The sequence below is a fragment of the Clostridioides sp. ES-S-0001-03 genome (genome assembly GCF_020676075.1).
In the GTDB taxonomy this organism is placed as follows: Bacteria; Bacillota; Clostridia; order Peptostreptococcales; family Peptostreptococcaceae; genus Clostridioides.
The window spans coordinates 288,358-403,700 of the sequence record NZ_JACVWJ010000004.1; the positions used below are offsets into that span (position 1 = coordinate 288,358).

Consider the following 115,343-nt stretch of genomic DNA (forward strand, 5'->3'; position numbering starts at 1 on the left):
GGTATATACTAAGTAGTCTAAAACAAATTGTACTTATGTATATACCATATTTATAGCTTGATTTGTATAAAACACTACCCATTACGCTTTAACTTTCGATAATAAATAACTCCTACAACATATAAAACAATCCACAAAACAAATAAATATATGATTATTACCAATGAGTTGTATATATCTAATGCATTTAGTACAGAGAAAACAAAAGCAGATATAGGAATTATTATCATACATACAATGTAAGCATATCTTCCTGCTTTATCTCTATACATAACATTTCTTTCATCATGAAGATTAATGTTTTCTATTTCGAGCTTTTCTTTGTATTCTTCTTTATGCTTATTCCAGTAAAAGTAACGATAAATGGCAGAAATTCCACCAAATCCAAAGCCTCCTGCTAGTCCAGCAAACAAAGAACCTAACTTATCACCATTCATTAAACAAAGAAACAAGAAAATAACACCTAAAACTACAAATACAATTCCTATTCTTAAATTTTTCTTTTCCATGAACTATTTCTCCTTCCATAAAAATATTTCTTCAATCGACATTTCAAAAAAATCAGATATTTGAAATGCAAGTTCTAAAGATGGATTATATTTTCCATTTTCAATAGAACTAATCGTCTGCCTTGAAACCTTAAGAATTTTTGCAAAATCTTCTTGATTAAGACCTTTTTTCTTTCTTAAATCCTCTACACGATTTTTCAAAAAGATTGCCTCCTTTTTGTAAAGTTTCCTTTACATTTATAATATACCACTTGCTTTTATTTTTGTAAAGGAAACTTTACAAAATATATATAAAAATAGACATTTCATTAGAAATGCCTATCATTAAACATATTTAATTTTATAATTGAATTACATCTTGATGTCTATAAACCTTATTTTTTAATCTTTTTTAGTACATCTTTGAAACAACCTACATTTTTTTATTTTTAATAAATAACTCAACTAACTTTTTATAACGACTTTACAAACAAATCCATTCTATTTAATGCCTCAATTACATTTTCTTTTTGAGTTCCTAAATTTATCCTAACATACTTTTCTCCATCTTTTACAAAGTGACTTCCATCTTCTATTAGCACTCCTGTATTGACAGCTAACCTATCTGTAAATTCACTTGCACTTAGTCCTAGATTGCTTATGTCCATCCAAGCCAAATAAGACGATTCCATCTTCATTAGTTTAATCTTCTCATATTTATTTACCCAATTCTCTAAAAGTTCATAATTTGATTTTATATACTCATTTACGTTCCTTAACCACTCTCTACATTCATCATAAGCTGTTATTAATCCTATTATTCCAAATACATTTGGAGAAGTTATAGAATTTTGTTTTAGTTTCTTTCTAAAAGTATCTCTTATGTCCTTATTTATAACTATTGAATAAGAGGTCTTTAATCCTCCAAGATTAAACCCTTTATTTGGTGATGTCAATAGGATAATATTTTCTAAAAGTTCTCTTTCAAGCTTAAGAATAGAATTAAATTCGCCATAATGAATATGCTCTGCATGTACTTCATCTGCAACTAAAACAACATTGTTTTCTTTACATATAGTTGCTACTTTCGTCATTTCTTCAATTGACCAAATTCTTCCTGATGGATTATGTGGTGTACAAAACATCATTAACTTAGGTTTATTTTCTTTAATTTGAGATTCTAATCTATCAAAATTTATATAATATCTATCATTTATCACATCTAATGTATTACAAACTACATTTACACCCTGCTTTTTAGCTGATGATTCAAATGGGTCATAAACTGGTGTATTTAATATTATACTATCTCCTTTTTTACAAAAAGCTTGTACTACATAGTGAAGTGTTGACACAGTTCCATAAGTCAATGTAATCCATTCTCTTTCTACATTTACTTTATGCATATCATTTTGCCACCCAATAACTGAATCATAAAATTCATCATAACAGTATGTATATCCAAATACACCTCTTTTTACAGCTTCAATAAATTTACTTTCTATTTCTGTTGGTATTTTAAAATCCATATCAGCAATCCACATTGGTACAAAATCTTCTTTAATATCTCCAAATTTATCTCTTATAATATTTAAATCCCACTTTCTACACTTTTCACTTACTCTATCTGGTCTATCATCAAAATTATACATTTAAATTTACCTCGTCTTTTCTTATTATTATAAAAATACTTAGCTACAATTTATTTTTAATTTACAACTATTAAATCTTTGGTAGATATAGTCAATCTCATACACCCATCTTGAGTTATAAGTACATCATCTTCAATTCTTACTCCTCCAAGTTCTGGCACATATATACCAGGCTCTATAGTTACAACCATGCCTTCTTTTAATACTTCATTTGATTCTGAAGTTAATGCTGGATACTCATGAACCATAATACCTACACCATGACCCAGATTGTGTCCAAAATTATCACCATATCCATATGAACTAATTATATCTCTTGCAACCTTATCTATTTCACCAGCAGTCATGCCTGGCTTTAAAACCTTTATACACTCTTCATTAGCTTTCTTTACTATATTATATATTTTTTCTAGTTCTTTATTTGTAGTTCCCATACAAATAGTTCTAGTAATGTCTGAACAATAATTATTATACTTTGCTCCAAAATCGAATGTAACAAAATCTCCATATTCTATAATTTTTTCACTAGCTTTTCCATGAGGTAAGGCTCCTCTCAAACCAGATGCAACTATAGTGTCGAATGATTCTTTTTGTCCGCCTAATTCTTTTATGAATCTTACAATTTCATTTTCTACTTGTCTTTCAGTCATACCAACTTTTATAAAGTCAATTATATGATAAAACGTAGCATCTACTATTTCACAAGCTTTTTTTATATATTTTATTTCATCTTCATCTTTCTCTTTTCTTAAAGTAGATAAATCAATTGATTTTAAAGTTACATTTAATTTGTTATTCATACTTTTATATGAGTCAAAAGATACTTCACTTCCTTCAAAGCCAATTTCTTTTATATTTTGATTTCTGCAAATATCATTAATTATATCAAAATACGTTCTATTTTTATCCATTAATATAACATCAAATAAATCTGATTTTCTTTTAACTTCTTCAAAGTATCTAAAATCTACTATTATATATTGTTTATCTTTCGTTATAAAAACATAGCCTGATGAACTAAATAGATTTCCAATATAAAACTTATTGGTAGAACTATTAATAAGAATTCCATCTACATTATACTCTTTAAGATACTTTCTTATTTTTTCTATTTTATTCATAATTTTATCTTCACCACCCTTAATTAGTCATATAGGTAAGGCTGGTAATATTGTTTCAATCAATATTACCAGCCAAGGTTATTATAGATAGTAAAATTTATAAATTAATCAATATAATCTACAACAAGTTTACCATCCTTTATTAATTTATTTCTGTAAAATACATTTCCTACAGCTATGAATATAGCACCAACTGCTATACCTATTACATATCCAAATAAGTTATCTACTAGAGGCCATGCCCATATAGCTGACTCTGGGAACCACTGAATTGCCCCTAAAACTATACCTGTAATAGCTCCTATTATACTTCCTACGATATTTAAAGGTATAACAAAACCTGGTCTCTCAAGTGCAAATGGTATTGCTCCCTCTGATATACCCATAAATGATAGGAATATAGAAGTTTTTCCTGCTTGATAGAATTGTCTATCATATACTCTTCTTCCCACTAATCTTTTATCTAATAAAGTTGTAAGTCCTAATCCAATTGGAGGAACAACTATAGCTATTGTTCTTGCTGTTATTGGTAGTACATTTTCTGTAGTCAAACCAAGTGCAACGAATCCTGCTGCTTTATTTATTGGTCCACCTAAGTCAAATGCTGTAGCTGCTGCTAAAGCTGTTGCATATACATATTCTCCCGCTGCTCCTGCTGCTGTTAAGAAGTTTTTCATACTTTCATTAATTAATCCACCAAATGGAGTTATTATAAATATCATCAATACCATACAAGTTAATGATGCTATTAGTGGTATTAAAAATGTTGTTTTAAAAGCTAACCAGTTATGAGAAACTTTTATAGATTTATTTAACCATTTTACAAAATATCCTATTATAAATGCGATTAATATTGCACCTAAGAATCCTGATGCAACTGGTACAACTTCTGTCCATTGTCCATCTATGAATTGTGGTACACCTACAGGTTTATTAGCTATATATCCACCTATAAATCCTGCGATTAGGGCTGTTTTTCCACCTATAGAATTTGCACAGAATGCTGCAAATAGTGGTATTGCAAATCCAAACAGAGTAAATCCGAAGTTTGACATTAATTGTGCCATGTTTAAAAGGCTAAGTTTAAATCCTGTAAATTCACCTGAGTTCATAGCATCAACTATACCTACAGATGGGTCAAGCCCTAATATTGCATATGGTATTAACTGAGATAAAGCTCCTATAAGTCCACCCATTACTAAGACTGGTATCATATATGATATACCTGTCATTATATGTTTACTAATTTCTTTCCATTTTCCATTTCCCTTTGATTGAGTTGGATTAGATGGAGTAGTTTTTCCTGCGTTATTGCCTCCTGTTGTAGAAGCACCTGAACTGTTTATAACTTTTTTCTTGATTGCCATTCTATTTCCTCCACAGTAAATTTATTATATTCCTAAATCCTCTTCTATTTCCTTTATAACACCTTCTGCATTCTTTATAGCCTCTTGTAATTCAACCTCATAAACTTCACAACCATCAAATCTTTCCATACCTTCTGGTGTTATTGCTACTGCATGTATTATCATAGTTGCTCCTAATATGTCTTCTCTTGTTAATTCATTTTGCACACCATCTGCACCTTGAGTTTCAACTTTTGCTTCATAACCTAATGCCTTTGCAGCTTGCTCTATTGCTTCTGCTGCCATAAAAGTGTGAGCTAGTCCCATTGGACAAGCACATAATGCTACTAATTTTTTATTCATTTTAAATTCCTCCTATTTACTTTAATTAATTATTTTTATTTTAACTTTAGTATTTATCTATAAACCTAAAGCTTCATTTATTAAATTAGCGATTTCTTCCACATTATCACTCTTTAAAAGAGAATCTTTAAAATCTTTATTTATTAATTTTCTTGAAAGAGACGATAATAATTTAAGGTGTATGTTTTCTTTACTTTTTCCTGGCATAAGCAAACTTATTGCCAATTTGACATTATCCTCACCTTCATTCCAAACAACATTATCATTAAACTTTAGTACCACTACTGCTGGATTTTCAATTGCATCATTTTTAGTATGAGGTATTGCTATAGATTCTCCCAAATTTGTAGTAAATTGCTCTTCTCTAGCTGCTAAGCCTTCGTATACTAGATTTTCATCTTCTGTTAAATTTAATTCTTTAGCTTTCTTAGCTATAAATTTTAAAACCTCAACCTTAGACTTAGCCTCAGTATTTAAAAATACATATTCTTTGTTAAATATGTTTGTTCCCATTGTTAATTTCCTCCTTAATTACCTATCAGTGCCATTAATTTATTAAAGTCACATATTTTAATAATTCCTCTTACTCCACCTTCATCTTTTATAAAATTGTAAAGGTATTTAAATATTGAAAAATTATGTTTTTCTTTAGTATTAAAAAATACCATAAATACTAGTTGAACTTCTTGCTTATCCCAAATTATTGGATTTTCAAGTATTCCAACTCCGATTATAGATTTTTTATCTCCCTTCACTATTGTGTGAGGTATAGCTACTAGATTTCCTATTTCAGTTGATGAAATATTTTCTCTATCTATTATACTTTTTATTGAGCTTTCTTCTATAAAGTCTCTTTCTTTTAACTTGTTTGAAAGCGAAAGTATAACTTCTTCTTTTGTATTTGCTTTTATACTGAAAAAAGCTCTTTCATCAAACATATTACTTATTATTTTTCTTCTTTCTTCCTTTTCATAAAAGGCTTTGTTTACGTTTTCAATTAGGCTATCATCAAATATATTTTCTATATATAAGACTGGCTTTTCATATCCTTTTAATTCAACTGTTGATACTACCAAATCAACATCTTGACCTATTGCCATATCAAGATATCTAAATGGATAAACACCTACAACATTTAAGTCACTTATATTCTGCTTTAATTTTTCAGAAAGAAGCTGACCTGTGCCTATACCATAATGACAAACTATACAAATTTTCTTACTTGTATTTTTTTTCATTCTTTCATTTGAAGCAGCAAAGTGAATAGCTATATATCCAAGTTCATCTTCATCTAATTTTAAATTAAATTCAGTTTCTAGCTTATTTGATAAAAACACAGCTAAGTTAAAAGCTATTGGAAATTTCTCTTTTATTTGATGAAGCAGAGGATTATTAGATTTTATATTAGCTTTTGCTCTATTTAAAAACCTCTTTATATGGTCAGAAATCGCTATCATAAACTCTTCATCTTTTGTATAGTCACTTCCTGAAATAAGCAGTATATCTTGAAGAGCACTACTTATAACGCTACTTATTCTTTCTTCAATTTCACTTGCATTTTTTATTCCTTGTGCACCTCTATATGCTATTACACCAGAATAATTGGAAATATAAATTACTTCATCTTCAATAAGTTTAAATCCAACTTTATCAGATATTTCTTTCATAAGCTTTTCTATAAAACTGTAATTATGAAATCTATATCCTGTATCTATTAAATTTATATTTTTGCTATGACCTCTCTTACTTCTAAACACAGAAACTATTATTTTTGAAAGTAAAAGATTAAAGTCTTTATCTGAAATTATTGTTTCTTTTTCTCTTAAATGCTTTTCTAAAATACTTTCTATGCAATTTATATCGTTTTCACTGATATCATCCAAAAATACTTTGATTTTACTCTTCTCATCCAACTTTATTGCATAATCAGTAATCAACTGTCTTATATTAATTTCTTCACCATATATATAGCTTCCATAATAAGGTTTAGATTTTATAACTAAGTCATACTTTTCAAGTTTTCTTTTAAGCTTACTAGATAATTTATTTATGGCTGCTATACTTAGATTTAATTCTTCTGCCATTACTTCTATACTCATATAATTTCTGTTAATCAGCATACATATTATATTTGACATCCTTGCTTCTTCAGAATCATCCAAGAAACCATTTATATATTTATTTGCTTCTTTTACAGCTTTTGATATGTTGGTTTTAGAGCCACTTAGCTTATATCCTATACCTCTTGAAGAATCTATTTCTAAATCATACTTACTCAAAATACCATTTAAATCTGCTATATATCTTTTAATAGTTTTAGTAGATACATCTAATTTAATAGCTAGTTCATTTGATGTCATATATCCATCTTTATTGCTTAAACTTTTTACTATTACTGCATGTTTCTTAGTTATCATTGTATCACCTTCTCTTTGATTTCAATTATATATCAAATAAAATTTTAGTTGTATATATAATATGTCTATATAAGGGACATTTTGTATTTATATATTATTGCATAATGTAACTATTGCCTCCGCATAGATACCTATCGCAGTTATAAACCTATCTAAACTGGCAAATTCATTTGCACTATGAACATTTCCAAAACTACCATCAGGAAATTCACACCCAAATATTACTGAATTCTTCATTTCAGCTGCATAGCTTCCTGCACTGGTTACTCTAACAACACTTTTTGAGTCTCCAGAATACTTTACATATATCTCATGTAAACGTCTTACAAGTTTCGAATTCTCATCTATATAATTTGCTTGCTTTAAATTTTCCCCAATAAACTTAAATTTATTAATATTATTTATTTTTATATACAAATCAAATTTTTCTATTATTTCTTCAACTGTCAATACTTCAGGATACCTAACACTTAAAATTACTTCAAGCTTTCCTTCTTTTATATTTATTATTGTTGGAACCATTGAAAGAATTCCACATTTTCCTTCAACATTTAAGCCAAACAGTTTTCCATCTATATTATCTTTATTTATTAGCCTGTACAAATCTTTTGCCCAATCTTCATCAAGATTTTCTGCTAAAATTTTAATTGTATCTAATATGGGATTTATTGCTTTTTCAGGTTTAGATGAGTGTCCACCTTTCCCATTCACAATATACTTACCATCATTAAAACTTATTGAAACATTATTAAAATCAGAATTTATATAATCATTACTTAAATTTTCAATATTTTTGATATACACTTTGTCTGGAATTGTATTAAACTCTATTCCACCACTTATATCTAGATATTTATCATCTATATCCAGCATTAGCTTTATTATCGCTCCACCCTTTTCTCCATTTAATACAGGAAATTTAGCATCTGGAGTAAATCCATATACACCATGTGGCTCTTTGCTATAATAGTGCTTTATGCACTTAAATCCACTTTCTTCATTTCCTCCAGCAATTAATCTAACTTTTCTCTTTAAATCTATATTTAGACTTTTTATCATTTTTAATGCCAAAAAATTTGCTATCATAGGGCCCTTATTGTCGGAAACACCTCTAGCAACTAATTTGTCACCCATAATATCTAGCTTAAATGGCTCACTATCCCATCCTTCTCCTGGATTTACAACATCACAATGCCCAAATATGTCTATATAATCTTTACCATCTCCATATTCAATATAAACAGCATGATTATCTATATTTTTAACAGTAAAATTATTTTCTCTACCTAAATTTTCAAACCACTTTAATGCATCATATACACCTTTTCCAAAAGGCATATCTTTAGATACAGTATTTTTATCATAAAAGGAAGGTATACTTACCCATTCCTCCAACAATTTCAAGAATTCTTTTTTATATTTTTGATTTTCTTCTTTAAATCTCTCCATGATTATCACTCCAATTTAAACCTTTATATTATATATCATAGTTTATCTTGTTTCATAAATCCTTATACTTTATGTCATTTCAAGGGACAAAACTTTTTTGCTATTGATTTTATAATCTATTTATATATAATTATTTGTAGGATAAATTTAATATCATAGGAGGAACAAGATTATGGAACCATTATTTTTAAAGCCTATTTTTATGGATAGAATATGGGGTGGTACTGCACTTAAAGATAAATTTAACTATGAGATAAAATCACCTACAACAGGTGAATGTTGGGCTATAAGTTCTCATAAAAATGGAGATTGTCTGATAGAAAATGGAGAATATAAAAATAAAAAGCTATCTGAATTATGGGAGAAAAATAGAGAATTGTTTGGTAATACACCTGGAGATAAATTCCCTTTGCTTACAAAAATACTCGATGCCAATGACAATTTATCGGTTCAAGTTCATCCAAATGATGAATATGCTCAAAAAAACGAAAATGGAGAATTGGGTAAAACAGAATGCTGGTATGTAATAGACTGTTCTGATGATGCAGAAATTATAATAGGTCACAATGCAAAATCTCGTGAAGAATTTATAGAAATGATAAATAATAACGAATGGGACAAACTGCTTAGAAAAGTTAATATAAAAAAAGGTGACTTTTTCTATGTTCCAAGCGGAACTATACATGCTATATGTAAGGGAACATTAATTTTAGAAACTCAACAAAACTCAGATACTACTTATAGAGTTTATGATTATGATAGAACTGATAACTTAGGAAATAAACGTGAACTTCATGTTCAAAAATCAATAGAAGTTACAAATGTTCCTCATACAGATTTTGATACTGATTATAAAATTGTATCAACACCAAACTTTAAATGTACAACATTTGTATCAAATGAATTTTTTAGTGTCTATAAATTAGATATTTTTGGAAAATGTGATTTTACTCACAATACACCTTTTTCTTTGTACAGTATCCTAGATGGAGTTGGTAAATTGATACACAATTCTATAGAGTATGATTTAAAGAAAGGTATGCATTTTATATTACCAAATAACTTTGGAAGTTTTGGATTTGAAGGTAATCTAGAAATCATATGTTCTCACATATAGATACAAAATACAATTAACATCAAAAAAAGATAGACTATCATAAAAACTTATTTTTATGATAGCCTAGCTTTTTATAATGTACTCTATTAAATATAGAATATTTTATTTTACTTTTACAATTTAATAACTTTCTAATAATATATATCAGAAAATTCTATTTTTATTTTTTCTTGAAGATTGTATATTCTCTTATCTTCTGTATAATACTCATTACTAAAGCTTTTCATTGGCAGTGAGATTAAAAATTCTGTACCCTTATTAACTTCACTTATTACTTCTATATCTCCACCATGAAGACTTACTAGGTTCTTAACTATAGCAAGTCCTATTCCACTTCCTTCAGTATTTCTAGATAAAGTCTTGTCAACTTGTGAAAACTCTTCAAAAATCAACTCCAATTTATCTTGAGGTATACCAACACCAGTGTCTTTAACACTTATTATTACTTTATCAATTTTATAGTAGATGTTTACATATATCCATCCTCCATTATCAGTAAATTTAATACAGTTTGATAATAGATTTAGTATAATTCTCTCAATTTCAGCCTTGTCTACATAGACATTGATTTCTTCAAGCTCTGTATCAAATAGAATTCTTATATCTTTTCTGCTTGCATACTCTTCTATATTCATAAACAAATCTTCTATTACAGATACAATATTGTATTTTGCAAGTTTAAGTGTGTAAAATCCTGACTCCATCTTTGTCAAATCTATAATATTATTTATCAATCTTTGAAGTCTATAGGAACTTTGTCTAACTAAATCAACATGAGATTTAATATTATTATTATAGTCTTTTATTTTTTCACTTCTATAGAAAGAATCTACCAATTGATTTGAACTTGATATAACATTTAATGGTGTTTTTAACTCATGAGACATATTTGCAAAAAACTCAGTTTTTATTTTATCTGTTTTAAATCTTTCAAGTAATTCTTTTTCAGCTTGTTCAGAGTATTTTTTATGTGCTAAATCTTTTATAATAAGCATTATATATCTAGTGTTATATATCGAAAAAGGCAAGGCACTTAATTCTACTTCTACTATATCATCATAATTATTTATTAATTCATATTCTAGTAAAAGTATACTCTTATTTTCATTTAAAACTTTAGTCATATTTTCAGTAAATTTCATTTTTTCTTCAGTATTTGCATTCATTAATATCTTAATATTAGAATCTTTTACATCATCTATACTTGTAAAAGATAGCATATCCAAAAATGATTTATTTGCATAATTTACACTTAAGTCTTCTCTTAACAAGCATATACCATCAGGTAGTATATCTATAAATCTTGAATAAGAGGATTGACTTTCTTCAAGTTTTATTTGAGATATCTTTCGAGAAGTTGTATCACGTATTACAATAATAGTTTTATAAGTTCCTTCATTATTATAATGAGAAAAACTCATCTCTACATATTTTACTTCACCCTCTATTACATACCTTTTTTCTATATTTTCTTCACTTTTACATATTGAGGAAAAATCGATGTTTTCTAATGTCTCTTTAAATATTTGTCTACATGCATTATTTACATATATTTTATTACTACCTTCAAGTACTACTATACCATCTCCAACACTTTCCAAAAAGTCTTCACTTCTCTTATTTGCTTCAATAACTTTTCGTTCGTATTCCTTTTTCTTAGTTTTGTCCTTTAATACACATAAGACTCCTTCTATTTGTGTAGCTATAATTAAAGGAGCAAATATAGCTTGGTAAACCTTATTGTCACTTGTATCAATAAATTTTTCTATATTTTTTTTATTGATAAATACATAATTAATGCTTTCTATTAAATCACTAAAATTTTTAACTTTATAACTTAATTTATCTTGTTCTTTATAATCTCCAAAAATATTTCTAAAACTTTTATTTGCATATGTAATTTCTCCATCCTTACTAAACACAACTATACTATTTACAGCAACATCTAAAGTAGATTGTAGTCGTAATTCTCTTTTTATAAGTATTTCTTTAAGTTCTTCTATTTTTTCTGTTTCATATATTAATTTTTTATTTTTTTCTTTCAAACTTTCCGTTTTTATTGTTAATTCTTCATTTGTATCATGTAATTCCAATGCTGTTTTCTTAATATTCTTAGATACTATATAATTATATAAATAATATAATGCTACATTTATTGTTATTTGTGATAACATACCTTCTATATGTATATTACCAATTACTATATGTAGTAAATTTGGAGCTCTTGATAAGATTGTTATTATTATTATTCTATTAAAAAACTTTTTCTCACTATATTCCCATTTATTTGCGTTTGAACTTGAGTTTAGTTCAATTCCACTCATAATAGAGACAATTATCATAAATATAGATGTAACAACCCCTAAAGTATAGTGTAATGTCCCTCTATCTAAAGAGTTACAAATTTCAGATATTATGAATAAAGATGATATTGTTAAAACTACAGTTACTACAAATAAAATTATGCTCGAATGAATTTGTTTATTATCCTTAACAAATTTAAAACTTAAATACACACCTAATATAGGAAATAAATCTGTCATTGCTGATATTGTAATGTTAATTCCAATTACAGCTTCTGCTCTAGTACCTAAACAATTAAATAAATATATACACTCCAATACTCCAGTTGCTGCAAATACTAATCCTAAAAATGTAGAAAATGAATCTACTTTAAATTTTGTAGTATTAAATATAATCATTCCTGTAGCTATTAAGAATGTAGCATATACAGCATGCAGTAAAATTTCATATTTATTTGTATCTTTTATAATAAATAACAAAAGCACTGAGCCCATTATTATAAATAAAAGGCTCATGTCTTCTCTTTCTTTTATATCTGGTTTCACAGCAGGTATTATATTCTTCAATACTTTACACTTCCTCTTAATTAATATTTTATACTAATTAATTTATACGATACTCGACATTATAATTCCTTCTTTATACCTCAAAGCAAAAACAGACATTTTCCGCTAAAACAAAATTCTTTTGTTTTCTACTCTTTTAGTTATTTTGTTTCTATCAAAGTTTTCTAATATAATCATACAGTTTTTTCTACTAGAATCTATCAAATCTCTGTATTCTCCTAATGTTATTTCCTTATTTTCTTTTATATAATTTATTAAAGTATTCTTTGCATCTTCATAAATATCTTTATCCATTATATACAAATCATCCAATTTTTCTACCTTGTTACCTATCATTGACTCTAATACTTCAGCATAGTTATGATTTCCTTCAGAAACTTCATCTATTGTCAATATTGAAGAAACTCCACATGATTTTAGCTTTTTTTCTATTTTTTTTGCTATTTCTCTTTGTTTGTCATTTAAGATAACTTCAAAATCAAATAATGATATTATATTATTTTCTATTTTTATAATATTTTCTGTAGATAATTTTTCTAATAAGATATCCATTTCTCTAGTCTTAAAATTACTTTCTACCTTAGACCTTACTTCTTCTTTTAACATACCTTTTCTCAATCTATACTTCTTATGGTACTCACTTAAAAGATTTATTGTACTTTCCTTCAGTTTATTGTATTGATTTATATGCATGTACATGTTTCCAATAAGCAATACTTTATTTTCTGATATAAGTATCTCAATAGCTTTTTTTACATGCTCTTCATGAGCACCACTATAACTCATTATTTCTTTTAGATTTGGATAATTTTTTAGATTTCTCTTTAAGTATTCTTCTATTATATCTTTAAGTTCACCTTTTTCTTTTATTTTTAATCCCTCTATAACTTTTTCATCAAATCTCTTATGCTTTTTAGGAGATGGGTCAATTATCACACCTCCACCTATAGTTTCCATTGGAGAATAACGTCTGACAACAAAAGTATCACCCTTCTTAGATACTATACTTTCTTCAAGTCTTAATTGAACATATCCATTCTCTCCGTTTTCAATTAAATCTTTATCTAGTGGAACTGCTCTACAAAGTATTTCTCTAGTCCCATGATACAATCTCAATCTATCCCAATGCTTTATCCCTTTTTCTAGATGATTTACCAATGATAATTTCACATCTAACATCATTGATTCTTCTAATGAATTTGGAGCAGCCAAAACATCTCCTCTTTTTATATCATCTACCTTTACATTTGATATGTTGATTGCTGTTCTTTGTCCTGCATAAGCTGTATCTTTACTTTCCCCATGAACTTGTATACTTCTTATCTTTGTTTTTAATACTTGTGGATATATAACCAAGTCATCCTCTATACTTATCTTTCCTTCTATTAATGTACCTGTTATTACAGTACCAAATCCCTTTATAGAAAATACTCTATCTATATTAAGTCTTGCTGGAGAATTTTCGTTTTTATCTTCTATTGCCTCACTCATCTTATCTATTTTTTCAATAAGAGTATTTATTCCTTTTTTAGATACAGAATCAACTTCAATTATTTCTGCACTTTCAAGAAAAGTACCTTTTATTTTTTCACAAACATCCTCTTTTACTAGTTCTCTAAATTCTTCGTCTACAGTATCAGATTTAGTCAAAACTACTATTCCATTTTTTATATTTAAAAAACTTAAGATGTCTAAATGCTCAACTGTCTGTGGCATAACACCCTCATCTGCTGCTACAACAAGTAAAACTATATCAAGTCCTGATGCTCCAGCTAGCATGTTTTTTATAAATTTTTCATGTCCTGGTACATCTACGATACCAGCCCTTCTATTGTTTGGTAAATCAAAATAAGTAAACCCTAAATTTATTGATATACCTCTCTTTTTTTCTTCATCCAAGGTATCAGTTTCTCTTCCAGTCAATGCTTTTATAAGAGTTGTTTTTCCATGGTCTATATGACCTGCTGTTCCAATTACTACGTTTTTCATTTTTTGCCCCCTATCAAAGCTTCAATGCTTTTAATTTTCAATTAAAATTAATAGTATTACTATATCAAATTTAGTTAATTAAAGGCTTTTCTTAATTCCTCAACTACTACATCAAATTCATCATCAAATATAGTTCTTACATCTAAAACATATTTATTATCATATACTCTAGCTATTATATGAGCTTCACTGAGTCTTAATTTTTTTTCTAAAGATGATACATTCATATGCTCAGGAGTTATTGTTATTACCTTTGTGGCTATTGTTTCAAGAGGCATAGACCCTCCTCCTACCTGAGAGAATCCATCTTCTATGTTTATCTTAGCATTTAGATTTAAGGCAGTTATTTTTTCAAATAATTTATTTGCCTTTGCTTCTAATTCTTCAATGCTATATGTCAACATTTTTAAAGTAGGTATGTTTTCCACAGCCTTTGTTTCGTCTAGGTACATCCTTAAAGTTGCTTCAAGTGCACATATTGTAAGCTTATCGACTCTAAGAGCTCTAGTAAGTTGATTTTTCTTCATTTTTTCTATATACTCTTTTTTCCCAACTATAATACCTGCTTGTGGCCCACCAAGCATTTTATCTCCACTAAAAGTAACTACATCTGCACCTTGTCTTATAGAATCTAATACAGTTGGTTCATAAGATAATCCATATTTTGATAAATCTATAAATACTCCACTTCCTAGGTCTTCTATTACAGGTAACTTATATTTTTTACCCAAATTAACTAGTTCTTCGATAGATACACTCTCTGTAAATCCCATAATTCTATAGTTACTTGTATGAACTTTCATCAATACATTAGTTTCTTCTGTAATAGCTTCTTTATAATCTTTTAAGTGTGTCTTATTAGTTGAGCCTATTTCCACTAATTCTGCACCACTAAGAGCCATTATACTTGGAATTCGGAAAGAACCTCCTACTTCCACTAACTCTCCACGTGATACAATTGCTTCTCCTCCTTTTGCCATTGTACTAAGTACAAGAAGCACTGCTGCTGCATTATTATTTACAACTAGTACATCTTCTGCACCAGTAAGTCTTTTTATTGTATTAGTTAAATGAGAATATCTTGAGCCTCTTTCTCCATTATCCAAATCATATTCCAAGTTTGAATATCTTGAAGCAGCACACCATAATTCATCTTTTATATCTTCACTAAGTAAAGACCTCCCCAAATTTGTATGAATAACTGTACCAGTTGCATTTATAACTTTTTTTAATGATAATGAGTAATTTAATTTAACTCTCTCTATTGAAGATTCTATTATCTCATCAAATTCTATTGTTACAGAATTAGATGCATCCTCTTTTAATCTTAAAATAAATTGTCTCTTAAAATCTATCACTTCTCTTACAGATTCTAAAACTAAACTTCTAGGATATTCCTCTATTATTTCTACTATTCTATTATCACTTAATACTTCATCAACTGAAGGTAACATTGCAAATAATTCTCTTTTGCTCAAAATAATCACTCTTTCTCTACATATAATATTTTATAAAACTTTAATATATTTTTCCCCTTTTTTCACTACAGAACCTATGATTTTTGCTTCTATTGCTCCATTTAACTTCATATCTCTTACAAGTTCTTCTGCTAATTCTTCTTTTACAGAAATCAATAACCCTCCAGAAGTTTGTGGGTCATATAAAATATCTTGAACTGCAACTTCTACATCTCCTACAATTTCTACATCTTTTGATACATAATGCATGTTTTTATACATCCCAGCAGGTATGATTCCCATTTCTGCCATTTCTACAGCACCCTCGATAATTGGAACATGCTTTGAATCAATTTCAATACTCACTTCAGAAGCTTTAGCCATTTCTAAAGCATGCCCAAGTAAACCAAATCCAGTGATATCTGTAACTGAATTTACATCAATTTTATCAAAACTCATTGCTGCATATTTATTTAAATGTATCATTATTTCTACTACTTTGTCACATACATGTTGTTCTACCATACCTTCTTTCATGGCTGTATTTAATACACCCACACCAATTGGCTTTGTTATAACTAACTTGTCGCCAGGCTTTGCAGTAGCATTTGATAAAACTTTATTTGGATTTACAATTCCAGAAACTGAAAGACCATATTTAGGTTCTTGGTCATCTACAGTATGCCCTCCGACTAATAGTGCACCACTTTCTTTTACTTTATCAAATCCACCTTTTAATATTTCTGCAAGTACATCCATATCATGACATGATGGAAAACAAACAATATTCATTGCAACTAAAGGCTTTCCTCCCATAGCATATACATCTGATAGTGAATTTGATGCAGCAATTTGACCAAATACAAATGGGTCATCTACCATTGGTGTAAAGAAATCCAGTGTTTGAATAAGTGCCATATCATCATTTAACTTATACACAGCAGCATCATCTGCTGTATCTAATCCTACTAATAAATTTTCTATATTATCATTTTTAGGCAGTTGAGATAAAACTGATGCCAGAACCTCTGGCCCTATTTTAGCTGCTCATCCACCTGCTGTTGTCATCTCTGTAAGTTTTTTTTGTTCCTTCTTCATAAAAGTACCTCCTTTACTAAATTTCCGCATATACACACATATACATACATATTTATAATACCATATCTATAAGTGAGTTTTGTATTATATTTTTAGTCTATACAAATTAAATCTTTTAGATTTTCGTATTTTTTATCTCCTATCCCATTCACATTTTTTATATCTTCAATTGAATCAAATTGTCCATTTTCTTCTCTATGTTGTAAAATTTTATTAGCTGTAGCTTCTCCAACTCCAGGTAAAGCATCCAGTTCTTCTAATTTTGCTGTGTTTATATTTATTTTTGATTTATCAGATAGATTTTTATTATTTTTACTTTCAGATTCATTTTTAGGTTCATTTTCTAGACTTGGCTTATTAGAATCGCTGTTGCTTGTAACAGATATTGTTTCTCCTATTTTAGGTATTATGTAATGTTGTTCATCTTCTAACTTTAGTGATAAATTAATTCCATTTAAATCAGCTTCTTTTGTTGTTCCACCTAATAATTCTACAGCATCATAAAGTCTCTTATCTGATTCTATAGTTACAATCCCTGGTCTATTCACTGCTCCACTTATGTATATAGTTATTTTATTAATTTGAATATTTTTATCTATTTTCCCCTCATATTTATTATGCTTATTTACTTCATTTTTAACTATTTTGTCTACCTTATCTGTTTTTTTATTATGTGAATTATTTTTACTTACAACATAAATATCTTCTTTGAAGACATCTAACCGATTAATGATTATTGCTGACAATGTTAAAAAACATACCATAGAAAACAAAATAATTTTTACCTTTTTTTTCATATATTAATCACTCCTTCATTTTAATTATTGACAAAAATATGCTATACTAAAAGATGAATTTAAATTTTGGAGGCTCACAATGAAAAGAAATTTATCACTTTTATTAATCTGTTTCTTGATATTTGCTTCATTTTTAGGAAGTTCTAATATATCTTTTGCAGATGATGAACCAGCTATAGTTGCCAAACATGCCGTTTTAATGGACTATGAAACTGGAAAAATATTGTATAATAAATCTGGAGATTCTAAGCTTTATCCAGCTTCAACAACTAAGGCATGGACAGCTTGTTTAGTTCTGAAAAAGGTTAAGAATTTAAATCAAGTAATAGAAATTAAAAACCTACCTCAGATAGAGGGTTCTAGTATGTACTTGAAAGAAGGCGAAGCTTTCACTGTAAGACAATTATTAAACGCTCTTTTGATTCATTCTTCTAATGATGCTGCCTTTGTATTAGCTAGATATGTTGGTGAAGGAGATGTACAAAAATTTGTTGACCTTATGAATTCTGAGGCAAAAGATATTGGAGCTACTGGCACTCATTTTAACAATCCTCATGGATTACCAGACCCAAATCATTACACTACAGCTCATGATATGGCTCTTATGGCCAGAGAAGCTATGAATAATGATGTTTTTAGACAGATTGTAAAAACTAAGTCACTTAAGTTTGATGCTACAAAAGCATACCCTTATGAAAGATATTTTGTAAATACTAATAAATTTTTAACATCACATGATAAGATTACATATAAAGGTCAATCTATAGATATAAAATACGATATAGTTGATGGTATAAAAACAGGATATACTGATGCTGCTGGTAAATGTCTTTTATCTAGTGCAGTAAAAGATGGAAGAAGAGTCATTGCTGCTGTATTTAATTCAACTAATTACGATTTATATTTAGATTCACGCATCTTAATTGATTATGGATTTGATAACTTTAAATGCGCTACTATTGTTGATAAAGAAAAATATACTGATACTAAAAAAGTATTATTTACAAAACAACATGAATTAATTTATGAACCAAAATATAGTTATAAGATAACTTTAGGACAAAATGAATCTCAAGGTGACTACAATACTAAAACTGAACTAGATAAAATTGATTTACCTGTAAAAAAAGGTACTAAGGTTGGTACTTTAAATATATATAATAGTGGTAAGCTAGAAAAGAGTATAGATTTAGTTGCAAAAAATAACCTTGATAGTAGTCTTCCATTTATAACTGAAAATAAAACTTTGATGCTTTCTATTAAAATTATTATGGCTATTTTAGTACTTCTAGTTATATTTATAATAGCTTCAAATATTAAAAAGAATAATAAAAGAAAGTCTAGAGGAAAAAGAAATATGAGAAAATAGCAATACCACTTATTTATAACACCCTTATCTGCTATAATTATAATGTTTTTTTAAAGAACAATTATCACATAGAAAAGGAGTTCTTAGGAATCCCTTTTCTTTTTTATACAAAAAAGGAGATACCCAAATTTTTATTTTGAGACCTCCCATATAATTACAATTAATCATAATCTTAAGCAAATCTAATTTTTAAATTTTTCTTTTTATAAAATATCATTTTTTTAATTATCTATACTGTATAAAACAACAACCTATATATCAAATTGAAATGTAAAGTTATCAATTAATCTAGTTTTTCCTATGAAAACAGCACTTGCTACAAGTACAGAATTTTCTATATGTTCAACAGGTTGTAATGTCTCACTATCTACAATTTCAACATAATCTATTTTTGTTGAATCTTCAGAATTTATTTTAGATGTTATTAATTCTTTTATTTTTTTTACATCTAGATTTCCTTTTGCCAGTTCTTCTTTTGCCAAGCTTAGGCTTTCATTTAAAACTAAAGCAGTTTTTCTTTCTTCTTTTGAAAGATATGTATTTCTTGAGCTTTTTGCTAAACCATCTTTTTCACGAATTATAGGGCATCCTATTATTTTTGTGTCTATATTCAAATCTTTGACCATCCTTTTAATTACTGCTAATTGTTGAGCATCTTTCTCTCCAAAATAAGCTTTATCAGGAGTTACTATATTCAGAAGTTTTGAAACAACTAGGCATACACCACCAAAATGAACAGGTCTTTTAGAACCACAAAGAAAATCTGTAAGTCCAGACACATCTATGGTAGTACAATTGCCTTTCAAATACATTTCTTCTGATGATGGGTTAAAGACTACTGATGCACCACTATCTATACAGTATTTAAAATCTTTTTCTATATCTCTCGGATAACTGTTAAAATCTTCATTTGGTCCAAACTGAGTTGGATTTACAAATACACTTACTACTACCTTATCATTTTCTTTTACAGCTTTTTTAATAAGGCTTTGATGTCCTTCATGTAAAAATCCCATAGTAGGAACAAGTCCTATAGAATAGCCAGTTTTTTTCCAATCTTTAATTATATTTCTTAGTGATTTTATTTCTTTTACAAGCATTTTGTACCATCCTTAATCTTAGTATAATTTTTCTAATTCAGATTCATTTATTGAAAAGCTATGTTTTTCTTGTGGAAATACGCCAGTTTCAACTTCTAGTATGTAATTTTTAATTGAATCTTTCATTATATCTCCTATATTTGCGTATTGCTTTACAAATTTAGGTACAAAATCTCCAAACATCCCCAACATATCTTGATAAACTAAAATTTGACCATCACAATTAATTCCTGCTCCTATCCCTATTGTGGGAATTGAAATAGAATTAGTCACCTTCTCAGCTATTTTAGCAGGAACTCCTTCAAGGACAATAGAAAATGCTCCTGCTTTTTCTATTAATTTAGCATCTTCAATAAGTTGTTTTGCTGTTTCACTAGTATTTCCTTGAACCTTAAATCCACCAAATGAATTTACAGATTGAGGTGTTAGTCCTAAATGGCCCATTACAGGTATTTGAGCATTTACAATGTTTTTTATTTGTTCTATAACTTTTGAGCCACCTTCTAATTTTACAGCATGTGCCCCACCTTCTTTTACAAGTCTGCCAGCATTTTTAACAGCCTCTTCTGTAGAAACATGGTAAGATAGAAATGGCATATCACTTACAATTAAGGCATTTTTGGCACCATTTTTTACAGCTTTTGTATGATATATAATTTCATCTATAGTAACAGATAGAGTGTTTTCTTCACCTTTTACGACCATTCCTAATGAATCTCCTATTAAAATACCATTTATGTTACATTCATCCATTATTTTTGCTATTGAGTAATCATAAGCAGTAAGCATAGATAGCTTCCTTCCATCACTTTTAGCATTTTTAAAAGTCAGTATAGTATTTTTCATTGTTTTTTCCTCCTAAAATTTTGTAAATCTCTTTATATTTTTCAGATTTACTCATTAAATCTTCGACTGCATTTTCTATAGAAATATTTTTTGTACATTTTAATGAATCTTCATTTTCCAAGGCTATTATTTTTAGTAGATTTAAGGAGAGTATTTTGTAAATATCTTCATCTTTTTTATCTAATGCTGATAAATGTTTTTTTATTGGTGTTATATCACCACGAACAACAGGTCCAGTAAGGGATTTAGTAAATCCATTATCAAGTATATTTTCTATATTTATTTTGACCAAAGGATTTATAGCTTTTAAAGCTTCTTCTTCAGATAGACCCAATTTAATAAAGTAACTTACTCCTACATATAGTAAAGATAACACTAAATTTGAAACTAAAACATTGGCCACATGATAAGTGGATGAAGTATTTTTATCTCTTATGAAAAACCGATTTCCTAAGCTATTTATAAAATTTTGAATAAATAAATCATCTTTTTCATTATCACCTTCTATGGAAAAACAAATGTCTTTCATTTTTTTAATATCAGTATTTTTATTGGAAAATGCAAATATAGGATGGACAGAATAAATTAATGCACCTGCTTTTTTTGAACAGAACAATATACTAGATTTTAAAGAGCCACTTGTGTGGCAAATGTATTTATGTTTTAAATTAAATTTGGAAAGTTTTTTGTCTATGATTTCAATAGAATCATCTGATGTTGTAATAAATAATATATCATTTTCATAAATAATGTCTTTCAAGTTACTATAAATCTTTGTTTTTGTTAAATCTGTTGATTCTAATAAAGATAATTGATTTCTTCCATAAAAGCCCGTTACACAATAATCTTTTGACAAAAAATAATTTGCTAAAGATGTCCCAACTTTTCCAGAACCAATAAATCCTATTTTAATAGTATCACCTCCAACTTGTGATACAACATCTTAATTTCCAATCTCATTCATGAAGATATGAGTTATATAAGACAAAATAATTAAAAACATTTAAAGTATAGTTCTTATAACAAGATACCATCCATGAATATTCTACCATTTAAATAAAAAGTTGACAATTAATTCTACAAAAATTAAGTTAATATGTTTTTATTTATGTTTTCTTATTTTACTAAAAATGCACTTAACTTAAAAATAATTAAAATAATATTTTTCAATAATCTCTTTAACATTTTATTTTTGTTAAAAAATAAAAATGTGCTCCTTCCTTGTATATTGTGATATCTTTACTACCACAACTTTTTGGAAGAATGCACACTTTATTTCACACACTCAACACATATTGAATATGTATTCTCAAACTTATTAAATTATATATTTATGTATTTTTCTGTTTTTGCTTATCGTTAAGTTTACATTTTGAACAGTTTCCTAGACATTCATCAACCATATCTAGACATTCATTAAATGCTACCTTACTACTATTTTTATGTCTTACAATTAGTATATCCTGTTTTTTAGCCTGAGACTCAACTGTTCTAGACATCTTATGTGAAACTGTTGATGTAAGTATAACAACAGCATCAGGTTTTCCTATAGAGTTATTTAATTTAGATGACATAGTAGTATATACTTTTGTTTTATAACCTTTTTTCTTGGCCATAACCATATAATCTTTTTCCATTCTTTCATGGCCACCAATCACTAATAAGTTCATTAGACTGCCTCCCGCCTTATTTGATATTGATTTTCATTATTATTTATACTATATATAATAATATCTAAAAATAATTTTGTCAATACTTATTGATATTAATTATCATTTTAATAATAGAAGGTTTTATTTTTAGTAACTTTTTAGTGTTAATAAATTTAAATTTATTGGCTCTAAAAGTTATTGATATTGCATTATAAATAATGTTTTATATAATAAAAAGCTGTAAGTTTTAATGATACCACTCATTAAAATTCACAGCTTTTAAAACTTAATATCCTATATTATTTTAAATTCTTTTTTATTCCTTTGTTTAATATACTTTCATAGTTAATAAAGTCATAAATATCTTCCTTAAATTCATCTGAAAACTTATGTAATTCTTCTAGTGTCAAATCTTCTATTGCTTTTTTATTATCTTCACAATATATCACAATACTTCCAACAATTCCATGTGCATCTCTAAAGGCAACATTATTTTTAACTAGATAGTCAGCAACTTCTGTAGCATTTAAAAACCCATTTTTAACTGCTTGTTTCATTTTATCTTCATTTACCTTTAATGTAGCTATCATTCTCTCCATTATTTGTATACACATTTCAAGAGTGTGTACACTATCAAAGAAGCCTTCCTTATCTTCTTGCATATCTTTATTGTAAGCTAGTGGTATACCTTTCATCACTGTAAAAAGACCAAATAAATTTCCATATACTCTACCAGTCTTACCTCTTATAAGTTCTGCACCATCAGGATTTTTCTTTTGAGGCATTATACTACTTCCAGTAGTATATAAATCATCTATTTCAACAAACCCAAATTCTTGAGAACTCCAAAGTATCAATTCTTCACTAAGTCTACTTAAATGCATCATTATAATTGAAAAATCACTCATTAGTTCCAATAAATAGTCTCTATCACTTACACCATCCATAAAATTATCTACAACTTTTTTAAATCCTAATTGCTCACAAGTTATATTTCTATCTATATCATGTGTAGTTCCTGCCAAAGCTCCACAACCTAAAGGTGATTCATCTAATATTTCTATAGCATTTTTTATTCTTTTCTCATCTCTATCAAACATACTATAATATGCCATCAAATGATGTTTAAAAGTTACCACTTGCGCTCTTTGAAGATGAGTATATCCTGGCATCATTACTGAATTTTTATCAGCAACATCTTTTATAGTTTCTTTAAATCCAGATATTAACCCCACTAAATCACTTGCCTTTTCTTTGGCATATAATCTCATATCAACTGCAACTTGGTCATTTCTACTACGAGCTGTATGAAGTTTCTTCCCAACATCACCTATTCTTTGAATCAAGTTTATCTCAGTAAAACTATGTATATCTTCATAATCTCCATCTAATGCCAATTTCCCATTTTCAATATCTTCAAGTATTCCATTTAGACCTTCTGTTATAGCTTTTCCCTCTTCATCTGTTAAAAGCCCACATTTTACTTGCATATAGACATGTGCTATACTTCCTTCGATATCTTTTTTGTATAGTATACAGTCATACCCAAAAGATTTATTAAATTCTTCCATAAGTTGATTTTCAGCTTTTCTAAAGCGTCCACCCCATAATTTCATATTTTTCACCTCATATTTTAATTTTTTATATTTTAATTATAATATTTTTACTTTAGCTAAAAATAAAAAATCTCTTGGTCAAAAAGACCAAGAGACGAAATATTCCGTGTTACCACTCTAGTTGATAAACTATGTTTACCCACTCTATTCTCTTAAGGCGAGATTACCTATTACCATACTGAATTTCAAGTAATATTCTCCAAAGCTCTATTCAATATAAAGTATTATCATTAGGCTTACACCATCCCTAACTCGCTGAGACCTGCTTTATATCTACTCTCTTCTTCACTGAATCTAAATTTTTATATTTTACCTATTTGTATTATAATTACTATCTATAAAATAGTCAACCTATTTTTTCCTTTAAATGCCTTTTTTAAGAACTAAGTGACTCTTTTAACTCAAAAAACTTATAAATTGCTTTTGCAACTCCACTCTCTTGATTGCTATCTGTCACATAATCAGCCTCTTGTTTAATCAATTCTTCTGCATTTCCCATAGCTACACCAAGACCAGCAAATTGTATCATTTCTATATCATTGTAATTATCTCCAAATGCAATTATATCTTCTCTATCTATATTCATTTTTTCAGCTAAAATTTTAACCGCATTGCCTTTATCAACACCAGTATTCATAACTTCAATATTATTTGGCCAAGAAGAAGTTATTTTTATGCCTTGAACTTTTTTTAATTCTTTTCTTATTTCGTCTAAAATAGCTGGATTTTTTTCTTCTATTATTACAAACTTTAATATGTCATTTTTAGAAATCTCTTCTCTTAAATCATCCCTTATAATTACTTCTGTTTCAGAGCCCAAAAACACACTTATTCTATCTTCACGCCCTTCTATTTTTTTTGAAAGCATGGAATCTATACTATTACATTGATAGTAAATATTATATTTGTCTAACACATCTAAAATATCTAGACATGTTTTTGTATCAATTTTATTTGAATATATTATATTTCCATTTTGTTCCCTTATCAATGAGCCATTACAAGCTATTATTGGCATATCTTCTTTAAGAAAATCTACATTGCATTTAGCTGAATCGAAAGTTCTTCCTGTTGCTAAAGTTACATTAATACCACTTTTAATAACTTTTTGCAGTGCAATTTTATTTTCATCAGTAACTTTATGGTTATTTCCTAATAAAGTTCCATCCATATCTGTTACAATCAATTTATATCCCATCATCCAACTCCATAACATTTTATTGTATACTTATATTTCCTTAATCTAATTTAAAGAATTACCCTTATTAAATTATATCATAACTTTACACTTAAACTATTCCAATTTATAAAATTAATAACATTCCTATACTTCCATATCAGGGCAAAATAAATCGTTTCTTGTAGTATTTTTCTGAATATTTTCAATTTATAGTCTTATAATGCTAGAAATTTTACAATATATGATATATAATCATATTAAATAAAGTGAGCTATTATAATATTTATATTTGTTTTTTACTATTATGTATTTTCACAATATTTTAAATCTAGCAACTTTTTTAACATTTATTATTGACTAAATAAGGAGTGATAAGCTATGAAATTAAAAATTAACAAAGCTATTGAAATGCAGTTGAAAAAAAGTTATGCCATAGAATCTGGTCATTGCGAAGATGTATTTGAGATAGATTGTGGCGAAGGTATAAATACAGTATCTTTCTCAAATAAAGCTGTAGAAGCTTTTAATGCTTTAGAATTTGATATGATAAGAGGATACCCTCATTCAATTAGTCTAAAAAACAATATAGTTGATTATTGGAAAGACTTTACAGCACTAACTACTGATAGAATTTGTCTAGCTGATGGTTCTATACATGTTATTTATCTTTTAAATAGATTATTTATTGAAAAAGGAGATAAGGTTTTAGGATATTCACCTCAATTTTCAGAATATGAAACAGATATAAAAATGCATGGTGCTACTTATGACTATGTTCTTTTAAAGAAAGAAAATAATTTCAAGTTTAATGAAAAGGAATTTATTGAAAAAATAAATTCAGAATATAAATTAATTTACATAGATAATCCAAATAATCCTACTGGACAAATTATACCTCTATCATCAATTGAAAATATAGTAAAAGAGGCAGCAAAATATGATATAGCTGTTATGATAGATGAGGCTTATGGTGAATATATGCCAAAAGAAAATTCAGCTGTAAAACTTTTAAATGATTATGACAATGTAATTGTTCTAAAAACATTCTCAAAAGGTTTTGGTTTGGCTGGACTAAGAGCAGGATATGCAGTCCTTCCTGAACAACTTGTTAATCCTATTAAAAAGATTTCTACTCCTTACGAAGTATCTGAAATCTCTCGTAGTATTGCAGCTAATTTATTAGATGATGTTCAATTTATAGAAGAATTAAAAGAAAAAACAAAAGCTATAAAAAATCAACTATTGATTCCATGGAAAAACCTTAACATAGCTGAGACTAGTGATACTGTATCTATAATGACAGTTGAACATAAAAATAAAGATATAAATTTACAACAAGAATTTGCAAAATTAAAAATAAGAGTTATATCTGGTAGCGATTTTACTGGACTTGATAAAAACTTTATAAGATTTAGAATGCCTGAAGAAAAAGAACTTCCTGAGGTTATAAAAGCATTCCAAATAATCGATAATCTAGAATAAATCTAACTATATAAGGGACATATTGATAAAATCAATATGTCCCTTTAGTTTAGTATTTTTAATTATTCTACAATATTTCTATTCATTAATTTATTAAGTTCCATCAATATTGATGAAAGTAATGCTAAACCTAAACAAATTCCTAATTCATATAAACCAAATACTGTTGGTATAGAGAATATCCCTCTCAAAACTGGCATTAATGTTAAAGAGTAAAGTCCAAAACATATTAAAACTGCTCCTATAACATATTTATTACTAAAAAAGCCTAGTTTTACTATTGTCTGATTATTAGAACGTGCAGGCAATGTTTGCATTATTCTCGCTAATATTAAAGTTGAAAACGCCATCGCTACACCAAGTTCTGGTGACACTTGTAATCCTATATATTGTGCAATTATTGTAACTATACCAATTATACAACCTCTTATAGCCACTGCTTTTAATGTTCCTCCTGCTAATATACTTTCATCTGGATGTCTAGGAGGTTTATTCATTATATTTTTTTCTGATTTTTCAAATCCTAATGCTATTGCTGGCAAAGAGTCGTTTACTAGGTTTATAAATAAAAGTTGTAAAGCTGTAAATGGGTTCGACCATCCTGCAAATACTGCAAACAAGATAGCCACTATAGCACCCAAGTTTCCTGCAAATAAATAAGTTATTGCTTTTATTATATTGCTATATACTGTTCTACCAACTTCAACAGCATTTACTATACTTGCAAAGTTATCATCAACTAAGACCATAGCAGAAGCATCTTTTGCTACATCAGTACCACTTCCCATACCTATACCTATATCTGCTTGTTTTAAAGCTGGTGCATCATTGACACCATCACCAGTCATAGCAGTTATGTTATTCTTATGTTGCCATGCTTTTACTATACGAATTTTGTTTTCTGGTGAAACTCTGGCATATACACTTATATCTTCTAATTTTTTATTTAATTCTTCTTCACTTAATGCATCCAACTCTTTTCCAGTAAGTGCTAAATCTCCATCTTCCATTATACCTATTTCTTTTGCAATTGCTGCTGCGGTTGTTTTGTGATCTCCAGTTATCATAACTGTTTTTATGCCAGCGCTCTTTGCTTCTTTTACTGCGTCCATTACTTCTTCTCTTGGTGGGTCTATCATTGCCATTATCCCAACCAATATCATATCATGTTCGTCATCAATTGAAGGTGTAAAACCTTCTTCTGGAACATCTTTTATTGCAAATGCTAATACTCTAAGTGCTCTATTTGAAAACTCTTCATTTTTATTCTTGTATTCTTCTATTATCTCATCTGTTATGTCTACTTTTGAGCCATTTTTTAAAGCATATTTACATCTGCTAAATACAATATCTGGAGCACCTTTTGTAAACATTATATAATCTCCATATATACTATTTACTGTAGACATAAGCTTTCTATCTGAATCAAATGGTATTTCATTTATTCTAATATATTTACTTCTTAATCTATCATAATCTAAATCATTTTTGCTTGAATAATTTATTAGTGCAACTTCTGTTGGGTCACCTACTTCTTTTCCATCACTAGTTATATGAGAATCATTACATAATGTAGAAACCATAGTCAACAATTTAGCATGATAAGAATAATTTATATTTTCTTTATTAAGCTCATCATTGTTAGTTCCATACATATAACAGTCCACAACTGTCATTTTATTTTGTGTAAGAGTACCTGTTTTATCAGTACATATGACACTTGTTGAACCTAAAGTCTCGACAGCTGGTAATTTTCTTATTATAGCTTGTTTCTTTGCCATACTGTTTGTTCCAACAGCCAGCACTATAGTAACTATTGATGATAAAGCTTCTGGTATTGCTGCTACTGCTACTGCTACAGAAAACATGAATGAATCGAGAATAATTTGTGTCATTTCTCCATTTCCAGCCATCATATAATTTCTTGCTACCTGAATTATAAATATTAAGAGTGCAAGTACTACAATACCTACACCAAGCTTTTTACTGAAAGCTTCTATTTTTTGTTGTAATGGTGTCAACTTATTTTCCGCAGTTTCTAAAAGACCAGCTATTTTACCCATTTCAGTATTCATACCTGTTCCAGTTACTACAAATGAACCTCTACCATAAACGACTACAGCACCACTAAATACCATGTTTTTTTGGTCACCTAAACTTACATCTTCGCTTATTTTTTCTGTATGTTTTAGAACTGGTTCTGATTCACCAGTTAACATCCCTTCTACAACCTTTAATGATTGTGCTTCTATAAGTCTTCCATCTGCTGGTATGTAATCACCAGCTTCTAAAAATACAATATCTCCAACTACTAAATTTTTTGCTGGAATTGTCATTTTCTTATTATCTCTTATTACCTTTGCATTTGGTGCAGATAAATTTTTCAAACTTTCTAATGAACTTTCTGCTTTTTTTGTTTGTACAACTCCTAAAACAGAGTTGATAATAATAACTGCAAAAATTATTATTGACTCTACAGTTTCACCTAAAAATATTTGTACTAAAGCAGCTATCAATAGAATTATTACCAGTGGGTCTTTAAAACTTTCTAAGAAAAGCTTATACGTAGGAACCTTATCTGCTTCCTTTAATTCATTAGTTCCATTTTTTTCTAATAGCTCTTCTGCTCTTTCCTTGCTCAAACCATTTAAGCTTGAGTCTAAATTTTTAATTATTTCTTGATAAGTACTTTTGTAAGACATTTGTTGCCCTCCTCTTTAATAAATTTATTTTATGTTTGGGGACTCTTATGTATACTTGAAATTTTAAATTTTTTAAATAAAAAATTCCTTGAATAAAAAAAGACCCCAAAACAAACATACTTAATGCTTATTTTGAAGGTCTTGCTATCAAGGAATTCCTTGTTAATTAACCGAGTATCTCTACTGTCCTGACGATTAATTACCACTTTCGTGTAAGCTACTCCCCTTCGAGTAGTTATCTTTAATTGTATTTACATTATAACACCTTACATAATTAATAGTCTAGATTATTTTTTATTTTAACCTAAATTTAACAAATTATGGCTTAATCTATATGTAAATATTCTTCTAGTGTTAGATTGTTCATTGCAAAGTTTTTACTGTGTTCAGTTCCAACATATCTATAGTGCCATGATTCATACATGTATCCTGTTATGCTTTCTTTTCCCTCTGGATATCTAAGTATAAATCCATACTTATATGCATTTTCGTACAGCCACTTAGCTTCTTTTGTATTATTAAATTTTTTATTTGCCCAACAAGATTGGTCGTCTCCTCCAATATCAAATGCAAGTCCAGTTTGATGTTCACTTTCTCCTGGCTTAGCTGAAAATCTGTTTGCTTCCTTCTCACCATGTTTCTCTGCATATGTGTTGAATAAATTTTCTTGATATTTATAACTTCTATATGTACTGAAGGCTTTTAGATTTAATCCTGCTTTTTGAGCCTCTTTATTCATTTTATAAAAAGCATCTTTTGCTTCATTACTTTCTTGTGGAGAATAGTCTTCAGGTAAGCTATACTTTTTGTTTGCTACTACAATATTATTTATTGATAAAACGTTCACACCTTTTCTATACTTACTTATTTCATATGCCATGATTTTATTTTCTCCACTAGATATATTAATAAACATTTTTGCGAAAACTAGAAAAAATGCAAAAACTATAATCAAGCCTCTTTTCTTTTTCATATACTGCACCCCCATAATTTAGATTTAATATCTAAAAAATTTAAAGACATTTTACTTCATAGTATAATCATATCATTAATTTATTGCAAATTCTTTAAACAATTCTTAAGAAACTCTTAAATTCTTCTTTATGTTACTAAAACTAACAATATTTTTTCAATTTTTTTATATCACAGGTCCAGATATTGATTTTTTTTCCAAATGATGTATAATGTATTTATGGAAACTTTAAAGTACTACTTAGTACTTATCGTTTTTACATGAAAGGAGATAGCCAATTGACTGACAAACAAAAATTTATTATAACTATTGCTCAAAGAATCTTTGACCAAAAAGGTTTTCAAAATACTTCAATACTAGATATTGTAAAAGAATGTAAAATGTCTAAAGCTACTTTTTACAAACATTTTGAAACTAAAGAAAGTTTTATCTGTGAAATAATTAATTATTATGACGAAAAATTTTTAGAAATTATACATTCTATTAATGAAAACAATGATATTCATCCATCTGAAAAATTAAAAAGAAAAATAATAGCTGTATGGGGAAATATTTTTTCTAGAACTACTATAAATACTTATGTTAGGGAAAATTTTTCTGAAGTGCAACGTAAAACGACAAGTAAGTTACAAAAAAAATCTCGAGCTAATTTATTAAATGAATATAAGCTGAGTTTATTTGATAATTATGGCGACAAAATAGAAAACATTCTATTTGATTTAGTTTTCTTACTAGATGCTCTAATTCACCAGTTTACATATATTATTCATATACAAAAAAGAGAAATAAATGTATACTTTATTGCTGAATTTACTATACAAATGCTTGATTTAGTTGTAGAAAATGCGGATAACCTAAATCCTTTAATTGAAAAATCAATGTTTTTATATGAACAAGAAGATGAAGCTTATTCTTCTCTTTATAGTAAATCATTATTTTTTAAAACAATAGAGGATATAGAAGAGCTAATCAAAACAAACACTTCTCTTGTTGAAAACCCTAAGTTACTAGAAGCATCAAAAAAATTATATGAAGAAGGAAAAAATCAACTATATGATTCTTTAATTATGGATGCAATGATTACATATCTAGAAAAAGAAGACATTTTGAGACCAAAAGTACTTTTATTGAATAGTATTAAAAATCAATTAAAAAAGGAGACGTTATAAACTATGGAAATACAAAGTAATAGCAAAAACAATAAAAAAGGAAATTTGATAATAGCAATCGTAATGACTGGTGCTTTTATAAGCTCTCTTAGTCAAACATTACTGGCAACTGCACTTCCCAATATAATGTCAGATTTTAAAATTACTGCTGATGTTGGTCAGTGGTTAACTACGATTTATCTACTTATTGCAGGTATCATTATTCCTACAACAGCTTACTTGATAAATAGATTTAGTACTCGAAAATTATTTATTACATCAATGACTATCTTTTCTTTAGGATGTGTTATTGCACTTTTCTCTCGTGATTTTTCAACTATGTTGATTGCTCGTGTGTTACAAGCAGTAGGTTCTGGCTCTTTAATGCCACTTTTACAAGTTATTATATTATATTTATGTCCTATAGAAAAACGTGGTACAGCTATGAGTCTAGTTGGTATTACAGTGGGATTTGCTCCAGCAATAGGACCAACTTTATCTGGATGGTTAGTAGATTCATTTGGTTGGCATAGTTTATTTTTGCTTCTTTCACCTATAGCTATATTAGATGTTATACTTTCATTTATATTATTAAAAAATGTTGGAGAAGCTCAGAAACTAAAACTGGATATACCTTCAATAATACTATCTTCTTTAGGTTTTGGTGGTTTATTGATTGGGTTTACTAATCAAGGTAATTATGGCTGGACTAATAGTGCAACATATCTACCAATAATATTAGGAATTGTATCATTAATTTTGTTTACATGGCGTCAATTAAAATCTAAAGAACCATTCTTAGAACTAAGAGTTTTTAAAAATAAACCATTTCTTATTTCTACATTATTAATTATGATTGTATATGCTTCAATGATGTCTGCTACATTAATGATACCTCTATATATTCAATCTGTAAGGGGATTCTCTGCACTTGCTTCAGGTTCTTTAATGATGCCTGGTGCTATACTAATGGTTGCATTAAATCCAGTCGCAGGACGTCACCTAGATAAATATGGTCCTCACGCTCTATCAATATTAGGAACTGGATGCTTATTTTTAGGAACTTTATCTTTTGCATTTTTAGGCAAAGATACATCTTTAATTCATATATCATTAATGTATTGTATTCGTATGATTGGTATTTCAATGGTTCTAATGCCATTAACTACATGGGGAATTAAAACACTAGATAGAGAACTTATATCTCATGCTACAGCAATTAATAGTACACTTCGTCAAATATCTGGTGCTATAGGCTCTGCTGTACTTATTACTATAATGACAACTGCTACTAAAAAAGCTCACATGAGTTCAGCTATCCTGTCTAATATCCATGGAATAGATGTAGCATTTTCAATAGCAGCTACACTTGCATTTATTGGATTAATTGTATCAATATGTTTTATAAAAGAGCGACAAACTGTTAGAAGTTAAAATAAAAAAAGAGATGTTTTAAGATTAAAATCTTAAAACATCTCTTTTTTTCAGTTTGAAAAATATTGTAATCTTATAATACAGCTATTACTTCTATTTCAACTTTAACGTCTTTTGGTAATCTAGCAACTTCTACACAAGCTCTTGCTGGTTTATTTTCTCCAAAATACTCAGCATAAACTTCGTTTATAGCCCCAAATTCATTCATATCTTTTATAAATACTGTAGTTTTAACTACATTTGAAAAATCAGCTCCACTTTCAGCTAATATTGCTTTAAGATTTTTTAGAGATTGAGCAGTTTGAGCTTGTACATCTCCTTCAACTACTTCCATAGTTTCTGGCACAAGTGGAACTTGTCCAGATACAAATAATAAGTTTCCAGCTTTTATAGCTTGAGAATATGGTCCTAACGCTGCTGGTGCATCATTAGTATGTAATACTTCATGTTTCATATTAAAATCCTCCTAATTGGTTAATCTACTATACATAAAATGTATCTTCATACACTATTATACTATTTTTCTTGTATATTATATACACTTTTATTATAATTCTATAATTTTAAAACCTTTTTCTTCTATTGCGTTCTTTATTTTTGCTATATGGTCATAATCTATTGTTTCTAATATAAATTCCGCACTTTGTTTTCCTAGAGCTTCACCTGCTGATAATTTACCTTGATTAGCACTTAAAATATTTCCACCATTCTCACTTATTATTCTAGTTAATTCAGCAAAGTTTCCTGGCTTATCTTCCATAATTGTACTAAATGAATATCTTCTTCCTTCTTTAGCTAGAGCAACACCTATTATTCTATATAATGTATTTATATCTATATTACCACCAGATATTATACACACTACGTTTTCATCTTTTGCTGGTGCATATTTACCACTTAATATTGCAGCTGTACACACAGCCCCTGCACCTTCTGAAACTATCTTTTGACTTTCCATCATAAATAATATTGATTCAGCTATTTCTATTTCTTCAACTACTACTATTTCATCAACTAATTCATTTATTATTTCAAAAGTTAAGTCTCCAGGAGTTTTAACAGCTATACCATCAGCTATTGTACTATCATTAAATGCTGTTGTTACTTTTCCGTTTTTAATTGACTCTTTCATTGAAGGTATATTTGCAGTTTGAACACCAACTATTTTTACATTAGGATTTAATGCCTTTGCTGCAACAGCAACACCAGATATTATTCCTCCACCACCAACTGGGCATAGTATAGTATCAACCTTATTATTTAATTGTTCGAAAATTTCAAGAGATATAGTTCCTTGCCCTGCTATAACATATTTATCATTGAATGGATGTAAGAAAGTTGCTCCTGTTTCTTTTTGTATTTCAACAGCTTTTGCATATGCATCATCATAAACTGCACCATTTAAAACTACTTCTGCTCCATAACCTTTAGTTGCACTAACTTTTGCCAATGGTGCCGTTGCTGGCATTACTATTGTTGATTTTATACCAGTCATTTTTGCTCCTAATGCGACACCTTGTGCATGATTTCCTGCACTTGAAGCTATTACTCCACTTGCTTTTTCTTCATCGGTTAAACTTGCTATTTTATTACAAGCTCCTCTTAACTTAAAAGACCCTGTTTTTTGAAGGTTTTCACATTTATAGAAAACATTCGCTCCTGTTTTTTCGCTAAGTTTAACGCTTTCAAGTAAATCAGTTTTTTTAACTATGTCTTTAATGGTCTCTCTAGCTTCTTTCACATCTGTTAAGGTAACATTTATCATTTTATTCCACTCCCGTAAATCCAATTTTTATTTATTACTTTCTATATAATTCTATATCTTTTTTTTTTAAAAATCAACATGTAAACGATTTTTATAATTTTTTAATTAATCACAAAAAAACTAAAAATACAACAATTGAATACAATAAACACATCTATTCAATTAAGTTAGATTACGCTAAATGATAATATTAAAATAATTTTTACATTTTTATCAAAATAACAGTTTATTCTTTATTATTTTTATTAAAATTTATATTTATATTATTTTACTTAATTAAAAATTGTTTTTTTATTCTCTTTAATAACATTAATATTACCACATCTAACCTAAAATATTTTTATAAACAACATTAAATAAAAAAAGTTTTATTTTACACATTTTCATAATAATAAAACTGTACCTTTTATAACAAATATAACAAAAAAAATAAAATGCAAGTTAAATTAGAGTTTTATTTTATATAGTAATCATTTTTTATTAAAAGGTATTTTATCTTTTAACATACATTTTATAAAGCTAAATAGAGTTATTATTTTAATTTTATACTTTACTTTTTCTATAAACCTATTATAATTAAAGTATAATCATTTTAGGAACTTGTTTATTTTATTATAAAAATGTGAAACTTATTACATAAGGAGGAATTAAACATGAAAAATAATACTTATAAAGAAATCAAAAACATATATGGAAAAATAAGTCCTTTTGAATTTAAGGACAAATTAATAGATATTGCGAAACATACTGCAAATGAAAATCATAGAGAACTGCTTGATGCAGGTCGTGGAAATCCAAATTGGACTTGTTCAACTGCTAGAGAAGCTTTTTTCACTTTTGGTCATTTTGCGATTACTGAAACACGTTCTAATTGGGATTTAGGACATTTAGCTGGTATGCCTCAAAAAAAGGGCATTAAGGAAAGATTCTTTAAATATATAAATGAAAATATAGATATGCCTGGAGCATACTTAGCTAGAGATATTATAAATTTTGGTATAAATGAACTTGGATTCGATGGCGATGAATTTGTTCATGAACTAGCTGATGGGATTATTGGTGATAATTATCCACTTCCAGATAGAATGTTGCCTCATATGGAAAAAATAGTGCATGATTATTTAGTTCAAGAAATGAAATATGATATATCAGGTAAATATGGTGATGTAGAAATATTCGCTGTTGAAGGTGCTACAGCTGCTATGTGTTATATATTTGATTCATTAATGGCAAATGAACTTTTAAAAAAAGGTGATACAGTAGCTTTAATGACTCCTATATTTACACCTTATCTTGAGATACCTAATCTTCCTCGCTATGATTTTAAAGTTGTAAACATAAACGCAAATGCAGTTGATGAAAAAAGTGCTCATACATGGCAGTATACTAAAAAAGAATTAGAAAAGCTTCGTGACAATTCTATTAAGGCTTTATTTGTTGTTAATCCTAACAACCCTGCATCTATAGCTATGGATGAGACATCTTGTAATAATCTAATAGATGTAATTGAAAATTATAATAAGGATTTAATGATAATATCAGATGATGTATATGGGACTTTTGTAGAAGATTTCTCATCACTAATGTCAAAACTTCCTTATAACACTGTTGGAGTTTATTCTTATTCAAAATATTTTGGAGTTACAGGATGGAGACTTGGTACATTCGCTCTTCATAAAAAGAATGTTTTTGATAAAAAAATAAATGATTTAACTGGAGAATTGAAGAAATCAGTAGATAAGCGTTACAGTGATATGAGTCTTAATCCTTCTAGTCTTTCATTTATGGAAAGAGTTGTTGCTGATAGTAGACTTGTTGCTCTTAATCATACTGCTGGTCTTTCAACTCCACAACAAGTTCAAATGTCATTTTTCTCTGCCTTTGCATTAATTGATAAAGTTGATGCTTACAAAAAACTTAATATGAGTATATGTCATAGACGTCAAAAACTATTGTTTGAAGCTTTAGAGCTTCCAGTTAATAAAAGTAAAAATAATGCTGCATATTATACTCAATTTGATATTGAAGAATGGGCTAAAATAAACTATGGAGAAGATTTATTCAAATTTATAAGTAAGAATGCCTCTCCGGTAGATATACTTTATAGATTGGCTAATGATTATTCAGTAGTCTTACTTAGTGGAAATGGATTCTATGGACCTGAATGGTCAATTAGAATATCTTTAGCAAATCTATATGATGAAGCCTACACTAAAATAGGGAAAGCAATAAGAGAAATATTGAATAGCTATATTGCTGAATGGGAAAAAACAAAAAAATAATCCTATTACACTGAAATGTCTAAATTATGTGAATAAAAGGATTTATATAGACCTAAATAATTTTTTTTGATATAATCCTATCGGAATTATAAATTTTATTTGTGAAAGGCAGAGAATATTATGAGTATTAAGAAAAAAGTTGCCATAGTCTTTACTGGTGGAACTATATCTATGACAGTAGATGATAAAGTAGGTGCTGCTATACCAACTTTATCTGGGGAACAAATATTATCTATGGTCACTAATATTGATAAAGTTGCAGATGTTGAAGTTTTTAATTTTGATGAAATTCCAGGACCTCACATAACACCTTGTAGAATGATGGAATTAAAAAACTATGTAAATGATTTATTAGCAAGAAAAGATATCACAGGAGTTGTAATAACACATGGTACTGATAGTTTAGAAGAAACTGCTTATTTTCTAGACCTTACAATTGATAATATTAAGCCTGTAATAGTTACAGGTGCTATGAGAAGTAGCTCTGAACTTGGCTATGATGGTTCAAGCAATTTATCTGCATCAGTTTGTACTGCTGTATCTAAAGATGCTATGGGTAAAGGAGTTCTTGTAGTTTTAAACAACGAAGTGCTATTGGCTTCTGAAGCTACTAAAACAAATACACTTTCTTTAAATACATTTAAATCTTTAACTAGTGGTCCATTGGGAATAATCGACTGTAACGAACTTGTTCTTACGAGAGATATTGTAAATAGAACCATTATAGATACTGATAAAGTAGAATCTAAAGTTGCACTATTTAAAGCATATGTTGGAGAAGATGCAGATTTTATAAGATTTGCTGTTGATAGTGGATATAAAGGTATAGTTATTGAAGCTATGGGTAGAGGCAATATTCCTCCTCTAATGCTTTCTGGTGTTGAATATGCAAGGGAAAAAGGACTTCCTGTTGTTATAGTTTCTAGATGCCATTCAGGTAGAGTATTTGATAGTTATGGTTACTTTGGTTCTGGTAGAGACTTAAAAAATATAGGATGTATATTTGGTGGAGACCTTCCAGGTCAAAAAGCTAGAATAAAACTTATTTTAGCTCTTGGAAAGACTAATAATATTGATGAAATCAAAGACTTCTTTGAAAAAGGAATCTATTGTTAATTATATTATAGAGTTTAGAATTTAAAATAAATTATATCATAGAGTTTAAAATAAAACGTCCCCCTACTGCAATCTTTTACTTATATTGCAATAAGGGGATTTTATTTTATAGTTCTCTTTTTTTATTTATTCCACAACTTTTTTATTTCACAACTATATTAACTAATTTCTTAGGAACTGCAACAACTTTAACTATAGTTTTATCTTCAACTAGAGCTTTAATTTTTTCATCTTCTAAAGCCACTTTTTCCATATCTTCTTTAGATATATTTGAACTAACAGTTAACTTTCCTCTAACCTTTCCATTAACTTGTACAACAACTTCTATTTCATCTTTTACTAAAGCTTTTTCATCATATTTAGGCCAGTCTATATCAAATACACTTCCTTCTTGACCTATCATAGTCCATAATTCTTCACCTAAATGAGGTGCAAATGGTGAAATTATAGTTACGATTGTTTGTACACCTTCTTTTATAACTGCTTCATTGATATTATCTAGCTCCTTATATTTGTACATATCATTTATTAATTCCATAAGAGCTGATATAGCAGTGTTAAATCCAAATTTCTCACTTAAATCTACAGTAACTTTTTTAAGTGTAGAATGTATAGTATATCTCATATCTTTATCTTGAGAACTTAACTCGCCAAACTCAACATCTTTTTTGAAGACATCTGCTAACTCATCAACTAATCTATATACTCTATTTAAGAATCTAAAGCATCCATCAACACCTTGTTCTGACCAGTCTAAATCTCTTTCTGGTGGTGCTGCAAATAATACGAAAAGTCTTGCAGTATCTGCTCCATATTCATCAATTATATCCATAGGAGATACTGTATTTCCTTTAGACTTACTCATTTTAGAACCATCCATAAGAACCATACCTTGAGTAAGTAAGTTTTTAAATGGTTCATCAAAGTCTACCATGCCCATACTCTTAAATGCTTTTACAAACCATCTAGCATAAAGTAAATGCATTATAGCATGCTCTACTCCACCTATATATTGGTCTACTGGATGCCATCTGTTAACTAAATCTTTACTAAATGGTTCATCTTCATTTTTATTGTCTACATATCTTAAGAAATACCAAGAAGAATCAACAAATGTATCCATAGTGTCAACTTCTCTTCTCGCTGGTTTTCCACAGTGAGGACAAGTTGCTGACATAAACTGTTTTGAAGTAGTAAGTGGAGACTCACCTTTTCCAGTAAATTCAACATCTGTTGGTAAAAGAACTGGTAAATCTTCTTTCTTAACTGGAACTATTCCACACTCATCACAATAAACTACAGGTATAGGACAACCCCAATATCTTTGTCTTGAAACTAACCAGTCTCTTAATCTATAATTAATTGTTCTCTTTCCTCTACCTTCTTTTTCTAATTTATTTATTATTCCTTCAAATCCTTCTGAAGCATCTAATCCATCAAATTCTTCTGAATTTATCATTTTATTATCTTCTGTAATTACATCTATTATATCTAGATTATATTTTTCAGCAAAATCTCTGTCTCTTTCATCATGTGCAGGAACTGCCATTATAGCACCTGTTCCATATTCAACTAATACATAGTTTGCTATCCATAGAGGAACTTTTTTTCCATTTAAAGGATTTATAACATATCTACCTATAAACATACCTTCTTTTTCTACATCAGCTGCTGTTCTCTCTATTTCTGTCATAGTGTGCATTTTTTGAACAAAAGCTTCAACATCTGCTTCATACTCAGTACCAGCAACCAATTCTTTAACTAGTTCATGTTCTGGAGCAAGTACCATATAAGTAACTCCATAAGTTGTATCTGGTCTAGTTGTAAATACTGTCATAGATTTGTCAGTTCCATCTATATCAAATACTAAATCTGCTCCTGTACTTTTTCCTATCCAGTTTCTTTGCATTATTTTAACTTTTTCTGGCCATCCATCTAATGTATCTAAATCATTAAGTAATTCTTCTGCAAATTCAGTAGTTTTAAAATACCATTGTTCCAAGTCTTTCTTTAATACTGTTGATTTACATCTTTCACATGCTCCTTGAACAACTTGTTCATTTGCAAGAACAGTCTCACAAGAAGGACACCAGTTAACATAAGATTTTTTCTTATATGCAAGTCCATGTTCTAAAAATTTCAAAAATATTTCTTGAGTAAATCTATAGTATTCTGGAGTTGAAGTTGCTACTTCTTTATCCCAATCATAGCTAAGCCCTAATAAATTTAATTGTTCTTTCATTTCTTCTATATTTTCCATTGTCCATTTATGTGGATGTATTCCATGTTTTATAGCTGCATTTTCAGCTGGTAAACCAAAAGAATCCCATCCCATCGGATGAAGTACATTATAACCTTCCATTTTTTTGAATCTTGCGACAACATCGCCTATAGAATAATTTCTAACATGTCCCATGTGTATCTTTCCAGATGGATAAGGGAACATTTCTAATGTGTAATAATTAGGTTTTTCAGTTTGTGCTGTATCCATTTTGTATTGGTCATTATCTTTCCAAATTTTTTGCCATTTCGATTCTACTTGTTTAAAATTATATACGCTCATATTTTGCCTCCTGTTTTTAGTTGTGTTCAACTACTTTGTTTAATATTATTTACTTATAATTTCCAAATAATTCTTTGAAAATAAAAAATCCTCGTCACTAAACTTGCGTTTAGGGACGAGGATAAATCTTCGCGGTACCACCCTAATTAGCCTACTTTTATAGACTCTCTTAGATAGCTTTTAATCCAGCCATGGAGAATAGGTTTTAATCTAGTAAGTTCAAAGTTATATAATATTAGTTCTCACCTTCCACTAACTCTCTGAAAAAATATAATCTTTTACTGCTCTAGTCTATTCAATTCAATACAATTTTTGAAATTTTCTAACTATAATAACATATATTATCATGTTTATGCTAATGTGTCAATATCTATATAAGGTGCATCTTTCCATAATTTTTCTAAATTATAAAATCCTCTATTTTCCTCATTAAATACGTGAACCATTATATCTCCATAGTCAAGAAGTACCCAAGTTTGAGTTCCTTGTCCTTCTTTTCCTCTTGGTTCTAATCCTAGTTTTGCTAATTCATCTTCAACATTATCAGCTATAGCTTTTACTTGTCTTTGAGAAGATGCTGTAGTAATAACAAAATAATCACATAAACTAGAAACTTTTCCTATATTTATTATAACTGTATCTTGACCCAGCTTATCTTCTATGGCATCATATGCTATTTTTGTCATTTGTTCCACTGTCATATAAAATTTCCTCACTTTCCTAATTTAAATACACTTAGTTATTCTAACATATTAATACGATTTTGTAACATAGTCAACTTTAATTTTATTAATATGTTTGCCTTTATATAAGATTTTTATAATAACTTTTCTTTAATTAGGTAGTTTCTTGCCATAACAGTTCTTGGATGTATTTCTTCTTTTTTATTAATAACAAACATTAAAGTATTATTAAATGAAGTTAAAAGTGCTTCGTCAAGCTTACCTTCATAGGCTAATTCTCTCAATGTATCTACAACTGGAAATTTTCTTCCTTCTTCAATTAAATCTGCTATGTAAATTATTTTTTCTAAAAGAGACATATCTTCTCTTCCTGTTGTATGGTATTTAATTGCATTTATAATATCTTCATCTTCTATACCAAACTCATATTCACATATGTATGACCCTATCACACTATGTGATAGAGAGCGGTTTCCATCTTCTATTGGGTCTAAGTATATTTCATACTTATTAACATAATCCTCTACTTCTTTATCACTTAAGTATTTCGCACAATCATGAATCATCCCCGCTATATAGGCTTTTTCTTTGTCACATCCATAAATTTCACACAATTTTACAGCACATTCTGCAACATTTTTTGAATGGCTAAGCCTTCCTACTGGTAGCATTTGATTTAATCTCTGGTTAATATTCTCTAAGTTCATTTAATCATCTCCATATTGATATAGTTTATTTTCATACAAATAATTTTCTACATTTTCGGGTACTAAGTAACGTATAGACTTTCCTTCATTTAGCTGTTCCCTTATATATGTGGATGATATATCCAATGATGGAACGTAAACTGTTATAATGTCAGCATTATATTTTTTAGTCAGTTTCTCTATAGTTTCTTGTGACCTTAATAAGCTAATACCTGGTCTAGTTGCAGCTATAAAAGTAGCTAACTCAAAGTTTTTCTTTACATCTTTCCACTCTTCAACACTACAAATAGCATCTGCCCCTGTTATAAAGTAAATATCAGCATTTTTGTATTTTTTCTTTAAATATTTTAATGTATCGATTGTATAAGTCCTTTTATTTCTTTCGATTTCTACTTTTGAAACTAAAAAATCTTCATTGCTTTCAGTTGCTAGAAGTGTCATATTGTATCTATCATACTTATTTGTAGTGATACCTAGTTTATGTGGTGGATTTCCTGATGGTATAAAGATAATTTTGTCAATCTCATACTTATCTCTAATAAACTCTGCTGTTGCTAAATGAGCATAGTGTATAGGGTCAAAAGTACCTCCTAATATACCTATTTTGATTTTGCCTTTATGGCGATTAAATTTCTCTAGTTTTTCAGTATTTTTCAATTCTGCCTTCTGAACTAGATTTTTACTTCTCATATTTTGTCTCCTTTTAATGTTATAATACTATTGTACCATTATTTTTTATTTCTTAAAGCTTATAAATTATTTTTTTTGGTATATAATCATATTTATATGGTAAAAAACACTTTAAAAAATAATTATTTAACATAGTTTCACTTAACTTTTTAATAAAAATAACTTTTTATTATTTTGTCTTAATTTAGATTAAATATAACGTATAATTATAAGTTTTTTATTAAATTTTATTAGTTACTTTTGTTAATATAATTACATATAAAAAAGGAGCAATTATGAGTATAATTACAAAAATAGAACAACAAAAAAGAAATGATGATAGAGTAAATATTTATGTAGATGATAAATTTTTTATTGCTATATTTAAAGAACTTGTTTATACATTTAATTTAAAAAAAGGAAATGAAGTAAATGAAGAGGAATTAAAATCCATTTTAGATGATGAGATGTATATAAAAGCTAAAAATAAAGCATTAAATATTTTGTCTCGTGCTGACCAGTCTGAAAAAAAAATGAAAGAAAAACTATCAGCAGATTTTGAAGAGGATACAATTGATAGAGTTATAGATTTTCTTAAAAATTATAATCTGGTAAATGACAATATATTGGCTCAGAAAATAGTTAATACCAATGTTAATTTAAACAAATGTGGCAAAAACAGAATTAAACAAAATTTATATAATAAAGGTATTGAAAGAAGTGCAATTGATGAAGCAGTATCAGAATTAGACAAAGATACTGAATTTGAAAATGCCATGTATCTAGCAAAAAAAAGATATGAAAGGGTAAAAAAAGAAGATAAAAAGAAAATATATCAAAAAATTTCTCAACATCTTTCCTATAAAGGCTTTGATTATGATATTATTAAAAGAGTTTTAAATAAACTTTTAAATTTTGATGAATCTGATATATAAGTATATTTTTAAATATACTAAGGAGGTAAATTATGAAACTAATTATTGGTGGTTTAAGCTTTTTATTAGGATTATATAATATATATCAATTATATAGAGAAGATAGTATGAGATAAGTATTATTTTATTAAAATATAATACTTATTATGGAGGGAAAATCAAATGAAAAGTCAAGAAAGATTTAAAATTTTAGACGTTGATGTTTATCTACAACCATTTGAGTCTGACATAAAAAAAAGGATGAAACACTATGAAGATGTAAAAGCAAAAATATTAACTAGCTGTGAAGATTTTAATTCTTTTGCAAATGGTCATCTTTATTATGGATTCCATCAAACAAATGATGGATGGTTTTATAGAGAGTGGGCTCCAAATGCAGATAGTTTATCATTAATTGGTGACTTTAATAATTGGAATAGAAAATCCCATCCTCTAAAAAAAATAGATTCTGGTAATTGGGAAATTTTTATACCTGATAAAAACAGCTTACCTCATAAATCTGAGGTAAAGGTACAAGTCACTACAAATGGGGAAACATTTGACCGCATACCATTATACATAAAGAGGGTAATCCAAAAGGATTCTGGTAGCTTTAATGGGCAGATATGGCAACCAAAAACTCCATTTAATTGGACTGATAATGAATTTGATTTAAAAAACATAACTTTCCCTTTAATCTACGAATGTCATATAGGTATGGCTACTGAAAAAGAATCTATTGGAACTTATAATGAATTTACTGAAAATATACTTCCTAGGATAAAGAAAGCTGGATACAATACTATTCAACTTATGGCTATCATGGAACATCCATATTATGCTTCTTTTGGATACCAAGTTTCAAACTTTTATGCAATTTCATCTAGATTTGGTACTCCTGAAGACTTAAAAAACCTTATAAATACAGCTCATTCAATGGGAATTGCTGTTTTATTAGACTTAGTTCACTCTCATGCTGTAAAAAATACTTTAGAGGGAATAAATGAATTTGATGGAAGTGAACATCAATTTTTCCATTCAGGTTCAAAAGGTAATCACCCTGCTTGGGGAACAAAACTCTTTAACTATGGTAAGCCTGAGGTAATTCATTTTTTACTTTCAAATATAAAATTTTGGCTAAATGAGTATCATTTTGATGGTTTTAGATTTGATGGCGTAACCTCAATGCTATATCATAACCACGGTCTTGGAGTTTCATTTGACAGTTATAAAAAGTATTTCAGTGCAAACACGGATATGGAAGCTATAACATATCTTCAATTTGCAAATGAATTAATAAAAGAAATCAAACCTAATTCAATAAGCATTGCAGAAGATATGAGTGGAATGCCTGGAATGTGTATACCTATAAGAGATGGTGGAATTGGCTTTGACTATAGATTAGCAATGGGAGTACCTGATTTTTGGATAAAAACTATCTCAAAATCTTCTGATGAAAATTGGGATTTAGGCAAAATGTGGTACGAGCTTACTACTAGACGTCCTGGTGAAAAAAACATTGGATATTGTGAATCTCATGACCAAGCATTAGTTGGTGATAAGACAATTATATTTTGGTTAGCAGATAAAGAAATGTATTGGAATATGGAAATAAACTCAAATAATCATATTATTGATAGAGCCATGTCTCTAAACAAATTAATTAAATTAGCAACATTTTCTCTAGCTGGTGAAGGATACCTAAATTTTATGGGAAATGAATTTGGACACCCTGAGTGGATTGACTTTCCACGTGAAGGAAACAATTGGAGTTATAAATATGCTAGAAGACAATGGAGTCTTTCAGAAAATGATAACTTAAAATATAAACAACTATTGAACTTTGATAAATCTATGCTTGAACTTACAAAATACAGTGATATTTTTGCACAGAATAGTTATGAACTTATACATATAGATAATGATAAAAAACTTTTAGTATACAGTAAGGGTAAATATTTATTTATATTTAATTTCCATCCTAATCTGATGCAATCAGTAGACATATCAAAATTCCAAGACAAAAAATACAAGACAGTATTAAGTACTGATATGATAGAGTTTGGAGGAAAAACAAGACCAGAAAACTTAATAGACTACGATATCTATTTTACTTCTACTCCTCCATCTTCTAAAATACCTATTGCATCTCTCACAGCAATAGTATTTTTAAATAATATTATCTAGATATAAATAACTACTAAAAGCCAAATAACAATTTTGATTTTAATACAAAATGTTATTTGGCTGATTTATTTTCTTGCTAATTAATTATTTTTTATATCTGACATTATAACTTCCAACTTTTAATTTGTGGAATTATATTCATCTTAACAGTCTGTGCCTTTAGAGCATTTCTAAATTTTTCAGTAGATGTATTTTTAAACATTTTACTAGAAGCACTTTTAAGATTTTCTATAGAATCCCAGTGTTGTATCATAATCCATTTTTGAGTTTTTTCATCATATAAAAGCTCAGTATCAATAAAGCCCGATTGAACAGAGTGAAAATTTATTTCTAAATCATTTACAATCTCTACAAATGCATCTTTTGATAAATTCTCTTCCACATTAAATTCTACTATTTCTGTAATAATTTTCATATACAAACCCTCCTATTTATCTTTCTTACATCATAACAAGAAGTAAATTAAAGGTATTGTAAAAAATCGACAATATAATTATAAATAGTTGTACGTTGTGTTTTCTTTAATAGTTTTATTCTCTTTAATAAATTTAATTGGCGATACTCCTGAAAACTGTTTAAATTCTTTAATAAAATGAGCTTGGTCATAATATTCATTTTCATAAATTAAGTCAAGAAAGTTATTATTTTTAGAGCTATAAATAAGCTGATTACTTACCATTTTAAATCTATATATTTTCCTTAGTATTTTAGGTGTATACCCAGTATATTTTAAACAAGCTCTTTCTAAAGTTTTAATATTTATGTTCATCTCATCACAAAACAATTTTATAGTGCTATATTGATTATTGTATATAAATAAATCTAGGAGATTTATCATCTTATTTATAACCAAATTTTCATCTAATACAGATACTAATATTTTTTCTAAATGTAAAACTATATCTTCTATTGATAATATTTGATTTAATGTACTTTCCAATTTCCCAACAAAACCTTTTGATACTTGTTTTAAGTCAACAAGTTGACCCTTAAACTCTGAAATTGGTATCTTTAAAAATGGATAGAGCCCAAATGGATAAAAAGAAATACCCATCACACGTATATTTCCACGTTGAATAACAAATCCATGCTTATCTCTTATTCCATTAAAATGTATATTACTTGCATTATAATTTTGATTTTCAATCTTATATTCCATAACATCAGAAAGATTAATGATAATATCTATACTATCTGTAGGTAATAACTTATTATTTAGCAATATATTTGATTTTGTTTCAAGGTACCAAATAAACTTTACCCAGGGTTTTAAACGAACATTTCTAACTGCATACCTTGTAACTGATAACATTGTAATTAACCTCTATCCTAAATTTTTTTATCATTATATACTTTATCTTTATATTATACAATATAATTTATCCTATCAAAAACTTAATCTATTCCATATCTATCTTATACATTTTTTTAATGCTTTAGAAATAGGAAGTGCTATTATAAGACCTATTAACACCTGCATTAAATTGCCTGGTATTGAAGTAAGTGGAATTATAAAATTACCATAAAGTATAACCTCTGTTACATAATATCCAAACAACATCCAAATTGATGAAACTACTACTCCTATTACATTAATCAAAAAATTTTCTCCATTCTTGCCATTTGCCCATACAATCTTTCCAAGTAAATACCCCATAATACCTCTAACTATAAATGTAAATGGAGCCCATAGAGTCCACCCAGATATCAAATCAAAAAGAGCCATCCCAATAGCACCTGATAACGCACCTTTTTTACTTCCAAATACTATTGCTGATATAAATAACATTGCTGTTCCTAAATGTACAAGACCTCCATTTATAGATATTGGCAATCTTATATTTATAAACTTGGTTGCAACAAATACTAACGCTATTAATAGTGAAGTTTCTACCAAATCTTTTGTTGTAAATTTCTGTTTAGCTGTAGCTTCCATGCCACATCCTCCTTTTATATTGTGACTAAAAATAATATTTATTAAATAAATCTACTAAACTTCCATTTGTATTAAATTCTAATGCTTTTAAACTTTTATCCAATACATTTAATATGTGAACTATTTTATCAAGACTAGCATTTTCCCCCATATGACCTATTCTCAAAATAGCATCCATATATTGATTTAATGATGTTGCAACAAGTGTATTGTAATTTTTAAGCATATAATCAGTAAGTTTTAATGCTCCTATACTTTCAGGTATTTTTATTGCTGTCACTGTATTAGAATATCCTTCTTCTAAAAACAATTCTAAACCATATTCTTCAACAGCTTGTCTTACACTAGAAGCTATTTTCTCATGTCTACTTAATACCTTTTCCACACCCTCTTCTAGTATATTGTCTAAGGCTCTATCAAGACCCATTATGTCACTTATTGGCATTGTATAAGGGAAATATTTTTTTTCGTAATATCCTTCCCATATACTTAAATTACAATAAAAACCTACTATGTCTGTTTTTCTATTTTTTATACAATTTTTTGCATCTTGACTTATACCAACTATAGTAAGACCTGCAGGTGCAGAAATAGCTTTTTGAGAACCGCCTAATATTACATCTATTTTAGATTCATCTACATTTAACCTTTCACCCACCATACCTGCCACAGAATCCACTACAGTTAAGATTCCATATTCCTTCAATAGCGGACATATCTCACTTACATCATTTAATACACCTGTTGGAGTATCACAATGAACCACTGTTGCATATTTAAAGTTATTATCCTTTTCTAAAAACTTTCTTAACTCATCAACATCTATACTTTTTGTATATTGACTTGAAAAAAGCACATACTCTCCACCATACATTTTTACAAAGTCTTTAAATCCTTCTCCATATATACCATTGTCAATTACAAGAACTCTATCACCCTTCTCTGTCAGTGAAGCACAAGCTGCTTCAAGTCCCAATATTCCTTCACCACTTAATATGTAAATATCATTCTTTGTACCAACTATATTTCCAAACTTTTCACATGTCTTCTTATAAAACTCAACAAAATCAACATCTATATCTGGGTTAGTTGTTTTCTCTGCTCTTATTAGCCTTACATTTTCTCTAGTTTCTGTTGGTCCTGGTGCATAATTAATTTTATTATTCATATATATCAGCTCCTTTTTATTTTCTATACGATTATTATACAAAATTTTCATTTTTCATGGTACAATTTTATATTTTTTTAGAATTGTACCAATACATTTTTTTCTGATAACAATCTTCTGAACATTAAACACACTATCACTTACAACTTAAATTGATAAGTTATATTAATAAGAATTTTATAACAGTAAAAACAACAAAATACAGGACATATGAACATTTAAGCCACTTGCCCTGTATTTGTATATTATTAACCTATTTAACTCTATTTTTATATCTTCTATAATCCTGTTTAAAAATTAAATATAGCTTTTTATATATTTTTATTCACTATATCTTACTCTATCAATAAGAGATTCTTTGTTAAAGCTTCTTCCTATTAAATAAGTTGTTATAAATTGAGCTATAAGGATAAATACAACCATAAATAAAATTGGTACTATTGGTAATGCATATGTTGCATAAGATAATCCAGTTTTTCTTAAAAATACAACTGCAATGTATCCTAATATACCTCCAAAGACAATACTTCCTATCATCATTCTAGAAGTATAATATATAGCTTCTGAATTAAGCATTTTTACTAATTGTCTATTAGTAAGTCCAATTGCTTGAAGCATACCAAGTTCTTTTTTTCTAGTAACTATACTAGTTATCATTGTATTTACAAGATTCATAAATCCAATAACACCTATTATACCAGTTAAAGTATAGCCCATTATTTTTATAAATGAAATCATCATCTTATTTGATTCTATTCTACTATCTAAAAAATCCGCTTCTAAATATCCATTAGATTTAGCAATTTTCTTTATAGCATCTTTAACTTCTTGATATTTTCCTTCTTCAGTATATATTCCAATGGTACTTGTTGTATCATATTTCAAAGCTCTATCTATAAAATCTTTTCCTATACCAAAACTTGGAGTTCCCATAGCTATTGCTTGAACTTTAAATTCTTTTTTTATCTCTTTATCTCCATCATATAGAGTTAATTTTATTTTATCTCCAGCCTTTACACCCATTTCTTTTGCTGTATCAAGGTGAGTAATGACTATTTCGTTTCCTGTTTGTAACCCTTCAAAATTTATTTTTCCATCTATTAGGTTTTTATTTAAATCCTTCACATCATTTTCATTTATGCTCTGTAAAAGGTCATGTTTAAACTCAACATTATAATCCTCCATCCCAATTTTTACAGAATTTCCTAATTCAGTTTTTTTGACTCCTTCTATACTCTTTACTTGGTTTAAAAAGTCTTTACCTAATGGATTATTCATTTGTAGAATATTCAAATTACTTTCAGGATTCTTGTCGCTATCCATTTCATATCCAGTAAATCTAACTTCTATATCATAAGGAAAATGCTCTCTAGCCATCTTCTCAGCATTAAAACTTTCTAAAGCAGTAGATACTGTTATAAATATAGTTCCACTTAACATAAGAGATGTCAGTGTCATATAAGTACGCTTTTTATTTCTTTCTAAATTTGCTTTTGATAAATTCTTTAAATTTATATTTTTATGTCCTTTTCTATCATTTTTACCACTTATTTCATTTCCAGTATATCTTACTGCATCAACTATAGATACCTTTGAAGCTACTTTCATTGGTTTCAAAAGTGATAAAACAACAGATATAAAACTTATTACCACAACCAATAATAGCACTGGTAATTGTGATGATTTTACATCTACATCCATAAATGATTTTATTATAATATTTGCAAGTGCATAACCTAAAATTGTTCCTACTGGTATTGCTATTCCTGCTAATATAAAGCCTTCCTTAAACACTATTGCTTTTACTTGTTTTTTAGTTGCACCAATTGCTCTAAGTTTTCCAAATTCTTGTACTTTAGTAACTATTGAGATGTAGAATATATTGTATATTACCAATATACTAGACAATACAATTACTAAGCCTATAAGAACTCCTCCTATCATTGTTTCACTATCTGGTTTTAAAGCATTTATATAATTTTCATTTACAAGTATATTATTAGTATCTAATCCTATATCATTTGCAATCTTATTTAATTTTTCTTTTGCCTGTTCTATAGATAAATCACTCTTATCTTTTAATTTAACATATATATTGAAATCTTCTTGTGACATATCTCTAGTATTTTTCATATATGTTTCTGATATAATAGCAGAATAATTCTTTCCTGCTTCATATATTTCACTAGTTTCTAAGATTCCAGTTATTATAAATTCTTTTTCTATTCTTTTGTCGCTTTTATAATCATCATAAGGTACTTTTATTTTTTCACCTAATTTTTGACCATGACCTAATGCTTTTAAAGCTCCACTATCTAGTACTATTTCATTTTCTTTTGTTGGTAATTTTCCTTTTATAAATTCAAAATTATTTAATTTTAAACCCTCTTCATTCATATATGATAATGAAATGGTTGTATCATCTTCTAGCTTCTCAACACCCACTCCATTCATTTTTCCAGCTAGTTCAATATCTGCATGATTACTTAATATTTCAGCTTGTTTTTCATTTACATTTGCTAATACTCCTTGATAATTGCCTGAATACTTTATTGTATTTTCCTTTTGATATTCTCTTGTATCGACAATATAAATACCTATAGATGAAAGCATCAATGTTGAAAGTATTATAGTTATTATTATTAATATACTTTTTGATTTATTTTGTTTTACATTACTTTTTGCTATTTTAGTAGTATTAATCATTTTTGTCACCAACCTTTGACACCTTACCATCCTCTATAAATATAACTCTATCAGCCATTTGAGCTATACTATCATCATGAGTTATCATAACCAAAGTTTGACTATATTTCTTAGACATAGACTTTAGTATACTCATAACTTCATCTGATGTTTTGGAATCCAAGTTTCCAGTTGGCTCATCAGCAAGTATTATGGCTGGTCTTGTTGCCAAAGCTCTTGCTATTGCTACTCTTTGTTGTTGACCTCCTGATAATGTATTTGGTAAAACATCGTGTTTATTTTCAAGCCCCAAAGATTTTAAAAGGTCTTTTATAAATTGTTCATCCACAGTTCTACCATCTAGACCGATTGGTAATACTACATTTTCCCATACATTAAGAGATGGAATTAGATTGTAGCTTTGAAATATAAAGCCTATTTTTCTTCTTCTAAATACGGCAAGTTCTTCTTCTTTCAATGTAAATATGTTTTTATTATCAATGTATACCTTGCCAGATGTAGGTATATCGAGACCACCTATCATATGTAACAATGTACTTTTTCCAGAACCAGATTTACCTATTATAGCTACAAATTCACCTTCATTTATTTCTAAATTTACATCATCTAAAGCTTTTACTAAACTTTCTCCTTCTCCATAATGTTTTGATAAACTTTCAGTATATAGTATTTTCATAAAATTATCCCCTCACTCTAAGTTATGTTGCTCCTTAATCATCTACTTCTTAATTTGTGGAGCTGTTTATACTTATATAATATATGTAGAGGATTACATTCTCCTTTCAGTAAACATTACATAGTTGTAAGAAACAAAGAAAACTTACTTCCTTTTCCTAGATTAGAAGATACCATGATATTACCACCTTGTTCTTCCAAAATTTTTCTACTTAAATACAATCCTACACCACTACCTTCTATAGATTCAATTTCTTCATCTGTTCCTCTATAAAAACGTTTAAATATGTTATTAAATTCATTTTTTGCAATTCCTCTACCATTATCCTCTATTATGATTTTAAAATAGTTTACAGTCTCTTCTATGGATATATTTACTTCTCCATTTCTTTCTGTATACTTAACAGCATTGTCTAATACATTAAAAATACTTTCCTCAGTCCATTTTTTATCGTGAGGTATAATTCTACTATTAAATTCATTTATTTTTAATGTTATATTTTTAATTCTCGCTTTAGGAGTTATACTTTCTATAGCATTTAAAATAGTACTTTTTATGTCATTATCTTCTTTTTTTATGCTTATCATACTAATCTCTAGTCTTGATATGTTAACTAAAGAATTTATTAAATTTTCCAATTTATTTATAGAATTTTTATTAGTTAATAAAAACTCATGTGCTTCATCTTCGTCTAAGTCTTCTTCTATAAGTAATGTATTATATAATTTTAATGATGCTAAGGGAGTTTTTAATTGATGAGAAATGTCTGTTACTAATGATTTTACACTTTCCTTTTCTTTTTCTAATTTAATAAATTTTATCTTTAAACTTCTATTTAACTCATACAGGCAATTGTTAATCTTACTAAATGTACCCTCTTTAAAATACTCATTATATTCTACCAAATAGCCAGAATTATCTAACTTGCTACCTTCTTTTAAATAATTTTCTTGTGCCATTTGCTCCACTATAAAATAAATCTTGCTTAATCTTTTGTTTATGTATCTTATAAAATAATATATTATTCCTGTAACGGCTATAAACATTATTAAAAAAACAAAAATTGATTCTTTAAAAAAAGATTTTAAATATATGCCAAAGTTTGTATCATTTGACATTTTATTTTCTAGCCCATATCCAAATTTTTCAAGTGCTTTTTCTCCAACCTCTGCATTACTATAGTCAAAATTATAAATAGACTTTACTATATCTACCTCATCATCTGGATATTTTTCAATCAACATACCTGCCATACTTTGAGTATTTTTTATTTGATGTTCATATAAAACATATAGTCTATTATATTCAAAAAATATAAATGCAAGTGTTACCACAAGCATGGATAAAATAGAATATATAACAGCCTTTTTCATTATATAGTCCTCTTTAATACTAAAATTTTCTTTGGTATTTATATCTTTTAACATTTTTTTATACTCCTTTCACCCCATATATATCCAACTCCTCTTACTGTTTTTATATACTTAGGTTCAGAAGGATTCTTTTCTACTTTTTGTCTAAGTCTTCTTATATTTACTGCAACTGTATTATCATCTACAAAATTACCACTACTATCCCATAAAGATTCTAATAGTTGTTCTTTGGTCAAAGCTTGCATTGAATTTTCCATCAAATATCTTAATAGTTTAGTCTCTGTTTTACTTAAAATTATTTCTTCTTCCTTGTCATCATTTTTTATAATCAGTTTATTTTCTATATAATAAAAAAACAAATCATCACAAACCAGTAAAGTGTAATTTTTTACTGTGTTTACCCTTTTCATAAATGCATTTACTTTTGAGATTAATACCATCAAACTAAATGGCTTTGTAATATAATCATCTGCACCTAAATCATAACCTGTAACAATATCCACTTCTTCATCAAGTGCTGTAAGCATTATTATATAAACATCACTTTTCTTTCTAATCTCCTCACAAAAATCAAACCCACTTCCATCTGGTAAACCTATATCAGAAATAATTAAATTTATATCCTCTTTAAAAAAAATACCTCTTGCCTCTTCTATACTAAATGTATTAAAAACATTGTATCCCTCTTTTTTTAATTTAAAGCTAATCCCTCTATTTAAAGATTTATCATCTTCTAAAAGTAATATATTATTCATGTTTTTCTCCTCCATTATTATGTATACTAGCTAAATTATATCATACTAACTAAGCCATTTTATTTGACAATTTATAAATATTTTTTAATCATCAAGAAGATTTTACACACTTAGATAATAAAATAAACATACCAATAATAAGTTAATAATATATTTGTTTTTAATCAAGGGTACAATTATTGATTCGATATTACTATAAATAAAAAACAAAGGCAATCCAGTATTTAAACATCCAATTACCTTTGCTTAGGTTTGTATTTTATATAATAATTAATACCTATTTATCAATAAATAATTATTAATTCTATTTTATTATTGATTTTATTACTAATTTCATTTTACTTTTTTATTTTTTAAATTTATCTGATTATTATTGAATAAGTAAATTAAAACACTCGAAGCTACAAATATAAACATACTATCTTTGATACCTAAATCGCCTGTTTTAGGAGATTTCTCTTTAATTTCTGCTTTAGATGCTTTTATATTAGAACTTTCTCTAGCTTTCATTTTATCTAAATTTTTACGTTTATTCTCATTTGAGTTTTTAGTATCCTCATTATTTGCACTGTCTTCACTATCATTTAAATTATCTTCATCACCATTTAATACTAAGTTACTCTCATTACTTTTAATTATCAATTCTTCCTTAGTTTTAATGCTAATTCTTCCATCTACACTCTTGCAGATTTCTTTTTTATACTCTATATACTCAATTACTGCGCTTTCTAAACTTCCAAAATCTTCTAACATTGGTTCTTTTGATAAGCAAGGAAATTCATCTCCACCTAGTGCTATATAATCATTGGTTGCAACTGTATACTCTTTATTCATGTCAAGTGATTTTCCATCTTTCATAATACCAGTTATTTTTTCTCCTTCTTTCTGCTTTGGGTCAAAATAGTATGAGATTCCACCCACTTGTAAAAAGGCTGAATTTTTTTCTGGATACAGTTTTACTCCATGTTCTAAAACACTTTTAATTTGTTCTCCTGTAAGTTTTTTAGTAACTATAGTATTGCTAAAAGGGAATACATCTGCAATACTTCCTATTGTTATATCCCCTTTTTCAATTGTATCTCTTATATTCCCCCCATTAAATAGCGAAATATCTGCTTTAGTTTTATCTAATAAGATATCACCTATTAAATTTCCTAGATTCGTTTCTTTTGTCCTTACATTTTCATATGAGCCATCTAGAGTATTTTTTGTTACTCCTATCACTTTATCTAAAACTTGTTCCTGCTGTTTCTTTATTTCACCAATCTTTTCACTTATGTTAGAATCAAGCTTATACTCTAATGCTTCTTCTTTTTCAATTAATCTTGCTGATTTATTTTCTATTTTTATATGTTCTGTATCATTAGTATCCAATGTTAACTTTACTTCACCAATATGTTCTAGATATTGCCCTGTGCTTACAATCAGTGTATCACCAACCTGTTTACCATTTTCAAACTTAGTATGGCTATGACCATCAATAATTAAATCAATACCATTAACTTTATTTGCTATATCTATACTATTTGGCTTACTTAAACTATTAGTTCCAATATGTGATATTGCAACTATTACATCAGCACCTTTTCTTTTTAATTCATTTACTTGCTCTTTTGCACTTTCTATAGGATTTCTAAACTCTAATCCTTCTACATTTTTAGAGCCTGTCTTACTTTTTGTTTCTTGGGTTGTAAGCCCAAAAAATCCTATTTTTATACCATCTATTTCTTTTATATCATTACTGTCAAATATGTTCTTATCATCTTCAAATATATTTGATGCTAAAAATTTTAAAGTTTTATCTCCTGAATTAGCAATTTTAGATAGCTCTAATAATCTATCCTTTCCATAATTGAAGTCATGATTTCCTGGAGTAATATAGTCATATCCAACACTTTTAATTAATTTAATTGCATCTTCACCTTTATTCATATTTACTATTGGTAACCCATGTAAGCAATCTCCTGCATCTACTAAAATTGAATTTGGAGTTTCCTTTTTTAATGTAGCTAGATTACCTATTTGTATATATTCATCACCTTCAGCATATCTTCCATGTATGTCATTAGTGTGAAAAATGGTTATTTCTTTAGATGAGTTTTCTATTTTGTGCTTAAAGTTATTTAATTGTTCTACACTTTTATAACTTTCTTCAAAACTCTCTAGTCCATAAGAAATAAAACTCTGGCCTGTTGTAATTAGAATTATAATTACTAAAATTAAATATCTTCTAATTTTCAATATAAGTTATCCTCCTAAAATTAGTTTCAGCTTTAAAATAAGACTCTTATTTTAAGATAAAGCTTTTTAGATAAATATTAGAATATATGAAGTTAATCATTTCGATTTTAATATTTATCTATCAATTTAATTTTGTCCATATCCAACAAGTTTTAATCTAGTTACATTTTTTCACACTTATATTTTCATTTATTTTATATGTATTTTTTAGAACCTTTTTAGCTGGTCTCTTTTAAAAGTCCATTGAGGAACTGTTAAATCCCCCTCAAAATTCAAGTTATACCAAGGACTTAAATTTGGTTGTTTACGATTAATAAGAAGCTGAGTTTGTTGAGCAGGCATATAACTTTGAGCTATCATAAAGACCTTTTCTCCGGTTTTTTCATTTTCTGCCATATCCATAATTATACTTGCATGTCCTGGACTGCCTCCAACTATAAAAACATCCCCTATTTTCATATCATCAAGTTGCACAGGTTTTAATTCTTTTTCAAGTGATAAAGTGCCTGAATAAGCAAATACTATATCCATAAATTTTCTAAAACTATCATATGATGTTGAATATTCACTTGCTTTATACCAACTTGAACCACTATCTTTTACTGAAATCCTATATCCTTCTGCCCATTTTGAATACTTAGCCTTAAAACCATCCACAAAGTCAAAGCTTATTTCATCATATCTCTTATTCTGATACAGGTATTCTGCTCTCATAAGCATAATTGCATCTGCACATTGATGCAAATCTCTATCACCAATATTGACATCGAATACACTATCATAGATACCTTTTGATTCCTTAGTTCTACCATCGTAATACTTAACTTTCTCACCATAATTTTTCAACTTAGTATTCCTCAAAAAACTTTCGAAGCTACCTTTTTCTACATCAACCCTTTTAAATCCTTTTGGTGGCTCATACCTATCTTTTAATATATTTTCATCTTTATGTACTACGATAGATTGCTCTTCTTTTTTAGAATTTTGAATATGGTTAGAACCTTCAACTGTTTTTTTACTTTCCCCATTACTGCATCCAACTAAAGTCAACATCATCAATGATAAAATAGTAATTTTCTTTGACAGTTTCATTAGATTTACCTCCTATAAATTTTTCAAAAATAAATGCAAAGTTACACTTATAGAGTTCTTGTATACTATTATACAAAATTTCTATTTACTAATATTTCTTGACTCAAATGCACATTTATTGTTGTATTTAATGTTAAAATAATTATAATAGGATATCATAATAAAAACAAACAACAGATTTGTGTTAATTTTAGAAAGGGGAAAAAATGATAGATTTAACTTTACTTGGATGTGGTGGAAATGTACCCATGCCACATAGATTTTTGTCTTCTGTATTCATGAATTATAAAGGCAGAAAAATACTAATTGATTGTGGTGAAGGCACTCAAGTATCTATGAAGTTGAAAAAATGTGGCTTTAAAGATATAGACTTGATTTGTATAACACATTTACATGGTGACCATATATTTGGACTTTTAGGGCTTCTATCAACGATTGGAAATAGCGGTCGTACAAGTGATTTAACTATAGTTGGTCCTATTGGAATAATTGATTGTATTCGTTCTATGAGAAATTTAGTAGAGTACATACCCTATACTTTAAAAATTATAGAAAATCCTCAAGGTAGTTTTTCTTTAGATAATGAGTATTTGAAAAACATAGAGATTTCAACAATCCATTTAGAACACTCTATAGAGTGTATAGGATACAGTTTTAATTTTAAACGAAATCCTAAATTTGATATAAATAAAGCAACTCAAAATAAAGTTCCTAAAACAATATGGAAAAATCTTCAGGATGGTCAAAGTGTAGTTTTAAATTCAAAAAAATACACTCCAGACATGGTTTTAGGAGAACCAAGAAAAGGAGTTAAAGTAAGTCTTACAACAGATACAAGACCTATAGACTCAATACCTAACTTTATAAAAGATAGCGATTTATTTATATGTGAAGCTATGTATGGTGATGATTTAGATATTTCAAAAGCTGTCAAAAATAAGCATATGACTTTTAGAGAAGCTGCAAACCTTGCAAAACTAGGAAATGTTAAGCAACTTTTATTGACACACTTTAGCCCATCATTAGATATGCCTAACATGTACTTAGAAAATGCTACTAATGTTTTTGAAAATACGATTATTGGTGAAGATAGACTTAGCTTACACTTAAATTTTGATGAATAATTAATTTTACAGCTTTAGTAAAAATTATACTTAATAAAAATTTAGGAATGAACTTACCTTAGATAAAATTATTTTAGGGTAAACTCATTCCTTTAATATTTATTACTGTTATTTAATTTATTAATAGTTACTTAATTATTAATAGTTATTTAGATAAAATTATTTAGATACATTTCCAGCTACATTTAATACATCCCAGGTTCTTGCAAATGGTGGAGCATAACATAAATCTAACATCCCAAGTTGACTTGTGGTCATTTTTCCAAAGATAGCAGCTGCCAACACATTAGTTCTTTGAACAGCATCTTTAAAACCAGCTACTTGTCCACCTAAAATAACTTTTGTCTCTGCATCGTAAATAAGTTTTACATATATTTTATTTCTTCCAGGATAATAGTGAGTTTGATTATAATCAGAAATAAATTTGGATTTGAAGTTTAATCCCAAATCACTAGCTTGTTTCTCTGTAATTCCAGTTGAGGCAGCCTCCATATCCATAACCTTTATACAACTTGAGGATAGAGAACCTTGATAAGAGACTTCTTTACCTGCTAAGTTTTCTCCTACTATCCTACCTAATTTATTTGCTCCAGTTGCTAAAGGTATATATGCATTTTCATTACTCACTATATTCTTTATAGTTGCACAATCACCAGCAGAATATATATCTTCAACAGAAGTCCTGCCATATTCATCAACTACTATAGCTCCATTTTTTAATGTTTTTATATTTGTATTTTGTAAAAATTCCGTGTTAGGTTTTACACCAGTAGCAATTATCACAACATCTGTATCTATTGTGCCTTTATTTGTTATTACTTTTTCCACTTTATCTTTTCCAGACAATTCTACAACTATCTCATCCAAATGCAATTTTACATCGTGATTTCTTATTTCATCCTCTAAGACATCTGTAATTTCCTTATCAAATACTTGTGGTAATACTCTCTCTTCCAATTGAACTACATGTACATCTTTACCTAATTCTTTGCATGCTTCAACTGCTTCTAATCCTATAAATCCAGCACCTATTATTGTTACTTTTTTTATTTCTTTTCCACTTAATAATTTTTTTAGATATTCTCCATCATATAGGCTTTTTAGTGTAGAAACATTTTTTAAATCTATATTTTTTATAGGAGGCAGAATGCTTCTTGCCCCAGTTGCTATCATCAATTTATCATAGTAATCTTCGTATATCTCATCTGTTTTTACATTTTTTATTTTTATTTTCTTAGACTTAGTATCAACTGCAACAACCTCTCTAAATATATTTAAATCAATGCCCGATTCTCTAAGTTTTTCAGGTGTTCTTGCCAATAAATCATTAGCATCATCAAAAAAACCACCTACAAAATATGGCAACCCACAAGCTCCAAAAGACACTATTTCAGTTTTTTCATAAACTACAACCTCGTATTCAGGTTTAATTCTTTTTAATTTCGCTGCAGCACTCATACCAGCTGCAACACCACCAATTATTATTACTCTCATTTTATCTCTCCTTAGACGTCTAATTAATTTCTCTACTTAGTTTAAACTTTTCATTTAATATCTATTCTATGTATATATTTTCATGATAACTTTAGTTATTTTTTTAACATCTTTTTATTTGAAATCAAATTTTATAAAAGTTGTTCTTACATCCATTAATCTAATTCAAAGTCTTTAAACATATATTATACCCCCTTTTCATCTATTTAATCATATTTTGATAAATTAAATTATTTTATTCTATCTCGGTAAATTGTGATATAATATTGACATTTTTTTAATATATTGATATCATTTAAGCTTAGAAAAATTTATTTTTAGACAAAGGAGAAAAAATATTGGAAAACTCATTCTTATCACAATTTCTTATGATTACAGATTTTAAAACGATTTTTTTCATATTATTACTTATAGGTATATTTTTTATTGTTAGACAATTTGAAAAGAAAAAAATCAAATTTTCATTGAGAACAATATATGCTACAATAATTGGTCTTATATTGGGAATTATTATTCAAGCTTTTGCTGGTTTTCCTACTGATACAACTCAAATTACTTGGTTACAAGAAGTAAGCAAATGGTATAGTTTATTTGGTTCTGGATTTATGGACTTATTAAAAATGTTAGTAATACCTTTAGTTTTCTTATCAATTATAAAAGTAATTATTAACATGAAAGATAATAACCTTGGAACTTTGACATTTAAATCTTTAGGAATGCTCCTTATTACTACGGCTATAGCAGCAATTGTTGGAATTGTTGTTGCAAACACGATGAGATTAGGAGTAGGAGCTGATTTATCCAGTTTAGGTGGAAATCAAGAGCTTAAGGAAATAAACTCTCTTGTAGATACTTTAAGAGGATTATTACCATCAAATCCTGTAATGGCTATGGCAAATGGAAATATTGTAGCTACAATAATATTTGCTACATTTATAGGTACCTCAGTAAAGAGATTAAGTAAAAAACATTTTGAAACTATAAATCCATTTATAGATTTTATAGAAGCATCTTACAAAATAATTGTTAGTGTATCTATGACTGTTATCAAATTTATGCCTTATGCTGTAGTTGCACTACTTGCTAATACAATAACTTCACAAGGTATTAGTTCAATAATTTCTGTTTTATATTTTATATTAGCTCTTTATATATCAGTTGCAATATTATTTGTTATACATTTAATTTTTATAACTTTAAATGGTCTAAATCCTATTACTTATATAAAAAATTCAACTGAAGCTCTACTTCTAGCATTTACTTCACGTTCTAGTTTGGGAACATTACCTGTTACAATAGAAAGTTTAGTACAAAATCACGGAGTTGATGAGGGTGTATCAAGCTTTACAGCAAGTTTAGGTGCAAACATGGGTATGAATGGTTGTGCTGGCATATATCCTGCTTTAATGGCTGTTACTCTTGCTAATATGGCTGGAGTAAATATGGATATCAGTTTTTATGTTATGCTGTTAATTGTTATAACAATTAGTTCACTTGGAATAGCAGGTCTTCCAGGAACTGCTACAATAGCTGTTTCAGTTGTTATTTCTGGAGTAGGTCTTGGCTCTTATTTCCCACTAGTTGGTGGAATACTTGCAATAGACCCTATACTAGATATGGGACGTACAATGATAAATGTCAATGGTGCTATGGTATCTTCAATTACTGTAGGTAAGTCACTTGGAAAAGTCGATAAAGAAGTATTCAATAAGAAAAACATTTCTTAAAAAATATTATAAAAATAAATGGCTAACATAGTACAAAGTTAGCCATTTATTTTTTATTTTATTTACAAAATGGAAAAAATTCTTTTGTAAGGTTTTGAGGATATACAGATATAAAAACAAAGTCATAATCTTGAGACTTTGCATATTCTAATATATCTCCATCATAGTATCTAGGGTCTATCATATCCATAGTTGAACAAACAGAAGAAAAGAATGCTGCTGTTGGTACAATTAATGAGTCCTTAACAAATAACACTTTTAATCCTTCTGGATTTTCTATATTTTTAATTTTAACTAGTGGACGATTCCCCAATAAGTATGTAAAATATTTATCTGATTGTCCATCCATTAAATTAAGGTCAGCATTAAAAGGGTATGATAATATCAAACTCTCTTCAAACCTTCCTTTTAATTCAAATTTTTGAGATTTAGAATCTGTATAGTATGTATAATTCGTCTTAAATTTAGGATAAATTAGTGTAAAATCATCTATTCCACCATATAAAATTCCCGTCTTCCTTCCCATAGAACCAAGAAATGACCTAGGATATACAATCGAATTATAGTTTTCTTTATCTCTATAATAATAATTTTCATCTAATTTCATGTTATATTTTTTATTAAGCTGTTCAATCAATTCTCCAAATGCCCAAAAAGAAGTCTCTACTTTCCAATGGTGGTCTGTTTTAAAGAATAACTCATCTTTTGAAATACCACTTTTTAAAATATTTTTTCTAAAATCTATATAGTCAACATTATCATTTTTTAGTTCATTTAAAAAATTATCTGCTGTCTCATTACTATAGGAATAAGGTATGCCTTTAGGAAACTGTGTTACTCCTTTTATATATTTATCTGGAGTCATTAAATAAACTAATTTAGTATTTTGTTTATCCATTTCCTTAGAGAACTTACTTACTCTGTCTGACAATAAATCAACTTGATTTGGAGATTTAGCAAAATATGTGTAATGCATTTTGCCAGAAGTATCTTTCACAACACTAAACTTTGAAAATTCATTTTTACCCATTAGTTTTTGCAAATATCCATAAGTTTCAATAAAAGTATTTTTATATATCACTTTGTCATTTACTGTATTATCAATAGACGATATAGTATCCTTTAAACTATTCTTATCATTAATTGATTTTTTTATTTCTTGTATCATATCTTTTCCAGAATAACAGATATTAGAGATAGAGAAGGTGAATAAAACAACTAAGAATATAATTGTAGTTATTAGCCTTACTTTAAAAAATCTATTCATACTTTTCCTCCTCAGCTAAAAATTAAAGTAAATAAATGGATTATAACTTCCAGTTACTAAATATGTCACAGAAATAAAGAACAATAAAATAGAACAAATTGGATAAAATAAATTAAATAATGTACTGTATTTAGCTTGTTCAACAACAAATTTATTAACTTTTTTTGCAATAGGTACACTAAAAATAAATGCAAATATAAAGAAAATCAAATATTCTTTCAAGAACATATATGTATAGTCACTCCACATAACTCCACTTGCACCAAACATAGCTTTAAAATAGTTATATGCTTCATTTAAATTTGGAGCTCTAAACAGTACCCATCCAAAGTTTACTACTAGTAAAGTATAAATATGTTTTATGAGATTATGATTTTCAATCTTTTCAAACATTATAAATCTCTCTATAATTAAAAAAACAAAATTCAAAATCCCCCAAATCACAAATGTCCATTCTGCACCATGCCATATTCCAGTAAATAACCATACTATAAACATATTTCTAATCATAATGTCTTTATTTAAAACTCTAGAACCACCAAGTGGAAAGTATATATAACTCTTAAACCACATTCCTAAAGAAATATGCCATCTTCTCCAAAACTCAGAAATTGATTTTGAAATATATGGGTAATTAAAGTTTTCTTCAAATTTAAAACCAAACATAAGACCTAAACCTATGGCCATATCTGAATACGCAGAAAAGTCAAAAAATATTTGTAAAGTATAAGCTATTGAACCAAGCCAAGCCAACGATGTAGCTATTGAACCTTGACTATTCATAGTGTAAATATAATCTGCTACTATTGCCATATTATTAGAAATTAATATTTTTTTACCTAAACCAGTTATAAACCTACATGTTCCAATAGAAAATTTATTCCATGTTTCTTTTCTGTTATGAATTTGTTCTGCAACACTTTCATATCTAACTATAGGCCCTGCTATTAATTGTGGGAAAAAAGCTATATATAATCCTACATAAAAAGGATTCTTTTGAACTTCTCCATGTCCACGATAAACATCTATAACATAAGACATTCCTTGAAAGGTAAAAAATGAAATACCTATAGGTAAAACAATGCTTGGAATCGCAAGTTCTGTGTTAATAAGCGAACTAATATTTCTTAGTGCAAAAGCTAGATATTTAAATATAAATAGAACACCTATATTATATATACACATCAAAATCAAAATAATCTTTACTTTTACTTTACTTTTTCTATATCTGTCTACTATCAAACCAAATATATAATTCATTATTATAGAAGCTATCATAATAACAACAAATTTCGGCTCTCCCCAGGCATAAAAAAATAAACTAACAATAAGTAATATCATATTTTGGATTGTCCGATTAAATCTAAATAAATAATATAATACCAAAGTTATTGGCAAAAAATAAAATAAAAAAATCAAACTTGAAAATAACATGTTATACCTCCTCTCTTTACTCAGTTTTTAAGTGTTTTTTCCAATATAAGTATATCCCTAAGCATATTGCTAATAAGGATATAAATAAAATGCGAATAAAATTTACACTATTATTCATAGCATTTACTGTTTTCATATTTTGTACGGTTGGTGATTGTTTAGGTGATACTAAGGTATACGGAACACCATCTTTATCTTTTTGATTAATACTCCAAGACTGAGTCAATACTATCTTCTTTCCAACTTTAAACTTGTCATCAACATTAACTTTTAAAATAATTTCTCCAGGTTGTACTTCATTATTTAATGTTAATTTACCTTCCTGAGATATATTTACATTGTTTTGTTTTTCTACAAATGAGTACTTAATTTTTGAACTCTGTTCCAGTCCTGACACTTTATATTGACTTATACTTTGACCCAATACAGGTATTTGTACTTCTTCATCACCAATTATTTTAATATTATGCAAGGATTCAAGTTGCTTCTCTAAAAGTAAAGATACTTTTCTTATAGTAATAACATTATGTTCTTCACTAGATGGAATAAATGTGATTCCCCACCCGTTAATATCTGATAGAACATCTGAATCTAACATGACATTATTTTTATCATTTATAAAACTGCTAAAATTCACATAAATTTTTCCCTCAAACTCACCTGGTATATCTATGCATCCATCTTTTATTTTATCTGAATATATTATATTTTGATTTTCAATAAATATTTCGCTACCTTCTTTTAACTTAAAGTCAAGCGTATCCTTACTTTGTATGTTTAAATTAATTCGCTGAGGACTTTTATTCTTATTTTGAATCTCAATATAAAAATTATGGAATACATTCCAGTCATCTTTTATATTTTTATAAATATATAGATAACGTTCTTTATTATTTTTAGAACTATCTGTCTCTATTTTTATACTTGTATTTTCATGTATAATGTTAGCACTTAAATTACTTTCCACCTTTTTAAAAGATAAATCTAAATTTTTATTACTTATTCCTGAACTTGTAAAAGTACTGTTTATAAAAAAAATAAACACTAAAATAAAATATTTTAAATAACACAAAAACACTTTTAAAATTTTCATTTTATCTCTCCTAAATATATTTCATTGGCTCAAACTCATCTGTGCATTCGTCTTTCTTTTCATTAGGTTTTGAAATTATAATTGTTTTATGTTGTAATATCCACTCCATCATTTCCTCCCTTAAAAATAAATTTTGCATTATACTATCAATATTATTTACTTTGTATAAAACACCCCTCATATCGGCTTTACCTTCACATAAATCACACTCAAGTATAATATTTTCATTAAGTTCTATTTCTATTTTTTGAGGATAAATATCTTTATTTTCAAAACCTAGTAATACATACTGATAATTAAAATTTACCAGTTTTACCTTACCTATATTTTCTATATCACTTTGGAAATCTGTATTAATTCTTGGACTTCTTCTCGATAAAGTTTTAGATTTTTCAATACGTTTTTTTACATTAATTTGCAAGTCATCAAAAAAACCTAATTGATTAGATATTGTCATTGGCAAAGTCGGCACCCTATCATGAACAATACACATCCAATTATCAAATTGATTGTCTTCAATGTGTGTAATGTAACATGCATACTTCCACTTTGAGTTTATTTCCACAACATTAACTATCTTTGCCTTCATACTAGCTATATATATTTCATTTCCTGATTTTTCTTTAAACTCTACCTCAAATTCTTCTGGAGAAATATACTCTGGATTTTCCAACAAAAACGCAAATCCATTTTCTGATATATCAATTGTTTTTGAAGAAAGAATGTACGAATTTTGCTTTAGTTTAAAATCAATTTCAGCAACATAACGCTCAGATTTTCTTAATTGTTGTCTTCCTGATATAAACAGCATGGCCATAATAAGATTAAAAAGATTTCCAATTAACCAAAACAGTACGACTGAGTATGTCATTGAATTCATTTTAAATATTGATATAAACATCTTTAAGATTCCTATTATAGATAGCACTATGTATATAAAATATGGTGCTCCTTGCAAAACCTTATATATTCTTTTTTCTTCTGCTTTACTCTTATTGGTTACTGAAAATTTATTCTTAGATATTGCAAATGTTTCAAGTATTACTGCTGGCATTAAAGACTGAAACATTATAGTTTCATATATATTAGTCCATCTTGTGTTTCTTATATTTTGAGAAAATATTTTAAGGGATAAACTACTTAAAATATACATAGGTAACCAAAATATCAATACTTGAAGTAATGTGCATTTTACAACAATTACATTAAAGACTGAAAATAAAATGGGAGCCATTATATAAGTAAAGCGTTTTATACTTGCATACCAATAAGTAATTGAAGAAATATAACTTATTTTCTGCCAAAATCCTAAACCTTTTCTAAACAAAATATTCAATCGTCTACCTGTCTGTATGCATCCACGTGCCCATCTTTCACGTTGTTTAATAAGGCTTTTTAAATCTATTGGAGATAATCCTGATGCATGTACTTCTGGAATAGCATAGCATCTATATCCTTTACTTTGAATTAAAATCCCTGTTGCAAAATCTTCTGTGATAGAAAAAGTATAAAATCCTCCAACTTCATCTAAAGCTTCTCTTGAAATAACTGTATTACTACCACCATAAATTACAGAATTGGTTTTATTTCTAGCTAATTGAATATCTCTATAAAAATAATCTTGTTCATTTGGAATTCTACCTTCAGAGTGTAAATTAAATTGAAATAAATCTGGATTATAGAAACTTTGTGGTGTTTGCACAAAACCAATCTTTTCGTATTGTTCTTTTTCTCCATCTTTTTTAGCCTGTTCATTTTTTAAAAAGTATGGTACTGTATCAATTAAAAAATCATGCATTGGTATCATATCTGCATCAAATGTAGCAATCAAAGGAGAGTTTGTATGCTGCATTGCATTATTTAGGTTTCCAGCTTTGGCTCCTTCTCTTTCTGTTCGAGTTATATAATTGACACCCATTTTTTCTGACAGAAGACGCATTTCTTCACGATTACCATCATCACATATATATATATGTACCTTTTTCTTATCAGGATATTGCATATGAAGACATCCATTTATTGTTTTTCTTACCAAGTCAACAGACTCATTATATGTTGCAATAAATACATCCACAGGTGGATAAAGTTCTTCACTTATAATTGGCTTTTCAGGATACTCAATATTAGACATTCCATAATAATGTACAAACATTTCCATCATCCCTATTAACTCCACTGAAAGTAGTATTATCGCACAAATTAATGCAAACATCCCTTCTTCTTTAGGTATTGTATAAAAAATTCTCCACAATATATATATAATATTAGTAATAATAGTTAAGGTTATAAGTACCTTTTTTGAATTTTTCTTCATCAAATCACCTCTTTCCTACTAGTGCATTCAATATATCTTCATCCCAAGTACCTTCAACTTGATTATATATTCCAAATCCAGAGGCAAGTTCCCAGTAAGCCCATGAAAAATTTCGTTTTTCAGCCTCTTCTCTTACTGCTTTTATCCAAGCTACTCTTGAAGCTTCTGGTGCCTCTTTTGTTATTCCAAACTCTCCCAATAAAACTTTTACATTATTTTTATTAGCCCATTTCTCTACTGTATCAAATCTTTTCTTTAGATACTCAAGTTGTTCATTTGTTCCTTCCCAAGTAATATTGCTTAAGTTCTCAAACCCTTTATGATAGATATTTCCTTGGAATGCAAAATCATTTGGTTCATAATAGTGAAATGAAACTACTATATTAGAGTTTTTAGGAATATTTAAATCCTTTAAATAATCAATTTGGTAGTAATTGTATGGACCCACTATAATTGTCCTTTTAGGATTAGTTTTTCTAATTATAATTATAGCTTCTTTAAAGTATTCATTTAGTAACTGTGGAGATAGGCTTTCTTTAGGCTCATTTAATAATTCAAAAACCAATTTTTTATCATATTTTTGATATCTATTAGCTATTTGTTGCCATATTTTTAAAAACTTCTCTTTATTAGTTTGTGGTTCTTTCATAATGTCTTCAAAGTGATGTAAATCTAACACAACTACTAACTCTTTATCCAAAGCATACTTTATATGCCCATCAATCTTTTTGAAGAATTCTTCATCAATTTTATAATCATTAGAATCTGAGGTGTAATCAGAAAATCTTACTGGTATACGGACTGTATCAAAACCTGCCATTTTTATATCATCAAAATACTTATTTGACATTTTAACATCCCAAGGAAAATTTTTTGGTGATTCTAACGCATTACCTATGTTTATTCCTCGTTGCATTGTAACTTTATCACTATCTCCTCTTATTATAAAATAAAATCCAATAAAAGCTATACTCAAAAAGGCTGCTATACTAATACCTATTCTTTTTATGTTCCTCTCCCCCTAACTTATTTTTTGTATAATATTACTTTACTAGTTTTAGTCTATCTTATAGAAGCTTTAATATCATTAGTACCCTATTATAACAAATTAAATTATATCATGTTATCTCTAATTATGCTTCTTTATAAATTTTATTCTAAATATACTTTTAAAAAAATATAAGGCAGTATATCTTAAAATAACTTTGATTATTTCTCGATATAATGCCTTATATTTTTTATAACTTATCTAACAAATCTAAAACTTGTTTTTTGACCTTATCATATCCAAAATTATCTAGTGAATATCCAAGCTCTATATTTCCGAAACCTTTAATTTCAGCATTTTCTTTTTTATTTAATAGAGTTTGCATAAGCTCAACTTCTATATATTCTCTTCCCTTTTCTTTTTCTAACATAGTAAATAACTCAAAATCTTGTATGCCAAATCTTAAGTTTTCCATTCTAACACTTCTAACAGGCTTTAAATCTTTTCCAGGATAAACAAAGAACATATCTCCAGCTTTCCAAATAGGGAATTTGTAACTTGCGTCTTTCCAAGGGTCTTCTGTCCATAAATTATAATCCCATCTTAAAAATCCATCAAGACCAAAATAATAAGTGTACCACCCTATTATTCTATTTTCTACAAAAGGAGAACTTATAAAACTATTTGGTTTTTCTGGGAAACAACAAACAAACCAAGTCAATATTCCACCTTTATCATGCATTTTTTTCTTTAGATTTTCTATATCTTTATAATTTTGAATAGTAAGTTTTAAATTTATTGACATGTCATCAACTTCATCTTTAGCTCTATCTAAAAAGTTTTGGTCATGAGTTGCTGATTTATATTTAACTTGATGAGTACTTACAGTAGAGTTTATAAATTTGATACACTCTTTTACAACCTCTGGATTATTTGGTTCATCGGCTATAATTCTGATGCTATCCCATAGACCACATTCTATTAAATGATTTAATACTAATCCTATATACTCTTTTAAATCATCTGTATTATTTATGAATTTAAACACTTTGTCTTTTTCATCAAAGTATCTTACTCTTATAGGGTCTTTATAGCCCTCTATAGGGTTTCCAAACTCTCCAGCACACCAATTACCTAACAGACCAAATAAATCTATCTCCTGAGCCATTTTGTACTTACTAGCTATACTTATATACTTGTCCATGCTTTCAAAATTACACTTGATATTTCCATCTAAATCTTTTGAGACACCTACCATGTTGTATTCATATAAGTTTGATGGATTTTTATAGACTTTATAACAACTTTGACCTGCCCATGGATAATCTGAAACTATAACTGTTGCAACTTTTTCTCCTAAAGATGCTAGTTCTTTGAGATAATTATCTATTATCTCAAAATGTATATCAGACCACAATTCAACTTTATACATTCTAGCTAGACAACTTGGATGTTGCCATAAATCTAAAAAGAATTTACTTTCGTCCAAAGGCTTTAACACAACATTTTTTACTTCTATAGGCACATCAACTGTAAAAACTTTTTCTTCATCTTCATAACCAAAACTTTTGAATATATCAATACTTATATTAAACTTATTTCCTAAAAAATCCTCAGGTACTTGCCCTTCAATCCAAAACGTTTGAGGCAAATATTGTTCCACTAGTACATCTTTATCTCTCAAAATAGCATCATTTACAAATGCTTTTGTATCATCTTGAACGTACCCTAATATATTTATACTAAAATTATTTTCTAATCCATCAGGCACATTTAGACCTAATCTTACTCTATTTCCCAAGCCTTTCCATGATATAGCACTACTACCATCAATTGTGCAATTAAATTCTTCTGTAGCTTTCAGCATAATTTGAAATGCAAATTTTTCACCTTTAGCTACTACAATATTTAAATCCTTATGTTCCCAAGTTTCAGCTTCTATAACTGAGTATTTATTGTGTTTAAATGTGCAATCTTTCAATACATATGAAATTTCCATGGTTTAATTTCCTCCGCATCTATAGTTTTATTTTGTATTTTTAAATTAGACTATTTAACCTTTTATACCAGATAAAGATACACCCTCAACAAATTTACTTTGTAAAATTAAATAGAAAATAAATGGAGGTAAAAATGTTATTGTTGCTCCTGCCATCATTTGTCCATAATTTGTTATCTGAAATGTCTTAAGAGTGGATAACCCTACTGTTAATGTCCTCATTGCATCTTTAGTTGTTGCTATAAGAGGCCACATAAACTCATTCCATGCTCCCATGAAAGTAAATATAGCTAGTGTAATTAATGCTGGTTTGATTAGAGGTAACACTATTTGTACTAAAATTCTAAGGTCTGAACAACCATCTATTTTTGCTGATTCTAAGAGTTCTTTTGGTACTCCTAAAATAGCTTGTCTCATTATAAATACACCAAATGCAGTTGGTATTGGCATAATAAGAGCCAAATAACTATTTATCCATCCTAAATGTTTCATTATTATATAAAGTGGTATCATTGTAACCTGAGATGGTATAATTAAAGTCATTATCATAAATAAAAATAACTTATCACTACCTTTAAAATCCATCTTCGCAAAAGAATACCCTGCTAATGTACTAAATACTAAGTTTAACAGTACTCCTGAAAAAGATACTATGGCTGTGTTTAAAAAATATTGCGTAAATCCTTTTTTAGTAAATATATCTATATAGTTTTGAAGTGTTACTGTTGAAAAAGATATATCCAAATTGTACGAATTATATGTTACCTTTAATGATATTATCAACATGTATATAAATGGTACTAAGCTTGCACATGCTATAAATAATAGCAACCCATCACTCAATAATCTCTTTGTTGTTTTCATATTATACCTACCTTTCTAAAAATCTGAACTGTCTCGTTTTACAAGTTTATTTTGTAAAATTGAAACTACTGCTATCAACAAAAATAATACATTTGCTACAGTCATTGCATATCCAGAATTGAAGTTTTTAAAGTTTAAGTTAAATGCATGCATAACTATACTCATAGTAGATATCCCTGGACCTCCACCTGTCACAGTATAAACCAAGTCAAATACTTGTAACGACCATATTGTTCCTAAAAACACAACCATTATTGTAGTTGGCTTTAGTAGTGGAACTGTTATTTTCATAAATTCTTGAAGTTTTGTAGCTCCATCAACCTTTGCTACCTCATAACAATGTTTTGGTAAATTCATTATAGCTGAAATATAAATTACCATAAAATATCCTATATTTTTCCACATAGATATAAACATAAGCGTAGGAAGTGCTGTTTTACTATCTCCCAAAAGTTTAGATGATTCTATTCCAAAAGCACCTAACAATTGATATATAATTGAACCTTCTCCATTTAATAAAGCTCTCCATACCATACCAATCAAAACCATAGACGACAATACAGGTATAAATATAGCTCCTTTAGCAAATGAAGCTATTTTACTATTTCCTTTTCCTGTAATCCAAACTGCCAAAATCAACGATAAAATAGTCTGGCAAGGTACTACTATAATAGCAAATTTAATCGTATTTATAATAGATACTTTTAATGTCTCATCTGTAAATAATTTTTTATAATTTTCTAAGCCTATAAATGTTGCTGGACTAATAATATTGTACTTTGTAAAACTAAAGTATATTGACATTATTATTGGTAATACATAAAATGCCACTAAAATTATGCCCAATGGTAATATGTATATATATGGTTTAATATTTAATTTTAATTTTTTTCTTGTTGAATTTTCTTCAAACTCTCTAACTAAGTTATTCATTTTTATCCTCTCCAATATAAATATTAGCATTGTACTTATAAATACAATGCTAATTTTAATCTGTAAAGTATTTTATAACATCTTACAGCCTTAAACTTTTATTGTGCTAATAAATCATTTGAATATTTTGCAGCATCATCTAACGCTTGTTTTGGAGTTTTATCTCCTGAAATCATAGTTTGAAGTTCTTTCCATAAATATTCATATATTTCAACACCATGTGGTCCTACTACCAATGGTCTATATACATCCTTATCATTTTCAACCATTGCTTTAAATCTTTCATCACCTTGATATGGTTCCCCTTTTGTTATTGGTGCTCTTGGTATCGCTTTATGGAATTCTGTCATTGATTCAACACTTAACATATGTTGTATTAATTTATATGCAAGTTTTTTATCTTTTGCTGATGACATTAAAGATAAATGGTCTACTGCTCCAAAAGTTGCAGCTTTCTTGTCTTCTAAACCAGTTACAAATCCCCAATTTAAATCTGGGAATGACTTATCAAATACACTTGTTGCAGCAGAAGACAACATTATAGTAAAGGCTGCTTTCCCTGGTCCAAATACACTTTCTATCATTTCATTGCTATCTTTAGATAAAGAATCTTCAGGTACATATGCTTGTAATTCTTTTAAGAAATTAGCTGCTTCTAAACCACTCTTATCATTAAATTTAACTGATTTTAAATCATCATTAAATATATCTCCACCAGCTTGCCATAAATATGGATACCAGTTCCAGTTCATGTTACCAAAAGTTTTAGCTCCCCATCCTTGAGCTAATCCCCATTGGTCTATTTTTCCATCGCCATCAGTATCCTTTGTTGCTTTTTGGCAGATTCTTTTAAAATCTTCCCATGTTTTAGGAGGTTTTTCTCCTATTTTATCTAGAATATCTTTGTTGTAGTATAATACACCTGGATTTGCTGCTTGGAATGGCATTCCATACATTCCACCCATCATTTCAGATGTTTTTATGTAAATAGATTGTTCTTTATCCTCTTTAGTTGCATAGTCAGTTAAATCTTCTACTGCTCCACTTTGTATAAACTGAGGATACATTTCTGCATACATATATCCAACATCAGGGCCTTCATCAGCACTTATGGCTGTTGCAAATTTTTCTGAATAATTTTCCCAAGGAATTATCTGTAAATCTACTTCACAGTTATTTTTTTCCTCAAATTTATCTAAAATAGGGTCCCAAACTTCCTTCATATTATCTTCTACTGGTGGCATCCAAAGAACTAGCTTTTCTTTTTCCCCATCCTTTTTTGCATCTTTTCCACTACCACTTGAACACCCTGTTATAAGTGTTGTAGTCATAATTGCCACCATAGCTAGTGAACACAATTTTTTCAACATACTCACCTTAATTCCCTCCATCTTGTTTGGTTTTTCTTTTTTCATTGTAATTCTACATAATTTTACTCCATTTAAAATATTATCAAAGCATGTATTTCTTGTCTAATCAGTTTTTTCTATATATTTTTTTTTATTATAGTTTTTTTCTATAGTGCCATTTTTAATTTTATTTTTTATGGCAATCAATATAGTTAAAATAAACTAGAATTTTTTAGTGAAATTTTTAATTTGAAAGTCTCTTTTATTAAATTACAACACAAAAAATAGACCATATAATTATATGGTCTGTTTTCATCTACTTAAAAAAGTTTATTTTTTAGGTCTAAGTTCAGCTTTATCTCTTTTTATTTCTTCTAATATTTCTTTTAAATTATACTCAACACTAGAAAGCACATCTTCTGCATATTCAATTGAACCAATTCTTATCTCATTGGCTATTCTTTCAGCCCTATCAACTATATCCTTAGCTCTTTGGTCTGCTTGAACAACAGGTTCACTTGACTCTACATAGGCTTTTACTACATCTTCAGAATTTTTCTTTAATTCTTCTATATTTTCTTGATATTCTTGCTGTATTCTTTCAGCTTCTTTTTGTGCTTGTTCAACTATGTTTGTAGCATCTTGTTTAGCTTGGCTTATTATTTTATTTCTTTCTTTATTTATCCAGACTGCCTGTGTTACTTCCTCTGGTATTAAAGTTCTTATATCATTAACTATTGCTAAAACTTCATCCTTATCTACAGTGCATTTATGAGAAAACGGAATTGTAGAAGCACTTCTAAATATCTCCTCTAACTGATCAAATAGTTCAATCATTTCTAAATCTATCTTCATATATCAATTACCCCCAGTAGTTTTTTTCTTTAATTCTTCCAAAACAATTTTTGGAACCAAATTTTTTATATCAGCATCAAAGAGCAAAACCTCTTTTATTAAAGATGAACTTATAAATGAATATTTTGTACAACTTGGTAAAATTATAGTCTCTATATCTGGATTAAGCTCTCTATTCATATGAGCCATTTGAAGCTCATAATCAACATCTGCACCACTTCTTACACCTCTAACTAATGCTCCAATTCCATTTTCTTGACAGTAACTTATTAATAGCCCATCAAAAGTTACAACTTTTATATTCTCTAGATGGCTTGTACTTTTTTTTATAAGTTCTACTCTTTCATCAAAGCTAAATAGACCTTTTTTATTAGGATTATTTAGGACTCCTATTTGTAATTCGTCAAATAACTTCGAAGCCCTGCAAATAATATCTAAATGTCCATTAGTGATTGGGTCAAAGCTTCCTGCAAATATAGCTTTTCTAGGTTTATTTTCCATTTTATGCCTCCATCTTATAAAAAGTTAATGTAGTATTTCCATATTTTTTATCTTTAGTTTTTTCTAACTTACATATTTTATCTGGAAATAAATCATTAGTATCATGTTCTACAACTATTATTCCATCTTCATTCAATAAATTGGAATTATCAATTTTTTCAATAGCTTCTATAAACATATTTTTATAATACGGAGGGTCCATAAAAATTATGTCAAATTTACTATTTTGTAACTTAAGCTTATCTATAGCAGTTTTAAAATCAAGGTTTAAAATAAAACTCTCATTTTCAACCCTTGCTTTTTTTATATTAGATTTAACAATTTCTATACTTTCTTTACTAATATCTACAAAAGTACATTCTTTGGCACCTCTTGACAAACACTCTATCCCTAAAGAACCAGTTCCAGCAAATAAATCTAGAACTTCACTTTCCATTATATATGAATTTATTATATTAAATAAAGACTCTTTTACTCTATCCGTTGTTGGCCTTACATCTTCATTTTTTGGAGTATTTAATTTTAATCCTCTTGCTTTTCCTGAAATTACTCTCAATATGACAATCTCCCTTCAGCACATTCTTACATCAATAATATTTTAACATAAATTAAAATCAATTTAATGAAATTTCTTCCAATGTATCTTTAAATTTATCTATAATTTCCTTTTTAAGTGGAATATTCTCTTTCAATTGTAGATTATTATCTTCACCTAATATATATCGAGCTTCCTGCTGTGCTAATTTTAATATTTTTATATGCTTAAACAAATTTGCTACTTTTAATTCTGGAAGTCCATGTTGTCTGGTCCCAAAAAACTCTCCAGGTCCTCTTATTTCTAAATCCTTTTCTGAAATTCTAAACCCATCATTTGTTTCTTCCATTATAGACATTCTCTGCCTGCATACATCTGTTTTAGAGTCGTAAATTAGCACACAATATGACTTATGGCTTCCTCTCCCAACTCTACCTCTAAGCTGATGTAATTGTGCAAGTCCAAACCTTTCAGCATTCTCTATTATCATTAGAGTTGCATTTGGCACATTGACACCAACTTCTATAACTGTTGTTGAAACCAAAATATCTATTTCTTTATTCTTAAAGTTACTCATTACTTCATCTTTTTCACTTGATTTCATTTTCCCATGAAGAAGTCCAAGTCTTAAATCTGAGAAGTATTCAGCTCTTAATTCCTCTACTAATTCAACAGCTGACTTAGCTTCTATTGATTCACTTTCTTCAACTAGTGGACATACAATATATACTTGCCTTCCCGATTCAACTTCTCTTCTTACTAGGTTATTGTAAGCTCTATCTCTCTTGCTCTTTTCAATAGCAAGTGTTTCTATTGGCTGTCTACCTGGGGGGAGTTCATCTATAATAGAAATATCTAAATCTCCATAAAGTATAAGTGCTAATGTTCTTGGTATTGGTGTTGCTGTCATTACCAGTATATCTGGATTTATTCCTTTTAATGAAAGTCTACTTCTTTGCATAACTCCAAATCTATGCTGCTCATCTGTTATAACTAGACCAATATTATTAAATTCAACTTTATCTTCAATTAATGCATGTGTTCCTATCAATATATCAATTTCATTATTTTTAATTTGTTCTAATACCATATCTTTTTGTTTTTTTGTAAGACTACCTATTAATAGACCTACATTTATACCAAAATCTTTTAAGGTTTCAGTAAGTGAAATATAATGCTGTCCTGCTAATATCTCTGTAGGTGCCATCAAAGCTCCTTGATAACCATTTAAGACACAATTTGCAAGTGCTAAGAGAGCAACTACTGTTTTACCACTACCTACATCACCTTGAACTAATCTATTCATTATTTTATCAGAATTCATATCATTTATAATTTCATCTAATGCTCTATTCTGAGCTTTAGTCAATTTAAATGGTAAAGAACTTATTATATTCTTTAAACTTTCACTTGTTGTAAATTTTATTCCGTTTTCTTTATTTCTTCCACTTTTAAATACAAACAGTCCCAACTGTAATATAAGTAATTCTTCAAATACAATTCTATATAAAGCTATTTTTAACGATTCCTTATTGCTTGGTGAATGAATATTTCTAACTGCAAAATCTATATTACATAATCTATATTTTTCTATAATTCTTTGTGGCATATATTCTTGTATAATTAATTCCTTATCTTCAAGTACAGTCTTAATTATGCTCATAATCTCTTTATTTGTAACACCATATGTAAGTTGATACACTGGCATAAATCTACATGTATTTTTAGGTGAATTAGTAAGGTACTCTAATTCACACGATGTAAGTTCTAAGTTATTAAATCTTTTCTTAACTTTTCCAAAAACCAATATTGAATCTCCAGGTCTAAATGTATTTTTTATATAAGTTTTATTAAAAAACACTAGTTTAGCCGAACCAGTTTCATCTTTTACATCAATCTTTGTTAAAGTCATTCCTTCTTTTGGACTAAATGTATTTATATTTGATATTACTGCTTTTATTGTAGCTTTTTCATCATTCTCCAACTGCGCTATTTTCTTAAGATTGTTTCTATCTTCAAATTGCCTTGGAAAATAATACAATAAATCTTTTAATGTGAATATACCCAGCTTATTTAGCTTACATGCCTTTTTAGGTCCTATCCCTTTAACATATTGAACATCTTTATATAAATCCAACAAATATATCACCTACTACACAAAAATCCTGTACAACCAACTTTATAAAAGCTACATGGTCATACAGGTTCTTATAATCATTATTCAACTGAAATTAAGTAATAATAAAGAGGTTGTCCTCCATAATATAATTCCACATCTACATCTTCAAATTTTTCTTCTAAAGAAGTACGAAGTTCATTTGCCTGAGATTCTGTAACATCTTCACCAAAGAATAAAGTTATTATAGCAGTATCCTCATCAACCAATTTTTCAATAAGATTTGATGTTACTTCATCTACATAATCCCCTGCTGATAATAATTTACCTTCTGCAATTCCAATTATATTACCTTCTTTAACATCAATTTCATTCATTACTGTATCCCTAACAGCAAAAGTTACTTGACCTGATTTAACTGAATTTAAAGCATTCATCATAGCTTCTTCATTTTCATCTTCACTTAATTCTCCATTAAATGTTACTAATGCAGCAAATCCTTGAGGTGTGTTTTTTGTAGGTATAACTATTATATTTTTATCACTCAATTCTTTAGCTTGGTTAGCAGCCATTATTATATTGCTGTTATTTGGGAAAATAAATATATTTTTAGCATTTATATCCTTTATGGCATTCATAAAATCTTCAGTACTTGGATTCATAGTTTGACCACCTTCTATTATATGGTCAACACCAAAGTCTTTAAATATATTTGCTAATCCTTCACCCATAGAAGTAGCTATGAATCCAAATTCTCTTTCTTCCTCTAAAGGCTCACTATCATTTTCTTTTTTTTCTTCTACTTCCAATATTGTATTTTCATGTTGTAACTTCATATTTTCTATTTTTATAGTTAATAATTGACCATACTTTAGAGCTTCTTGAAGCACGTTTCCTGGGTCATTAGTGTGTACATGTACCTTTATGACCCCATCATCTCCAACTACTGCTAAACTATCGCCATAAGCCATCATTATATCTCTTATTTTCGTATCTTCTACTTTAGAACTTTCTAGTATAAATTCTGTACAATAACAGTATTTTATATCATCTGTGCTAGTACTATTCTTTGGGAAGTCTATATTTGTTGCAATATTAGTGTCTAGGCTAGTATTTTTTATTTCTATATTGTTACCTTTTATGGAAGCTAACATACCTTCATATATAAGTACAAGCCCTTTTCCTCCAGAATCAACTACACCAGCATCCTTCAGATTTTTTAGAAGGTCTGGAGTTCTTTCTAGTGAAGCATTTGATTCCTTTACAAGCATACTTAAAAACTTTACTACATCTTTTTCTTTTTTAGCAGCTTTTACTGCAAACTCTCCGCTCTCTCTAACTACAGTAAGTATAGTTCCTTCAATTGGTTTTATTACAGCTTTATAAGCTGTATCAGAACCATTTTTAAAAGCTTTTGCTAAATCATCTGTTGATAATTTACTTTTTCCCTCTATAGACTTAGCTATACCTCTAATTATTTGTGAAAGTATAACTCCTGAGTTTCCTCTTGCACCCATTAAAGAACCTTTAGATAGTGCTTTTCCGATGTCTGATATATTATCATTGTCTACTTTCGCTAACTCTTTTAAGGCATAAGATATAGTTAAGGACATATTAGTCCCTGTATCTCCATCTGGTACAGGGAATACATTTAATTTGTCAACTAAATCTTTATTGTTTTGGAGATTGTTTGCACCTGAAATGAACATCTCTCTTAACCTTTTACCATCTATATACTGAATCATTTCTTTCCTCCTATAAAATTACTTCACTCTTATTCCTTGTACATTAATATCAATTTTAGTGACTCTTACACCAGTCATCTTTTCAACTACATATTTAACTCTATCTATTATGTTATTTGCAACTGTAGATATATTTGTACCATATTGTATTATAACATAAAGTTCTATTGCTATGGCATCTTCTTCTACTTCTTCTACTCTAACACCTTTAGTAGCATTTTCACCTTTTAATAATTCTACTATTCCTTTAGATTTAGATGCTAAACCTACTAGACCATAACTTTCCATTGCAGCTCTATATGTGACTTGAGCTATTACTTGATTATCTATTTCTATACTTCCATATTGATTCATTACCTTTGCACTCATGGTTGACCCCCTTAAGTTTTTTTTATTAAAAATGTTTCTTAATTTATTTTTTACTATTTTTACTTATTTATTATATAAAATTATAATCATATCATACTATAAATATGGTATAATTTAAACCTAGAAAAGTTTTTGGATAAAATTTCTTGTACTGTCTATATATTTAAAGAAAAATAATAATTATTTTTCAAATATATTTACTTTATATAAAATTATATATATAATTTTATATGATAATGAGAAATTCTTCAATATATGTAAGGCAAATATATATTTCTATTGCAAATTTTTGTTATTTATGATAATATAAATATGTTTTTAGTCTTTAAATAGTTATCATTTTAAGGAGGTGTGCGTAGATGGCAAAAGTATGTAGCGTATGTGGTAAAGGTAAGGTTTCTGGAAACCAAGTATCACACTCAAATAAACATAATAAAAGAACATGGTCAGCTAATTTAAGAAGCGTAAGAGCGATTATAGATGGAGCTCCTAAGAGAGTAAAAGTTTGTACTAGATGTTTACGTTCTGGTAAGATTGAAAGAGCTTAATAGCCACGTTTAAAAGCCTACTTCCGAAAGTAGGCTTTTTAAATTTAATCATTTTTACTCTTTCTCATAAATTTTAAAACTATGTTTGAAATCCATTTTGGTAACTTTATTGTTACTACTTTCATCAATACTCACCCCACACTTTATAGTTAAAATTATTTTAACAAAAAAATAATAATGCTCCACATCCAATAAGTATTAATGCGGTAAGTGCTGACCAAATCCAGCCAGGAAGCAACATAGATAAAATTACTGCCATTCCTGTTGCTAGACACAGTATTCCTAGCAATACCTTAGACTTGTTATTTCTCATGGAACACCTCCACATAGAACTTGTATCTACAAATATTTTCATATTTAAGTTTATGCGATAAGTTCCTATTTTAGACCGATAAATACATTATGTAATTTTAATTTTTTATACTGGAATTATTACTATCTTCTGATGCAGATTCTATAATATCTAAAATACCTCTTTTTTTACTTAACCTTTCAGGTCCACTATATAGAACTACTGGTATAACTTTTGGGAGTTTAAAATCTTTGCTTTCTATTTCTTCAAGACTCTTTTTCATTATAAAGCTTTTCCAAATTTGCTCTCTGTATGATTTTAATCTTGGTACAATCTCAGTATCCATTTCTGTTTGAAACTCCAACACTATATAGTGTGAAATTTTACGATTTTTAGAAAAAACTTTATAAATTATATCTACTTCCTTTCCTTTATATTCACATATAAAAGATGTTTCTAACTCTATACTTTTAAGAGTTAATTCCTTTGCTATTGAGACGCTTGTAAAATTTTGAATCAAACTTAAAAAACTTTCTTTATCTGAATACAGCCTTCTATATTCTTCACGTTTTTCTTTGCTTCTTTTTAAATTCATACAATTCCTCCCAGGTTATAGATTCTCTATCTTTTGATAAAAATAATCTATAAATTTTATTTTTTAATTTTCACTAGTGATTATTGACACTTATGATTAAAATATCCAATAAAGATATTTTTTTATATTTTTATTAAAAGATATGAATTTTTATATTTTAATATATTGACATTGACGTTGCGTAAAAGTGTATATTTAATTTATAGGAGGTATTACTTATGGAATATACAGTTCAGAAATTAAGTAAAATAGCTGGTATAAGTACTAGAACCCTTAGATACTATGATGAAATCGAGCTTCTTAAGCCACTTAAAATAAATTCCTCAGGTTATCGTATATATGGTCAAAATGAAGTTAATAAGCTACAACAAATACTTTTTTATAGAGAGTTAGGCATTAGCTTAGAAAATATAAAAAACATTATAAACTCACCAACTTTTGACAGTCTAAATGCATTAAAAGAACATCATAGCAAATTACTAGCTAAAAGAAAACAAATTGACTTACTGATAGAAAATGTAACTAAAACTATAGCATTGAAGGAGGGAAAATATATTATGACAGATTTAGAAAAATTTGAAGGTTTTAAAGAAAAGATGATTGATGAAAATGAAAAAAATTATGGAACTGAAATTAGGGAAAAATATGGTGAAGATGTAATCAATCAATCAAATAGAAAATTAAAAAATATGTCTAAAAAAGATTATGAGGACTGGCAGGATTTAAGTACTGAGATAATTAGTAAACTCAAAAAAGCTTTTAAAACTGGTAATGCATCTAATGAACTTTCTCAAGAAGTTGCAAGATTGCATCATAAATGGTTGAGTTACACTTGGAATACCTATTCTAAGGAAGCTCATGCTGCTTTAGCACAGATGTATGTAGATGATGAACGTTTTACATCATATTATGATAAAGAACAGCCTGGACTAGCAAAGTTTCTAAGAGATTCCATAGTATTCTATACAAGATAACAATCAATGTAAAGTAATAAAAAGAGTGCTACTTTAAAATAGCACTCTTAAAAAATTTTATTTTTCAAATTATATAGTTATAATCTGTGATAAAAATCTAACTTAATTTTTATTAAAAGTAATTGTAACTTTAAATAAATCTCCATCTATATCTATCTTCATTTTACCACCTTGTAGCTCTACAAAACTTTTTGCTATTGCTAGACCAAGTCCAGAGCCTTCTGTATTACGTGACTTATCTCCTCTTACAAATCTCTCCATAATATCATCTACACTAAAATCAATTTCAGTTGCTGACATGTTTCTAAGCATGATATTTACTTGTCTATCTGTTTCTAAAATATCAATATATACTCTTGAATTTGGCATTGCATATTTACTTATATTTATTATAAGATTCTCAAATACTCTAAATGTACGTTGACTATCTAATGGTAATATTATTTTTTCGCTAGAAAAATTATTTTTTATTTTCAGTGATGACTCTGCTATCTTATCATCTAATTCTAGTAATGTCTGTTTCATTAGAGATATAATATCTACATTTACTATGTTTAAGTGTACATCTCCACTATTTACTTTGCTCACTTCAAATAAATCTTCTATTAAGTGTTGTAGTCTTTGTGACTTTCTATCCAATGTATCAATATACATTTTACGATTTTCATCTGTTATATTTTCATCCTTTAGTAAATCTATATAAGTGATTATAGATGTCAAAGGTGTTTTTAAGTCATGTGACACATTTGATATAAGCTCTGTTTTCATTTTTTGACTTTTAACTTCTTCATCTACAGCTTTTTTAAATCCAGATTGAATATTTCCAAGCTCATCTTTAATAGGATTAAAGAACCCTAAATCATCTTCCATATTTGCTTCTAAATTTCCATCTGAAATTTTCTTTGTAACATCTAAAAGTTGATTGTATTCACGTATTGTTTTCTTGGAGTAATCTGACAATACCTTAAATAAAACTATTGAGTAAATTAATGCAAGTATTATTCCAAAGAACCACATACTACACATTATAACTATAATTAATAAGTTTACTGCTAAAATTATAGCTATAGTTTTATTTGGCTTTTCTTTTAAATTTGTCATTCTAACTTGATTAATAACTACTTTACTTGATTTTTTAAACCATTTTAAAAACATCCCTGTCAAAGTATTTTTTACAAAGTACTCTTTTATTCCAACGTTTAGAATATGTTTTAAAAGTACTATAAATACAAATATTATTGAGAAGATTACAAACCAATAAATTAAATTCATTGAGCTTACTAATATATTTGCCATTTTACCACTTATATCATTTTTTATTAGATACTCGACATAATTTCCATTCAATGTGTTACTTATTATATCAGTAGGATATAAAGCTACGATACTCTGTATAATAACAATAGCAATAAAAAGTAACTCTAACGGTATTCTTGTGATTATCTCAAACCCTAATAACTCTTTAGATTTTCTATATGGAAATGCTACAGCTACAATTACAACTATAGATATTATGATTTTTATAATCATTGCAGAAATTTCATAATAAGAATTATTCTCTACATTATTTATATATCTACTTATATCATCACTACTATAAATCATCCCATAATTATTATATGAGCTATATGAATTATCTTGGCTTATTACTTTAGGTACCGCATATACCAATGTTTTATTTTTTATTGGAGATAATTTATATGAGATTGAATTTCCATCTAAATCTGTCTCCATCAAATCTTCTCTAGATTTAGATAATAACATTTGGCTGATAATCTTTTGGTCTACTCCATAAGAGTCTACAATATTTACTTTTCCATCTTTATCAAAATTCATCACAAGGTAAAACCTATAATTTGCTTTTATATTTTTAATCTTTTCTTGTCTTTCCTCATCATTCATAGTTGTCTCTTGAGGCTGCTTTTTATCAGATTCCTCTTTTGAAGTGTCATTTTTTGTTGTATCCAGTGCTTTTAACTCTTTATTCTCATTAAAAAGCTCAAAGTTATTTTCTTTATCAACTAAATAGTATTTTAAGTTTTTACTTGAATTATCAATAAAAGATTCCCATTCATCAAATTTTTCATTAAAATCTGCATTAATACTCTCATCAGTGTAATAGGTTTCTGAACCTTCATATGCGCTTTTCTCTTTACTAGTATTTTTTATATAATTTATAGTTTCTTCACTTAAAAAAAGCTTCGAAGGTTGTATCATCTTACCTTCTTGTTCTTCTTTCATATTGTGGTCTAAAACATAACTTCCTTTATATATGCTATCTACAAATCCTTCTTGCTCAAATGGATTTTTAGCTCCACCTTTAGCAGCTGACTGTATAGTCGAATATTGGCTAATCATACCTAATGATGCTGATAACATAAGTATAAAGACTATCACACTGATTATATATTTTTCCTTAAATTTTTTCGATTTTATATCCAACACCCCACACCACCTTTAAATATTTTGGATTTTTTGGGTCAATTTCTATCTTCTCCCTTATATTTCTAACATGTACCATAACTGTATCTGTGTTTACAGCATTTTCATTCCAAACTCTTTCATATATTTCGTCTGCAGAAAAAACCCTTCCTGCATTTCTCATAAGTAAACTTAATATCTTAAATTCTATAGGAGTTGTTTTTATATAATTTCCATCAATACTGACTTCTTTTGTATTTTCATTTAATTCTAATCCACCTATTACAAATATACCTTCATTATTTTCTGAACTTTCTTCTTTATTTTTTATCATATTTAGATACTTAGTATATCTTCTAAGTTGCGAATTAACTCTAGCCAATAACTCTAATGGTTTAAAAGGTTTTGTTACATAATCATCCGCTCCGATGTTAAGCCCCATTATTTTATCAACTTCTTCTGATTTTGCAGATAACATTATCACTGGAAAATTATGATTTTCTCTAAGTTTCATTGTAAGCGTTATTCCATCCATTTGAGGCATCATTATATCAACTATAGCTAAGTGTATTTCTTGGCTTTCTATAATTTTAAGACCTTCCAATCCATTGTAACCTTTAAAAACATTATACCCTTGATTTAAAAGGTATATTTCTATAGCATCTGCTATTTCCTTTTCATCTTCTACCACCAAAATATTATATGAATTCATTTTAATCTCCTTTATATCAATTAATTTATAAACTACCTTTACATATATGATTATACAATATGATAGAAGTTTTTCCATTTTTTTATAAATTTATAGTGGTCTATTCTAATTATTTATCTTTGATGTCCATTTTAGAACCCTCCCTTTAATTTAACTTCAATACTGTTTTACTTTATTTATATATCTAATATTAAAGCTAAAAACTTAAGATATTATATATACTTTTCTAAAGATTTTCTAAAGATTTAAATTTACTTGTTTTAATATACACAAAAAAAGTAGGTATTATTGTATTAATTAAATCAACAACCTGAAACATAAATTTAATATCAATAAAATCTACTTTTTAGTTTTTGCATACTTATTTTTAGTTTATTTACTTTTTATAAAAATTCTTGTTTTTATTTTATAAATGTACATATGTCTTCCACTGGTTTTTTAGATGGACTTCTTAAGTTGTCTTCTGGTACTCCAAGTGCTAACATTGCACCTAAGAAGTATTCGCCTTTTTCAAACCCTGTTTCTGCCTCTAAAACAGATTCTATCTCATCTGCTGCATAGTTTTGACTTGTCAACCAACAAGAACCATACCCAAGTTCAATTGCTGATAATGTAAAGTTTTCAATTGCTGCTCCTAAACTTTGCATGCCTGGATTTCTTATAAATAACTTATCTATAGTCTCTTTAGGTGCATTTATAAGTTCTAACTCATAATAGCCTGATGGGTTGTATACCTTTGTAAAAACTAATACCAAAACTGGAGCTTTTAAATAAAATAAAGTAAAGTTTGGCACAAATTTTCTAAATCTATTAGCTTTTTCTACTGATACTTTGTCCATCTCTACAAGTATTTCTTGTTGTTTTTTAGTTATCACATCTGCTATCTTTTCCATTAAATCACGACGCTTTATAACTACAAAATGCCAGTTTTGAATGTTTTTACCTGATGGAGCTGCCCCTGCTGCTTTTACCATTTTCAAAATATCTTCATCTAAAACATCTTGTTCTTTAAATTTTCTTACACTTTGTCTTTTGTAAATAGTATCTTGTAATTCCATTTTTAAGTCCCCCTGTAGATTATTTTTTTAATTTAAAAACAAATTTTAAACTTCCCTTATTTTAATATATCATGTTCTAACAAATCTTTAAATGACTCTATAGAATAATCATACTCATCCACATTTCCAAAACCATATTTTGCATATACAAAAGGAATCCCAGCAAATTTAGCACTATTTGCATCCCCTTGAGTATCTCCAATATAGATTGGATTAGTTAGTTTATTTCTATCAATTATGAGTTTATTATTTTCACCTTTATGCAATCCAGTATTTCCAGGACACTCAAAATCTATAAAGTAATTTTCTAGCTTATGTGCTTTTAAAAAAGATTCTATATATCCTTTTTGACAATTACTTACTATAAATAATTTATATTTTTTAGATAATTCTCCAAGAGTATTTTCTATGTCTTCAAATAATTTGCCTCCATATTCAGATAAGTAATCACATTCTCTTGCAGAACATTCATCTAATATATTCATTCTTTCTTCTTCATCTAAATCTGGAAAGAAACGCTTTGCTATTTCATCAAATGAAAGGCCCATAACACTTCTAAATAATTCTACTGTAACATTTAAACCTATATCCTCACGTTTATCTAAGACCTCTTGCCATACCTTACATACTCCTTCAGTTGAATCCCATAGAGTTCCATCTAAATCAAAAATAATACTGTCTATCACAAAAAATCCCCCTTGCGTCAAAAATTATTATTTATTTATAATTATATATTAAAAAGCAGATACAATTATAAATATATTTTACTTGATTGTATCTGCTCTGTAATATAAAATCAATTATTAAAGTCCATTTTTATAAATTTCTAATTACAAGTACACATCCCTGCTCTACTTTAATTTTACAAGAATTCCCTAACATAACATTGGATATTCCAATAGGTACTGAATACTTCATATAATAATCATCCAAAGGATATTCCAAGCCAGTAAGTGTTACTCCTTTAGCATCTCCTTTTACAGCTATTACAGAAATAGTATCTCCTTTGTTTCCAAACAAGGTAAATTCTTCATTTTCAACTATATACATCTCTTCTTTATCTGAGAGTATCCTAGAATATATGCCATCTTCTTTTAAATAATATAATAGCTTTATATTTGCAAGGGTATGGTCAATTCTCCCACCTAAAGCACCAAAAAAATCAATATGGTTAGCTTTAAGAGTTTTAGCTAAAAAAAGACATAGTTCTGTATCAGTTTCATCCTTTTTAGATGGAAATTTTTCAAATTTAACACCTTGATTTCTATAGAAATTTATCTTGTCTTCTTCTACTGAATCTAAATCTCCCAAGATATAATCTGGTATTATATCCATTTTGTAGGTGTGATTTGCTCCTCCATCTGCACATATTATGCAGTCATAACATTCTTTAAGTATAATATCTCTTGTAATTTTATAATCTTCAATTTCACCATTTAAAACAATACAGATTTTCATACCTAAGTCTAAACTAATTCTTCAAGAGAAGCATTCTTTCTAAATAAATTAACTGTTTCTTGAATGTCATCACTTCCAAATATTGCAGAGCCTGCTACTATTACGTTAGCTCCTGCTTGCACAACTTCAGCCACATTTTTAGGACTTATACCACCATCAACTTCTATATCAATATTTAATCCTTTACTATCTATAAGTGTTTTTAATTCTTTAATTTTATCTAACACACAAGGTATGAATGATTGTCCTCCAAATCCAGGATTAACAGACATTAAAAGCACCATATCTAAATCAGATAGTACATGTTTAATAGTATCTATTGGTGTTGCTGGATTAAGCACTACACCTGCCTTTATTCCATGTGATTTTATATTTTGTATAGTTCTATGTAGATGTGTACAAGCTTCCTGATGAACAGTTATTATATCACATCCTGCTTTTACGAACTCTTCAATATATTGGTCTGGATTCTCTATCATTAGATGAGCATCAAATACCATATTTATATTCTCTTTTTTTAAACTTTTAACTACAAGTGGTCCTAGTGTGATATTTGGTACAAAATGTCCATCCATTACATCGATATGAAGATATTCACATCCTGCACTTTCCACTTTTCTTACATCCTCTAATAATTTTGCAAAATCTGCTGATAATATTGATGGTGCTAATTTAATCATGTTTCTAATACCTCCTACTGTTATTTTGTCTTATTTCATTTAGTAGCTGTATATAACTATCATATCTTTCTTTAGATATTTCTCCATTTGCAACAGCTTCTTTTATAGCACAATTAGGTTCATTTTCATGAATACATTTTGAACCAAACTTACAATCATTAAATTTATCAAATTCTATAAAATAATCTTTAAGTTCAACTTCTTCTATGTCTTCAAGTGCAAGTGAACTAAAACCTGGTGTATCTGCAACCATTCCACCAAACTCCAACTTTAAAAGTTCAGCATGACGAGTGGTATGTTTTCCTCTTTTTATTTTATCACTTACTACACCTGTTTGCAGTTGAAAATTTTCATCTATTTCATTTAATAAACTCGATTTTCCAACTCCAGACGGTCCTGCAAATACTACTACATTTTCTTTTAATTCATCTTTTACTTTATCTATATTTAACTTAGTGACATTACTTACAGGAATAACCTTATATCCACTAAGCTCGTATATCTTTTTAACATGCTCTAATATGTTATCATCATCTAAATCTGCTTTTGTAAGGATTATTACAGTTTCTAAATTTTCTTTTTCTGCCAAAACTATAAATCTATCTAAAAGAGATAAGTTTGGTTTAGGATTTTTTATTGCAAATACTATTAGTGCCTTATCTACATTTGCTATAGGTGGTCTTATAAGTTCTGTGTCTCTACTATCTATTTCTTCCACAATTCCCTTTTTTTCATCTTCATCAACAACACTTATTTTAACTCTGTCACCAACTAAAGGTGTTACTTTTTGCTTTCTAAATATACCTCTAGCCTTACATTCATAAAGACCTTTTTCTGTATCTACATAATAAAATCCACTAATCCCTTTTATAATTTTTCCTTCTAGCATCAAATACCTCCCTTTATAAAATTATATAAACCTATACTGTTTATGAGTAGTATATAGTGTTATTCTTTCCTATTTTTATATAATACCACATTTTTTTTAAATAACAAATCCTCCGTTTGGGCTAATTACCTGACCAGTAATAAAACTTGATTTATCAGATGCTAAAAAAATAGCACAATTTGCTATATCTTCTGGTGTTCCTAATCTCATTAAAGGAGTTTCCTCTACAAGAACATCTATCTCATCTTCATTATATTCAGATAACATATCTGTATTAATAACTCCTGGTGCTACGCTATTTACTCGAATATTTGATGGAGCAACTTCTTTAGCTAATGCCTTTGTCATTCCTATTATACCTGCTTTTGATACAGAATAATGTACTTCACAAGAAGCACCTGATATACCCCAAATTGAAGATATATTAATTATGTTTCCTTTTTTTTCTGATATCATGTATTTTAAAGCAATTTGTGAACAATAAAAACTTCCTTTCAAGTTAATATTCATCATATTATCCCAATCTTCATCAGTTATATCTGTAAATAACTTATCTTGGCTTATACCAGCATTATTTATAAGTACATCTAATCCTCCAAACTCCTTTATACAATAATCTATCATATTTTCGACTTCTTCTCTATTTGAAATATTAGCTTTAAATAATTTTACAGAAAAACCCTTTTCGTTTAATACAGTATATAATTCTTTAGCCTCATTTTCTGATTTATTAAAGTTTATTAATACATTATACCCATCTTTTGCAAATATTTTAGATATTGCTCTTCCAATTCCTCTAGAGCCTCCTGTTACCAAAACTGTTTTATTGTTTTTATTCATAAATATTTATCTCCCTTATAATTAATCTAATATTTTATACAAAACAAACTGCCCCTTTAAAGAAAATAATTTCTATAAAAGGACAGCTTTTTATTTTTAGCTACTATTTATTCTGATTTACCAATATTTCCACCAGTTCCTGATGGAGTTTCTCCAGTATTTCCTGAGTTTGAACCTCCTGAGTTATCTCCACTATTTCCGGAGTTTGAGTCTCCTGAATTATCTCCATTATTTCCGGAGTTTCCTCCACTATTTCCTGAATTATCTCCACTATTTCCAGAGTTTCCTCCACTATTTCCTGAATTTCCTCCGTTAGTTCCTGAGTTTGAACCTCCTGAACTTCCTCCACTATTTCCTGAGTTTGAACCTCCTGAGCTTCCTCCACTATTTCCTGAGTTTGAACCAGGTGTTGTTGTATCATTCTCATCTGGTGTTGTTGGAGTCTTATTTGGTGTTGTTGGTGTTGGCGTATTTGATTTCTCTGAGCCTTTGCTAACATATAGGTCTATTTCATCACCTTCTTGAACACTTGATGAACCAGAACTAGGGCTCTGACTTAAAACTGTACCTTCTTTATATACTGAACTATACTCATACTTGACAGTTCCAACTTTCAATTTATTTTCCTCTATAATTTTTTTTGCATTAGTTAAAGTAATACCTACTACATTGGGAACTGAAGCTTCGTTTGCACCTTTACTTACAACGACATTTATGGTGTCACCTTTTTTAATATTTGTACTTCCACCTTCAGGTGTCTGCGATATTATACAATTTTTATCTACCTCACTGCTATACTCTTCACTTTTTACACTTAAGGACAATCCTTCTTTTTCAACTGCACTCTGTGCTTCCTCTAATGTCATATTCACAAGATTAGGAACAGTTAAATCTTTACTACCAAATCCTCCAGCAAATAAAAATTTATATGCTAAGAATACTTGTGCACATAAGATTACTATCAAAACTGCCGCGACTACTTTTAGTCTTTTTCTAGCTTTAGGACTTTCTTGTTTTTTCTTCTTTTTCTTAGCCCTCTTACTTTGAGTATTCTTAGGCTTTTGATTCTTTTTAGCTCTCATTATCTCTTCCTCATCTTCATCGTCTTCATCTTCTTCTTCATAAAAATCATCATAATAATCTTCATCTTCATCTAAATCAGCAACTTCTATAGGTTTAACTACTTTTTCCGGAACTGGCTTTGCAAGTACTGGATTTACAGCTTTATTAATCTCTTTTTCATCAATTTTCTTCGTTGCAAAATCATCGTATTCCTTTATAAAATCTAAGTCAATATTTTTTTCTATATAATCTATATCTTCTATTAACTCTTCAGCAGTTTGGTATCTATCTGCACTAGATTTTTCTGTAAGCTTTTTTATTGTAGTTCTTACACTTTGAGGAATCCTAACTTTTTCTTCTGATGTAAAATCTATATCATCATTGATATGTTGAAGTGCTATAGAAATTGGGCTATCTCCTCTAAATGGTACTTTTCCTATCAGCATTTCATATAAAACTATACCTAAAGAATACAAATCTGCATTATTAGTTACAAACTTTCCTTTAGCTTGCTCTGGTGAAAAATAGTGTACTGAGCCTATTATACTACCAATATTAGTCATAGTTGAATTTGAGACAGCTTTGGCTATACCAAAATCAGCTACTTTTACTACTCTTCCTTCATTGGATATGAGAATATTATGAGGTTTTATATCTCTATGTATAATCCCCTTTTTATGTGCAGCACTAAGTGCCATAGCTATTTGTTTTGTTATATCCAGTGCGGTATATTCGTCTAATATCCCTTCATCCTGTATAATTTCCTTCAAATTTTTTCCATCTACAAATTCCATTACAATGTAGTGAACTTTTCCATCTTCCCCAACATCATATACATTTACTATATTTGGATGTGAAAGGCTTGCTACTGCTTCTGCTTCTCTTTTAAATTTTGTTAAAAATTCATCGTCATCTACAAATTCAGGTCTGAGTACTTTAAGTGCAACAGTCCTGTTTAATAATCTGTCTTTAGCCTCATATACAAAGGCCATTCCTCCATCACCAATCTTCCTGATGATTTCATATCGATTTCCTAAAATTGTATCTCCCACAATATCACCGTCCTAATTATACTTTTATTACTATCACCGAAACATTATCTTTACCAGAAACATCATTGGCCATGCTTATCAATTCATCACTTATATCACTAATTCTCTCATATTCGTAATCTAATATTAAACTTCTTATATCTTCGTCATAAATAAACCCAGTTAATCCATCTGTTGCAAGAAGTATTATATCACTTTTTTTGATTTCCTTCTTAAAAATATCTACAACAACCATATCATCTGTTCCAATTGCTCTAGTTATTCTATTTCTCTGTGGATGTCTTCTCGCTTCTTCTTCTGTAATAACATGAGCCATCATAAGTTCTTCAACCACAGAATGGTCTATAGTTATTTTATCAAATTTTTCATCTGTTAACAAATAACATCTGCTATCTCCAACATTTGCCACATATAAGACATTATTATACACTATAGCTGTAACTAATGTAGTTCCCATTCCTTCAAATGCTATATCTTCCATAGATTTCTTGTGCACAATTGAGTTTACATTATTATAAGCCTGTTTTAGTATATCATCTATATAGTCTATTTTTACATTATCATGCTGTAATAAGTTTTCTTTTAGAAAATCAATTATATTTTCTACTGCTAACTTACTGGCGACTTCCCCCTTTTTATGTCCACCCATTCCATCAGCTATGGCAAATATTCCTATTGGACCATGTTCTGTATCTATAACTTCTCCCTCACAATAGTCTTCATTGTTTTTTCTTACTTTTCCTATATGGGAGGCACAACTATAAACCATACGACTTCCTCCTTACATATTACTTGTATTTTCTTCTCAATTGGCCACAAGCTCCACTAATATCAGAACCCATAGACATTCTAACTGTAGCAGGTATATTATTTTTCTCTAAACTATCTCTAAACTTATAAATAAATGCCTTGTCTGGCTTTTCATATTCTCTTTCTTCAACCTTATTTATTGGTATTAAATTTACATGGCATAGCATACCTTTTAAAAGCTTTGCTAATGCCTTTGCTTCATTTTCTGAGTCATTTACACCCTTTATAAGAGAGTATTCAAATGTAACCCTTCTATTTGTCTTTTTTATATAATATCTACAGGCATCTAGTATTTCTTTAATAGAATATGCATTTGCTACAGGCATAATCTTTCTTCTTTCTTCATCATATGGTGAATGAAGTGATAAAGCCAAATTTATAGCTATTTTCAAATCAGCCAACTCGTACATTTTAGGCACTATCCCACAAGTTGAAAGAGTTATATGTCTATACCCTATATTAAGACCATTTTTTTCATTAATTATTTTTAAAAATTGTTTTGTATTTTCAAAATTGTCAAGTGGCTCACCACTTCCCATTAAGACAAGATTTGATACTCTTTTTCCAGTATCTTCTTGAATTTTAATAACTTGGTCTAAAATCTCCCATGGTTCTAAGTTTCTAATCAATCCATCCATTGTAGATGCACAGAAGTTACATCCCATTCTACAACCTACTTGATTAGAAACACAAACAGTGACCCTACTGTCATAATCCATCATCACAGTTTCTATTATATTTCCATCATCTAATAAAAACAAATATTTTTTTGTGCCATCTACCTTAGATTCTAACTTTAATTCTATATCTATATGACCTATACATGAAACTTCTTCTAATTTATTTCTCAAACTTTTTGGTATATTATTCATGTCATCAAAAGTTTTTGCACCTTTGTATATCCAAGAAAATATTTGGCTCCCTCTAAAAGGTTTTTCATCTATAGTTTTCATAAATTCCTTGAGTTCATCTTCAGTAAAGTTTTTTAATACTATTTTTTTCTCTTCCATTCTATTCACTACCTTATTCTCTTTAATTTTGCTATAAAAAACCCATCTATACCATGAATATTAGGATATATTTTTAAATATCCTTTATCTTGATTGTCTAAATCTACGTTTACTGTGTCAATTGGAGTCAATTCAAAATTATTATATTCTTCAATAAAAGAAGTAATTATATTTATGTTTTCCATATCTTGAACTGTACATGTACTATAGACTAAAGTTCCTCCAATTTTAACATATTTTGATGCATTTTCTAATATTTTCTTTTGTATAGAAGTAATATCTTCCAACTCTTCTTCTTTCTTATATTTAATTTCTGGTTTACGTCTTATTATACCAAGACCAGAACAAGGAACATCTGCTAAAACATAATCAAATTTATTTATGCTATTTTCATCAATTTCAGAAGCATCAAATCCTTCTACACATACATTTTTTAGACCAAGTCTATTTACAGTAGCTTTTATAAGCTTTAGTTTATGCTCAAAAATATCTCTAGCTATTACTTGACCTGTATTATTCATTAAAGTGGCTAAGTGAGTAGATTTTCCACCAGGAGCACTACATACATCCAAAATCAATGAATCTTCCTTTGGATTAATTACTTTCCCTACTATCATAGAACTTATATCTTGAATTGTAAATAAACCAGCCTTAAATAACTCATTATTTTCTATATTTTTTAATTTTTCGACTTTTATAGCTTCTTCCACCATAGGGACTTTCAAACACATAATACCCTTTTCATTTAATTTTTCAATAAGCTCTTCTCTGCTAATTTTAAGTGTATTTGTTCTTATATAAATACTAGGTTTTTCATTGTTTGCTTCTAATAAATCTTCAGTAAATTCTTGTCCAAAATTTTCTATCCAATTTTTTATAATCCAAGAGTTATAAGAATACTTTATAGATAAGTATTTTACACTATCTTCCTCAGTTATGTCCATTATAGTATCTTTATTTCTTATTTCATTTCTAAGAATAGCATTTATAAAACCAGAAGATTTTTTATCATATTTTTTAGATAACTTCACAGTTTCATTAACTGCTGCATAATCTGATATACTATTTAAAAATAAAATTTGATATGTTCCCATTCTTAAAAAGATTTTAACATAAGTTGACATTTTTTTTACTTTTATTTTTGAAAGTTTATTAATTATATAATCTAAGTAATATTTATTTTCTACTACTCCATAGATTAACTCTGTTGCAAGTCCTCTATCCATATCGCTTATTTCTAAGTTTTTAAAATGCTTATTTATTGCAATATTTGAATAGTTATTATTTTTCTCTATATCACATAATACTTTAAATCCAATTTCTCTTGCATCCATATAAATTTCTCCCTTTTATTAAACATAAAAAAGGGTTGTTTCTAAACAACCCACTTTATTTTTAGTCATCTCTTCTTTGAGCTATTAGTAACAATCTAAGTAATTGAAGTATTGAAACTAGTGCTGCTGCAACATATGTTAAAGCTGCTGCTGAAAGCACTTTTCTACTTTGTCTTACCTCACCCTCATCTATAATACCTAGATTTCCAAGTTGAACAATTGCTCTACTAGAAGCATTAAATTCTACAGGCAATGTTATTATTTGGAATAGTACTGAAGCTGAAAACAATAGTATCCCAATTTTTAGAAATGGTCCAGCCATAATAAATCCTAGAAATATTAAAAACCAAGAAATACTTGAAGCAAAGTTTACTACTGGCACCAAACTACTTCTTATTTGAAGAGGTGCATAACCTTTAGCATGTTGCATTGCATGACCACATTCATGTGCAGCTACTGCAACAGAAGTTATTGATGTTCCATAATATACATCTTCTGATAATCTTACAGTTTTTCTTCTTGGGTCATAGTGGTCACTTAAATGACCTCTAACCATTTCTATCCTTACATCATACAAACCATTTGAATCAAGTACTCTTCTTGCTGTCTGTTCTCCAGTATATCCTCTACGTGTATTTACTCTTAAATACTTATTTGTTGTTGAGCTCACTTTAAATTGAGCATATGCAGTGAATAATATAGCTGGAATTAATATAATCATCGTTGGGTCAAATCCCCAAAAGCCGCCATATACAGGGTACATAAATAACACTCTCCTAAAATATATTTTTATTATACATCCTCTTTAATATTCACATAACTTAAAAACAGTTTAATTACAAGCTAATATCTCTTTTCCTGTTAAAAAGCTTATAGCTTTTTCAATATCTACTATGTCTACATTAGTATTTATACAAGGTCCATTAGGTCTTTTATTAAATACTCCTAAAACAGGAATTTTTTTTATATCTTGTATTCCAGATGTTAAATCTCTCTCACATGCAACAGCTATAACAGCTTTAGGTTTATTGTCAATTATAATTTTTCTAGCTAGAGTCCCTCCTGTAGCTACAAATACTTTTACTTTAACACTTTTATTTAGCTCAGCTAATTCTCCTATATTGCATTTTCCACATTTTTTACAATTATCTATATCATTAGTAACTTTTAGTTTGCAACTATTCTCTTGAATACAATGAGGTATTAAAATTATTATATCCTCTGGATTAAAATTATATTTATTACTGTATATATATTCATTATTTAATTTTATATATATTCTTCTAATTTCACTTTTTGACATACCAAATGATGATGCAATAAAAGATATAATGGGAAATAATACACTAACAATTTTAAAATTTATTTTCATTATATTTGAGTTAACATTTTTTCCTTTAATTACTCTATACGTAACTATTGTTGAGCATAGTATTATAAGTATTAGTGATATTACTACAGCATTTATTCCTAAGGAAAATATTTGAGTCAAACTAATTATAAAAAAGTTTGCAACCCCCATTAAAATCCCTAATATTAAGACTAAGATACCAACACTTGTTAAATACTTTTTTATATCTGTCATACTTTTCACCTAACTCAATACTACACCAATTTCTATAGTATTTCCTTTTATATATTCTCCAACTAGCATTCTCTTTTTATTTGGCATCTGAATTTCTTCAATTAAAAGTACCTTATCTTTAGTACTTACTTTTATGCCATCTTTATTTACCTCAATTATTGTACCTGCTTCTTTGTTACTTTCTTCCTCTAATACTTTAGTTTTCCAGATTTTCATCGTTACACCATTATAAGTAGTATAAGCACTTGGCCATGGATTTACACCTCTAACTAGATTGTGTATTTCCTTAGCATTTTTTGAAAAGTCTATATTACCTAGTGATTTATTCATTATTGGTGCATAAGAAAATTCCTCATGATTTTGTACTTCTCTTGGAGCAGTTCCTGCTTCTATCAACTTTAATGTTTCTTTTAAAGTTTCTGCTCCTATATTCATCATTTTATCATGAAGTTCTCCTGCTGTTATATTTTCATCAAGATTTACTTCTGTCTTTAATATCATATCTCCAGTGTCTAACCCTTCATCCATATACATAGTTGTAACACCAGTTTTTTCTTCGCCATTGATTATTACCCAATTTATAGGCGCCGCACCTCTATATTTTGGAAGTAAAGAAACATGGACATTTATACATCCAAACTTAGGAATTTCTAATATTTCTTTTGGAAGTATTTGCCCAAAAGCTACAACTACCATTACATCTGGCTTTAAAGATTTCATTGTATCTATAAAATCTTTGTCTCTAGCTTTAATTGGTTGATATACAGGTATATTATTTTCAATTGCAAGTTCTTTTACTGGACTCATGCCAAGTTTTTTACCTCTTCCTTTTGGTTTATCTGGCTGAGTTACAACTCCTAGTATTTCATACTTTTCATCTATTATTTTTTGTAAACAAGGAACTGCTATATCAGGAGTTCCCATAAATACTATTTTCATCAAATCAACCCCTACTATTTTTCTATTTTATCAACAAACAGTATTCCCTCTAGATGGTCTATTTCATGACAAAACGCTCTAGCTAAAAGTTCTTCCCCTTCTAGCTCTATTGTTTCTCCATTTCTATTTAAAGCTCTAACTTTTACATAGTTTGGTCTTTTAACCTCTCCAGATTCTCCAACAACACTTAAACAACCTTCATCATCTATTTGTTCTCCAGATGTTTCTATTATTTCTGGGTTTATAAGTTCTATAAGTTCTTCTCCAATATCAATTACTACAACTCTTTTTAAAATTCCAACTTGAGGTGCAGCTAGTCCAACACCATCTGCATCATACATAGTTTCTGCCATATCGTCTAACAATTGTATTATTTTTGCATCAATTTTTTCAACTTTTTTTGATTTCTTTCTTAGTACTGGTTCTCCTATTTGAACTATTTGTCTTAAAGCCATTACACTTCCTCCTAAATTTATAATACACTATTTGGATTAATATCTATAGATACATTAATATTCTTATTAAATATCAAATCTCGTTTTGTTATACATATATATTTTATTATACCCTTTAAGAGATTAATTTCAATATTTTCATCTTTAAAGAGTATTTGCCATCTATAATTTTGATTTATTTTTGATATTGAGCATGGATTGGGTCCTAATATAAACCCTAAGTCGTTTATACCCCTTTTTTCTAATAAATAAATCAAAGATGCATGCATATTTTTTATATTTTTTATAACTAATCTTTCATCTTCACCACTAACAACTACACTTAACATGTTATTAAAAGGAGAATATCCAAATGCCTTTCTTATCTTTATCTCATCTTCATAAAAACCTTCATAATTATACTCTATGGCATGCTTAATAGCATAATGCTCAGTATCATATGTTTGAAGTACTACTTTACCTTCTTTGTCTGCTCTTCCTGCCCTTCCAGAAACTTGAGTTATCAACTGAAAGGTTGTTTCAAAACTTTTAAAATCAGGAAAATTTAGTATCATGTCTGCTGACAAAATACCTACTAAAGTTACATTATCAAAATCCAATCCTTTACTTAACATCTGCGTTCCTATCAATACATCTGCTTCTTTATCTTTGAACTTATTTAGTATTTCCTCTAATGAACCCTTTTTTGATGTTGTATCTTTATCCATTCTCAAAGTTTTTATATTTGGAAAAATACATTTTAACTCTTCCTCAATTTTTTGAGTTCCTACTCCAAATGGCTTAACATAATTACTTCCACATTCTGGGCATTCTTTTGGAATTTCTCTTTCATATCCACAATAATGGCATCTTCCAATATTACTTTTTTTATGATATGTCAAAGATATATCGCAATTTTCACATTGAAACACATAGCCACACTTTCTACATGATACAAAATTTGCATAACCTCTTCTATTTAAAAATAGTATTACCTGACTATTTTCTTCAATCGCACAACTAATTTCTCTTTGAAGTTTTAAACTAAATATACTTCTATTACCTATATCTAATTCATCTTTCATATCTACAACTTCAATATTTGGAAGTGGTTTATTGTTTGCTCTATTTTTTATATTTATAAGTTTATATTCACCAGTTTTTGCTCTATAATACTCTTCAATTGAAGGTGTCGCTGAACCTAAAATAAGAGTTAGATTATTTTTTAATGTCATAAATCTAGCTACTTCTATAGCATTAAACTTAGGATTTTTTTCAGACTTATATGATGACTCATGAAATTCATCAATTATTATCAATCCTAAAGAATTAAAAGGAGCAAATAGTGCTGACCTAGCACCAATTAAAACTCTTATCTTGCCAGCTTTAACAGCTTTATAAACGTCGTGTTTTTCTCCTTCAGATAGTTTACTGTGAAACACTCCAACTAAATCGCCAAACCTACTCTTTAATCTATCTATCGTTTGGGGAGTTAATGCTATCTCAGGAACCAAAAATATACTATCTAAACCTTGGCTTAATGCAAATTCTATTATTTCCATATAAACTTCAGTCTTTCCACTTCCAGTTATACCATGAATTAAATATGGCTTTTTATCATCTATAAACATACTTGAATTTATCTCATCAACCGCTTGTTGTTGCTCATTGTTTAATTTTATACTTTTTGATATAGATTTGTAAATACTTTTTGGCTCTCTATAATAATCTTTAAATTCTAAAGTTATTAACTCTTTCTTACTCAAAGAGTTTATACTCTGCTTTGAAGCATTTAATAAATCCAATAAATCATTTATCTCTACATTTTCATTATTTTTAAGAAAATTTAATATCTCTTTTTGCTTGCTTCCTATGCTTATTTTATTTTGTTCTATATAATCATCAATTTTATCATTTTCTAAACTCAAAGATACATAGCATACTTTCTTCTCATTTTTATGATTTTTGTATTCCCAACATAATTTTATAATTCCATTTTTATTCATTGTATATAGATAATTATTTAGATTCGCTATATATTTTAACTTATCAACCTTAATTTTTCCTTTACTACCAACTACTTTTTCTACTATCTCTCTATTTTTATCACTCAGCTTTGATATCTTTTCATATAATTCAGTCTCACTTAATCCATTTAGCTTTTCACCTAGTAAAACTACTTTGTAATTATTTAGTTTATATCCTTTTGGATATATCAAATTTATACACTCTATATAAGTACACAAATATCTATTTTTCATCCAGTAAACCAACTCTAAATCTTCTTCTCTAAATATTGGATTTTCATCTAATATATCTATGATTTCTTTAGTCTTTATTTTTTCATCTAAATTATTTGTAAGTTGAAATACAAAGGCTTCTGTTGGTTTATTACCTCTTCCAAATGGCACTAATATTCTATGCCCAACACTTATAACTTCCTCTAAAAATACAGGAATTTGATATGTAAATAAATTGTCTGTGTATATAGTATTGCTTCTAACTATTACCTTTGCATATTTTTTCATTGTAAAACTCCTACTTAAAATTAATCTACTGCGCATATTTTAACACATTTCATAATATATCAAAAAAATCTCAGCATATCTAAAAAGTTTCAAGTTATTACTAATATTAGATATATCTTAATAATTAACTATTAATCATATTTTATACTTTACAGCAAAATAAATGCTGAAAACCACAATTTAACTGACATTTGCGAGTTTTTACTCGCTAAAAGTAAATTGCAGCTTTCAGCCACTTTAGCTGTGATAAAATACACAAATATCATATTTAAAAAAGTTCTTATTTCTCAAGTAACACTTTAATCTTATTTAATATAACATTAGCTAATTCTTCCTTTTTCATTTTAGGGTACTCAGTAATATTTCCTTCTGTATCTATTATTTTTACAATATTAGTATCAGTTCTAAAACCAGCTCCCTCTTTAGTTAAATCATTTGCCACAATAAAATCTAAATTTTTCTTTTCAATTTTTCCTTTGGCATGTTCTATTAAGTCATTAGTTTCAGCAGCAAATCCAACTAATATCCTATCTTCCTTTATTTTTCCTATTTCATAAGCAATGTCATAATTCCTACTTAATTCTATTGATAAATCATCATTATTCTTTTTAATTTTTTTGTCAGAATAAGTTTTTGGCTTATAATCTGCAACTGCTGCACTTTGAATTACTATTTTATTTTCTTTTAAATTTGATACTACTGCCTCATACAAATCTTGTGCTGATTCTATTTGTACAAATTTTTTAAGGTTTTGTGGAATAGAGAGATTTGTAGGACCTGATATTAATGTTACATCAGCACCTCTAGATATAGCCTCTTTAGCTATAGAATATCCCATTTTACCAGAAGACCTATTAGTTAAATATCTTACTGGGTCTATACTTTCTACAGTTGGTCCAGCTGTAACTATTATACTTTGACCTTTCAAATCTTGCTCTTTCGTAAGATTGGCTAAAACTGCCTCTACTATTAAATCTGATTTAGCTAGTTTTCCTGCTCCAATATCTCCACATGCAAGTCTTCCACTTTCTGGTTCTATAAATTTATATCCAAATTCCTCTAAAGTTTTTATATTTTTTTGGACAATTGGATTTTCATACATATTAGTATTCATAGCTGGTGCTATTAAAACTTGTGCTTTTGTTGCCATAACAGTAGTTGTTAGCATATCATCAGCTATACCATTTGCAATTTTTCCTATAACATTTGCACTTGCTGGTACTATTAGAAACAAATCTGCCTTTTTTGCTAATGATATATGTTCAACTTCCCAAGATTTTGGTTCTTCAAACATATCTTCTACTACATAATTTTGACTTAGTGATTGAAGTGTAAGTGGTCTAACAAATTCTGTTGCTGATTTTGTCATTATAACATGGATATTTGCATTTAATTTTTTTAATTTACTTACAACATCACAAGCCTTGTATGCAGCTATTCCGCCGCTTATGCCAATTACAACAGTCTTATTTTTTAGCATGACCTTACTCCTCTTCTGAAATTTGTTGATGTTGCTCAGCGTAGTGTCTAGCTTCTTCTATCTCTATTTCTTCTTCTGTCAATAATCTATATGTTATTTTTCCACTTGCAACTTCCTTAGTAGCTACACATACAGGTTTTTCCTTAGCTTTGTTTGGAACATATGGTTCGTCTCCATCAATTAACTTTCTTGCTCTCTTTGAAACAGTCCCTACTAAGTAATATCTGTTGTCTATTTTTTCTAGTACCTCATTGATAGATGGTTTTAACATAATTATAATTCCTCCTTAAATTTCTCTATTATAATATTTTTATATCTGCTAACTTTATTCTTTTCAGATGATATTATACCTTCTATTTCTTTAGCAGATGTTTTCACATCTTCATTAAATATAAAATAATCATAATCCTTAATCATTTTTATTTCTTCATATGCACAACTAAATCTCTTTTCTATTTCTTCTTCTGTCTCTGTACCTCTTCCAACAATTCTATTTTTTAACTCTTCAAGTGATGGAGGTAATACAAATATAAATACTCCTTCTGGACAAACCTCTTTTATTTGTTTTGCTCCTTGCATTTCAATTTCTAGTAGCACATCCTGTCCTTTTTCTAAACATTCCATTATTGCTGCTTTTGGAGTTCCATAAAAATTATCATAAATTTGAGCATACTCCAAAAACTCACCTTTTCCTATCATATCTTCAAACTTTTCTTTACTTATGAAGAAATAATTTACTCCATCAACTTCTCCTGCTCTTGGTTTTCTTGTAGTAGCTGATACAGAAAGTTTTATTGTATCATTCTCTCTAAGTAATTCTTTGCAAATAGTACCTTTTCCTGCACCTGATGGACCTGATACAACTAGCAATAATCCTTTTTTTGTAAACATTTAAATATTCCCCTTCTAATATTGTATTCTTACTCTATGTTTTGTATTTGTTCTCTTATTTTTTCTAACTCACTTTTCACTTCTACTACTAAATTAGTTATATTTATATCAGATGATTTTGAACCTATTGTATTAGTTTCTCTGTTCATCTCCTGTATTAAGAAATCAATTTTTCTACCTATAGAATCGTCTTTAAATATAGTTTTTTTAAGCTGACCAATATGACTTTTAAACCTAACTATCTCTTCTGTTATGCTACTTTTATCTGCATATATTGCAACTTCTTGTGCTAACCTATTTTCATCTATTATACTTGGGTCTTCTAGCATTTCACTTATTCTTGAATTTAGTTTTTCTCTATAGTCTTCTACAACACTACTTGAATATTTTTCAATTTCTTCTATATGATTTTTTAATAGGTCACATCTCATGGTAATATCTTCAGCTAGTTTTTTACCTTCTTCACTTCTCATTTCTCTTAGTTTTATCATTGCATCTTCTACAGCTTGATTTAACATCGACCATAGTAAATCTTCATCTTCATCTTTTTCTTCTATTTTTATAATATCAGGAAATCTTGCAACATTCATAACACTAATATCATCTATAATATCAAATTTGTCTTTTATTTCCTTTAAGATATCTATATATTGAGATGCTAATCCTTCATCAAAATTTAAGTTTACATCTTCTTTGCCTAATAAGTCAAATTTTATGTATAAATCAACTCTTCCTCTTTTTACATAGTTTTTTACTAAATTTCTAACTTTATCCTCTAAAAATGAAATTTTTCTTGGAAGACGTATATTTATATCTGAATATTTATGATTTATTGTTTTACATTCTACTAAAAAATAATAGTTGTCGTCTTTGTATTCTCCTCTTCCAAAACCAGTCATACTTATAGCCATTACCTAAACCTCCAAAACACCTTCACATATTTTTACTGCTGGACCTGTCATATAAGAAAACTCTCCTATATCTATTCGTACTGTTCCACCTTGAGAAGTCACATTTACACTATTTTCTACCATATCAAGTAAATTACATACTATTGCTGATGCAGTCATACCTGTTCCACATCCTAAAGTATATCCACAACCTCTTTCCCAAGTATAGACATGTATATTATACTTATCTTCTACTTTTACAAAATTTACATTCGTTTTTTTCGGAAATATTTTATTATTTTCAATCTCTTTTCCATATTTACAAACTTCATCTACATTTAATTCATCCACTATAACCACAGTGTGAGGAACCCCCATCAACATAGATGTAATCTTAAACTCTTTATCTAAAACTTTTATATTTTCTTGTACAAAACGTTCTTCGTCAGTTAACACAGGAACATCTTTAGCTAAAAAACTTCCTTTTCCCATATTAACTTTTATAGTATTTATTTCTCCATTTATAGTGTTTATTTTTATATTTTTTACACCATCTAGTGTATCTACTGTAAAGTTTTCTTTTTTAACTATGCCATTATCATAAACAAACTTACAAAAACATCTAAGTCCATTTCCACACATAGCTGCTCTTGAACCATCAGAATTATAATACACCATTTCTACATCTGCAATTTCTGAATTTTTTACAACTAGTAACCCATCCGCACCTACAGAAAATCTTCTATGGCATACTTTTTTTGCTAAAACAGTATAATTTGATGAATCTATTTGGTCAAATCTTCCATCTATTGCAATAAAATCATTGCCTATTCCATGTAGTTTCCAAAATTTCATAAGTATCGCTCCTTTGTAAATTAACACTTAAACTATTATAACATAAAAAAATTCCCATAAACTTATAATTTATGGGAAAAGTTTTGTAATGACAACTATAATTTGAGGATGTGAGGGAGAGTTGCCATTACAATTAGGGTAATTATATTATGTTTTTAAGCTAGTTCTTTCTATGTTTATATAATAATATTTCTATATGAATTTTATGTATAGTTTATTTAAACTGTATATGAATTTTTTAAATAAAATATTTAGCATCTTCTATTTAGTTTTTTGAACATACCTAATTAGCATACACCTATTAATTCTTTAAGTGTTTTTAAAACATAATCTAAATCTTCTCTAGTAATATCTACATGAGTTACAAATCTATACTCCCCATTTTCCATTTTATTGATTTTTATATTTCTTTCAAAAAACTCTTTTATTAAAACATCTTCTTTTATTACATCTTCACTCATTTTAAAGAATACCATACTCAGGTCTGGACTAGTGTTATTTACTTCAATTCCTTCAATTTTATCCAACTCACAAGCTAAATATTTTGCATTATCATGGTCCTCATTTAATCTCAGTGTCATTTTTTCAATGGCAATTATACCAGCTGCTGCAACTATACCAACTTGTCTCATGCCTCCACCCATAACTTTTTGCTTTCTTCTAGCTTTTGCTATAAATTCTTTACTTCCAGCAAGAATAGAACCCATTGGTGCAGCTAAACCTTTTGATACACAGAACATAACACTGTCACAACATTGTACAATTTCTTTAGCTTCTACACCTAAAGTTAATGCTGCATTGAATAATCTCGCTCCATCTAAATGCACTGGTAAATTGTGTTTTTCAGCTATTTTTTTAATTTCTTTTAAATTGTCAAGGCTTACAACAGTTCCACCTGAATATGCATTTTCTACACATATAAGACCTGTTTGTGGTTCATGTATATCATCTCTCCTAATTGCCTTCTCAACAAGCTCAGGATTAAGAGCTCCACTTTCATCTTCATCTATAGTTCTAAGTTGAACTCCAGCTATTACAGCAGGTGCTCCAACTTCATGAGTCACAATATGATACCCTTTACCAATAATGATTTCTTGACCTCTTAGGCAGTGAGTAAACAAAGCTAACTGATTTCCAAAAGTTCCACTTGGAAGGAAAATAGCATCTTCTTTTCCAACTTTAGCTGCTGCTAATTCTTCAAGTTTATTTACAGTAGGGTCATCTCTAAAGATTGAATCTCCAACAGGAGCCTTTGCCATGGCTTCTCTCATTTCATCAGTAGGCATAGTAACAGTATCACTTCTTAAATCAATAAATTTCATTTTTTCAACCTTCTTTCATATTCATATACTATACAGCTTTAATATTTATTTAGCTTTGTAAAGTTTATATACTTTTATAAGTTATTCTTTACACACTAATTATACTACATTTGTTTTATATTTAAGCAAATTTAAATTATTAATTTAAAAATATACTTCCTATTCTCTTGTGAGTATATCCTGTAAGTATAAATAATTATAAAATTTACACATTAATCCATGTTGTTTAAATTCCCCCTAGTCATAGAGCATATATTATGTGTATAATTAATTTACTGACTTATTTTGGTCAAAGAAAGGGGTGCTATACATGGCATTAGATGGATTAGTTATACATTCAATAGTAGATGAATTATCATCAAAGCTTACAGGTGGAAAAATAGATAAGATTCATCAACCTGAAGATGATGAAGTAATTTTTAATATAAGAAACAACAAAGAAAATTTTAGATTGGTTTTAAGTGCAAGTGCTTCAAATCCTAGGGTTTATTTAACAAGCAATTATAAAAAAGAAAATCCGCTAAAGGCGCCTATGTTTTGTATGTTGCTTCGAAAATATATACAAGGTGGAAATATTATAGAAATTTCTCAAATTGGTTTTGAAAGAATAATAAAAATCAGTGTTGAATCTTTAGATGAATTAAAAGAAAAGACAATCAAAAATATTATAATTGAAATTATGGGAAGACATAGTAATATAATAGTAACTCATAATGAAGATGATAAAATTATAGATTCTATAAAAAGAGTGCCTTTTAGTATAAGTAGAGTTCGTCAGGTTTTACCTGGACATAGTTACTCATTGCCACCAAAGCAAGATAAACTTAACCCTCTTGATAATATATCTAAAGATTCGTTTATTAACAATCTAAATGAATTTGATGGACCTATTTTTAAGTCTATATATTCTAAATTTTTAGGTATAAGCCCTACTATCGCCAAAGAAATTTGTTATAGAGCAGATGTAAATCAAAACGCTATTAGCAAAGATATATCTAGTCAACAGTTTGATTCTTTATACAAAGAATTTTGTAGTTTATTTAATGATATAAATTCTAATAAGTTTTCACCTTGTATTGTTATAGATAAAAAATTAGATAAAGTCGTTGATTTCAGTTGTGTCAATCTTACATTGTTTAATGATTTATCATATATCAATAAAGAAAGCATCTCTAATATACTAGAGGATTTCTACAGAACTAAAGATATTAAAGATAGAATCAATCAACGTTCATCTGACTTAAAGAAAAGCATATCTGTTAAACTGGATAGACTTTATAACAAACTTAGAAAACAAGAAGAAGAATTATTAGAGTCTGAAAATGCAGATATTTATAAAGTAAAGGGTGAACTAATTACATCTTATATATATATGGTAGAAAAAGGGATGGAAAGTGTTGATGTTGCCAACTTCTATGATGAAGAGTGTAAAAATGTAACAATAGAATTAAATAAAAATTTGACTCCATCTGAAAACGCTCAAAAATATTTTAAAAAGTATACTAAAATGAAACATGCCAAAGTTGAAATATCTCACCAAATTTCATTAAACAAAGAAGAAATAGATTACTTAGAAAACATAATTTTGAGTATTGAAAACTGTGAAAATTTGGCTGAATTACAAGATATAAAAGAAGAACTTGGTAAAGTTGGATATATCAAAGCCCAAAAGAAAAGTAGTAAAAAAGACACTATTCCTTCTACAAAACCTCATGAATTTATTTCTTCTGATGGATTTAAAATCTTGGTTGGAAAAAATAACAAACAAAATGATTATCTTACATTAAGACTTGCTGATAATGATGACTTATGGATGCATACAAAAAATATTCCAGGTTCTCATGTAATAATAAAATGTGCTGGTAAAGAAATTACTGATAATACTATATTTGAAGGAGCTATGTTAGCTGCATTCTTTAGCAAATCAAAGATTTCTTCTCAAGTACCTGTGGACTACACAAAGAAAAAAAATGTAAAGAAACCTAGTGGTTCTAAACCTGGCATGGTTATCTATGAAACTAATAGTACTATTTATGTTACTCCTGAAGAAGAAATGGTAGCTAAGCTTAAAATTAAATCCGAATAAAATATATCTCATAGATATAAAAATTTCTGACTGGTAAATAATAATATATTTATCATATTAACTAAAAGTAGTGGCATTCTTATTGTATAAGAATGCCACTTTTAAATTTGTTTATTTTTAGTTTTTTAATAATCAATACTTATATTTAAATTGATTAATTTCTATTTTTATAAAAAAACAACGATTAGTTTAATTTTGAGCATTATTTTTTATACGTCTAATTTTTTCTAATAGCTCATTATATTCTAATTCATAACACTCTTTTTTTGCATTATCTTTTTCTATTGACAGCATAGATATAATGTTTGTAAGTCTATTTTCTAATACTAAAAGATTTTCTTGTTTAACTTTACTTTCTCTACTAGAAGTTTTTTTATTTCTACTAATGATATAATCACTATAGTTACAATCAAACTCCTTTATATTCTTATCTTTTATTTCTAAAAAATAGTCACAAATATGAGATATAAATACTCTATCATGAGATACTATAAGCATAGTTTTATCAGTATTTATCAATGCTTTTTCCAATGCTTCCATAGATTTTATATCCAAGTAATTAGTTGGCTCATCAAGAACTAAAAAATTATTATCTTCTAGTATTATTTTGCATAGAGCTATCTTTACTTTTTCACCCCCACTAAGAACTTTAACTTTTTTATAAACAGTATCACCTTTAAATCCAAATAAATTTAAATTTATTCTTATAAAAGACTCAGCAAATGAACTATTTGCTTTGATATTGTACAAAATACTCTTTTCCTCATCTAATAAATCTTGATTTTGGTCAAAATAACCTATCTTTACTTTGTTATTTATCCTTATACAATCATTTTTATTACTAAGTATTTCTTTTATCAGAGTACTTTTTCCACATCCATTATCGCCTAATAAAGCTATTTTCTTACCTCTTTTTACCTTGAAAGAGATATTATCCAATAAAAGTTTATTTTCTACATTTAAACTTAAATCCTTTAATTCCACTAAGTTTTTGCTGATTATTTCCATACCATCCTGTATTTTAATATTCATATCTGTACAAACTTTAGGCTTATCCTTTACTTCCAATTTCTCAATTCTACTTTTTAATGCTTTTACACTTGAATCTATTTTTTTCTTATTTGTTTGACCACCCATTTTATGGAGTCTAGCTTCTGAATTCCCCATTCGTTTTGGAGTCTTCCTTATACCATCACTTAAAGCTTTTTTGCCTAAAAGAGCTTTCTCCAATCTTTTTTTCTCATTTATATATTCATGATATTCAAAGTCAGATCTTTTTGTATCCGCATCCTTTTGTTCTAAATAATCAGTGTAATTACCTTTATAAACTTTTAATTTGCCACCTTCCAATTCCAATATAGTTGTACATAATTCATCTAAAAAACGTCTGTCATGAGATATTAATAATAATGCTCCTTTATGTCTCTTAAACATATTTTCCAAAATATCTATACTCTTTTTATCTAAATTTGAAGTTGGTTCATCTGCTATTATTATATTTTTCTTATTATTCAGTGCATCTGCTATCTTTAGCTTAACTTTTTCTCCTCCAGATAAATAATCTTCAAATTTATCTGGCGCATTTAATAGACTTTTTTCTTTACTATCATTACATTTTTCAATATTATTTTCACTCTGACTTATATATGAATAGCTATCTGTAAGATAAACACAACCTTCATCAATTTCTATTTCACCCAATATTGCTTTTAATAAAGTTGTTTTTCCCTGACCATTTGAACCCACTAAACCTATTCTCTCATTCTCTAATATTTCAAGTTTATCTATATCCAAAATTAATTTATCAGCATAATATTTTTTTAAATTTTCTACTTTTATTAACATCATAAAAAAATCCCTCCCTGGTATACTTAAATATAAGGAGAGATTTACATAAATAGGCACAATAACTAAACGTATAGACTATAATCTACTCTCCTTAATTTAAGCATTATAAATAAAGCCACCAATATAGGCTTTTCAAAATTTACAATACTTTAAATTATAAAAAATAGATTATATTCTCATCTTCCCAGTTACCTTACCCTTTCTTTTATTTATTTTTAATCATTATATCAACATTGATTGCCAATGTCTATAAAAAATTGATAATTTAAAATAATATATACTTAATTAATTATTATTTTTCAACTTTAAAATCTTGATTATTCAATATTCTATTTAGTACAATACCTACAATCGCAGCCAAACTAAGACCAGTTATCTTTACAGTACTTGTTATAGGAATTCCTATAGAAATCCCTTTATTAGATAAGTAAGTTGTTCCAAGACCTATCAATAATATAACTGCTATTATCAATATATTTACTTTACTTTCTACACAAGAACTATCTTTTATAGTTTTTAATCCAACATAAGTTATCATTGAAAATAACATTATACTGATTCCACCCATAACTGAACCTGGTATACTTTGAAGAAATCCTCCAAACTTTCCTACACATGCAAGCAATATAGCAAATACTGCTGTACGTCTAAGTATTGAAGGGTCATAGTTTTTAGTTATCGCCAGTACTGCTGTGTTTTCCCCATAAGTAGTGTTAGCTGGTCCACCTAAGCATCCTGCTACTATAGTTGCAAATCCATCACCAAGTAATGTTCTGTTTAATCCTGGATTCTCTATAAAGTTTTTTCCTACAACAGCACCATTAGTAGTCATATCTCCTATATGCTCCATAAATACAGCTAAAACAACTGGAGATATAATCACAATTGCTCCTAAGCTAAATTTAGGAATTGTAAAGTCAGGTATAGCAAGTAAACTTGCTTCTGTAATTGTAGTTATGTCTACTAATCCTAGTACCAAACATATTATATATCCAGAAAAAACAGCTATTAATATACCTAATTGTTTTATAAATCCTCTACCAAACTTATTAGTCAAAATTGCTATTGCTAAAGTCAAAAAAGCTATTATAAAATTAGCTGAAGCCATATTAAAAGCTGTTGGTAATAAATTCAAACCTATAACTGCTATCATAGCTCCTGTAACTTGTGCTGGAAAATATAACTTAATTTTATCCACCCCAACTAATTTTACTATAATTGACATTATAATATAAATTAATCCTGCTACTATTATACCACCCTGAGCATATGCCAAATCTCCTCCATAAGCTTCTTTAGCTGCTAGTATAACAGGAATAAAAGCAAAACTTGAACCTAAAAATGCAGGTACTTTTCCTTCTGTACAAAAATGAAATATCAATGTACCAACACCAGCGCAAAAAATTGCAACTGATGGATTAAAGCCTGTTAAAATGGGAACTAATACTGTCGCTCCAAACATGGCCAATAAATGTTGTAAAGACATTATCGTTTTTTTCATAAAAACCTCCAAAAATTATTATATATGAATAAATCCTTTGTTCAATTAATATCTTTTAATTAATTATAATTCCCTAGATTCTATTTTTTAATCTCTATATACTTACTGTACAAACTATCATTTTTTTACATTTTACGACATTGAAAACCAAAATAAAGGAGAATAGAGACTACATTAATATACACATTAATAAACTTGTATTATTTATTTTGTGCAATATATGTAAGCTTTATCCTCCTCCATGACTATACAATGCTGAGCTTTTATATAATATTAAAAAACCACTATTCTTTGATTGTAACTGAATCTTCTCCATCAATTTCTAATAAACTAACAGATATAATTTCATGTCTTGAAGTAGGGACATTTTTTCCTACATAATCTGCTCTTATAGGCAATTCTCTATGTCCTCTGTCCACTAATACTGCTAATTGTATTGATTTAGGTCTTCCTATATCAATAATAGCATCAAGTGCTGCTCTTACAGTTCTTCCTGTATATAACACATCATCAACTAAAACTACTGTTTTATCATCTACATTAAAATCTAGATATGTTCCTTTGACTACTGGTTCAACATTAATTTTTTCTAAGTCATCTCTATAAAGTGTTATATCAATATCACCAGTATCTACTTTTGTTCCTTCTATTTGTTCTATTTTTTTAGATATTCTATTTGCGATTGGTACACCTCTAGTCTTTATTCCAACTAAGACTAGGTTTTCTACACCTTTATTTCTTTCAATTATCTCATGACTTATCCTAGTAATTGCTCTTGCTATAGCCTTTTCATCCATTAATTGAGCTTTTTCTACCATATCATAACTATTGTCAAAAAAATATATTCTCTTTTATTTTGACAAATCTACTCCTCTCTCTTAAATTTTTATAGAACCACTTTATTAAAATTTTCAATTTAAACAACAAAAAACTTCTCATCACAAGACAAGAAGCTTTTATATAAAAAAATATATAGTCTAATTCAGCAATTGTCTTACGATATCTCTGTATCGTTTAAAGATAATTTTTATACTCCATTAACTCAAATTATATATTTATATTTCAAATTTTTCAAGCTTTTTTAATCAAAATACTTTAATATAAAATATTTTAGCTAAACTTCACTAATTTTATCACTTGTATAAATCTAATTAGATGATTTATAATATCATACAAACTTTTATTTAATTTTTCTAAGAACTTCCTTAAAGTATTCTGGTAATTCTGAATCAAATTCAATATATTCCTTAGTGGTAGGATGTATAAATCCCAATTTCTTAGCATGTAAAGTTTGTCCCTTTAGTTTAAACTTATTTTCTTTAGGTCCATATACACTATCACCTAAAAGCGGATGATTTATAGATGAGGCATGAACTCTTATTTGATGAGTTCTACCAGTTTCAAGTCTAGCTCTCATATGAGTAAATTTATCAAATCTTTCTACCACTTCAAAATGAGTTACTGCATTTCTTCCATCTTTTACTACAGCCATTTTTAATCTATCCTTAGGATTTCTTCCTATTGGTTTGTCTACAGTTATTTTATCTTCTTTAACTACACCATAACATATAAATTCATACTCCCTAGTTATAGAATGCTCTTTTAATTGTTCTGCTAAAAAATTATGTGCATAATTATTTTTAGCTACCATAAGAAGACCAGAAGTATCTTTGTCTATTCTATGAACTATACCAGGTCTAATAACACCATTTATTGATGATAACTTATCTTTACAATGATACAAAATTCCATTTACCAATGTATTTTCATAATTTCCAGGAGCAGGGTGAACAACCATATCCTGAGACTTGTTAATTATTAAAATATCATCATCTTCAAATACAATATCTATTGGTATATTTTGAGCTACAACCTCTAGAACTTTAGGTTCTGGTATTTCTATAATAATCTTATCTTCTTCTTTAACTAAATATTTTGCTTTTTCTACTTTATTATTAACTTTTACTTTACCATCTTTTATAATTTTTTGTATGTAGCTTCTTGACATATCTCCTAATTGTTCTGCTAGATAAACATCAAGTC

General features: G+C 28.1%; 97 protein-coding genes and 1 other annotated feature (1 of these 98 running past the window's edge). Of the genes, 14 read left to right on the plus strand and 83 right to left on the minus strand.

What is annotated here, in order from left to right; all coding sequences use genetic code 11:
* Positions 1-74: 74 nt before the first annotated feature.
* The 9 genes from IC174_RS10295 to IC174_RS10335 form a co-directional block, all read right to left on the minus strand.
* A complete protein-coding gene (locus IC174_RS10295) occupies positions 75-509 on the minus strand; it encodes a tellurium resistance protein TerC (protein ID WP_227432551.1) in 435 nt (144 codons plus the stop codon).
* A gap of 3 nt (positions 510-512) precedes the next feature.
* Positions 513-710 (minus strand): helix-turn-helix transcriptional regulator, encoded by a 198-nt coding sequence (locus tag IC174_RS10300; protein ID WP_227432550.1) that lies wholly within the window; start codon positions 708-710, stop codon positions 513-515.
* A 251-nt stretch (positions 711-961) separates the two neighbouring features.
* Positions 962-2,140, minus strand: coding sequence for a PatB family C-S lyase (locus IC174_RS10305; protein WP_227482858.1), 1,179 nt, complete (start codon positions 2,138-2,140; stop codon positions 962-964).
* A gap of 56 nt (positions 2,141-2,196) precedes the next feature.
* Positions 2,197-3,261: an aminopeptidase P family protein gene (locus IC174_RS10310; RefSeq protein ID WP_227432548.1), complete on the minus strand. Its 1,065-nt coding sequence runs from the start codon at positions 3,259-3,261 to the stop codon at positions 2,197-2,199.
* Between the two features lie 104 nt (positions 3,262-3,365).
* Positions 3,366-4,628: a PTS fructose transporter subunit IIC gene (locus IC174_RS10315; RefSeq protein ID WP_227482859.1), complete on the minus strand. Its 1,263-nt coding sequence runs from the start codon at positions 4,626-4,628 to the stop codon at positions 3,366-3,368.
* A 24-nt stretch (positions 4,629-4,652) separates the two neighbouring features.
* On the minus strand, positions 4,653-4,970 hold the full coding sequence (locus tag IC174_RS10320; RefSeq protein ID WP_227432546.1) for a PTS fructose transporter subunit IIB: 318 nt from the start codon (positions 4,968-4,970) through the stop codon (positions 4,653-4,655).
* Between the two features lie 57 nt (positions 4,971-5,027).
* The gene (locus IC174_RS10325) at positions 5,028-5,483 is read right to left on the minus strand and encodes a PTS sugar transporter subunit IIA (protein WP_227482860.1); all 456 of its coding nucleotides are present in this window, start codon (positions 5,481-5,483) and stop codon (positions 5,028-5,030) included.
* A gap of 14 nt (positions 5,484-5,497) precedes the next feature.
* A complete protein-coding gene (locus tag IC174_RS10330) occupies positions 5,498-7,387 on the minus strand; it encodes a BglG family transcription antiterminator (protein ID WP_227432544.1) in 1,890 nt (629 codons plus the stop codon).
* A gap of 87 nt (positions 7,388-7,474) precedes the next feature.
* Entirely contained in the window at positions 7,475-8,836 is a 1,362-nt protein-coding gene (locus IC174_RS10335; protein WP_227432543.1) for a Sapep family Mn(2+)-dependent dipeptidase, read from the minus strand.
* A gap of 172 nt (positions 8,837-9,008) precedes the next feature.
* Between IC174_RS10335 and manA the strand changes: the two genes are divergently transcribed.
* Complete coding sequence (gene manA, locus IC174_RS10340) at positions 9,009-9,953, plus strand: mannose-6-phosphate isomerase, class I (protein ID WP_227482861.1); 945 nt, start codon at positions 9,009-9,011, stop codon at positions 9,951-9,953.
* A 131-nt stretch (positions 9,954-10,084) separates the two neighbouring features.
* Here the strand turns inward: manA and IC174_RS10345 are convergent, their stop codons facing one another.
* The 5 genes from IC174_RS10345 to IC174_RS10365 form a co-directional block, all read right to left on the minus strand.
* On the minus strand, positions 10,085-12,823 hold the full coding sequence (locus tag IC174_RS10345) for a PAS domain-containing sensor histidine kinase (protein ID WP_227432541.1): 2,739 nt from the start codon (positions 12,821-12,823) through the stop codon (positions 10,085-10,087).
* A 105-nt stretch (positions 12,824-12,928) separates the two neighbouring features.
* A complete protein-coding gene (gene selB / locus IC174_RS10350; RefSeq protein WP_227432540.1) occupies positions 12,929-14,812 on the minus strand; it encodes a selenocysteine-specific translation elongation factor in 1,884 nt (627 codons plus the stop codon).
* Between the two features lie 74 nt (positions 14,813-14,886).
* The gene (gene selA / locus IC174_RS10355) at positions 14,887-16,266 is read right to left on the minus strand and encodes an L-seryl-tRNA(Sec) selenium transferase (protein ID WP_227482911.1); all 1,380 of its coding nucleotides are present in this window, start codon (positions 16,264-16,266) and stop codon (positions 14,887-14,889) included.
* Positions 16,267-16,320: 54 nt separating this feature from the next.
* Positions 16,321-17,367, minus strand: a complete 1,047-nt coding sequence (selD, locus tag IC174_RS10360) for a selenide, water dikinase SelD (protein ID WP_227432539.1) — start codon at positions 17,365-17,367, stop codon at positions 16,321-16,323.
* A gap of 92 nt (positions 17,368-17,459) precedes the next feature.
* Entirely contained in the window at positions 17,460-18,164 is a 705-nt protein-coding gene (locus IC174_RS10365; protein ID WP_227432538.1) for a DUF655 domain-containing protein, read from the minus strand.
* 79 nt (positions 18,165-18,243) lie between these two features.
* On the opposite strand from IC174_RS10365, the gene IC174_RS10370 reads away from it, so the two are divergent.
* Complete coding sequence (locus tag IC174_RS10370; protein WP_227432537.1) at positions 18,244-19,533, plus strand: D-alanyl-D-alanine carboxypeptidase family protein; 1,290 nt, start codon at positions 18,244-18,246, stop codon at positions 19,531-19,533.
* A gap of 251 nt (positions 19,534-19,784) precedes the next feature.
* On the opposite strand, the gene panC is transcribed toward IC174_RS10370, so the two are convergent.
* From panC to IC174_RS10400, 6 genes are all read right to left on the minus strand, one after another.
* Positions 19,785-20,633, minus strand: a complete 849-nt coding sequence (panC, locus tag IC174_RS10375; protein ID WP_227482862.1) for a pantoate--beta-alanine ligase — start codon at positions 20,631-20,633, stop codon at positions 19,785-19,787.
* Between the two features lie 18 nt (positions 20,634-20,651).
* A complete protein-coding gene (gene panB, locus IC174_RS10380; protein WP_227482863.1) occupies positions 20,652-21,479 on the minus strand; it encodes a 3-methyl-2-oxobutanoate hydroxymethyltransferase in 828 nt (275 codons plus the stop codon).
* Positions 21,454-22,392: a DUF2520 domain-containing protein gene (locus tag IC174_RS10385; RefSeq protein WP_227482912.1), complete on the minus strand. Its 939-nt coding sequence runs from the start codon at positions 22,390-22,392 to the stop codon at positions 21,454-21,456. Before IC174_RS10385 ends, panB begins: the two co-directional genes overlap by 26 nt.
* Positions 22,393-22,810: 418 nt before the next feature.
* Entirely contained in the window at positions 22,811-23,149 is a 339-nt protein-coding gene (locus tag IC174_RS10390; protein ID WP_021385441.1) for a DUF2325 domain-containing protein, read from the minus strand.
* Between the two features lie 281 nt (positions 23,150-23,430).
* On the minus strand, positions 23,431-24,747 hold the full coding sequence (argH, locus tag IC174_RS10395) for an argininosuccinate lyase (RefSeq protein WP_227432534.1): 1,317 nt from the start codon (positions 24,745-24,747) through the stop codon (positions 23,431-23,433).
* An 87-nt stretch (positions 24,748-24,834) separates the two neighbouring features.
* Positions 24,835-25,045 (minus strand) — a binding site (T-box leader).
* Between the two features lie 78 nt (positions 25,046-25,123).
* On the minus strand, positions 25,124-25,945 hold the full coding sequence (locus tag IC174_RS10400) for a Cof-type HAD-IIB family hydrolase (RefSeq protein WP_227432533.1): 822 nt from the start codon (positions 25,943-25,945) through the stop codon (positions 25,124-25,126).
* Positions 25,946-26,305: 360 nt separating this feature from the next.
* Between IC174_RS10400 and IC174_RS10405 the strand changes: the two genes are divergently transcribed.
* Complete coding sequence (locus tag IC174_RS10405) at positions 26,306-27,409, plus strand: pyridoxal phosphate-dependent aminotransferase (protein ID WP_227432532.1); 1,104 nt, start codon at positions 26,306-26,308, stop codon at positions 27,407-27,409.
* A gap of 62 nt (positions 27,410-27,471) precedes the next feature.
* Here the strand turns inward: IC174_RS10405 and IC174_RS10410 are convergent, their stop codons facing one another.
* Positions 27,472-30,111 carry a cation-translocating P-type ATPase gene (locus IC174_RS10410; protein WP_227432531.1) on the minus strand — a complete coding sequence of 880 codons (2,640 nt, stop codon included), beginning with the start codon at positions 30,109-30,111 and terminating at the stop codon, positions 27,472-27,474.
* Between the two features lie 325 nt (positions 30,112-30,436).
* The gene (locus IC174_RS10415) at positions 30,437-31,084 is read right to left on the minus strand and encodes a D-alanyl-D-alanine carboxypeptidase family protein (RefSeq protein WP_227432530.1); all 648 of its coding nucleotides are present in this window, start codon (positions 31,082-31,084) and stop codon (positions 30,437-30,439) included.
* A 278-nt stretch (positions 31,085-31,362) separates the two neighbouring features.
* On the opposite strand from IC174_RS10415, the gene IC174_RS10420 reads away from it, so the two are divergent.
* Positions 31,363-32,253: a TetR/AcrR family transcriptional regulator gene (locus IC174_RS10420; RefSeq protein ID WP_227432529.1), complete on the plus strand. Its 891-nt coding sequence runs from the start codon at positions 31,363-31,365 to the stop codon at positions 32,251-32,253.
* A 3-nt stretch (positions 32,254-32,256) separates the two neighbouring features.
* Positions 32,257-33,666, plus strand: a complete 1,410-nt coding sequence (locus IC174_RS10425; RefSeq protein ID WP_227432528.1) for an MDR family MFS transporter — start codon at positions 32,257-32,259, stop codon at positions 33,664-33,666.
* 73 nt (positions 33,667-33,739) lie between these two features.
* Here the strand turns inward: IC174_RS10425 and IC174_RS10430 are convergent, their stop codons facing one another.
* On the minus strand, positions 33,740-34,120 hold the full coding sequence (locus IC174_RS10430) for a RidA family protein (RefSeq protein ID WP_227432527.1): 381 nt from the start codon (positions 34,118-34,120) through the stop codon (positions 33,740-33,742).
* A gap of 93 nt (positions 34,121-34,213) precedes the next feature.
* Positions 34,214-35,431: a threonine ammonia-lyase gene (ilvA, locus tag IC174_RS10435; RefSeq protein WP_227432526.1), complete on the minus strand. Its 1,218-nt coding sequence runs from the start codon at positions 35,429-35,431 to the stop codon at positions 34,214-34,216.
* A gap of 653 nt (positions 35,432-36,084) precedes the next feature.
* On the opposite strand from ilvA, the gene aspD reads away from it, so the two are divergent.
* Both aspD and IC174_RS10445 read left to right on the plus strand, forming a co-directional pair.
* A complete protein-coding gene (gene aspD, locus IC174_RS10440) occupies positions 36,085-37,713 on the plus strand; it encodes an aspartate 4-decarboxylase (RefSeq protein ID WP_227482864.1) in 1,629 nt (542 codons plus the stop codon).
* Between the two features lie 120 nt (positions 37,714-37,833).
* Positions 37,834-38,829 (plus strand): asparaginase, encoded by a 996-nt coding sequence (locus IC174_RS10445; RefSeq protein ID WP_227432524.1) that lies wholly within the window; start codon positions 37,834-37,836, stop codon positions 38,827-38,829.
* A 142-nt stretch (positions 38,830-38,971) separates the two neighbouring features.
* Here the strand turns inward: IC174_RS10445 and leuS are convergent, their stop codons facing one another.
* The 4 genes from leuS to nadD form a co-directional block, all read right to left on the minus strand.
* Positions 38,972-41,392, minus strand: a complete 2,421-nt coding sequence (gene leuS, locus IC174_RS10450; RefSeq protein WP_227432523.1) for a leucine--tRNA ligase — start codon at positions 41,390-41,392, stop codon at positions 38,972-38,974.
* A gap of 350 nt (positions 41,393-41,742) precedes the next feature.
* Positions 41,743-42,093: a ribosome silencing factor gene (rsfS, locus tag IC174_RS10455; protein WP_227432522.1), complete on the minus strand. Its 351-nt coding sequence runs from the start codon at positions 42,091-42,093 to the stop codon at positions 41,743-41,745.
* A 116-nt stretch (positions 42,094-42,209) separates the two neighbouring features.
* Positions 42,210-42,782, minus strand: coding sequence for a bis(5'-nucleosyl)-tetraphosphatase (symmetrical) YqeK (gene yqeK, locus IC174_RS10460; RefSeq protein WP_227432521.1), 573 nt, complete (start codon positions 42,780-42,782; stop codon positions 42,210-42,212).
* Positions 42,783-43,472, minus strand: coding sequence for a nicotinate-nucleotide adenylyltransferase (gene nadD, locus IC174_RS10465; protein WP_227432520.1), 690 nt, complete (start codon positions 43,470-43,472; stop codon positions 42,783-42,785). It abuts the gene before it with no gap.
* Positions 43,473-43,747: 275 nt separating this feature from the next.
* Here nadD and recX point away from each other — a divergent pair, with 275 nt between their 5' ends.
* Together recX and IC174_RS10475 are read left to right on the plus strand one after the other, a co-directional pair.
* Positions 43,748-44,386, plus strand: a complete 639-nt coding sequence (gene recX / locus IC174_RS10470; RefSeq protein WP_227432519.1) for a recombination regulator RecX — start codon at positions 43,748-43,750, stop codon at positions 44,384-44,386.
* A 162-nt stretch (positions 44,387-44,548) separates the two neighbouring features.
* Positions 44,549-46,552 (plus strand): alpha-amylase family glycosyl hydrolase, encoded by a 2,004-nt coding sequence (locus IC174_RS10475; RefSeq protein WP_227482865.1) that lies wholly within the window; start codon positions 44,549-44,551, stop codon positions 46,550-46,552.
* A gap of 103 nt (positions 46,553-46,655) precedes the next feature.
* Here IC174_RS10475 and IC174_RS10480 read toward each other — a convergent pair whose 3' ends face one another.
* From IC174_RS10480 to IC174_RS10525, 10 genes are all read right to left on the minus strand, one after another.
* Entirely contained in the window at positions 46,656-46,967 is a 312-nt protein-coding gene (locus tag IC174_RS10480; protein WP_227432517.1) for an antibiotic biosynthesis monooxygenase, read from the minus strand.
* Positions 46,968-47,045: 78 nt separating this feature from the next.
* Entirely contained in the window at positions 47,046-47,864 is an 819-nt protein-coding gene (locus IC174_RS10485; RefSeq protein ID WP_227432516.1) for a helix-turn-helix domain-containing protein, read from the minus strand.
* 99 nt (positions 47,865-47,963) lie between these two features.
* Complete coding sequence (locus IC174_RS10490; RefSeq protein WP_227432515.1) at positions 47,964-48,488, minus strand: ECF transporter S component; 525 nt, start codon at positions 48,486-48,488, stop codon at positions 47,964-47,966.
* A 25-nt stretch (positions 48,489-48,513) separates the two neighbouring features.
* On the minus strand, positions 48,514-49,656 hold the full coding sequence (locus IC174_RS10495; protein WP_227432514.1) for a pyridoxal-phosphate-dependent aminotransferase family protein: 1,143 nt from the start codon (positions 49,654-49,656) through the stop codon (positions 48,514-48,516).
* 321 nt (positions 49,657-49,977) lie between these two features.
* Complete coding sequence (locus tag IC174_RS10500) at positions 49,978-52,362, minus strand: ABC transporter permease (RefSeq protein ID WP_227482866.1); 2,385 nt, start codon at positions 52,360-52,362, stop codon at positions 49,978-49,980.
* Positions 52,355-53,038 (minus strand): ABC transporter ATP-binding protein, encoded by a 684-nt coding sequence (locus IC174_RS10505; protein WP_227432512.1) that lies wholly within the window; start codon positions 53,036-53,038, stop codon positions 52,355-52,357. The genes IC174_RS10500 and IC174_RS10505 overlap by 8 nt, the downstream gene beginning before the upstream one ends.
* A gap of 116 nt (positions 53,039-53,154) precedes the next feature.
* Positions 53,155-54,465 (minus strand): sensor histidine kinase, encoded by a 1,311-nt coding sequence (locus IC174_RS10510; protein ID WP_227482867.1) that lies wholly within the window; start codon positions 54,463-54,465, stop codon positions 53,155-53,157.
* Positions 54,459-55,166: a response regulator transcription factor gene (locus tag IC174_RS10515; protein WP_227432510.1), complete on the minus strand. Its 708-nt coding sequence runs from the start codon at positions 55,164-55,166 to the stop codon at positions 54,459-54,461. The genes IC174_RS10510 and IC174_RS10515 overlap by 7 nt, the downstream gene beginning before the upstream one ends.
* 333 nt (positions 55,167-55,499) lie before the next feature.
* Positions 55,500-57,407: a bifunctional metallophosphatase/5'-nucleotidase gene (locus tag IC174_RS10520; protein ID WP_227482868.1), complete on the minus strand. Its 1,908-nt coding sequence runs from the start codon at positions 57,405-57,407 to the stop codon at positions 55,500-55,502.
* A 207-nt stretch (positions 57,408-57,614) separates the two neighbouring features.
* Positions 57,615-58,499 carry a DUF4846 domain-containing protein gene (locus IC174_RS10525; RefSeq protein WP_227432508.1) on the minus strand — a complete coding sequence of 295 codons (885 nt, stop codon included), beginning with the start codon at positions 58,497-58,499 and terminating at the stop codon, positions 57,615-57,617.
* Positions 58,500-58,705: 206 nt separating this feature from the next.
* Here IC174_RS10525 and IC174_RS10530 point away from each other — a divergent pair, with 206 nt between their 5' ends.
* Positions 58,706-59,623: a ribonuclease Z gene (locus tag IC174_RS10530; RefSeq protein ID WP_227432507.1), complete on the plus strand. Its 918-nt coding sequence runs from the start codon at positions 58,706-58,708 to the stop codon at positions 59,621-59,623.
* A gap of 159 nt (positions 59,624-59,782) precedes the next feature.
* Here the strand turns inward: IC174_RS10530 and IC174_RS10535 are convergent, their stop codons facing one another.
* Entirely contained in the window at positions 59,783-61,117 is a 1,335-nt protein-coding gene (locus tag IC174_RS10535; protein ID WP_227482869.1) for a CoA-disulfide reductase, read from the minus strand.
* 338 nt (positions 61,118-61,455) lie between these two features.
* Between IC174_RS10535 and IC174_RS10540 the strand changes: the two genes are divergently transcribed.
* On the plus strand, positions 61,456-62,844 hold the full coding sequence (locus tag IC174_RS10540; RefSeq protein WP_227432505.1) for a cation:dicarboxylate symporter family transporter: 1,389 nt from the start codon (positions 61,456-61,458) through the stop codon (positions 62,842-62,844).
* A gap of 58 nt (positions 62,845-62,902) precedes the next feature.
* On the opposite strand, the gene IC174_RS10545 is transcribed toward IC174_RS10540, so the two are convergent.
* From IC174_RS10545 to IC174_RS10615, 15 genes are all read right to left on the minus strand, one after another.
* On the minus strand, positions 62,903-64,111 hold the full coding sequence (locus IC174_RS10545) for an alginate O-acetyltransferase AlgX-related protein (protein WP_227482870.1): 1,209 nt from the start codon (positions 64,109-64,111) through the stop codon (positions 62,903-62,905).
* Between the two features lie 15 nt (positions 64,112-64,126).
* The gene (locus IC174_RS10550) at positions 64,127-65,545 is read right to left on the minus strand and encodes an MBOAT family O-acyltransferase (RefSeq protein ID WP_227432503.1); all 1,419 of its coding nucleotides are present in this window, start codon (positions 65,543-65,545) and stop codon (positions 64,127-64,129) included.
* Between the two features lie 16 nt (positions 65,546-65,561).
* Entirely contained in the window at positions 65,562-66,638 is a 1,077-nt protein-coding gene (locus IC174_RS10555) for a hypothetical protein (protein WP_227482871.1), read from the minus strand.
* A 10-nt stretch (positions 66,639-66,648) separates the two neighbouring features.
* Positions 66,649-68,952, minus strand: coding sequence for a glycosyltransferase (locus IC174_RS10560; RefSeq protein ID WP_227482872.1), 2,304 nt, complete (start codon positions 68,950-68,952; stop codon positions 66,649-66,651).
* A 4-nt stretch (positions 68,953-68,956) separates the two neighbouring features.
* Positions 68,957-69,928 (minus strand): glycoside hydrolase family 5 protein, encoded by a 972-nt coding sequence (locus IC174_RS10565; protein ID WP_227482873.1) that lies wholly within the window; start codon positions 69,926-69,928, stop codon positions 68,957-68,959.
* A gap of 262 nt (positions 69,929-70,190) precedes the next feature.
* Entirely contained in the window at positions 70,191-71,939 is a 1,749-nt protein-coding gene (locus tag IC174_RS10570; RefSeq protein ID WP_227482874.1) for a DUF4091 domain-containing protein, read from the minus strand.
* 54 nt (positions 71,940-71,993) lie between these two features.
* Complete coding sequence (locus IC174_RS10575; RefSeq protein WP_227432498.1) at positions 71,994-72,803, minus strand: carbohydrate ABC transporter permease; 810 nt, start codon at positions 72,801-72,803, stop codon at positions 71,994-71,996.
* A gap of 15 nt (positions 72,804-72,818) precedes the next feature.
* Positions 72,819-73,736 carry a carbohydrate ABC transporter permease gene (locus IC174_RS10580; protein ID WP_227432497.1) on the minus strand — a complete coding sequence of 306 codons (918 nt, stop codon included), beginning with the start codon at positions 73,734-73,736 and terminating at the stop codon, positions 72,819-72,821.
* 98 nt (positions 73,737-73,834) lie between these two features.
* On the minus strand, positions 73,835-75,151 hold the full coding sequence (locus IC174_RS10585; RefSeq protein ID WP_227845603.1) for an ABC transporter substrate-binding protein: 1,317 nt from the start codon (positions 75,149-75,151) through the stop codon (positions 73,835-73,837).
* Between the two features lie 264 nt (positions 75,152-75,415).
* The gene (locus IC174_RS10590) at positions 75,416-75,940 is read right to left on the minus strand and encodes a hypothetical protein (protein ID WP_227432496.1); all 525 of its coding nucleotides are present in this window, start codon (positions 75,938-75,940) and stop codon (positions 75,416-75,418) included.
* 3 nt (positions 75,941-75,943) lie between these two features.
* Positions 75,944-76,441, minus strand: a complete 498-nt coding sequence (gene coaD, locus IC174_RS10595; RefSeq protein ID WP_227432495.1) for a pantetheine-phosphate adenylyltransferase — start codon at positions 76,439-76,441, stop codon at positions 75,944-75,946.
* 1 nt (position 76,442) lies between these two features.
* A complete protein-coding gene (gene rsmD, locus IC174_RS10600) occupies positions 76,443-76,997 on the minus strand; it encodes a 16S rRNA (guanine(966)-N(2))-methyltransferase RsmD (protein WP_227432494.1) in 555 nt (184 codons plus the stop codon).
* Positions 76,998-77,055: 58 nt separating this feature from the next.
* Positions 77,056-79,113, minus strand: a complete 2,058-nt coding sequence (gene recG, locus IC174_RS10605) for an ATP-dependent DNA helicase RecG (protein WP_227432493.1) — start codon at positions 79,111-79,113, stop codon at positions 77,056-77,058.
* 80 nt (positions 79,114-79,193) lie between these two features.
* Positions 79,194-80,837, minus strand: a complete 1,644-nt coding sequence (locus tag IC174_RS10610; protein ID WP_227482875.1) for a DAK2 domain-containing protein — start codon at positions 80,835-80,837, stop codon at positions 79,194-79,196.
* 18 nt (positions 80,838-80,855) lie between these two features.
* Positions 80,856-81,206: an Asp23/Gls24 family envelope stress response protein gene (locus IC174_RS10615; RefSeq protein ID WP_227432491.1), complete on the minus strand. Its 351-nt coding sequence runs from the start codon at positions 81,204-81,206 to the stop codon at positions 80,856-80,858.
* Between the two features lie 359 nt (positions 81,207-81,565).
* Here IC174_RS10615 and rpmB point away from each other — a divergent pair, with 359 nt between their 5' ends.
* Positions 81,566-81,754: a 50S ribosomal protein L28 gene (gene rpmB / locus IC174_RS10620; RefSeq protein WP_003416297.1), complete on the plus strand. Its 189-nt coding sequence runs from the start codon at positions 81,566-81,568 to the stop codon at positions 81,752-81,754.
* A 160-nt stretch (positions 81,755-81,914) separates the two neighbouring features.
* Here rpmB and IC174_RS10625 read toward each other — a convergent pair whose 3' ends face one another.
* Complete coding sequence (locus IC174_RS10625; protein WP_009893656.1) at positions 81,915-82,067, minus strand: hypothetical protein; 153 nt, start codon at positions 82,065-82,067, stop codon at positions 81,915-81,917.
* A gap of 97 nt (positions 82,068-82,164) precedes the next feature.
* Positions 82,165-82,641, minus strand: a complete 477-nt coding sequence (locus IC174_RS10630) for an Rpn family recombination-promoting nuclease/putative transposase (RefSeq protein WP_227432490.1) — start codon at positions 82,639-82,641, stop codon at positions 82,165-82,167.
* A gap of 218 nt (positions 82,642-82,859) precedes the next feature.
* Between IC174_RS10630 and IC174_RS10635 the strand changes: the two genes are divergently transcribed.
* Positions 82,860-83,615, plus strand: a complete 756-nt coding sequence (locus tag IC174_RS10635; RefSeq protein ID WP_227482876.1) for a MerR family transcriptional regulator — start codon at positions 82,860-82,862, stop codon at positions 83,613-83,615.
* A 102-nt stretch (positions 83,616-83,717) separates the two neighbouring features.
* Here the strand turns inward: IC174_RS10635 and IC174_RS10640 are convergent, their stop codons facing one another.
* From IC174_RS10640 to ltaE, 23 genes are all read right to left on the minus strand, one after another.
* Complete coding sequence (locus tag IC174_RS10640; protein WP_227432489.1) at positions 83,718-86,060, minus strand: sensor histidine kinase; 2,343 nt, start codon at positions 86,058-86,060, stop codon at positions 83,718-83,720.
* A complete protein-coding gene (locus IC174_RS10645; RefSeq protein WP_227432488.1) occupies positions 86,032-86,748 on the minus strand; it encodes a response regulator transcription factor in 717 nt (238 codons plus the stop codon). Before IC174_RS10645 ends, IC174_RS10640 begins: the two co-directional genes overlap by 29 nt.
* Positions 86,749-87,149: 401 nt before the next feature.
* Positions 87,150-87,806, minus strand: coding sequence for a nitroreductase family protein (locus IC174_RS10650; RefSeq protein WP_227432487.1), 657 nt, complete (start codon positions 87,804-87,806; stop codon positions 87,150-87,152).
* 56 nt (positions 87,807-87,862) lie between these two features.
* Entirely contained in the window at positions 87,863-88,492 is a 630-nt protein-coding gene (locus IC174_RS10655; RefSeq protein ID WP_227432486.1) for an HAD family hydrolase, read from the minus strand.
* Positions 88,493-88,622: 130 nt separating this feature from the next.
* On the minus strand, positions 88,623-89,264 hold the full coding sequence (locus IC174_RS10660; protein ID WP_227432485.1) for a thiamine diphosphokinase: 642 nt from the start codon (positions 89,262-89,264) through the stop codon (positions 88,623-88,625).
* A gap of 8 nt (positions 89,265-89,272) precedes the next feature.
* The gene (gene rpe / locus IC174_RS10665; protein ID WP_227432484.1) at positions 89,273-89,944 is read right to left on the minus strand and encodes a ribulose-phosphate 3-epimerase; all 672 of its coding nucleotides are present in this window, start codon (positions 89,942-89,944) and stop codon (positions 89,273-89,275) included.
* A gap of 4 nt (positions 89,945-89,948) precedes the next feature.
* Positions 89,949-90,833, minus strand: coding sequence for a ribosome small subunit-dependent GTPase A (gene rsgA / locus IC174_RS10670; protein ID WP_227432483.1), 885 nt, complete (start codon positions 90,831-90,833; stop codon positions 89,949-89,951).
* Positions 90,834-90,929: 96 nt separating this feature from the next.
* Complete coding sequence (ymfI, locus tag IC174_RS10675) at positions 90,930-91,673, minus strand: elongation factor P 5-aminopentanone reductase (RefSeq protein ID WP_227482877.1); 744 nt, start codon at positions 91,671-91,673, stop codon at positions 90,930-90,932.
* A gap of 107 nt (positions 91,674-91,780) precedes the next feature.
* On the minus strand, positions 91,781-93,787 hold the full coding sequence (gene pknB / locus IC174_RS10680; protein WP_227432481.1) for a Stk1 family PASTA domain-containing Ser/Thr kinase: 2,007 nt from the start codon (positions 93,785-93,787) through the stop codon (positions 91,781-91,783).
* Positions 93,788-93,803: 16 nt separating this feature from the next.
* Positions 93,804-94,556, minus strand: coding sequence for a Stp1/IreP family PP2C-type Ser/Thr phosphatase (locus IC174_RS10685; protein ID WP_227432480.1), 753 nt, complete (start codon positions 94,554-94,556; stop codon positions 93,804-93,806).
* Positions 94,557-94,575: 19 nt separating this feature from the next.
* Positions 94,576-95,607: a 23S rRNA (adenine(2503)-C(2))-methyltransferase RlmN gene (gene rlmN / locus IC174_RS10690; RefSeq protein WP_227432479.1), complete on the minus strand. Its 1,032-nt coding sequence runs from the start codon at positions 95,605-95,607 to the stop codon at positions 94,576-94,578.
* A gap of 8 nt (positions 95,608-95,615) precedes the next feature.
* Positions 95,616-96,941: a 16S rRNA (cytosine(967)-C(5))-methyltransferase RsmB gene (rsmB, locus tag IC174_RS10695; protein WP_227432478.1), complete on the minus strand. Its 1,326-nt coding sequence runs from the start codon at positions 96,939-96,941 to the stop codon at positions 95,616-95,618.
* A 61-nt stretch (positions 96,942-97,002) separates the two neighbouring features.
* Positions 97,003-97,704, minus strand: coding sequence for a zinc metallopeptidase (locus IC174_RS10700; protein ID WP_227432477.1), 702 nt, complete (start codon positions 97,702-97,704; stop codon positions 97,003-97,005).
* A gap of 69 nt (positions 97,705-97,773) precedes the next feature.
* Positions 97,774-98,526 carry a DUF116 domain-containing protein gene (locus tag IC174_RS10705; protein ID WP_227432476.1) on the minus strand — a complete coding sequence of 251 codons (753 nt, stop codon included), beginning with the start codon at positions 98,524-98,526 and terminating at the stop codon, positions 97,774-97,776.
* Positions 98,527-98,535: 9 nt separating this feature from the next.
* Positions 98,536-99,465: a methionyl-tRNA formyltransferase gene (fmt, locus tag IC174_RS10710; RefSeq protein WP_227432475.1), complete on the minus strand. Its 930-nt coding sequence runs from the start codon at positions 99,463-99,465 to the stop codon at positions 98,536-98,538.
* Between the two features lie 14 nt (positions 99,466-99,479).
* Complete coding sequence (gene def / locus IC174_RS10715) at positions 99,480-99,920, minus strand: peptide deformylase (RefSeq protein ID WP_227432474.1); 441 nt, start codon at positions 99,918-99,920, stop codon at positions 99,480-99,482.
* 17 nt (positions 99,921-99,937) lie between these two features.
* The gene (gene priA / locus IC174_RS10720; protein WP_227482878.1) at positions 99,938-102,427 is read right to left on the minus strand and encodes a primosomal protein N'; all 2,490 of its coding nucleotides are present in this window, start codon (positions 102,425-102,427) and stop codon (positions 99,938-99,940) included.
* A gap of 280 nt (positions 102,428-102,707) precedes the next feature.
* Positions 102,708-103,907: a bifunctional phosphopantothenoylcysteine decarboxylase/phosphopantothenate--cysteine ligase CoaBC gene (coaBC, locus tag IC174_RS10725; RefSeq protein ID WP_227482879.1), complete on the minus strand. Its 1,200-nt coding sequence runs from the start codon at positions 103,905-103,907 to the stop codon at positions 102,708-102,710.
* 4 nt (positions 103,908-103,911) lie between these two features.
* The gene (rpoZ, locus tag IC174_RS10730) at positions 103,912-104,178 is read right to left on the minus strand and encodes a DNA-directed RNA polymerase subunit omega (RefSeq protein ID WP_227432471.1); all 267 of its coding nucleotides are present in this window, start codon (positions 104,176-104,178) and stop codon (positions 103,912-103,914) included.
* Between the two features lie 2 nt (positions 104,179-104,180).
* Positions 104,181-104,798 (minus strand): guanylate kinase, encoded by a 618-nt coding sequence (gene gmk, locus IC174_RS10735; RefSeq protein WP_227432470.1) that lies wholly within the window; start codon positions 104,796-104,798, stop codon positions 104,181-104,183.
* A gap of 29 nt (positions 104,799-104,827) precedes the next feature.
* Complete coding sequence (locus IC174_RS10740; RefSeq protein ID WP_227482880.1) at positions 104,828-105,709, minus strand: YicC/YloC family endoribonuclease; 882 nt, start codon at positions 105,707-105,709, stop codon at positions 104,828-104,830.
* 3 nt (positions 105,710-105,712) lie between these two features.
* Entirely contained in the window at positions 105,713-106,543 is an 831-nt protein-coding gene (dapF, locus tag IC174_RS10745; protein WP_227482881.1) for a diaminopimelate epimerase, read from the minus strand.
* Between the two features lie 287 nt (positions 106,544-106,830).
* Positions 106,831-107,865, minus strand: coding sequence for a low-specificity L-threonine aldolase (gene ltaE / locus IC174_RS10750; RefSeq protein ID WP_227482882.1), 1,035 nt, complete (start codon positions 107,863-107,865; stop codon positions 106,831-106,833).
* Between the two features lie 310 nt (positions 107,866-108,175).
* Between ltaE and IC174_RS10755 the strand changes: the two genes are divergently transcribed.
* Positions 108,176-109,951, plus strand: a complete 1,776-nt coding sequence (locus IC174_RS10755; protein WP_227432466.1) for an NFACT family protein — start codon at positions 108,176-108,178, stop codon at positions 109,949-109,951.
* Between the two features lie 189 nt (positions 109,952-110,140).
* Here the strand turns inward: IC174_RS10755 and cplR are convergent, their stop codons facing one another.
* The 4 genes from cplR to IC174_RS10775 all read right to left on the minus strand — a co-directional run.
* Complete coding sequence (gene cplR, locus IC174_RS10760; protein WP_227482883.1) at positions 110,141-111,799, minus strand: ABC-F type ribosomal protection protein CplR; 1,659 nt, start codon at positions 111,797-111,799, stop codon at positions 110,141-110,143.
* A gap of 292 nt (positions 111,800-112,091) precedes the next feature.
* Positions 112,092-113,300: a uracil-xanthine permease family protein gene (locus tag IC174_RS10765; protein ID WP_227432465.1), complete on the minus strand. Its 1,209-nt coding sequence runs from the start codon at positions 113,298-113,300 to the stop codon at positions 112,092-112,094.
* A 284-nt stretch (positions 113,301-113,584) separates the two neighbouring features.
* Positions 113,585-114,118: a bifunctional pyr operon transcriptional regulator/uracil phosphoribosyltransferase PyrR gene (gene pyrR, locus IC174_RS10770; RefSeq protein WP_227432464.1), complete on the minus strand. Its 534-nt coding sequence runs from the start codon at positions 114,116-114,118 to the stop codon at positions 113,585-113,587.
* Between the two features lie 362 nt (positions 114,119-114,480).
* Positions 114,481-115,343, minus strand: partial view of an RluA family pseudouridine synthase gene (locus tag IC174_RS10775; RefSeq protein ID WP_227862632.1) — the 3' portion only. The gene runs 85 nt beyond the window's last position; 863 of the gene's 948 nt are visible here — the last part of the coding sequence; the start codon falls outside the window, past its right edge; its stop codon occupies positions 114,481-114,483.

Bases quoted from the DNA above. Each gene is read 5' to 3' on its own strand.
- IC174_RS10295 (WP_227432551.1), bottom strand. From the start codon at position 509: ATGGAAAAGAAAAATTTAAGAATAGGAATTGTATTTGTAGTTTTAGGT.
- IC174_RS10305 (WP_227482858.1), bottom strand. From the start codon at position 2,140: ATGTATAATTTTGATGATAGACCAGATAGAGTAAGTGAAAAGTGTAGA.
- IC174_RS10310 (WP_227432548.1), bottom strand. From the start codon at position 3,261: ATGAATAAAATAGAAAAAATAAGAAAGTATCTTAAAGAGTATAATGTA.
- IC174_RS10315 (WP_227482859.1), bottom strand. From the start codon at position 4,628: ATGGCAATCAAGAAAAAAGTTATAAACAGTTCAGGTGCTTCTACAACA.
- IC174_RS10320 (WP_227432546.1), bottom strand. From the start codon at position 4,970: ATGAATAAAAAATTAGTAGCATTATGTGCTTGTCCAATGGGACTAGCT.
- IC174_RS10325 (WP_227482860.1), bottom strand. From the start codon at position 5,483: ATGGGAACAAACATATTTAACAAAGAATATGTATTTTTAAATACTGAG.
- IC174_RS10330 (WP_227432544.1), bottom strand. From the start codon at position 7,387: ATGATAACTAAGAAACATGCAGTAATAGTAAAAAGTTTAAGCAATAAA.
- IC174_RS10335 (WP_227432543.1), bottom strand. From the start codon at position 8,836: ATGGAGAGATTTAAAGAAGAAAATCAAAAATATAAAAAAGAATTCTTG.
- manA (WP_227482861.1), top strand. From the start codon at position 9,009: ATGGAACCATTATTTTTAAAGCCTATTTTTATGGATAGAATATGGGGT.
- selB (WP_227432540.1), bottom strand. From the start codon at position 14,812: ATGAAAAACGTAGTAATTGGAACAGCAGGTCATATAGACCATGGAAAA.
- selA (WP_227482911.1), bottom strand. From the start codon at position 16,266: ATGTTACCTTCAGTTGATGAAGTATTAAGTGATAATAGAATAGTAGAA.
- IC174_RS10365 (WP_227432538.1), bottom strand. From the start codon at position 18,164: ATGAAAAAAAAGGTAAAAATTATTTTGTTTTCTATGGTATGTTTTTTA.
- IC174_RS10370 (WP_227432537.1), top strand. From the start codon at position 18,244: ATGAAAAGAAATTTATCACTTTTATTAATCTGTTTCTTGATATTTGCT.
- panC (WP_227482862.1), bottom strand. From the start codon at position 20,633: ATGCTTGTAAAAGAAATAAAATCACTAAGAAATATAATTAAAGATTGG.
- panB (WP_227482863.1), bottom strand. From the start codon at position 21,479: ATGAAAAATACTATACTGACTTTTAAAAATGCTAAAAGTGATGGAAGG.
- IC174_RS10390 (WP_021385441.1), bottom strand. From the start codon at position 23,149: ATGAACTTATTAGTGATTGGTGGCCATGAAAGAATGGAAAAAGATTAT.
- argH (WP_227432534.1), bottom strand. From the start codon at position 24,747: ATGAAATTATGGGGTGGACGCTTTAGAAAAGCTGAAAATCAACTTATG.
- IC174_RS10400 (WP_227432533.1), bottom strand. From the start codon at position 25,945: ATGGGATATAAATTGATTGTAACAGATATGGATGGAACTTTATTAGGA.
- IC174_RS10405 (WP_227432532.1), top strand. From the start codon at position 26,306: ATGAAATTAAAAATTAACAAAGCTATTGAAATGCAGTTGAAAAAAAGT.
- IC174_RS10410 (WP_227432531.1), bottom strand. From the start codon at position 30,111: ATGTCTTACAAAAGTACTTATCAAGAAATAATTAAAAATTTAGACTCA.
- IC174_RS10415 (WP_227432530.1), bottom strand. From the start codon at position 31,084: ATGAAAAAGAAAAGAGGCTTGATTATAGTTTTTGCATTTTTTCTAGTT.
- IC174_RS10425 (WP_227432528.1), top strand. From the start codon at position 32,257: ATGGAAATACAAAGTAATAGCAAAAACAATAAAAAAGGAAATTTGATA.
- IC174_RS10430 (WP_227432527.1), bottom strand. From the start codon at position 34,120: ATGAAACATGAAGTATTACATACTAATGATGCACCAGCAGCGTTAGGA.
- ilvA (WP_227432526.1), bottom strand. From the start codon at position 35,431: ATGATAAATGTTACCTTAACAGATGTGAAAGAAGCTAGAGAGACCATT.
- aspD (WP_227482864.1), top strand. From the start codon at position 36,085: ATGAAAAATAATACTTATAAAGAAATCAAAAACATATATGGAAAAATA.
- IC174_RS10445 (WP_227432524.1), top strand. From the start codon at position 37,834: ATGAGTATTAAGAAAAAAGTTGCCATAGTCTTTACTGGTGGAACTATA.
- leuS (WP_227432523.1), bottom strand. From the start codon at position 41,392: ATGAGCGTATATAATTTTAAACAAGTAGAATCGAAATGGCAAAAAATT.
- rsfS (WP_227432522.1), bottom strand. From the start codon at position 42,093: ATGACAGTGGAACAAATGACAAAAATAGCATATGATGCCATAGAAGAT.
- yqeK (WP_227432521.1), bottom strand. From the start codon at position 42,782: ATGAACTTAGAGAATATTAACCAGAGATTAAATCAAATGCTACCAGTA.
- nadD (WP_227432520.1), bottom strand. From the start codon at position 43,472: ATGAGAAGTAAAAATCTAGTTCAGAAGGCAGAATTGAAAAATACTGAA.
- recX (WP_227432519.1), top strand. From the start codon at position 43,748: ATGAGTATAATTACAAAAATAGAACAACAAAAAAGAAATGATGATAGA.
- IC174_RS10475 (WP_227482865.1), top strand. From the start codon at position 44,549: ATGAAAAGTCAAGAAAGATTTAAAATTTTAGACGTTGATGTTTATCTA.
- IC174_RS10480 (WP_227432517.1), bottom strand. From the start codon at position 46,967: ATGAAAATTATTACAGAAATAGTAGAATTTAATGTGGAAGAGAATTTA.
- IC174_RS10485 (WP_227432516.1), bottom strand. From the start codon at position 47,864: ATGTTATCAGTTACAAGGTATGCAGTTAGAAATGTTCGTTTAAAACCC.
- IC174_RS10490 (WP_227432515.1), bottom strand. From the start codon at position 48,488: ATGGAAGCTACAGCTAAACAGAAATTTACAACAAAAGATTTGGTAGAA.
- IC174_RS10495 (WP_227432514.1), bottom strand. From the start codon at position 49,656: ATGAATAATAAAATTAATTATGCACCAGGACCAACAGAAACTAGAGAA.
- IC174_RS10500 (WP_227482866.1), bottom strand. From the start codon at position 52,362: ATGATTAATACTACTAAAATAGCAAAAAGTAATGTAAAACAAAATAAA.
- IC174_RS10505 (WP_227432512.1), bottom strand. From the start codon at position 53,038: ATGAAAATACTATATACTGAAAGTTTATCAAAACATTATGGAGAAGGA.
- IC174_RS10510 (WP_227482867.1), bottom strand. From the start codon at position 54,465: ATGTTAAAAGATATAAATACCAAAGAAAATTTTAGTATTAAAGAGGAC.
- IC174_RS10515 (WP_227432510.1), bottom strand. From the start codon at position 55,166: ATGAATAATATATTACTTTTAGAAGATGATAAATCTTTAAATAGAGGG.
- IC174_RS10525 (WP_227432508.1), bottom strand. From the start codon at position 58,499: ATGAAACTGTCAAAGAAAATTACTATTTTATCATTGATGATGTTGACT.
- IC174_RS10530 (WP_227432507.1), top strand. From the start codon at position 58,706: ATGATAGATTTAACTTTACTTGGATGTGGTGGAAATGTACCCATGCCA.
- IC174_RS10535 (WP_227482869.1), bottom strand. From the start codon at position 61,117: ATGAGAGTAATAATAATTGGTGGTGTTGCAGCTGGTATGAGTGCTGCA.
- IC174_RS10545 (WP_227482870.1), bottom strand. From the start codon at position 64,111: ATGAATAGATTTTTTAAAGTAAGGCTAATAACTACAATTATATTCTTA.
- IC174_RS10550 (WP_227432503.1), bottom strand. From the start codon at position 65,545: ATGTTATTTTCAAGTTTGATTTTTTTATTTTATTTTTTGCCAATAACT.
- IC174_RS10555 (WP_227482871.1), bottom strand. From the start codon at position 66,638: ATGAAAATTTTAAAAGTGTTTTTGTGTTATTTAAAATATTTTATTTTA.
- IC174_RS10560 (WP_227482872.1), bottom strand. From the start codon at position 68,952: ATGAAGAAAAATTCAAAAAAGGTACTTATAACCTTAACTATTATTACT.
- IC174_RS10570 (WP_227482874.1), bottom strand. From the start codon at position 71,939: ATGGAAATTTCATATGTATTGAAAGATTGCACATTTAAACACAATAAA.
- IC174_RS10575 (WP_227432498.1), bottom strand. From the start codon at position 72,803: ATGAAAACAACAAAGAGATTATTGAGTGATGGGTTGCTATTATTTATA.
- IC174_RS10580 (WP_227432497.1), bottom strand. From the start codon at position 73,736: ATGAATAACTTAGTTAGAGAGTTTGAAGAAAATTCAACAAGAAAAAAA.
- IC174_RS10585 (WP_227845603.1), bottom strand. From the start codon at position 75,151: ATGAAAAAAGAAAAACCAAACAAGATGGAGGGAATTAAGGTGAGTATG.
- IC174_RS10590 (WP_227432496.1), bottom strand. From the start codon at position 75,940: ATGAAGATAGATTTAGAAATGATTGAACTATTTGATCAGTTAGAGGAG.
- coaD (WP_227432495.1), bottom strand. From the start codon at position 76,441: ATGGAAAATAAACCTAGAAAAGCTATATTTGCAGGAAGCTTTGACCCA.
- IC174_RS10610 (WP_227482875.1), bottom strand. From the start codon at position 80,837: ATGATTCAGTATATAGATGGTAAAAGGTTAAGAGAGATGTTCATTTCA.
- IC174_RS10615 (WP_227432491.1), bottom strand. From the start codon at position 81,206: ATGAGTGCAAAGGTAATGAATCAATATGGAAGTATAGAAATAGATAAT.
- rpmB (WP_003416297.1), top strand. From the start codon at position 81,566: ATGGCAAAAGTATGTAGCGTATGTGGTAAAGGTAAGGTTTCTGGAAAC.
- IC174_RS10625 (WP_009893656.1), bottom strand. From the start codon at position 82,067: ATGAGAAATAACAAGTCTAAGGTATTGCTAGGAATACTGTGTCTAGCA.
- IC174_RS10630 (WP_227432490.1), bottom strand. From the start codon at position 82,641: ATGAATTTAAAAAGAAGCAAAGAAAAACGTGAAGAATATAGAAGGCTG.
- IC174_RS10635 (WP_227482876.1), top strand. From the start codon at position 82,860: ATGGAATATACAGTTCAGAAATTAAGTAAAATAGCTGGTATAAGTACT.
- IC174_RS10645 (WP_227432488.1), bottom strand. From the start codon at position 86,748: ATGAATTCATATAATATTTTGGTGGTAGAAGATGAAAAGGAAATAGCA.
- IC174_RS10650 (WP_227432487.1), bottom strand. From the start codon at position 87,806: ATGGAATTACAAGATACTATTTACAAAAGACAAAGTGTAAGAAAATTT.
- IC174_RS10660 (WP_227432485.1), bottom strand. From the start codon at position 89,264: ATGAAAATCTGTATTGTTTTAAATGGTGAAATTGAAGATTATAAAATT.
- rpe (WP_227432484.1), bottom strand. From the start codon at position 89,944: ATGATTAAATTAGCACCATCAATATTATCAGCAGATTTTGCAAAATTA.
- rsgA (WP_227432483.1), bottom strand. From the start codon at position 90,833: ATGCTAGAAGGAAAAATTATAAAAGGGATTAGTGGATTTTATTATGTA.
- ymfI (WP_227482877.1), bottom strand. From the start codon at position 91,673: ATGAATAAAAACAATAAAACAGTTTTGGTAACAGGAGGCTCTAGAGGA.
- IC174_RS10685 (WP_227432480.1), bottom strand. From the start codon at position 94,556: ATGGTTTATAGTTGTGCCTCCCATATAGGAAAAGTAAGAAAAAACAAT.
- rlmN (WP_227432479.1), bottom strand. From the start codon at position 95,607: ATGGAAGAGAAAAAAATAGTATTAAAAAACTTTACTGAAGATGAACTC.
- rsmB (WP_227432478.1), bottom strand. From the start codon at position 96,941: ATGGATGCAAGAGAAATTGGATTTAAAGTATTATGTGATATAGAGAAA.
- IC174_RS10700 (WP_227432477.1), bottom strand. From the start codon at position 97,704: ATGTACCCTGTATATGGCGGCTTTTGGGGATTTGACCCAACGATGATT.
- IC174_RS10705 (WP_227432476.1), bottom strand. From the start codon at position 98,526: ATGACAGATATAAAAAAGTATTTAACAAGTGTTGGTATCTTAGTCTTA.
- fmt (WP_227432475.1), bottom strand. From the start codon at position 99,465: ATGAAAATAGTATTTATGGGAACTCCTGATATAGCAGTTCCTTGTTTA.
- def (WP_227432474.1), bottom strand. From the start codon at position 99,920: ATGGCTTTAAGACAAATAGTTCAAATAGGAGAACCAGTACTAAGAAAG.
- priA (WP_227482878.1), bottom strand. From the start codon at position 102,427: ATGAAAAAATATGCAAAGGTAATAGTTAGAAGCAATACTATATACACA.
- coaBC (WP_227482879.1), bottom strand. From the start codon at position 103,907: ATGCTAAAAAATAAGACTGTTGTAATTGGCATAAGCGGCGGAATAGCT.
- rpoZ (WP_227432471.1), bottom strand. From the start codon at position 104,178: ATGTTAAAACCATCTATCAATGAGGTACTAGAAAAAATAGACAACAGA.
- gmk (WP_227432470.1), bottom strand. From the start codon at position 104,798: ATGTTTACAAAAAAAGGATTATTGCTAGTTGTATCAGGTCCATCAGGT.
- IC174_RS10740 (WP_227482880.1), bottom strand. From the start codon at position 105,709: ATGGCTATAAGTATGACTGGTTTTGGAAGAGGAGAATACAAAGACGAC.
- dapF (WP_227482881.1), bottom strand. From the start codon at position 106,543: ATGAAATTTTGGAAACTACATGGAATAGGCAATGATTTTATTGCAATA.
- ltaE (WP_227482882.1), bottom strand. From the start codon at position 107,865: ATGAAATTTATTGATTTAAGAAGTGATACTGTTACTATGCCTACTGAT.
- IC174_RS10755 (WP_227432466.1), top strand. From the start codon at position 108,176: ATGGCATTAGATGGATTAGTTATACATTCAATAGTAGATGAATTATCA.
- cplR (WP_227482883.1), bottom strand. From the start codon at position 111,799: ATGATGTTAATAAAAGTAGAAAATTTAAAAAAATATTATGCTGATAAA.
- IC174_RS10765 (WP_227432465.1), bottom strand. From the start codon at position 113,300: ATGAAAAAAACGATAATGTCTTTACAACATTTATTGGCCATGTTTGGA.
- pyrR (WP_227432464.1), bottom strand. From the start codon at position 114,118: ATGGTAGAAAAAGCTCAATTAATGGATGAAAAGGCTATAGCAAGAGCA.